The following is a 115,343-nucleotide window of genomic DNA, read 5'->3' on the forward strand; positions in this document are numbered from 1 at the left end:
TCATAGATTCCCTGGTAATCTCCCTCTACCTTTCGCGTATGATCATTATCGACCATCAACTGCAGTATCTCATTACTCTCTACAAGACCACCAAGACCATCGATGCATTCGTTGATATTGTCTTTTATGTGATTGAAGTCTCCCAGGTATTCATCAGTAATCTTTTCAGGTATTTCTCCCTTTGATATCTGTTCAATATAATCTGCTGTCATGTTCAGCGGATCAATAACAGAATCAAATGCGTGGTTTACTGTGGTTATTGCTTCATTGAACAATCCCCTGAAATTATCCGCATTTGCTCTGTAGCGAAGGTTTCCATTTTCAGCAGCATGTCCAAGTTCAATGAACTCATCAGTCATTCCCTTCACATTCTCCATCATTGCAATGGTATAAGGAAGAAGTTTGTCATTTTCTGAGCGTTTTCCAACAGATTTGTATTTATCAAGATCGTTGAAATTTCCTGCAACCATATATTCAAAGGTGCGCTGGATGTTGAGAAGCCTGTTGCGCACTTCATTTACAGCATATATGTTATCCTTGAACACTCCGTTGTATTGTCCGGTAGCTTCAGTTTCAAAGTCATTAACTGCAAGTTTCAGAAGTACGTCTGTTCCTTCATTAAGTGGTTCTGCGATTGAATCCAGGAGAGTGTTCTGTGATTCTATAATTCTTTTGAAGTCTCCTTCGTGCCTGGATGAATCCGCACGCAGATCCATAACACCTTCAATACCTGCCTGGGCAAGTTTTTCAGAATCCTCAATAAGGGCATTAATAGCATCCACGCAGAGGTTGAGGTTATTCTTGAAATCATTGAAAGTGCCTTTGTATTCCCTCTCGATTCGAGGTGGAATGTCTCCCATTGATATCCTTTGTACGTATTTGGACGCTGCAAGAAGCGGTTCCACAACAGCATCCATCAGGCTGTTAAAACATCCTGTAATGTCCTGTGCATCAGTACAGGATTTTGCAGTTCCAATACGTGCATCAAGATGTCCTTCAAGCGCTTTAGCCAGAATCTCCTGCATTTCACTTCTAATCTGTTCCTGCTCCAATGCTGCAGTTTTCCATTGGATTGCTTCATCAATAAAAGCATTTAGTTCTTCAGCAGCGGCTTTATCTGTATCACTGCCTTGCAAAGGTATTCTGGCTTCAGTATTTCCATTTTTAATAGAAGCCAGCACATCAGGAATCTCTTTAATCACTTTATTTGTGCCAAACATGGTATAGTCACCTTGTTACCGGTAAATTCTGTAGAATTGCGGGAATCACTGTTTATACTGTATATTTTGAACAGATACTTTTTATAACAGTTATCAATTAATTTATGCCAAAGTGACTATATTAGTCTTATTATAAAAAGATTTCACGATAAAATAATACATTCAGTTATTTCAGGTTTAAGAAATGCAGTTGGTCAAAGTGATAAGAGTTGTTTCAATGAGGTAAATGTCCTCTTATAAGCAAAAAAAGTTTCATTTTGCAAAGATGTAATTCTGGAGCGATTCAACAGTTAAATCTAGAAAACCCATTTAAATTGCAACAAAAAAGAAAAATAACAGACTTATATAATTAGTCAGGCTGTTATGATTAAAAAATGACGATGGAACATTAAAAATGTTCCGGTTCATATTTCTTCAATAACAATATCTTCTTCAAGATCCATTTCATTGAGCATTGCTTCCAGTTCAGCAAGATCTGCTTCCAGATCCTGCATTTCAGTGTCAGTGATTCCTACCATTTCTTCACTGAGTAACTCATCGGCAACACTAATGTTTTGGGTATTGTCAGTTTGATCTGTGCTGTCACTTAAATCGCTTTGTTCCTCTGTAGTGCTCTCTTTATCAGCACAACCTGAAATAGCAAGACTGAAGAGCACCAAAGCAATGATAATTAATTTTCTGGTTTTAACCATTATACCACCTATTCTAACTCCGGTTAACTCAGCTCTCAGTCACGTTTGCATCGTCGTTTTCGTCCTCACTACTCTCATCTTCAGAATCTTCATCAGATTCTTCTTCCTCGTCAACTGAGTCATCATCGCCATCATCTTCCTGCTCATCCTCGGTTTCCGTTTCAAGTTCATCTTCTGAATCTTCATCGTCAGCATCATCGTCATCCACGGCTTTGTATGCCCATTCACCGTCAGTTCCTTCAGCTTCGTAAGTTCCCTGACCTGCAAGCACTACTGAACCTGTTCCTTCAGCAAAGAGGTCAATTCCACTTCCTTTTATCATGACTGTAAGGCGGCTTCCCTCAATGTGAATATCACCAGAAAGTCCGATGAATACAAATGCACGATTGTTGTCAGTGCTGTTTCCTGCATCTATATTTGATTCCTCATAATCTTCTTCATCAACATCAATCACAGCATCGTCTGCAAGGTCCTTGACAATAATGTTAACATCTTCTGCAGTGACATCAATTGTAACATTTCCTGAAATTACAACGGTTCCGTTTCCATTTGCTTCAAGTGTTCCTTCGCCGCTAAGTGTGATCAGTCCTTCCCTCTGCTGCTTTATTTCACCAAACATATTGCGCAGGAGTGCATTTGCTTCAGTTATGTCTTTACCTGCTTCTGTAAAGTACTGGTTTGCTTCCCTGATGTTCTCTGAATCAGTACCTTCACCGTGCATGTAAGCATTTCTTGCCTGTTCCTGCTTTTGTTCGGCTGAGACTATAAGTTCGTTATATTCGGCAAGCATCTCTTCAAGGTCTGTTACATCCTGGCCATTCTGTTTCATTCTGGCAATTTCATTTTCAAGACGATTTGCCATGTTCTTGGATGTCTGAATAACTGTTCCTACCTTGTTGTCAATAACTTTTCCTTTAGAGACTACGCGATCTTTACGTACATCATTCCAGATGCTTCTGATGTTCTTTGCAGCTTCAGCAAGTTCTTTCCTTGTGTCTGCATCCTCAACATTTTCTCTTTCCTCCTCAAGCAGATCTATGTAATCCGAATCTTCATCCTCATCAAGGAAAGTAAGTATATAATCTATAGAACTTATCAGGTATTCTTTTGTGGCGTTTATAGCTTCTTCAGTATTAAGGTTAGGATTCTGGGACTTGACGTTAGCAAAATTGCTCTTTGCCGCCTGATAGTTATCTGCAGCATTAGCAGCGTGAGTATTTGTTATTTCTGCTCTCTTAGTTGTTCCATTCTCTGTTGCATTAACCCTGTCCCTGTCTTTGACCTGTGATTTTCCATTGCTCTGGGAGTCATCACTGCTGTCATCGTCAGTGGTTTTAGCACTGGCACTATTCACTGAACCTTTTATACTTGCATGTTCATTTCCATTTTCTGATGCTGCCATTGCACCCATTGGAATAATGCTTATAAGCATCATTATTACTGCAAAAATCGTAATTATTCGCATTCCCTTTTTTGTTTTGCCCATCATAAGAGTACCCTCCAGTTCTCTTGTATTCAAATCAATATTTTATGATTTTTATGAATATGATTTTAGTTTTTTAATATATAAATATCTGTGAAACGTAAAGATGTGAAAATGGGATAAACCTGTGAAGGCTATCCCATTTATCTCTCCCTTTCTGCTTTCGTTTTACTTTCGTGTTTTAATCATGCAACTTATTCTTCACTGATGCATGATCCATCTCTGGCGTGGATCTGATCTCCAGCTCCGTTGCCAGCACCCTGTCCATTTCCTGCCCCACGAGGCCCTGTTCCGTCGCAAACACCATCGTTTGGACAGTTGTCACAAATTCCATCTCCGTCTTCATCTACAAAGTTGTCGCAGATTCCATCGTTAAGACAGTAGGCACCATCACAACTTCCATCTCTATCTTTATCCTGGTCTCCCATTCCTTTATAATCGCCATATGCTGCCATAGCAGATACTGCAAACAAGCTGAACAACATAAGTGCTGCAGCAATAAGTGAAAGTTTCTTTGTGTTCATATTTATTCTCCCTCTATATTGTTTCTAATTTGCTTTCTTTTATTTTGACCATTGCAAGCGCAGGCCTGACTTTGCCATGGTGGTATAATTTCGCGGTTGACATTGTCCTATCTTGGTAGTATAGTTGTTTTCAACCTGCACTTGCAAATCCAGCATTGGCAGAGGGGAATATAAGCATACTTTACTTCATGGAAACTTTATGGATACTTCAATACTGAATAAGGGCTTATAACAGTTTATTTTACTTGATAAAACTTTAGGATACTTCAGATTGGCATTAGAAGTAACTATTATATGGGTGTACTATGTAAATATACATCCTGTGTTGAACAAAAAAATAATCCTGCTTAGCTTGAGTGTTATTTTATTTGCAGCTCTTTGTCTTCCGGCATCAGCTCAGGAGGCAACAATACATGGTGCTGTATATGAGTGGGATTCATTTGATCCGCTTGAGCATGTCATTGTGGAAGTCAATTCAACACCTTCCCAGTCAATGCTTGCAAATTACGGCATTTATTCTTTCAGTCTGGATCCCGGAACCTACCTGATATCGGCAAGTTATTACAGTGGAAATGAACTGGCGGCATACACTGAAGAAGAAATAACCATTACAGATGATGGTGATTATGTACTGGATTTAATTCTGTTTCCGGTGTACTCTGATGATCCATTGCTTAATGAAAGCGATTTTACAGAACTTGACGATATAGCCAGTTTTTCAGAGTCCGAAGAGGAAATTTCATCATCCTCGTCAGTAAATTCAGCCTTGATTATTATTGTCCTTTTGATCTTAATTCTTGCCGGAGTCATTATATTTGTAAAACAGAAGAAAGGATCTTCAACGCCCCAAGACTCTTCATATGCTGAGTTTTCAGGTGAATTTGATTCTGATTATGTTGATGACTCAATAGGTGGTCTGGGTGGTTTGCCGGATGACCTGCGTGAAGTTATTTCCATCATTTCAAAGAATGGGGGCAGAATTACGCAAAAAGACCTTCGTACAAAAGTTAAGCATTCTGAAGCCAAAGTCAGTTTAATGGTCTCAGATCTTGAAAGCAGGGGAATTGTACGCAAATTCAAAAAAGGCCGGGGCAATATTATTATTCTTGAAGAGCCAGATTCAGCAGACAATAAGGATTTAAGTTCTGATCTAGCTGACTCATCAAATGAGAGTCCTGATGATGGGAAATGATGAAAAGGCAAACCAAAATATATAACTGCATTTAACGAGTATGGATGTTAGATTCAGAAATAGTTCTATTTATGTATTTATGATTTTATGAGGGTATACATGCGAGTTTCCATGGATATTGAGTTAAAAGATATTCCCGGGCAGTTGCTTCAGGCTTTAAGACCCGTTTCCGAGCTTAAAGGCAATCTGATTTCAGTGGTCCATCACCACGAAAAAAGGACTCCCCGCGGAACCATTCCGGTTCAGCTGGTTTTTGAGATAAAACCGGACAAGCTTGATGATATTGTTTCAAGTCTTGAAGAGAGTGGTATCGGTATCGTACGCATTGATGAGAAGAGATTTTTCGAGCATGGTGCAGTGCTGCTTATAGGACATATAGTCCACACAGACATACAGGATACCATAGACACCATTGACAAGACAGGTTATGCAGAAGTTGTTGATCTTAACCTTTCAATGCCAAAGATAAACATGGCATCTTCTGCTTCATTAAAAATAGATGCTGTAAGCAAGGAGCATATGGAATCAGCTATTGCTATTTTAAAGGAAATAGCAAAAAAGAAGGATCTGCTGGTAATTGAACCTATAAAAAGTCTGGGGGTAGCCTGATGAAAACTATTCGTGTATCAATTATTGGTTTTGGTGCCGTAGGTCAGGGTGTTGCCAGGGTACTGATTGATAAAAAAGAGTACCTTGAAAAAATGGGACTTGATTTTAAAGTGGTTGCTGTTGCAGATTCAAGATCCGCTGTCACTGATGATAATGGTGTTGACCTTAGTTCTGTGCTTTCCAGAAAACAAAATGAAGGTGTTGTAGGTTCTGAAAAGCTCAGTGGTCTTGAAATAATTGAAACAATGGACCACGATATTGTAGTTGAAACTACTCCTACTAATATTATAACAGGTGGCGTTGGTCTCCAGAATATGCTTTCAGCCTTTAAGCATGGAAGGGATCTTGTAACCTCAAACAAAGGTCCACTTGCAATGAAATATGGTGAACTTATTGACGCTGCAAAAGCAGGTGGTTCACATTTCAGATTTGAGGCAACAGTCGGCGGTGCAATGCCGGTTCTTAATCTTGCAAATGATGTGCTTGCAGGAAACACTATTACAAATGTTGAAGGTATTTTCAACGGAACCTGCAATTATATTCTTACTAGAATGATGGAAGAGCATGCTCCTTATGCACAGATGCTTGCAGAGGCTCAGGAGCTTGGCTATGCGGAAACCGATCCGACTTATGATGTGGAGGGAATTGACACCGCATTAAAACTTGTCATACTTGCAAACTGTGTATTCGGTATGAATGCAACACATGAGGATGTGACTATCACCGGAATTACAAAGATAACGCCTGAAGCACTTCTTCTGGCTCAGAATGAGGGCTATGTTATCAAACTTATTGGAGAGGTCAACGACAGCAGGATCAACGTTGCACCAAAACTAGTGCCAATAGATCATCCGCTTGCCGTTGGTGGTTCCCTTAACGTTGCTTCAGTTCAGACTGACCTTTCAGGTCCAATCACTGTAACAGGACGCGGTGCCGGTTCAATTGAAACCGCAAGCGCAATCCTCAGTGATATGATATCTATTTACAGGGACTAAAATCCGGCATCCATATTACAAGGGTGTATTAATGACAAGTTTCAAAGAATTTGCCAAGGCATGTAAGGTTATTGAAGGAACTCCGGGTTCCCTTGATATGACTGCTCTGGTTGCAGAGTTACTTGTAAAAGTAACTCCTGAAGAACTTCCTGTTGTCACTCATTTTGTAATGGGGGAAATCTTTCCTGCGTGGAGCAGTGAGGAAATAGGTGTTGGTGCAGGTATTCTTTACAGTGCTCTTGCAAAATCAGCAGGACTTTCAGTTGCTGATATCAAGGAGATTGTAAGGGAAACAGGTGACATCGGTGAAACAGCAGTCAAAGCACTGAAAAAAGTTTCAAGCGGCCAGGCTACCTTTTCTTCTTTTATGGAAGACAGTTCTGACCTGTCAATTCTTGAAGTCTATGAAAGGTTCCAGGCTATATCCAAAACATCCGGCAAAGGTTCCCAGACATCTAAGATGAAGAATCTACAGTATCTCTTCAATTCCGCATCATCTGAAGAAGTAGGCTACATAGCTCGTATTTCTGTGGAAGAGTTGAGAATTGGAGTAGGTGAAGGAATTGCACGTGACGCAATATCAAAGGCTTTTGATGTTCCGTCTGATGAGATTGAAAGGGCTTTCATGCTTACAAATGACCTCGGCCTTGTGGCTGTAACTGCAAGAGAAGGCGGCAGGGATGCTGTTCAGTCTCTTGGACTTGAACTTAACCGTCCAATCCGCATGATGCTGGCTCAGGTCACACCTGATTTTGACATAGCACTTTCTGATCTCGGAACCGCAGCAGTAGAATGGAAGTTTGATGGTGCCAGAGTGCAGATCCATAAAGAAGGCGACAGTATTACACTTTTCTCACGCAGGCTTGAAAACATCACAGACTCATTGCCTGATGTTGTGGAAGCTGTAAGGGAAAATATTGATGCGGAATCTGCCATACTTGACGGTGAGGCAGTTGCAATTGATGAGAACGGCAGGCCAAGGGCATTTCAGGATATACTGAAACGTTTCAGGAGAAAGTATGATGTACAGTCAACTGCACGTGAAATTCCTCTTATACTGAATCTTTTTGACATAATGTATCTGAACGGTGAGGAGTTGCTTGATCTCCCTCTTGTAGAGAGGAGAGCAAAACTTGAAGGCTGTGTTAGGTCTGGGGACAAAATAAGGGTTGATACCCAGTATATTACAGATGACCTTGACAAAATAATGGTAATCTACAACGAGGCTTTGAAAGCCGGTCATGAAGGTGTCATGATCAAGAACCCGCAGTCTCCTTATTCTCCTGGTAAACGGGGTAAGAACTGGCTCAAGAAAAAGCCGGTAATGGAGACACTGGACCTTGTGGTCATCGGTGCTGAATGGGGCTATGGAAGACGTACAAGTTTCCTTGGTTCCTATGCACTTGCATGCCATGATCCTGATACCGGTCGCTTCCTGCCTGTAGGGCGCGTAGCAACAGGTTTTTCCGATGAGCAGCTTGCAGAGCTTACTGATATGTTTTCTGATCTCATTGTTACAGAAGCTGGCACAGAGGTTGAAATAAAACCTGAAGTAATATTTGAGGTTGCCTTTGAGGAAATACAGAAGAGTGTCAATTATGACTCTGGTTATGCACTTCGTTTCCCAAGACTTGTCAATGTAAGGTCTGATAAATCCATTGAAGATGTGGAAACAATAGGTCGTCTCGAAGAAATGTATCTTGTACAGCGTGAAAGGAACTGAATGTTCATTTCACCATACGTCCTTTTTTATTTAATCAAAAGTGTTATTAGGCAATAGCAATTCTTCTCAAATATGAGAATCAGAAGTTTTGTTTTTCTTATTTTATTTGTATCCCTTATAAGTCTGATATTTTCAGGTTGTATTGATGAAAATGCAACGGATGATGTTTCAGCGGAAAATGTATCCGGGCAGGAAGCAGTAGATGCTGATACCATTGTTTATATTCAGGAATACGCTTTCCATCCGGATTATACAACCATCTCGCCAGGTGATACTGTCATGTGGGTAAATAATGACTCGGTGGCATTTATAATAAAAGGAACTCTGGTTGGTGGCGGCAGTTATCAATCTCCTACACTCAGGAAAGGTGATACATTCACGTACACCTTTGAAAACAAAGGTACATACAAGTACGAACTTGTAACCCATCCGTGGACAGATGGCGGTTTCATAGTTGTTGAATAATCTGAATAATTTTTACCATATTCCTTGTGGTCTTTAATTCCGATTATTACAGATTATAGCCACAAGATTTTATTTTATCCCGAAATATCATGCCTCATGATCTCATTTATCGAGGCATAAGATTTATTTATCATTGTAAAAATGTTTAATGCACGATCTATATACTCTATATAATTCTCTATATGGACTAAATTGAGCAATTTACAAACTAAAAAAGAGTAGTATGTTAAAATGACAGATATCCGCTTGATATTGATACTGTTTCCTGTTGTATTGATTATGAATATAGTAGCTTACTATATTTTTGTTCCTACTAAATACAGGAGAGGACAAAGATCATCTGCCGGAAAAAACACAGACAGCATTTCATTTGTCAGGGAAATATTACCGTACGTAGGTTTTGTTTCTGCTATTTACCTTTTAGTAAAATCACAGGGAATCATTGTCAACAAACTGGTACATTCATTTGGCTTTTCCCTTGATTATGATCTTGCAAAATACATCTTAATTCTTGAAGGCAGCAGAGTCAGTATTTTCCAGGCTTTTACAAGTCCCTTACTGACATATGCCAGTTCATTCATCTACATCTTTGGCTTTGCTTTCCTGCTGACTTTCACTTTCATATTCTTCCTGACAACTGATCAGTTAAGGGCGCTGAAAGAATACACCCTTGGAATATCTTTCATTTATATGGTGGCTTTCCCATTCTACATATTCACACCTGTGGAGGTTACAGGTTATACTCTTCCCGGTGTAAGCCCTTTGCTTTACAACCTCAGTCCGTTGATAGTTAATGGATTGAGAAGTGTGGATCCGTTATTTGATAATTGCTTCCCGAGTCTTCATGCAGCTCTTTCGATCCTTGCAATGCTATTCATAATTTTCAGGACAAATCTCAGGAGCCTGAAAGTACTTGTAGTTTTCATAACTCTTGCCATCCAGTTTACCATTTTCTATCTTGGTATTCACTGGATAACTGATTTTGTTGCAGGAACTATACTGGCTCTCTTGAGCTATTATCTCGCCACGAAGTACTATTCCCTGATAGTCTGTAAGTTCCGTAAAGTGTCAGGAGTTTCAGATGAATCCTGAGTGCTATTTCATTTATACTTTGATTACTAATCAGGTGTTACATGAAGGAATCCAAATCCTGCAAATACCCTGATACCCACGATAAGCTGGACCCTGCATTATATGTGCTTTCATTATCCAAATTATTCAAGGATCTGGGAACCGGGATGCTGGCTTTCCTGCTCCCGCTTTATATCGTTGGAATGGATAGTAACTTCTTTTCAGAAACCCCTATCGTTTTCAGGGCCGGACTCATAGCAACAGTTTTTGGTCTGTCAAATGCTCTGTCACAACCTTTCCTTGGCCGTTTGTCTGATAAACTGAACAGAAGAAAACCTTTTGTGATTATAGGGATGGCAGGCTTTACTCTGATATCGTTTATCTATGCAAATACCAGTAATTTTGATTACATGATATTGCTGAGAATTGTCCAGGGAATAACTGTCGGTGCAACTGTTCCTGCTATTGTTGCAATGGTTACTCATCTTTCATCGAAGAGCACAAGAGGAACCGCAATAGGCATCTATTCTACTGTCAGGGGTTTCGGATTTGGTACTGGATCTATTGCAGGTGGTGTAATTGCCAGCTATTTTGGTTATACAACTGCATTCTATGTGTGTGCACTGCTTGGACTTGCAAGTTTTATACTCATATCGTTTTTTGTATCCGAGACTCATAACGGGCAGTCTTCATCTGTATCCCCTAAAGAACCTGCAAAGGGTTTTCAGTTCACTATTCTTTCCATTGCAATGTTCATGATGATGGCAGGTATAATGATAATATTTGCATTCCTGCCGGAATATGAATCAAGATTCGGTACAGGTGAAATCTCCCTTAGCATAGCAGTATCTGCTTATGTAATTGTAAGGGTATTATTCCAGACTCCCATGGGAATGCTGTCTGACAAATTTGGGAGGAAAAAAATAATTGCAATGGGATTATTGCTGAACATTCCCATTGTAATTGGTCTTGGTCGTGTGGAAACCGTGAATCAGCTAATTATTCTGCGTGCAATACAGGGAATATCAATGGCTTCGGTGGAAACACCTGTAATGGCCCTGGCAGTGGATCTTGCAGGAATTTCTGTAAGCTCAAAGGTAAGTTCAATAACAGCATCACAGGCAGCAGGAATGGCACTTGGTCCTATTATGGGAGGTATCCTTGCCGGATACATTTCCTTTGAATTACCATTTTATATCTGTGCTGTAATGCTATTGTTCGCACTCCTGCTTGTCATTGTGGGAATAAAAGAACCGGCAGCAGACTCTAAGTTCAACACAGCAGGTTAAAATTAGGTTTAATTTTAAAAATGGTTAACTGTAGGATATATCATAACACCGGAAAGACTGCTCAATCTCTTTCCTCTCTGTAATATCATAAAAAATGATAACAGCACCAATAATCTCATTTTTCTTATTGGTAACCGGAGAACCTATTATATCTAGTGGTATGCGTGTTTTATCCTTTGAAATAAGGACAGTATCGTTCTCAAGTCCAAAAAAGGCACCTTCTCTGAAAACCTTTCTTGTGGGGTCTTCAACATCCTTATTTCCTTCACAGACAACCTTAAACACTTCATTGATTTTACTTCCGAGTGCTTCTTTTCTGGAATATCCGGTAAGGGCTTCTGCAAGCGGGTTTATATATTTGATGTTTCCGCTCATATCGGTGGATATAACTGCATCACCTATGTTGTCAAGAAGGGAATTGATGCAATTCTCATGGTTGAACTGTTTTTCTTTTTCCCTTTCACGTTTGTAGAGGGCTATCTCTATGTTAGTACGAAGTTCTCTCTCATCAAAGGGTTTGAGTATATGTCCGAAAGGCTCAGTAAGTTTAGCTCTCTGAAGCGTTTTCTCATCAGAATATGCTGTCAGGTAAATAATAGGTATCCCATAATTGTCGCGAATGGTTTTTGCAGCCTCAATACCATCAATTTTACCTTTGAGGACAATATCCATTAAAATAAGATCTGGTTGACACTGATCAATGAAGCTGATGGCATCTTCGCCGCTGTCTGCCATACAGGGCACAGAGTACCCGAAATGTTCCAGACTATCTTTAATATCCAGAGCTACTATTTTTTCATCTTCGACTATCATTATCTTTTCATTAGTCATTAGTAGTCCCTTCTTTTATAGGATATTTTTTTGAATTTGATTTTAAATTCCGTACCGTTTTCTCTTATGAGCTCTATGCTGCCTTCTATCTGTTCCACTAATGAAACAACAAGTTGCATTCCTAATGAGTCCGTGTTCATGAAATCCAGATCTTCCGGGAATCCGATTCCGTTATCCCTGATAGTTAACATGTATTGACCATCGATGTCCGGAATTATCTCGACAAATATTTCCCCCTTATGGTCTTTAAAGGCATGTTTCAGGGAATTTGAAACAATCTCATTAATGATAAGCCCCAGAGGTATGGCTGTATCAATATCCTGTGTTATGTTTTTAATCTTTATATCAATTTTGATATTTTCCGGGTCGCAGCCATATGTATTCAGAAGATATTTAGTCAGTGTCTCTATATATGACGAAAGTTCAATATTCTCAAGGTCACGGGACTGATATAGCTTTTCATGTGCAATAGCCATTGATTTTGCCCGGTTCTGGCTCTTTTTGAAAGCTTCAATAGTTTCCCTGTCGGTAAATTTCCGGGACTGAAGTCGCAGCATACTTGATATTATCTGTAGATTGTTCTTTACACGGTGATGCACTTCTTTTAGGAGAATATCCTTCCTTCGCATCTCCTCCGCCTGTTTTATTTCCGTAATGTCCTTGACCACCGCAAGAACCTCATCGTCACCAATGACAACGAACCTGACCTCAAAGTCTCTCATCTCTCTTTTTACAGGCATTGTGTAATGCATGGTATGTGTTTTATTTGTCCTGAGTGCCTCTTCAATAATATCCATTTCCATTTCTGCAATGTGTGCAGGAAGCACGTCTTCAAGTGTGATATTTAGGTCAGTCTCAGGTGATTCGTAAATGCAGCTGTCAGTTGAAAGTTTATAATTACATATGGTTCCGTCTTTTTTTACCTGGAACATCATGTCAGGCATGGCCTGCAAAATTGCATTGATGGTTGCATCCCTTTTGATAACAAGTCTCTGTGATTTTTCAAGTGATTCCAGCATCCTGTTAATTGAACTGCTGAGGCTTGCAACTTCATCGCTTCCACCATTTGAAACTCTTTTTCTGAAATCTCCGTTTTCACCAATATCTCTTACTTCATTCTGGAGTTTCTTAAGTCTGGAAATATGTGAACGTTCAAGCAGCAGGATAACAATTGCCCCAAAAACGATTCCTGTAAATACAAGAACTATCAGGAAATAGTTGATAGCATCGATTCCTTTCTGGTGTATATTTCGAAACATTCCAACTTCAATTGAAAACGCATTGTTTCCGTATACATCAGTAAAAATTGCATAGGAATATATCCGTGCATCATCAGTTACAGTAGTAATACTACTGTTTGAAGCATCATTATTTTTGAAGGATATATTTCCTGAAGTTTCCGTATTCTTTACGTCTTCTATGTTTAGGATGAGGTTTGTAGTTTCATGCAACCTTTCGATTTCTTCAGAATCGATAATCCTACCCATCAGCACAGTTCCTGCTATTTGTCCATGGCCACAATTTTTTACAACAGGCTGTGCGGTTATTATAAGGGGCTGTTCCTTAAATACAAGAAATCCGGTCTTTTTGCTACTGCAATTTTCGTGTTCCAGAAGGTATGGATTATTTTGCAGGTGTTCTTCCAGTTCATATGCAAAAGCAGAATCATTAACGATTACTTTTTCATAAGCTAATGTTTTATTTGCATTGTAAAAGAGCATGAAGTCAAGTCTTTGGTTGATAAAAGTTTCATCCATAAGGTATTTTTCAGTATAATCGCTGTTGTTGCCCTGAATAAAATTAAATGTTTCATCCCATACAGACCAGTCAGCAGTTTTACTTTCCAGATCCTGGCTGTCAAGTAATAGGATATTTTTTATGCAGACAGCATTCTCAATGGCATTCTCTTTCTCAAGTTTGTCATAACTGTCAATGACAATGGAATGTGAACTCAGGTATATGAATAATATAAGACCTATAAGAGTTGCACCGATAATGCCAAGTGTTTTTTTCTGCAGTGTTGCCATTTGCTTGCCCTTTATAATGAATACTTCTTAATCCGTTATTTTCTATGCTCTGGTTTGTTATATAAGAGCCTTATAATTTATATGGCTATATAATTGTTTCCTGCAATTGTGCATTATTCGGTGCATGTCTAAAACAACAGTGCCACAGCATACTTAAAATAATCGTTAATTGTCGTAAATATGCACATTTATGTAGTCATAATACAGAAAAAAAGAGAAAAAAACAAGCAGCTTGAGGAAATATTATAGTCCCGCAAGCATCTAATGTATGGGAAATACAACTCAATAAAAATTAACCAACGACGCTCATGTCAGAGACCCTGATGGATGGAGTAATGGTTCCACCAACTTTGCGAACATCAGTTCCTGCTCCGTTGATATTTTTCAGCATATCGAATATGTTGCCTGAAATCATAAGTGATTTTATTGGTTTGTCCAGTTTTCCATCTTTTATGGTGAACGCATTACGTGCTTCCACAGAAAAATCCCCTGAAATTGAATTTGCAGTGTGGGCACCAATGACTGTGTTTACATAAACACCACTGTCCGTGTCAGCTACTATGTCACAACTCGGGAAATCAATTATGAAATTCCTTGAACCAACAGAAGGTGTTGAAAGATATGAATTGCGTGAAGCATTACCTGTGCTCTCCACGCCATCTTTTCCTGCTGTGTAAGTGTCATACAGATATGACCTGAATGCTCCATTCTCAATGACAGTTGTCTTACGTGATGCAACTCCTTCATCATCGGCAATACCAGTGTCAATACCCCCTTCAAGAAGGCCATCATCGTATATGGAAAGTTTTTCGTCAGCTATAATTTCATCTTTCCTGCCAATGAGGTTAGAACGTCCTTTCTGCACGTTGTCGGCATCAATTGATGGTATGAATGTATTTTCAATGAGGTCTGAGAATGCAAAAGGATGAATGATGACTTCAGTTTTGTGTGGCTCAATGGAAATTGTGTTCTGTGATTTCTTTGCAAGTTCAGCGGCATTCTTTCCAATAGCTGCAAAATCAATGTCATTTTTACGTGATATTGCAAAGTCATATGCAGTAGAAGTTTCACCTTCATTTGTAATGACATCTACAAATCCTGATATGCCTGTACCCTCTTCTGAAACTTCAATTCCATTGCTGTTTAGTATGAGTCTTTCCCCATGGCTTCGGCTGAAACTACCGGATGTAACTATAATTCCGGGTGTAGCTCTTGCAGCATCTATCATTTCCATTGTGTGACCAATGCATTCGTCAAGTTCCATATTATGGATATCCCTGTCAAGAATACCTGATACAGTTGGATATTTCTGGTTGGATGGAAGTTTTTTCCAGTCAGGGTCAGCATCCTGTGTTTTTGCAGAGCTGACTGCATTCTTAGCAGCTTCATCAATGTAACTCATAATGTTAGTGCTGGAAAATCCCACCGCGCCGTCAACAATAGCACGAATACCAATTCCTGTTGTGATGTTTTCCTTGGCACCTTCTATCATATCTTTCTGGATATTGACAGATGTTTTCTGGCTTTTCACAATGTATACTTCAGCTTCCTTTGCACCATATTTAATGGCTGCTTGAAGTGCTTTTTCAGCAAGGTCGTACATTTCATGCCCCTCCTACCATTGCTTCGGATATCATAAGATGCGGGGAACCATCGGTGACAGGTACAAGCTGTCCGCCTTTACCACATCTTCCGGAGTTCATTTTAAGGTCGTTTCCTACCATTTTTACATTATTGAGAATCTCAAGGATTTTCCCGGAAAGTGAAACATCCCTGATGAGTGTTGTGAGCTGCCCATCCTCAATAAGGTATCCTTTTTCAGCATTGAACTGGAAAACACCTTCGCCGGTATTCACCTGTCCACCCCGGGAACCTATAAGATACATTCCATTCCCGATTTCTTCAAGCATTTCCTCAAATTTAGAATTGCCATTGTCAATGTATGTGTTGCTCATACGGACTATCGGTCTGGAATGTCCCTGGGCACGGCAATGTCCTGGTGTGCCTCCAAGTTTTGCTGCAGTTTCTCTTGAGTGAAGGTATGATTTAAGCACTCCATTTTCTATGAGTGTTGTTTTCTTGGTCTGCGAGCCTTCATCGTCAAAAGGGAAATAACCATATTCATGCATGGTTGGATCATCGATAATTGTTACAAGAGGAGATGCAATTGATTCTCCTATGCGGTTTTCAAGAACTGAGCTTCCTTCAAGTACAAGGTCTGCTTCTGATGCATGTCCGACTGCTTCATGAGCAAAAACACCTGCGAGCTCAGGGTCAAGTATCACCGGCATGTTTCCACCTTTTGCAGGTTTTGCATCAAGGAGTTGTAATGCACTGTTGGCAGCTTCTTCTGCAAGCTCAGATGCATTGTATTTGTCAAATATCTCATAGCCTGTAACTCCAAAGCGGCTTTCTCTTCCTGCCTGGTAGAGTCCTTCTCTGGAAGCCACAGCACTGATGGCAAACCCGGTGCGTACAACATCATATTCGCCCTCCACGCCTGTGGAATCAGTATACATTACCTTGTAAGATGATTCACTGTACACAGCACTGGTGCTGCTGATTCCTTCTTTTTTAGCATGTTTCCCGAATTCTTTCAGGTTGCTTACTTTTTCTTCAAGTGAAATATCCAGTGGATTTTTCTTAACTTTTGGAGCATTTGAGACAACAGGGCTGGCGATGTCCTGCATTTTTACTTTTTCCTTGGGAGATTTGTCATTCATGCTCACAGCAAGTTCAGAGGCTGCACGTATGGCTTTTTCAACATCAAAATCTCCGTCTGCGGAAGTGAATCCCCAGGAACCACCTTTAAGAGCCCTGACGGCTGCTCCTTTAGTAAAATTGACAGATATCTGCTCGATCTTGCCATTATCAAGGACAATGGACGTTGTAGTCCCTTCAATTATCCTCGTATCAAAAAAGTCTACACTATGCATTATTAACTCCTCACATTATGAATGAAACAAAAATTTAAATAAATGAGTAACAGCCCCTGCTCACACAGGGACTACTTCAGGCATTTCGGTACCTGTCTTGAGGCTGCTGATACTCTTAAGTTTCTCAAGGATTCTTTCCTTTTCAGGACCTACGAGACTGTGTTCTATAACCTCCACGATGTTGGTTACAGGAACTATCTCTATCTGATCCTTATATGCTTCTTCGATAAGCACGTCATCCTCGTTGGATTTTGGAATAATTACCTTCTTTATACCTGCTCTGGCTGCAGCTTCGATCTTGTAGGTTGCACCACCGATAGGAAGTACATCTCCTCTGACAGACAGCGAACCTGTCATAGCTACTGACTGATCGATCGGTATATTCTCAAGTGCTGAGATCACTGCGGTAGCAATGGATATGGACGCACTGTCTCCTTCCACACCTTCATAAGTTCCGATGAATTGGATGTGGATATCATGGTTGCTTATATCCTTGCCTGTTACGTTCTTGATAACAGCGGTAACGTTCTGCACAGCTTCCTTTGCAATATCCTTGAGCATTCCGGTTGCAATTACCTTACCTTCTGAGTTAGAGAGTGATGGAGCAACTCCTGCCATGATAGGCAACACAATTCCTGAATCTCCACCCATCACTGCCAGCCCGTTTACTCTTCCAACAGCGCTTCCCATCTTCTTGAAAAGCTGGTAATCGTTCTTGCGCTCAAGGTAATTATCAGCAAGCTGCTGTTCTATTGACCTTGCCATCTTCTTTGCAGCAAGGACGTGCTTCGCAGTAGCAACAGGGGCATCCTCTGAGTGGGCAATGTCACCTGCAACTCTCACAAGACCACCAAGGTCACGAAGTTTCAGTGTGAGATGTCCCTTTCTGCCAGCCCTTCTCTGTGCTTCGCGGATAACTTCATCCACAGCAGTCTGATCAAACGGCGGAATATGACCGTCTCTCATGACTTCCTGTGCCACGAATCTGACAAGGGTCTTGCGGTTATCAGGATTATCTTCCATGGATTCCCTCATAAACAGTTCGTATCCGTAACCCTTTATACGGGATCTGAGTGCAGGATGCATCTTTTCCATTGCGTCAAGGTTACCTGCTGCCACCATGATAAAGTCACATGGTACAGGTTCTGTCTTGACAAGAGCACCTGAACTTCTTTCGGACTGTCCGGTAATTGGATATTCCTTTTCCTGAAGTGCTGTAAGCAGGCTCTGCTGTGATTCAAGGCTGAGAGTGTTAATCTCATCAATGAACAGCACACCCTTGTGTGATTTATGAATGTCACCGCTCTCTACCCTGTCGTGAGCAGGTGTTTCAAGACCACCTGACTGGAATGGGTCATGTCTTACATCACCAAGAAGCGCACCTGCGTGTGTTCCTGTTGCATCAAGGAATGGTGCGTGCTCTTTCTGGTAGTTTGAAACAATGAGCTTTGGAATCATCATTTCTTCTTTTGGCATGAACTGGCGCGTAAGGAGCAATATCATTATTGCTGCAATAATACCCCACAGGAGCTGGCCAACGTAGAATGAATAGATAATGATACCGAATACCAGAATCATCATCAGCATATTACGTGACTGGGCCTTTTTCTGTGCTTCCAGTTTGTGTGCCATTACGATCTCCCTACCTTTTCCGGCAGGTACAGAACGTATTTTCGGATTATTGTTATCTTCAGGATTAGGGTATGCGAGTATATCCTGTAGTTCTTCCTTTGGAAGTAGTTCAGCCATCGCCTTTGAAAGCAGGGACTTGCCCGTTCCCGGACTTCCTATCATCATAACGTGCCTTCGCTGGCTTGCTGCTTTTTTTACCACCTCCACCGCATGTTCCTGACCGATTATCTGGTCTATTAAAAGTTCCGGAACATCTATGGAGTCTGTGGTTTCGAAATTGTCCTCGTACAGCTCAATCTCTTCACTAGAATCAGTAGTCTCTTTTTCCATAGTCTTCTCGCAAGTTTTGTGGTTTGTTCACAGTAGTACGTACAAAATATATACTTGACGGTTTTTATAATTATGCAAGTCAAAGTTATTATATTTAATTTGTGAGTAAAGTTAATATGATTATAGTGGCATCAGAATATAAGAAATTATGCCTTCCTTTGTTGCTCCGGACCTGATATTATGAAGCTCACAGCATTTCTGATAATAGTACTTATCATGTCCTTATTTTGGTTTTCGGCCAGTAATGACCTGATATCTAATGGAGAGGAATATCTCCATTTCAACCAGTTCTCAATGAGATTTCAGGGCACTGATGTGGTAATAACTGTTTCTTATGACATGGATATGTTCTCAAGTATATACATATCTCTTCTGGGCACACACAATCTGGAGCCGGCAATTGAGAATTTATTTTATGATTTTGAGAATTTTGAGGTGCTGGAGATTGGCCGAAACAATGCTGTAGTATTTGTAAAGGATGTTTCACGTAAGAATGACGAATATTATCTTTATGATGCACATGATCTGAATGGAACCGTAGATATGCTGACAATGGTTTTCCCAGATGGATCCTCGCAAAGTTTCATGGATGCCAGCTCCACAGAACCTACATTCTATTATGTTTGATGTGCGAAAAACCTTTACCCTCATGTTGCCATATAATATCGAAAGCAATATCTTTTTCATCCGTGTTGGATGCAGATTTGCTCCAAATCTCTCTTTTTTCATGAGATTGTCACAAGTGTTTTCAGTAATTTGAAGTGTTTCTGGTACGGGTTATGGAGACTGTTCTTTATATACAGGCTCATGAATTCTATCCGTTTACCCAAAAGGTTTATTATCTATTATGCATTATGAGGGGTGCTGATAAGCGCCAAGGCGTGCGATAATAGCACTAAAGTGCTAGAAAGCAGCAAGGTGTTTACAGATATTCGCAAACTGCATAATGGGCTCGTGGTCTAGCTGGTTATGACGTCGCCTTGACATGGCGGAGGTCCGGAGTTCGACTCTCCGCGGGCCCACCAAGACAGTTTTGCAACAGTTAAGTTTAAATGTAAAAGCAGCATTTAGGTGCTTCGGGTCATGATGCCCAGGTAGCTCAGTTGGGAGAGCGCTGCCCTGAAGAGGCAGTTGTCCCCGGTTCAAGTCCGGGTCTGGGCACCTAAGCAAAAGCACACCAGTAGTGTAGCGGTTATCACCGGGCGTTGCCAACGCTCGAACCCGGGTTCGAATCCCGGCTGGTGTACTGACTTTTTTCTTATTCACTCAGTATCCATTAAAGTATAGTATCGATAAGTTCTTTACTTTCACCTTGATAAAAAGCTGATCACCAGATAAGTCAATTTCTGAGGATGTGATATTCAATGTCAAAAGAAAAAACAGATGCAAAGTGCAATTCATGTTGCTGTGGTGGTTCATGTGGTTTTAGCATGTTCAAATTTTGGGTACTTATAGGAGTTTTACTTGGACTGATATGGTATTTTGTTCAATGACCATTATTGACAAATTTGACCGGTCTTTTCTGAATACTTTATGATCAGGGTGTCCTTTGTATGATAAACGAAAGGTCTGATATGCTTGCCAACGAGAATATAAAAAAGCTCATTTACAGAATGTCAACCCCTGCGATTGTGGGGTTGCTTGTGCAGGCATTTTACAATCTTGTGGACACAATTTTCGTTGGAAGAGGACTTGGAGCTGACAGTTCCCTTGGAATTGCAGGTATTTCTGTTGCATTCCCGGTACAGATGCTCATGATGGGTATTTCCATGGGATTAGGTATTGGAGGAGCCTCGATCATATCACGAGCTCTTGGTATGGGCGACCGTAAAAAAGCTGAGAAGGCTCTCGGGAATATGGTAATACTGGTAATAATTTCCAGTGTGATATTCACTATTTTAGGATTGGTATTCATTGATCCTGTACTGAAAGTATTCGGAGCATCGGAGAGCATACTTCCTTTTGCACGGGAGTACACGAAGTACATACTCATGGGGACAATATTCTTTGCATTCTCCGCAGCATTGAGCAATACCATAAGAGCCGAAGGACACGCAAAGTTTGCAATGTCAATCATGCTGATCTCCAGTATTGTGAATATTATACTTGATCCACTTTTTATCTTTGAGTTCAACATGGGAATAATGGGAGCTGCTGTGGCCACGGTAATATCACAGATAGTTGGCTGTGTATTGGTACTTCACTATTATACAAGCAACATCAGCCTGATTCCATTCAGGCTTGCAGATATGGTGCCTGACCTTGCTCTTTCCTGGGAGACCGTGAGCATAGGCATGTCAGAATTTATTTTCAACTCAGTTGAAAGTCTGGTTTTCATTCTCCTGAACCAGAGTCTCCTCGTATATGGAGGAGATATGGCCATTGCAGTATTCGGCATCATCATCAAGGTCTTTATGTTAACGCTGATGCCTATAATAGGAATAAAGCATGGCATCCAGCCTATTTTTGGTTTCAATTACGGTGCCGGTAATTTAGAGAGGGTACGGGAAACCGTTTCAATCTCTAACTATATTGTTTTTGGAATGTGTATACTGAGTGTCATTGTTGTATTCCTAATCCCTGAGCAGATTTTCCGCGTTTTCAGCACTGATGCCGGATTGATAGACGTAGGAGTGCCAGCAATAAAAATAAGTTTCCTCATGATGCCATTCATAGGTACTCAGGTTGTGGCAATGGCTCTGCTTCAGTCCCTTGGCAAGTCAAAAGGCTCACTGATGATCACTCTCTCAAGACAGATTTTCTTCCTGCCACCACTTGTATTCATCCTTCCATTGTACATGGGCCTGACAGGAATATGGGTATCATTTCCAATATCCGACTTTCTCGGATTCGTTGTAGCTGTTATTCTTATGAAAAAGGAAGTTAGTAAACTCGTGGTATCAGTACCACAAGGTGAAAGCTGAGAGTTTAACGAGTTGCTTTTTTTGAATATCTCAATAATTCAAAGACATACACTTAAATAATTTCTCTCCTGATCAATACAGGGAGTGAAAATATGGATGTGAATGAAATATTATTTCAGGACAATTTAGGTGACTTTTGTTAATGTCATCAGCTTCAATGGTTGGAATAAGCTTTCTTATACTGGGAGTTATACTTTTACTTGGAAAGTGGATAAGAGTCATTTCTCCTCCTCTCCAGAAACTTTTCATTCCCAGTTCCCTCATAGGAGGTTTTCTTGCACTATTTCTGGGTTCAGAAGTGCTTGGTAAAATAGCCACATTAACAGGTTATTACGGGACATTTCTTTCAGGTGGCTTATTTCCTCAGGAAATGATTGATATATGGTCCTCTTTACCAGGAATTTTTATCAATCTTATATTTGCAACACTTTTCCTTGGAAAGAAAATACCTTCTCTAAAGAACATATGGTTGCTTGCAGGACCACAGATTGCTCACGGACAGACCATTGCATGGGGTCAATATGTTTTCGGCATACTTGTAACGATTCTTATCCTGACTCCCTTCTTTGGAATAGACCCTACAGCAGGAGCTCTGATTGAGATATCATTTGAAGGTGGTCACGGTACTGCAGCAGGTATGGCCGCTACCTACGAAGAATTCGGATTCACGGATGCTTCGGATCTGGCACTTGGACTTGCAACAATTGGTATACTTTTTGGGGTTATACTTGGTATTCTCCTTCTGAACTATGGAATTCGGACAAATAAAACAGCGGTTCTGAATAAGTCTTCAGACATATTTCTTAATGAGAATTACCAGACAGGAATAATCGATTTTGACTCAAGGGAATCAGCCGGAAAAATAACAACAAGACCCGAATCCATAGAACCGCTGTCTCTTCACTTTGGATATGTAGGGATTGCTGTAGGAATTGGCTATATTATTCTGCATCTGTTGATAATTGCAGAAGATCTACTCTGGGGTCAGTCAACGGGCATTTACCTGTTTTCCCATATCCCGCTTTTTCCAATGGCTATGATCGGTGGCATTATTCTACAGTTCCTTCTTGAACGTTTTGATAGGTATCATACACTTGACAGGAATCTCATGATGCGAATACAGGGGCTGTCACTTGACATTCTGATTACCAGTGCAATAGCCACACTTTCCCTTGCAGTTATAGGAAGCAATCTGGTACCATTTCTTATCCTTGCTACCGTGGGAATTGTATGGAATCTGGTAGCTTTCCTGTTTCTCGGTCCTAAAATGATTCCTTCCTACTGGTTTGAAAGAGGTATTGGTAACTTCGGACAATCAATGGGAATGACTGCAAGTGGTCTTTTGCTCATGAGAATTGCAGATCCTGCAAACACATCTCCTGCAATGGAAGGTTTCGGATACAAACAACTTTTATTCGAGCCAATTGTAGGCGGCGGCATCTTCACTGCTGCTTCTGTTCCCCTAATATTCTACTTCGGTCCTCTTCCAATGCTTGCACTGGCGATTATTGTTATGATTTTCTGGAGTTCAATCGGGATTTTTTATTTTGGCAGAAAATGAAAATGTTCTCGCTATTTTCTTTTCGGGGTCAAAGTTTTATCTTATCTTTGACAAACTTAAGATAAACAGGACAGAACCAACGTTTCTTTTCTGTTTAAATGGGAGTGTAAATATGGATATGAATGAACTATTATTTCAGGAAAATGTAGGTGGCTTTGACCTCCTTATCAGGGCACTTTTTGGTACCATAGCAATAATAATCCTTGCAATGGACTTTGTCGAACCGGGTATTTTGCAATGGATATTAGCCATAGTTGCGCTGGTAGGTCTTTTTTCCTCAATAACCAGGCATTGTCTTCCTTATTCGTTGATAGGTTTCAGTACAGCACGAAAGTGATCTTCGTTATATTGTAGTTGGAATACAGATATGCAAGATAATATCGGTTACTGGCTTATAGTTGCATCCAGGGATCATGTATTTGCAGGAATTCAGGAAGGCTTCACTCAGGCTTCTCACGGCAGGAGAAACCCTCTGGAAAAGATGAATGTTGGTGACTGGATAGCATACTATTCTCCAAAAAGGATATATGGCGATACCAAACCATATCAGAAATTTGTGGCAATTGCAAAGGTTACCGGGGAGAAAGTATTTCAGGTGAAGCTTTCTGATACTTTTAAACCATACAGGCGTGAGGTTCAATACTTGCATGAAGTTCATGAAATCGACATCAAACCATTGTTACCTCAACTGGATTTTATCAAAAATAAATCCCGCTGGGGTCTTTTTCTCAGAAATGGTTTTCGCTCTGTTTCCAGAGATGACTTCTTGCTTATCTGTTCTGAAATGCGTGGCTGATTTTATCTTTTGTACAGGGTACAAATAATTATTATCTTTGTGTTACAATAATTAAAAGGGATTCATATGGGAGAAAATATCCAATCTGTTAAAGACATAAATTTTGATATCCAAAATGATGTTTTTCCTTCTCCTTCCGACTGGAGAGATGTGTTTATTTATTTTTTACTTGTGGACAGGTTTGACAATAATGAAGAGGCTATAGAGCTTTGCAACCACTTATCTGAGTCAGGAGAACCTGATATTTCAGAAGGTAAAAAGTTCCAGGGTGGTAACATTAAAGGTATAACCAGAAGACTTGATTATATCAGAGTTCTTGGTGCAAATGCAGTCTGGCTCAGTCCTGTATTCAGAAACCGCCAGGAAATGGATGAAAGCTACCATGGATATGGAATACAGGATTTCCTGAAAGTGGACGAAAGATTCGGAACTCTTGAAGACTTTCAGGAACTCGTAAAAGAAGCCCATAGTCGGGGCATGTATGTAATTCAGGACATTATAATCAATCATACGGGAGACAACTGGGAATATCCCGGAGATAATCCTTATTATTACTGGAAAGATGCCCCAGGTCCTTTTGATTTTGGAAAATGGCGTGCTTTTTCTAAAGAATCAGGTTCAAAAGATGGTATCGGTGAGAATGATGCTGTCTGGCCGCTGGAATTTCAGAATTCTGAATACTATAAGAGAAGAGGCCAGATTACTGACTGGAACGACAACGAACAGGCAGTTAATGGAGATTTCTTCACGTTGAAGGAACTGGATGTGCGCAGGTCGGATGTCCTTGATACTCTAATTAAGGTCTACAAGTACTGGATAAAAGAAACCGACATAGATGGTTTCAGAATGGATACGGTGAAACACTTGGAATCCAGTTCCACAGCCATCTTCTGTAATGCAATAAAGGAATATGCCAAGTCTATCGGCAAGCATAATTTCTTCATTTTCGGGGAAATAGTGGGCGATGACGCGACAATACAGAAATATATAGGCCGTAACAGTCGTATTCCGGGAACCAACGAGCGTTTCCCGTCTCTGGATGCAGCTCTTGACTTTCCCCTTTATTTTGTGCTTGAGGAAGTTATTAAGGGCTTCAGTAATCCTGAAGTGCTCAGGAGCAGGTATGAAGCTTTCAGGAACAATTATACAGACCACGGTGAAGCAGGTCGTTATTTTGTGACATTTGTTGATAATCATGATCAGATGATAAGACCATACAGGCGTTTCATGCATGGAAACAGCATTCATCAGCAAGTTGTTCTTGCAATATCTTACCTACTGACAAGTCAGGGCATTCCATGCATATATTATGGGACAGAACAGGGATTCAATGGTGGTGGGGATGATGATGCATATATCCGTGAGTGTATGTTCGGTGGTAGTTGGGGAGCATTTGGAACACAAGGATATCATTTCTTTAATCCTGAAAATCCGATCTATTGCGCGATATCAGAAGTTGCAGGGATAAGAATGTCAGAACCTGCACTCAGATATGGTAGGCAGTATTTCAGACCAGTTTCAGAAAATGGCACAGATTTTTATTATCCATCCTCAGGAAAAAGCATACTGGCTTATTCACGGATACTTGATACAATTGAGATTCTCACTGTCATGAACCTTGATTCAGAATCAGGGGAAAATTGCATAATCATAGATAGCAATCTTCACAGAAAAGGCCAGAAAATGACTAATTTGCTTTGTCCCGGACAGCAATTCATAATTGAACAGTCAGGTGAAACAATGTTTGTAAAAGTAGAGCTTGATGCTTATTCCATGCTTGTTCTAAAATAAGGCAGAAATCGTAGGACAAATACAGTTTAAATTATAAATCAGCAAGCTTTACCAGTTTTATTTATGAAAACATACAAGTAGTTTCAATCAGCTTTTAGTAAGCGGGGAATATATTGGGTCAATATAAATCTGGGAGTTTAACGCTGACAGGCGCAGTTTCACTTGGAACAGGCGTTATGATAGGCGCAGGTATATTTGCACTTCTGGGACAGGTTGCTGAACTTGCAGGGCAATGTTTTCCCGCAGCATTTGTAATTGGTGCGGTTGTTGCAGCATTTAGCTCGTATGCTTACATTAAAACATCAAATGCTTATCATTCCGCCGGAGGGATTGCAATGTATTTGAAAAAAGCCTATGGTAAAACCGTGATTACAGGCTTTAGTGCGCTACTCATGGCATTTTCCATGGTTATCAACGAAAGTCTTGTTGCACGTACTTTTGGTACATATACGTTACAGTTGTTTGATATTCAGCAAGGAAGTTTTTTAATTCCTGTTTTAGGTGTCATTCTATTGGTTTTTGCATTTATTGTTAACATTTCAGGCAATGATGTCATTGAAAAAATATCATTTAGCATGGCTTTAATCAAAATAGGGGGAATTGCTGTTTTTGGAATAGTCGGTCTGTGGATTGCAGATTTTTCCTTTTCACAAACGTCAGCAGATGTGTCGGCCTTTTCTCCAATGGGATTTCTGGCAGCAATTGCACTTTCCGTTCTTGCTTATAAAGGGTTTACGACCATTACCAACAGTGGTTCTGAAGTAGAGGAACCGCATAAAAATGTGGGAAGGGCAATAATTATATCTCTTTTAATATGCACAATACTTTATCTTTTAGTTTCACTTGCGGTTTCAGGAAGCCTTAGTATTGCTGAAATATCACAGGCAAGAGATTTTGCACTTGCAGAAGCAGCAAGACCTGTCTTTGGCAGCTTTGGCCTGTGGTTTACCGTGTTATTAGCCATAATTGCTACTGTTTCCGGTATTATTGCCAGTGTTTTTGCAGTCTCAAGGATGCTTGCAATGCTAACAGAAATGGAACTTGTTCCACACAGTCATTTTGGTATGCCGGGGACCGTCCAGCAACATACTCTGGTCTATACAATAGTGATTGCTATTATTCTGACAATATTCCTTGATCTTAGTCGTATAGCCTCTCTGGGAGCTATTTTCTATCTTGTAATGGACATAATTCTGCAATGGGGTATTTTGCGTAATTTGCGTAAGGATGTTAAAGCAAATTCCCTGATAATAAGTATAGCAATATTCCTTGATTCCATTGTACTATGTTCACTGGTTCTGTTCAAGGCATCATCTGATAGTATGCTAATTGCACTCGCATTCACAATAATGATTTTTCTGTATATAGCTGAAAAATGGTTCCTTAAGTCAAATGGTACATCTGAATCAAATTAGGACGAGTTTTGTGATAAAAAAGAAGTATAAGAACAAGCTGACTTTCAAAAAGTCACATTTACATTTTTCCCATCATCCACCTCTTAAGCGTGGGAATTAATCTCATATTCATTTCTTTTGCATCTTTTTCAGACATCTTTTCCATTTCAGTCATCATGTGTGTGCATTTGTTGATCATGTCATCCATGCACATATCAGGCTCAGTGAAATCTCCTTTCTGATAACAATGGGTACAATAGGTATTATTCATAGAACCATCTTCATTGGTTCCAAAGTCCATATGTTCTTTCATTGGCATTCCGCAGCTCTGGCACAAATTCATGTTTTCCATGTCCATCATATCCATATTTTCCATATCTTCCATGTCCATGGATTTCATATCCATTGAGTTCATTTTTGTTGAATTCATATCCACAATTACTCCTCACACTGGTTTATTTAACTCTTCTTTATTTGTATTTTTATCTGGTAAATATGTAATGGTGTTTATATGCAAATATGTAAATATTGCACAAAAAAGAAATAGTCTTGAAAAAATGATTGAAAAGTATCAGGAATAAAAAAAGATGATTGAATTTGTACTTTAATTTTTATACAATTTCATAAAGCTGCATTTTTGTGATTTTGTATCAAATATATTGATTTTAGTTTTCAAAATCATTCGGTAATTAAAGAAAGCAATGTTCCCTCATGTTTCAGACACCAGTTGAATTTCCATCATTTGGAACATATACAATGGTACCATCCGGCAACCTGTAAGCAGAACCAAGGTATTCTCCGGTTCCAGTTCCTTTGTTCTCGCTCATATCAAGCACCTGGACTGGTTCACCTGCTTCTTTAATTATCATTTCCATGTTCTTTTCCCCTGGATTTTTAACAATGGTTATGTTTTCTGTAGGACTCAAAAGTTCCGGAAGCTGATAGGACATCACAAGCGCCACCAGAAGTGCAACAGAAAATACCATTGCAATGTCAAAAAGATTTGCAACACCTGTGAGAGGATTTTGTTCCTCATCCTCATAGATCTGCTTTCTGCGATCATTTCTGCTGCGTCTCACTCTTTAGCCTCCAGGGTGTCAAGAATGTAATCAATATCTGCCATATCCTGCCAATACCATCTTTTCCTGATCTGTGTGAGCACATATCCGATACTGCCTGCAAAAAGTCCGATAACAGTTGTTGCGAATGCTATCATCAGGTTGTTGGCCAGTTCCTCGATGTTTCCCTGTGAAAGGCCTATAAGTGCCGGTCCAAGCGGAATCAGGGTTCCCATGAGTCCTACCATTGGTGATATCGTTGCAACAATTCTGGTCTGTTCCAGTCTTTTTGCCATCTTTATTTCGTATTCCTGGACTATCCACTCAAGTGACAGGAGATTTCCTTTTTCTATATGATAAGCAGCACTTAATGCAAAGCTTTTCACAAGGAAATTTTGTTTGATGAGTCTGAGAGAACTTGCAGCTTTTTCGTAATCTTTACTAAGCATATGTTTACGAGTACTGCTGCAGCAGAGTTCAAGTTTTTCTGTATCGCGTTTTCGTTTCAGCAATTCTGAAACAAACTCTCCAATGAGTATCAGTGAATAAACAGCAAGCAGTATCAGTGTTATTATCACCGGGTACAAAAGTGTTGAAGAGAATATGTAGAGTATATCGAAGATGTAGGAAGTGATGTCCATTTTGATGCCTTCTTTAAATCCTGTTTTAGAGCCTAGCGTTATCAGACTATATAAATACCCAATTACTTAAGTTTCTCTGTCTGTATAAAAAATGATTAATATTTACTAAAAAGGGTATGCAATTTGATTATACAGTTTTCGAATAACAGGATCCTTAAAAAATATGAAATCCAGTGAGTAAAAATTATATAAATATGAAAAAGGGAGTACCTGCAAAAAGCAGGTACAAATTTAACCTGACTTCAAGTTTAAGTTCTTTGCTTATTTGTTTTCTTTCCTGCGTATTAGCATTGCAACAGCAATGAATGCCATTACAGATACAAGAATTCCAGGTCCTGGAATGGAACTCTTTTCAACATCAAAACTTGCTGTAGAACTGCCAACCTGAACTTCATAGGTTCCAGCTTCCTCTTCAGAGACTATGAATGTCAAAGAAGTTGATTCTCCTGCATCAAGTGAGACACTCTGTGAATCTACAGTTGTTCCATTGATCATAAGCTCAACATTCTTGTCACCTGTTGCTGTTCCTGTGTTTGTTACATCCACAGTTACAGTGACATCTTCACCTGTCTTCACAAGTATCGGGCTTACCTGAAGATTTGAGTATGTGAACTTTGCTTCCAGGGCAAGAACCTCAAGATTCAGTTCTGCATCAAGATAACTGGAGGCTGAAGTTTCAAGTTTGTGCATTCCTGCTTCCTTCACTGTGTAGCTAAGAGTACCGTCTGCACCAGTGCTTCCAATGAGATTGTTATCATAGTAGAGCTGTACATCCTCAATGGCGTCACCGCCAATTGCAGTCATAACTGTTATTGTGATGCTGTCTTCTTCTACAACACTCTCAGGTGAAACTTCAATGATTAGCTTCCTTGTAGCGTCATCCGAAGAGATTACCTCAACTTTTTCACTGGCGGAAACATATCCGTCCTTTTCAGCAGTAACTGTAAAGGTACCTGCAGTTCCAGGAGTGTAAGAAATTGTTCCGTCAGTTCCTGTGGTTCCAGCTTCATCGTCACCAAACATTACGGTAGCACCACTTACTGCAGCACCTCTGGATGTAACTTCTATCTCTATTTCTTCATCTTCTTCTATCACAGATTCGATTTCAATGGAAAGAGATTCTGTTGGTTCAGTGGAAACTTCCACGAAAGGATAGTAGCGTACATCACCTGAATCTGCTACGTTGAATGCGATATCTCCCATGATATCGATGATGTTTCCTCTTGAGAGTGTAATCGAATCTTCGTTCTTCAGGACAATCTCATCTGATGAGAAACTTGTAACTTCCATCTCACCGAATTTCTCGTTATCTTCTACTTCTACAAGGTCTTCTGATATCTGGAAGATACCTTCAATAAATACCGCATTTGTTTCGGTACCCTGGAATATCTCATCAAAGTGAATAACAATGATTGGTACATCATCTACAGAACCAATGTCTTTCTCATAGACGTAATCATCATCAGAAGATACGATTCCGGTGTCAACTTCATCTCCGTCCTGCAGGAGATTTATCATTACACTATCACCATTGGTATCAACTTCCACAACAGCAAGCTCATATCCTTCTTCCAGTATCAATGAAGAACCGGAATAAAGTGAGGTCTGACTGTCATCGTCAATGAGTACTTTTGAGAGCTTACCATCGGAAAGCAGGCTTACATCATCGGTAAACTCATTGTCAGGATATCCGGCAAAATATTTCTCTGCCATGAAACCGACAACCTGGAAGTCTCCCCAGTCGTCATGCTCAAAACTTACGTCAAGTGGTACACTCCTGTAAACAAGGTCACCATCATCTATTGTCCTTCCACCAAGGTCTTTGATCTCAAGGGATTCGGTTCCAACGCCTTCATCAATGTTGTAGTAGAAACCTTCAAAGTTCAGTGGAGTCCAGGTAAGTTCTTCATCCTCTGCCACTGTACCCCTGAGTTCGTAGGTTCCCGGGTCGGACATATCAAGTACAGGTCCAAATCTCAGGGTATTGTCGTCTGCAACAATGAATTTCAGTTTACCCATTATGGTGACTGTGTCCCCTCTTCCTAGTGAAATACCATCAGAGTTCTCCATCGTTATCTCGTCAGAACTTAAGGTCTGGACTTCCATCTTTCCAAAAGAATCTCCTGATTCGATTTCCACATAGTCTTCAGATATCTGGAAAACTCCCTCAACAAACACTGCGTTTGTTTCGGTACCCTGGAAAATGTTGTTAAAGTGTACTGCAATTATTGGAACTTCATCATCAGTGCCAATTTCCTTCTCATATACATAATCGTCATCTGCAGATACAATACTTGTATCAATTTCGTCTCCGTCCTGTGAGAGTGTTACCATGACACTGTCACCATTAAGATCGACTTCAACAACTTCAAGCTCATATCCTTCTTCAAGTATGAGTGAGGATCCTGAATAAAGTGAAACTTCATCATCATCGTCAAGCAGTACCTTTGCCAGAATTCCGTCTGATATAAGGCTGACACTGTCATCTGCAAATTCAGTGTCATCGGTGTAGCCTGCAAAGTATCTCTCTGCCATAAATCCGATAACCTGGTATGAACCCCAGTCATCCTGTTCAAATTCAGTGTCAATAGGGGTTGTTGCATATTCAAGGTCACCATCTCCAATGCTTCTGTCACTATCGCTGTCAAGTGTGATGGTGAGTGTTTCTGACCCGACACCTGAGTCAAGGTCATAGTAGAATCCTGAATAAGTTAGTGCTGTCCATGTATATTCAAGGGAGAGATTTTCATCTGCATCCCATATTCTGTTTCCTGTGCTGTTATTTGCTGCCACTGCAGTGCTTGTTAATAAAACCACTGCAACCAGCAATAACATAGGCTTAAAAGCCAAGCTCTTTACTGATTTATTTTCCATTTTCATCATATAATTCCCCCTAATTCTGTTTTTTAATAAGGTATATAATTTATTGAGTTTTACCTATATCAAATTACTCCGTAACATTTATCAATTTATTACTGCGGCATTAAATACAAAACTATATATAAATATATAGGACTATGTAATATGTCTACGAAAAAAGATAGCCTGAGGATTCCTGTACCTCAGGTGATAAAAGAGTCTGTTTATTGAGACTATTTTAATTTTAAAGACCATGAATTTCCATTCTTGGCCATGCAAATCTTGTCTTCTCTTGAAAGCCAGCCAATAGCCATAAATGTCATTTGCTGGTCATATCCATTTTCCTTGAGGTGGCTTTTCAGGTTTGCCATATTGGATTCTCCGTTCTCCAGCAGCTTGTAAACACAACCTGCTGCCTCACCTATACTTAAACACATTTCGTCCATGATATCACTTCATTATATTTTGCTATAAACGTCAACCGTGTTTCTTGCAATAGTATCCCAGCTGAATTTAGTTTTCACAAGTTTCTTTCCGTTTGAACCCATGCTGGGTGTTCGTGAATCCAGGCCATCAAGGGCGTAATTAATTCCCCATGCAATTGAGTCGGGGTTCCTGTAACTCAGGACTCCATTCTGGAAATTATCAACTATTTTTACTGCATCGGTTGCAACAACTGCTTTTGTTGCATCCCAGGATTCAAGAACCACAATTCCGAAAGGTTCGTTTCTGCTTGGGACACATGTCATGTCACATGCATTAGTCCAGTCTTTGAGAACATCATCCGGTGAATAGCCCAGGAAATGGCATGAATTACCTATGTTCAGATCGTTTGCAAGATCCTGACAATATGGTCTCATTTCCCCTTCTCCAATGAATACGAAGTGAGCTCCCCAGTTGTTTCCGTCAAGCACTTTTGGAATGGCTCTGACCAGCATATCCGGTCCTTTCTGGTAGTGCATCCTGCCGGTGAAAAGTATCACAGGTGCGTAAGGATGTATGCCATAATCCTTTTTTACAGAGCCGGCATCAACCTCTTTTTCCATTTTCCCGGGGGAAATGCCATTTGGAATAATTGAAATCTTGTAGTCAGGTATGCTATAAAGATCCTGAACTTCCCTTTTGAAATTATCAGAAGTAATGATTACCTGTGAGCTATCAAACCCCCCCTGCCATTCCCTGTGGGAAACATCATTGGCTGTCTGAGAGTTTACATGGGAATTTCCATTTCTTCCCCATTCAGTGCTATGATATGTCATTACATACGGTTTTCCAAGCTCATACTTAATGCGGTTTAACACATTTACAGGATGCCAGTCATGGCCGTGGATTACATCAAAATCTCCGAACTCCTTTGAAACCCGGACAAAACGCTCAAACATGGCATCACACATATTGTTCATCTGAGTCAGTATATCTCCTGATTCGTCAAAACGGCATCTCTGGTAATGAACACCATTTATTTCATCGTAGTCCCGGTACCAGGCACTGCGTGTAAAGATGTGCACTTCATGTCCTAATTTAGCAAGCTGCTCTGATAACTCTGTCACATGGGGTGCCAGGCCTCCGACTTTTGCCGAATGGAGACTCTCCCATGAGAACATAGCAATTCTCATTGTTTCCATAATTCCCACACACTTTTTGTAATAAAACCCAAAATTACGTATTAAAATGAATTTAAACTCTCTTAAACATTGCGTATGGAAGTCAATACACAATATATTTAGTTCTATATAGACTCAACATAACAACGTATGATTTCAGCCACACTCCAGGCCTGTGAAACACATCCATTGGGTTTATGAGGCCAGTTACCATCAAACACCTCAGATATTCCACCAATACAGGCCTCATACTGGTGTTCCTCAATATCTCTGAGCAAATCCCGAAGTTTATCCTTAGTCTCAGTCCTGTCTTTGTAGACTCTTGCATATGCTGTAATATAAGGTCCAAGTAACCACGGCCAGACAGTTCCATTATGGTAAGCTGCATCCCTCTCTTCAGTAGTTCCCCGGTAAAAACCAGTATACCTGCTGTCAGCAGGTGACAGTGTCCTCAGTCCAAAAGGAGTAAGAAGTTCTTCAGTAACTATATCCATAATTCCCTTTTCAAGTTCATACGGGAGCATAGTATGTGTAAGGGAAACAGCAAAAACCTGATTTGGTCTTATGGAAGCATCTTTCCAGTTCTCACCATGACCTGAAATGCAGTCATAAAGACAGTTTTTTTCAATATTATGGAATTTCTCCCTGAAACTTTCAGCCGTGATTCCAGCAGTTGTTCTAAGACCTGATACATCCCTGCCAAGTTTCTCTCCCATTTCTGCAGCATAGACAAGTGCGTTATACCAGAGTGCATTAATCTCGCAGGCCTTCCCTTTTCTTGGAGTAACTTCCCAGTTGCCGATTTTTGCATCCATCCATGTGAGCTGGCCTGAATGTTCTATCAGTCCGTCATCATCCATCCTGATTTCATAGTCTGTACCCTTGCGGTAATTATCAATAATCTCCATTATAGTCGGCCAGATTTTCCCGATAAATTCAAGATCCCCGGTATAATCCAGATATTTTCCAGCAGCATGAACAAACCACAAAGAAGCATCTACGGTGTTGTAAACAGGTGAATCGGCAGGATTTTCAGGGAAAAGATTAGGTATAAGCCCGCGTCTGCAATTGGACGAAAAAGTGGAGAGTATAGACTTTGCATCATCAAAGCGTCCGGTTACAAGTGTCAGGCCGGGCAATGATATCATGGTATCTCTTCCCCAGTCGCCGAACCAGTGATAACCTGCAATAATGGATCTTGCACCTGTGCTTTTCCTGTTAACAATAAAAGAGTCGCCTGCAATCAGCAGTTTTTGCAAAAAGCTGTCGTTCTCACCTTTATTTGCAATGTCCCGAATCCTTTTTTCTTCCTTGCTTATCAATTCCTCAATTGTCTGCAGGTCTGTTTTTTTCAGGCTTTCTGCGGATTCTGTACTTGCAATCACAAAACATGAGCAATGTTTCTCATTAATTTCGAGTTCAAAATAACCGGGATTAAAATTATCTTCGTGGTAAGGATATCCCCTTGAAATCTCAACTCCATATTCAAAATCATAATACCAGTGTTCATCTGCCTGGTATCGCAAATCTGATACAAGGCCAAATTGCAGATTCGAAGCCTTAATTAATGTATTGTTTTTTTTAGATTCCTGAGTAAAGAAGATATCAGAAGCCCTGGTGAGATTATGTATTGACCTGCTGTTAACCAGGGGAAGTATTTTAAAAAAAGCCTGCTTTTTTTTAGGATTTTCAATATCATATTTCACAATTGTAGTATTCTCACCATTTAGCATCAGAATACGTTTTCTGATTGTCAGTCCGCCGGCATTGTAAAGAAAATCCGGCATAGTTTTCACACTAAAGCTTTTCAGGTACTCATTCCCATTCGGATAAATTGTGCCAGGATACCTGTGAACAGCTAGTTTGTGAACACCATCTTCAGTATATAATTCTTCATCAAGGGATGATAGCAGAACAACTCTCTCTACCGGTGGATTCATGGAAGCGACCAGTAGTCCGTGGTACTTTCGTGTATTTGTCCCTATCACAGTGGAAGAAGCATATCCACCAAGGCCGTTGGTAATTAGCCATTCCTTTGCTGTTCCCTCATGATAATCTGAAAACATCATGTGTAAGTCCGGTATTATCTATCTCTTTTGAGCTATTGAGTTTCTTTTCTATTTTATCAAGCAGGAGAATATTATCAAGCATAAGTGCGCAGCTCCAGCAAAGTGGGATTGCCCACGCCGGACGACCAGAGTACTTGTTGACCTGTTCCGGCAGCATTCCGGCACTTGTTGTTCCTTTAAGGGACCATTGGATATACTTGAGCGCACCATGAGTGTATTTCCGGTGTTCTTTGTTCTCGACTTCTCCTGAGTCGGGATCAATAATATATGCCATTTCAAGCATTGCTTTTGAAAGCCAGAGGGTTGTAACTATCCAGGGATTTCCTTCAATGTAATTGTCATTAACATATCTCTTGATGCCAAAATGATCGCTAACGGGAACTCGGAGGTACTTCTCTATGTTCTCCATGATGGATTCTATCATTTTCTTCTCCTGCGGAATTTCAGGTGAGAGCATTCCGAAAGGAACAAAAGTACCTATTATACTTGCATCGATTGCAGTATCAAGCTGTCCGTTGGTAATTCCTCTGGCAAAGTAACCTTCATCAAGCCAGAATCTTTCAATTGTAGTTTTCTTGATGAATTCAGCTCTTTCTGTCCACCTTTCCGCAAGACCGTTTTCATTATAATCCATTGCCATGTTGGCAGCGCTAAGAAGTCCTGCATAAATTGCAGCATTAGTATAGGTAAAAATACCTGAATGTGATTCCCAGAGGCAAATGCATGGGTCATGAACTCCGTCAGCAGTTCTTCTCATAAGGTATTCAGCAGCATTTAACACGGTAGCCCATACACTGTCCAGAAACTCTTCTTTTATGGGATGATGGAGTGTGCGGTAGTATCTGTCCATTGCAAATATGGTGCTGCCTGTCTCGTCTATTTGAGTTGAAAAACTGAAATTTCCCCATGAAGGTGCTTTATTTCCGTCCAGCCAGTAACGCTGGAACCATGAGCCATCATGCATCTGTGTTGCTTTACACCATTTGAAAAAGCGAGAGCAGTATTCAGGATACCCTGATTCCAGCAGGGAAGTGACAATTTCCGCACTGTCCCTGTTCCAGCAGTAACCATAACCTCCGCTCATTTCGAATTCATGATCGAATTCCGGGGACGCTACAAAAGATCCCCTGTCAGGGTCATTGAGAATGCTCAATGTAAGCAATGAACGGTTAAATGCCATTTGAAGGTCCTGCTTGAATTTATCAAAACCGAGATAATCTGGAAGTTCAAGAAATACTTTTTTTGAAACCCATTTGACCCATTGTTCCTGGGTTTCATTATAGATGTCTGCAAAATTCTCTTTTTGCACCTGTCTCATTTTTCTGTATAAAGTTGGTCTTCTTGATGCTCCACCAATGAAAACTGTAAACTCAGCAGTTTTTCCAGGTTCAATATTCAGATCCCAGCCGACAGCACAATTAAGGTTGCCTATGTCTTCGTTGTTCCTCTGGAGTTCTCCATCTTCCATGTCATACTTTGCATTTGTCCACCATATTGTGTCCATGGCTTTTCCAATCTGCCATTCCTTAAACAAAGGTTCTGAACTGATTCCTACATAATGACTTTTCCAGTATTGGGCCAGGATTCCGGAATCATAATCACAGAATGAAGAGTTCTTCTTTTTCATTTCCCCGACCTGGAGATTAGAGTAGTAGAAGAATTTGCCATGTAACCCTCTCTGGGAAGTGATTTTATATTTCCTGACAAGAACCGATAATCGGGGATGAACAAAATCAGTTATATCCATTTGCAGCCCGTTTGAATTTTTCATTTCAGTGGTCACAATATTGGTGTTCTCTATGTATTTCTGCTCGGAGGCCCATTCCCGGGAATTGGACCATAGTAATTGATTTCCGTCATGAATACACGCCTGTGACTCTTCCACATGTTGGGCAAAATCTTTTCCCGGATAATAAAAACCAAATATCTCTCCTTTTTTACCAATGGTGACCAGCAGTTTTTCATTCCCGAGGATTGCGTTAGGTTGTCGTATCAATGTGACTCTCCCCTAAGTACGTGCTCTATTTTAACACCCGCCGGAGCAGGAGATATTACATGCTCGCAGATTTCATCGCCCATGCTCTTGCATCTGGATTCCCTGACCTGTACTGTTTTTTTCAGGCATTCTGATATGTATCCCGCAAGGAATGAACTGATATATATGCATGAAGGGACATCACTGTCCCCGAATTCATCTGCAAGGAAAGAATCTGTCATCCTCACAGTTCCGGTAAGTTCGGAAATATTGATTTCATGGTCAATTTTTCCCCAGCCTGCAGCCATGAATAATTCTCCCAGAAGGTCAAGGAAGTTGTCATCATTCATCTCTGTCATCTCCTGCATGTATCTGGCAGCTCCGGAACCGTTTCGAATTCCTATCATGGTAAGCAGTCCCTCAGATTGGGGTACCTGTTCATTCATGATGTTGATAATGTCAACAAAAGTTTTTGCCCTGATAATGACTGCTCTTTTACTCAGCAACTGCAGGGGAAAATCCACTGACTGGATGGCTCTGTTCTTTGAATAGCCCCATTTGACCGAGAGCACTACATCCATATTTTCAAGTTCTTGTGCAATACTGTCTATATCTCTTCCTTTTTCAGCCTCAGTGAACATAACATACTTGCCCTTTGTTGGGTCTTCCGAACTATCAAGGTAGGCAAATCTAATATCAAGTTCTTTCTCAGCAAAAAAAGAAGTTATATCCGCTTCAGAATGCAATGTGTTCTCATAGGCAATTTTGAACCAGACTACGTCCGCTTTCTCATTCACTCTCGAGAACATGTAAAGATCTCTTACCATACATAAACTCCAGAGAATTATATGACATTACACAATATATTATTATGCTGGTGAGTTAAGGGTTTTGAATACCAGGGATTTGAAATCATTAAGTGCTGCCATAAAGTTCACCGCCGCATCGTATGGCGAGTTGTGAATACTGAAATATGAATGCACATCGCCGTCACCAAGCCATTTTGTACTCATGTAGTAATAATGGTCGGATGTAAGCATATGTTTCCATATCCTGAGCAGTTCCGGGTCATTTGTTTTCCTGACATAAGGTTCAAGTAATTTCATTTCCTCAAAACAGCGGCGTTGCATATCATTACCAAGCCAGGCACTGGTATCTCTTTCAATATCAGCCCATGATACCGTGGAAAAGTCTCCTACATCTATCTCTCCCACAGGTTTGTACGCGTCAATGGTTTCTGAAGGTGTGAGGAATCGCATGCCTCTGTCCCTGACTTCACCAGGAAGTGCCCTGAGGAATTCAAATATTCCGGTATCTTCCCACTGGTGTTCACCGAATGTTTCGTAATCCATGAAAATGTTGAGTGTTTCTCCATGGTTCCGGGAAGCCCAGTCTGCCCATTTACTTGCTGTTAAAGGATATTCTTCCCACCACTGTGATGAGAAACGATAACCAATATCGTCACTGAGTTTATAGTTACGCATGAGAATTGCAATATCTGAATGCTTTGCCCTGTAGACATGGTCAGGTGACCTTCCGTGGAGTATGGTTTCAATACCTTCTGTCAGAATGGCATCGTATCCGAGTTTTTCAGCAAAGTGTGCAACACTGTTGTTATAAAGCATCTCGGTATTCCTGAATACCCGTGGTGTCACTCCAAGAAGATCTGATATGAGGTCACGGTGCTCTTTAACCTCATCCATGAATTCATCCTTGGATTCAAAAAGTGATGCAAGGGAATGGTAACATGTCTCGTCAAGAAAATCAATGCAGCCTGTATCAGCAAGATCCCTGAATGTATCAAGTACGTCTTCTCCCCATTCCATGCATTGTTCCAGAAGGGTTCCGGTGACTGACATACTTGCCCTGAAATATCCGTCAGTGTTGTCAACAAGTTCCAGCAGTGTCCTGTTTGCAGGAATATAACATTTTCCTGCGACCTTGTGAAAAATTTCTTTGTTGACAGTCTCATCAAAATATCGCTCAAATCCCTGCTTGTGATCAGGCCAGAACCACCTCAGCCTGTATGGCTGGTGAACTTCAAAGAAAGGGCATATGGAGTTCATTTTGCAGCCTCCTTTTTCCCGGCTGATTCATTCTGTGCAGCTTCAGTTGCTTCTGTTATAATTATTGCCCGCTCGATATCGGAAAGTATGGACAGGTCATTCACTGCACGTTCATACCCAAGCCTTCTCTCCTCGGAATTCATTTCCAGGAATATCTCGCTTTGCTGCAGGTATCTGTAAATCTTTGTAAGCTTCTCTCGTTTGTAATCGTCATCCAGTTTTTCCAGCATCTCGCCTATATCTACCAGTTCATGCATGAAGAGATGCTGTGCATGATTTCCAAGCAGGTTATGCATTCCATAGCGTGCCGTCATTTTTGACTCAAGTGATGGAAGCTCCTGTTTTTTGAAAAGCTCCACAGCTTCCTCAGCCAATAACATTTTCACGCCATGTTTTTTCAGGCAAAGAGGCAGCTCATGCAGGAAATCGAGTATTCCTTCATTGTTCTGGAGATGAGTGTTGATTGCATCGTATTTAATGTAAAGAGTAATAACTTCGCCTTTCATACTTGCAATCCATGATGCAAATTTATCAGCTATCAACGGGTATCCCGGCCATGCCCTGTCTGAGAATTTGATTTCAAGATCCTCACTGAGGTTTATGTGTCTTAAAAGTGTAGGAACTTCATTATCGTAGACATGCATGGGGTCATATCCATTCATTATGTTGTGTGAACCTTCGGAAATAAAACACTTAAATCCCATTTCTTTAAGTGTTTTCATTATCTTTTTATCAAACAAAAGTTCGGTATTAACAAAGGTTTCAGGCTCGTTCCCAAAAACATCCCTGATAGTTTTCACATCCATTTCAACCTGCTTTTTGAATTCGTCAAGAGTTGGGAACAGGCATGATATGGAGTGATAATAAGGTGAAGCTGCAAATGAGACATTTTTGCTCCCAAGTTTTTTGAATCCATCTATTATCTCAGGCTTCAACTTGCATTGCTCAAGAAAAACACCAGAAACATCAAGGGTGTATTTGCCCCCGTTATCTATGGATTTGGACAGTGCTTCATTCAGTGTTTCAATATTTGAAGCAAATTTTGTGAAGTTATGAAACGCTTTTTCCATATCAAAGTATTTTTCGATATGTACATCTCCATAGCCTTCTTTTGGCCAGTACCAGCGAAGAGGTAATGGCAGATGTACCTCAAAACAAATACATACTGCTTTCATGCTTCATCAATCTCCATTCCTGAGTCATTATATGTGTTTTTTTGAACACAGCTGCTATTCATCTTTCTGGTCTCCAGTTCACTGGCAAACCATACAGTTCTCTGTGGGAATGCGATTTCTATGCCATTATCCTCAAGTGTCTTCTTGATAACCCAGAGAAGTTTCATTTTCATATCATACCAGTGAGTTGCAGGTGCCCATATCCTGACAATTATGTTGACTGCATTGTCTCCAAGTGTGTCAACAAAGACACTTGGCCCGGGATTTACCAATGCGAATGGTTCCATTTCAATAATATCCTTGATGATTTTTATGGCTTCATCGGCATCATCACTATACCTGATTCCAACTATGTATTCAAATCTCCTTGTAAGGTTTGCAACATAGTTTGTTATGCTGGTGGTGAAAACCGTTTCATTTGGAAGGCGAATATAAAGCCCGTCATAGGTACGTATTATAGTAGAGATTATTTTTATGTCTTCAACATAACCCAGCTTGTTGTCTATATTTACCTGGTCACCTATTTTGATAGGTCTTTCTATCATAAGGAAGACACCGGAAATAAAATTCCCAACGATACTCTGGCTGGCAAAACCAATAACGATACCAACTACTCCTCCTGCAACAAGAAGACCTGATGTATCAATATTCAGTAGTGGGAAAATTACCCCTACAATGGAAAGGACTATGGCTCCGTAATAGATGGATTTGATAAGAATATTAAGATGTTCCTTGTCCATCTTGTCTTTAAGTGACCTCTGCAGGTATATTGTTATACCCTTTGCTATGACTATGGTAAAGAATAGAATAACTATTACAGTTACTACCTGCAGCACTGGATCTGAAAGTACCGGCATATATGAAGATACAGTATCTACAGCGCTGCTATTATTCATTAATACCAAACTCCATAATTCCCTTTGTGCTTGTCATTGCAAGTTTGCGTGCAGTGTAAAGTTCCATGGAACGCTTGAATCTTGAAGTTGTAGGCTGTGTGCTGAAATCCGTTTCAGCAAGCAGTTTGTTTATTATTTTCATACTGGCTTTCATGCCAAGTCTTTTGTCTCCGTAATAGAGTTTCATACCATAGGCATTGAATACTGCTTTTGAAATTTCGATATGGTAACTTGAATCATTGAGCACATCAAGTTCAATAAATCCTTCATAGAGTATGTCAGTCTCAGGTTCCTCTGTAAAAACATCACTTTCCCAGTGCCTGCATATTATTCCGTTTGTGTGACTTCCGTAAAGTGTGTATTTTATTTTTGTGAATGTTAAGATATCAATGACTTCATAGTTCCCGGGCTTATCAGCTACAAAAACCCCGATTTCAACGGGAAATTTCAGATAGATCTTTTTTCTGTCACCCGCACGAATAATTGCCGGTTTTTTAAAATCAATAAGAAGAGATGATGTTATCTTTTCAGGAAGGTTTACTGGTTCAATAGGATTTATGAGGATATCTGTGTAATTATTGAGGAGGAGCAATTCCTTTTCAACATTTCCATCAAGGATATGTTTGTAGATAAGCTCATCTCCCTGCTTCTCAACTATTATCTCAGTACCTTCGACTTCTCTTGTGAATGGTGGGTGATATAACTCAAACATCTTGGATCTTTACTCGTTTTATTACTCTTTTAATCAAAGCCAGTTCTTCCTGCGGAAATATGCATACATGGAAATGAATATTAATATATTGATAACCCACACAGCCGGATATCCCCATTTCCATCCCAGTTCAGGCATGTAGCTGAAATTCATTCCGTACATTCCGGCAAGGAATGTAAGAGGGATAAATATGGTTGCAATGATGGTGAGTGTTTTCATTACCTCGTTCATTTTGTTGCTGACGCTGGATAAATAAACATCCAGAATTCCTGAAAGTATGTCCCTGTATGTTTCAATGGCGTCTGCAACCTGTATTGTGTGGTCATAAACATCCTTGAGGAATACGAATGTCGAATCTTTTATGAGATCTGATTCTGATCGGTCCAGTCCGTTGATAACTTCCCTGAGGGGCCAGACTGATTTGCGCAGGTATATCATTTCCTTTTTCAGGTTGTGTATATTCTGAAGGGTTTCCGGTTCAGGATTATCAACCAGTTCTTCCTCCAGATCCTCAATAATCTCCCCGAATTTTTCAATGATAATAAAGTAATTGTCAACAATGGAGTCAAGCAGTGCATACGCAAGATAATCGGATCCCATCTGCCTTATTCTGCCTTTTGAATTTCGTATTCTCTCCCTGACAAAGTTAAAAGTATCTCCTTCAAGTTCCTGGAACGACAGGACGAAATTCTCTCCCAGAATTATACTTACCTGCTCTTCTTTAACATCAGTTTCTTCACCATCTCCAATCCAGAGCATTTTCAGGACAATATAAATGTAGGAATCGTAATCCTCCATTTTCGGACGCTGAGTTGTGTGTACAATATCTTCCATTACAAGAGGGTGGAGTCCGAAATGTTGTCCCAGTTTTTCAATTATGTCAACCTGATGGATTCCGTCTATATTTATCCACGTAACAGTAGGATGATCTTTAAATGGGAAACATTCTTCGACATTTCCAACTACACGCTCCTGGTAGTTCTCTTTATCATAGTCGATGATGCTTATTCTGGGCTTCTCGGTTCTTTCCTCTCCGATATGTATCAAAGAACCCGGTGCAAGTCCCGCCTTTTTTGAAGTCTTGTAAAACAATTTCTTCATGTTTCCACCCCACACAAATTCATTACCGTTTTACTTTATGTATGTGTTACAATTGTTCATTGTACACATCTACTGTAGATTCTGCTATGTTATCCCAGTTGTACCTTGTTCCGATGAGTTTCTGCCCTTCTTTTCCAAGTTCATCGTCTGCATAATTATTGAATACGTGATTTATTCCCCATGCAATTGATTCCGGATTCTGGTAAACTATAACTCCGTCCCTGAAATTATCAATAAGGGATATAGCATCAGTTGCAACTATATTTTTTCCCGCATCCCATGCCTCAAGAAGGATTATTCCAAAAGGCTCATTGCGGCTTGGTACGCATACCAGGTTACAGGCGTTCATCCACTTTTTCTTCACGGATTCATCAACATAACCAAGGAACCGGCAACTGTCCATAACGTTCAATTCATGCGCAAGTCTTTCGCATTCCGGTCGCATTTCACCTTCACCAATTATAACAAATTTCGCGTCCCATCTGTTTGCCAGCACCGCAGGGATAGTCTGAACGAAAAGATCCGGACCTTTCTGGCAATTCATCCTTCCAACAAAAAGGACAACAGGTGCGTACGGATGTATTCCATATTCTTCCTTTAGTTTTCCAGGGTCTACATCCATCTTTATTTTCTCACCCTGTATCCCATTGGGTATTATGGCAATTTTATAGTCCGGAATCTGGTAAAGGTACTGGATTTCTTCTTTTAGCTTTGTAGACGTAGCTATCACTTTTGCAGATTCATAGCCGCCTCTCCATTCCCGGTGGCTGATTTCCATGGCTTCCCACCAATTGCCATGTTTGTTACCGTTCCTGCCCCATTCGGTACTATGGTATGTCATAATAAACGGAATTCCTGATTCCTCTTTCAGTCTGCATACAAGGTTTACGGGATGCCAGTCATGTACATGTGTGAGATCAAATTTTCCAAATTTTCCGGTGGCTTCGGTAAAAGCACTGTACATTGAATCACACATACTGTCCATCTGCTGGACAATACCACCATCAAGGGCGTGGTACACCCTGTGGTAATGCACTCCCTTTATCACTTCGTAAGGCAGCATGTCCTTGTTGCGTGTAAAAATGTGAATGTCATGTCCTTGAAGTGCCAGGGCTTCTGAAAGCTCGGTAACATGGGGAGCCAGCCCTCCGACAGTTATGGAATTCAGGCTTTCCCATGAGAACATGGCTATTCTTAATTTATTTTCCATCAGATCCCTTCTTAATGCAGACTCCTTATTCCGGATTCAGCAAATGCTCTACAGCTATTTCCGGCGGGATAGTATTAATGTATATGTCCGTATTCTTTTCAAAACCCGCTGCAATTGAAGTGATTGGTGCTATCCTGACATTGAAATGATAGCTAAGATCATGCTCTATCTGGAAGAACATGTAATTGTATGCCAGCTCCGGTATTGTCCTGTCAAGCAATTTGACAGCAGTCCGTATGCAGTCTCCCAGGGACATGAGCATCTCATCAGTGAAAGCAGAGATATGATTCACATGCTTCTTTGGAAGCATCCACATTTCATACTGGTTTTTGGAACAATATGGGGCAATTAGAATAAAATCATCATTCTCATAAACCTGTCTTTCTTTTCCCTGCTCTTTCTCAATAATACGGCAATAAGGGCAACTATTCATCTCAGAAATTGCCTTTTTCTCTTTAACAAGGGATGGCGGCATAAGAGGAACTGCAATTAGCTGTGAATGAGTGTGTTCCAGGGAAGCACCTGCTTTTTTACCCCAGTTCTTAAAGAGTGATACATATTCAACACCTTCCTGTGACTGATAATGAACAACCCTGTCCCTGTATGCTTTCATAAGAAGCAGTATTTCTTCGTCAGAAAAAAGGTCTATTTTATTTTCATGGGATGGACTTTCTATTATTACTTCGTGATATCCATATCCTTTTTTAACTTCAAATCCTGAGGATTCAACTTCCGGGGCATCAGGAGATAATGCCGGATAGAGGTTTGGTATACACCTGACCTGCCAGTTTGTAACCAGTTCTTCATCGGTGTCCTTCAGTATTTCTCCGTCTTTGTAAGCAGCCTGTGCAGGAGGTGTCTTATCTTCATGGCCGCCGCAAAATACACAACTGCCTGCTTTCATATCCTCGCCACAGGCTTTCGGTGCGGATGGCCTTTTGGCTCTTCCGGTTGCTATTATGCAGTACTCATCAAGGAAATAGTGTTTACGTATTTCGGACATGTCTCACTCCATTCTTGTTCCGGTTAAAAGCTCATAATACGTCTTTATTGGTTCTTCCCAGTTCATGTCCTTTGCAAGGAGATTTGCTTCCTGGCAAAGAAGGTTGTACTTTACTTTATCATCTGTAAATGTGTCAATGAAATAATCCATTGCAAGAGCGTAATCTGCAATTGATTCCAGGTACGGGATATTGATGTTGTCAACAACGATGACTCCTCCCATTCCCATGACAAGTCTTTTTAAGGTCTTGAGAGCATCACTGAATCCGCATATCTTACTTACGATACTAGGGGTTGCTTCTTTTCCTGCTTCAAGTCCTGTAAGAAGGAAAGGTTCGTATTTTGACGGGAAAACACCGGCAATACATCCTGCCATGAGTTCATCAGATCTCATGTTAAGTCCGCCGTCATGATCAGATATCCACTGCGGATACAGGACAGCTGAGACGTGCCTGCTGCCATCTGTCAGTCTTGAACATTCCAGACCCCTGGCTTTGATCATCTGCTGGAGGCGTATTTCTTCACCCACAAGCGCTTCTTCAGGAAGGTTAATAGGGAAATTCTCCGGTGGATTTGTTTTCGGACCGTGTGCTGCTATTATGAAGCATACCACACGGTATTTATCATCTAAATGTCCTGCATCAATCTCAACCTTGACCATCCTGTCAAGCAGGACAAGTGAATCCAGCAGGTCAGGATAACCTTTGTTCTCGATCTCAATACGCGATATTGAAAAAATAGGTATTATCTTTTCAGGTGGTATTACCTTACCATTGTATACAGCGTACAACTTATCAGAAAGGAAGTTTTGGATTCTGTCCCGGCAATCTGTTTTTTTCCCCCATTCAATATCTTCTTCCTCATCATTATCAATTCCATTGCGGACAACGATAGAATCAATTCCATAGAAGAGTTTTATTTCCTTGCGTGTTGAATCCCCAACAGCAGTGACAACATCAGCAAATCCTGATAATGATTCCAGTTTGGCAAAGTTTACCGGCACGCCACTGTCCCAGGAGCTGTCATTTTCCCTGATCTTCTGTATGGATTTGTGTCCTGAAGATCTTCCCGGAAGTGTTGCATGGTATGTTGCAACGCTTTTGACACTGATTCCAAGTTTTTTAAGCCTTGCAAGTGCATAGAATACACCAAACTCATGACAATGAAGTGAAACGTGTACTTCCGGCATAAGAGATGCAGCAAATTCGGAAATTGCCTTGTCTCCATATTCTTCGGAACTGGAGTCCTTTGATGTTACAAGTTCTTTTACAAATTCAGAGATGGCATAGGATAAATTAACATAATGACTGTATTCCATGCCGTTGCCCATATTCTCATAAGCCATAGAATCCAGGCCAATCAGATCAAATGCTTCTCCTTTGATGGCATTTGCAAGGCATGTTTCTTCTCCTTTGTATTCCACACTGAAACGGCAAAAATCATTTGTCTTGAACATCAGGTGAATTATTCTCACATCATGGACAACTTCAACACCCGGAAATACTTCAATACCTTTTGTTTTCAGGTTTTCGATAGCTTCAAAGATAGGACCTTCAGGTTCCAGTTCTTCCATATAACTCATATCTGTGATACGGTTAAGCCCTTTGTTCCAGTCCGAGCCACTATGACCATAGTAAGGTCCGGCAACAATTATTGTAGGAGCCGGTTTTTCTTCAATGACTCCTTTTGATATCAGACTTGCAAGACTCTTTGCTTCGGCATCAATAACATTCCAGATGCCGCCCATCTTATTGGACTTTGGACCTGCTTCTTCTCCTGCGATAATTATACATTTGCTTTCCAGCATCATTCCCGTCTCCCTTAATTATCTTATGTTCTAAATAGAGTTTCGATTATATATGAAAATAACTGAAAATCTATGATTGTTAACTGTTCTTTTATTTTTAGAAGTTAACAATTATATATTATTATTCATACTATTATATTTATAGTATATACTGAAGCAATTCCTTGGATACTTAAATTATCTCCATAATCATCACAGTTATTCAATATCAAATTCAGATAGAATTAGATATTCTGGCAGGAAAAATGGTCATACGGAATAACAATAATACTCTCCCTGATACGCATCAGAAAAATGATGAAGGTTACAGGTCATTATTTGACAATAACCATGCAGTAATGGTGCTGTTTGATCCCGAAACTGCAAACATAGTTGACGCAAACAATGCAGCTTGCAGTTTTTACGGATGGAAGCATGATGAACTGGTTACGAAAAAAATATTCGATATAGCCATGCTACCCGAGCAGGAAATTATTTCTTCAATTGAAATGGCCGTAAACGAGGAACAAAACAGATTTGTTTCTAAAGATAAACTTGCAAATGGTGATGTTCGGGATGTAGAAATCTATGCAATACCAGTTAATATCGGAGGAAAAAACCTTTTATGTGCAATCGTCAATGATGTAACTGAGGATATTAAAGTACACGAAGAGCTGACAAGAAGCCAGATTAAATATCGTTTGCTTGCAGACACAACTTTTGAAGGCATAGTAATTCATGATAATGGAATTACACTGGATGCCAATAGTGCAGTTTCACGTGTAACAGGATATGGATTAGATGAAGTTATTGGTAAGAATATCCTGAAACTTCTGATTCATCCTGATGACCTGAATATAGTTTTTGTGAACATAGCTAATGATAATACTAAGCCTTATGAAGTCCGTTCCATAAAAAAAGACGGAACTGTTTTTCCAATTGAAATCGAAGCACACAGTATGATGCATAATGGCAAGCAGATTCGTGTGGCTGCAGTTCGTGATATTACCGAACGTAAACTCACTGAAGCAAAACTGGAAAATGAACGTATTCTGCTTAAAGGTCTTCTGGATTCCATTCCTGATATGATCTTCTTTAAAAACACCGAAGGAGAATATCTGGGATGCAATCCTGAATTTTCGAAGTTTACAGGCAAAGACAGGGAAGAAATTATCGGGCTAACTTCGTATGACATATTCAGCAAGGAAAAAGCTGATATTTTCACTAAAAATGATGAATTGGCTATCAGGGAAGGAAAAGTAAGATCCGATAAGCTGTGGGAAAAATATCCTGATGGTACAGATATTCTGCTTGATCTGATTAAAGCTCCTCTTATTGATCATTCAGGAAAGATAATCGGTATTGTTGGTGTTGGACATGACATTACTGATAACTGGAAGGCTGAGCAAACCATCAAAGAGATAAATTATCTGAATCAGTCGACCCTTGATTCACTTGATGCAAATGTCTGTGTCCTTGATGAAAAAGGTATCATTATTAAAACAAATTCATCCTGGAAGAAATTTGCCGGCATCAATGAAGAGCTGAGTAATAAATTCAGCGAAGGAAAAAATATTCTTCATTCACTCAGGGAATCCAATGAAGTGTTTTATGGTGGTACCCTGGATTTTGCCAATGGTATTGAAAGTGTGATGCAGGGATATGAGGATTATTTTGAAGTCGAGTTCCTCTGTCCTTTTGTAGATTATGAACAGTGGTTTGTAACAAAAGTCCGTCCATTTGCCAGCATAGAAGTTTTTCCACGCAAAGTTGTAATTTCCCGCCTGGATATAACGGATATCAAAATTGCAGAGAAGAAATTAAAGGAATACAACGAAAAGCTGAAACTTAAGAACAAGGAACTTGATGAGGCTTTAATGATTGCGGAAGAAGCCACAAGGGCAAAAAGTGAGTTCCTGGCCAATATGTCTCATGAGATCCGCACACCAATGAATGGTGTAATCGGAATGACGACACTCCTCCTCAGTACTGATCTGGATGAAGAGCAGAAACATTATGTTGATACTGTTCAGAAAAGCGGTGATGCCCTGCTTGAGCTTATCAACGATATTCTTGATATTTCAAAGATAGAAGCAAGAAAATTTGAAATTGAGGAGCTGCCGATTGAGCTGAATGATGTTCTTGAGGAAGTTGCTTCACTTTTAGCTGTTAAAGCTCATGACAAAAACCTTGAATTCATATGTGCAGCTGATCCGGATGTTCCTGGCAATATAATTGCAGATCCGGTCAGATTAAAGCAAATTCTTATAAATCTTGGTGGAAATGCCATTAAGTTTACGCATGAGGGGGAAGTTGTAATCAATGTTTCTCTTGTATCAGAGAATGATTCGCAAACAACATTACTTTTCTCTGTAAAAGATACAGGAATTGGTATTCCTGAAGATAAAACAGGTGTCCTTTTTACAAAATTCAGTCAGGTAGATGCTTCCACTACCAGAAATTACGGTGGCACAGGTCTTGGACTTGCCATTTCAAAAGAGCTTGTTGAAATGATGAACGGGACAATCGGAGTGAACAGTGAACCGGAGAAAGGTTCGCAATTCTGGTTTAAAATCTCATTCACCAAACATTCAAAAGTAAAGACCAGGCCAAAGAACTGCAACAGCATGAAAAACAGCCGTGTTCTTGTTGTTGATGATAATGCTACAAATCGTGAGTATCTTGTAAAATTACTGGGATCATGGGGAATGATTGCAGAGGAAGCAGCAGATGGGCCGGAAGCACTTCTTGCACTATTAAAATCCAGTCAGAAAGATATGTCTTTCCGGCTAATACTGCTGGATATGAATATGCCTGAAATGGATGGTCTGTCTCTTGGGAAAATAATCAAGTCTGAAGAGAAACTTCGTGACATTTCGCTGGTAATACTTAGTTCCCTGGGAAAACCTGAAGAATCATGGGCGGAACTTAAAGAGACTTTTGATGCATATATTACAAAACCTGTGAAGGCTTCTGAACTTTATAATAAATTGTGTGCAATCTATGGTGATGGTTATGAGTTGCAGGAGTCAATCTCATCTAATATGGATTCTTCATCTTCATCCGGAAAATTGCCTGACATTAACGCCAGCATACTTCTTGTAGAGGACAATGTGGTAAACCAGCATGTTGCGCAAAGTATGTTACAAAAACTCGGACTGGATGTGGAAATTGCAGATAATGGTATGGAAGCCATTGAAGCTCTCAAAAAGAAAAAATATGATCTTATATTCATGGATGTCCAGATGCCTGTAATGGACGGCCCGGAAGCAACAAGAAACATAAGAAAGATGCAGGGAGCCAGTGGAAAACATACCACTATTATTGCCATGACTGCTCATGCAATGAAGGATGACCGTCAGCGTTGTCTGAAAGCAGGTATGGATGACTATATATCAAAACCAATAAAGATCCAGTCACTTATTGATACTCTTGATTACTGGCTCATAAAAAAACATCCGGAATTACAACAGGATGGTTCTTTATCTGTAAAGCCGGAAAATTCAGAACTTATTTTTGATGATAAATTACTTCTGGAAAACACAATGGACGATATTCAACTAGCAAGAAAAGTAATCTCTATTTTTATGAATAATGCAAACCGGCAATTAGAATCTCTGAAAACTGCCATTCTTACCGGGAATGATGACATTGAAAATCTTGCTCACACATTTAAAGGCGCCAGTGCAAGTGTAGGCGGGATGTCGCTCAGCAATTTTGTTGCAGATATAGAAGCTGAAGCCAAATCCGGTAATGGTTCAGGCATGCAGGATATGATTCCTGAACTTGACCGAAGATATGAGGAATTGCTGGATAAGCTGAAACAACTTTAATAGATGTGGCTCAGCATACATTTTCATTGATAATTATATTTAATTAGATACTTTTATTTACTATTTTATTAATATATTATATGCTTGAATATAATCAGATTTCTATGTGAAATTATACCTGTACTTTTGTATTTATAGTAACTTCATGGTTTCTGATTAGTTTTACAGGTACGATGTATAGTAGGTATTGGTATGCACACTGAAGATGGGCAAAAAGAGTCCAAAACAGATTACAGGTCATTGTTTGAAAACGACTATATTATCATGTTTTTACTTGACCCGGAAACAGCAGATATTGTTGATGCTAATAGTGCTGCATGCAACTTTTACGGATACTCTCGTGACGAGTTTCTCAGTAAAAAGATACTTGATATCAGTGCATCGTCCCCTGAAGAATTGATTGATGACTTGAATAAAGCAAAACATGAAACTAAAAATCATTTTTTTTATGAACATAAACTTGCCAATGGTAATTTACATCATGTTGAAGTTCACTTATTCCCTGTTTTAGTAGATTCCAAATATTTGCTTTATTCTGTAGTCCGCAGTATAGTTGAGCGTAATAGAAACTGTAGCAACCTACTTCAAAGCCAGATGAAGTATCGCATGCTTGCAGATGCAACTTTTGAGGCTATACTTATTCATGATAACGGTGTCATACTGGAGTCTAATAAAGCAATAAAAAAGATTCTAGGTTATGATTCCAGAACTATTATTGGAAAAAACCTCTTAAAAATGGTAATTCACCCGGATTGTGTTGAAAAGGTGATGAGTAACATTTCATCCGGCTATTCAAAACCTTATGAAGTTTATTGCATTAAAAAGGATGAAACCATAGTTCCTGTAGAAATTCTGGCTCACAATATTGCATATAATGGTAAAAATGTTCGGGTAGCTGCCATTCGGGATATCAGTGACCGCAAGCTTGCAGAAAAAAAGATAAAAGAATATTATGAAAAACTGGAACTAAAAAATCAGGAACTAGATGAAGCTCTAATCAAGGCTGAAGTGGCAACCAGGACAAAAAGTGAGTTTCTGGCAAATATGTCACATGAGATACGCACACCGATGAATGGTGTAATCGGAATGACAACCCTGCTTATTGAAACGGAGCTCAGTGAAGAACAGCAGCAATATGTAAATACCATTCAAACAAGCGGTGAAGCCCTGCTTGAACTTATAAACGATATACTTGACATTTCAAAGATAGAAGCTGGAAAACTGGAGTTTGAGCATCTGGCTATAAATCTGAATGACATCTTTGAGGAACTCGGTTTGCTTCTGGGTGTGAAAGCTAATGATAACGGTATTGAACTGATATGTTCACCTGAACCCGATGTGCCAACTAATATAGTTGCAGATCCTTCCCGGTTAAAACAGATACTGATAAATCTTGCAGGGAATGCTATTAAGTTCACCCACAATGGCGAAGTTGTGGTAACCGCTTCCATAATTTCAGAATCTGATTCAGATGTAACTCTGCGTTTTTCGGTAAAAGATACTGGCATTGGTATCCCAGAAGATAAACTCAATCTTCTCTTCGATAAGTTCAGTCAGGTGGACACTTCCACCACACGTAACTATGGAGGTACAGGCCTTGGACTTGCAATATCCAGGGAACTTGTTGAGCAAATGGATGGTACAATTGGTGTTAACAGTGAAGCAGGAAAAGGTTCTGAATTCTGGTTCCAGATTCGGTTTGATAAACATTCCGAAATTAAGAGTGTGAGGAAACACTGTTCAAGGATCGAAGATGTTCGTGTGCTTATAGTTGATGACAATAAATCAAGTCGCAGCTTACTTACAAAAACACTTAGTTCGTGGGGCCTGGATGTGGAAGAGGCTGAAGACGGACCTGCAGCAGTTATTGCTCTTTCTGAGGCGCACGAATCACAGAAACCTTTTACAGTCGCTTTAATTGATATGGATATGCCAAAAATGGATGGTGAATATCTTGCACGCATTATCAAATCAGATTCAAGAAACAGTGAAATATCCCTTGTAGTCTTAAGCTCTGCAATTCCACATTCTGATTCATGGTCTGTACTCAATTCTTATTTTGAAACATATATTACAAAGCCGGTAAGAACTTCCGATCTTTGCTCCAAACTGTATTCAGTAGTTCATGAAGGTGCTCAGCTACCTGAACAACAGTCACAGGATGATGATTCTGATATTAATAAATTCAAAAATACCGGTGCAAAGATCCTGCTTGTAGAGGACAATGTGGTAAATCAGCAGGTAGCACTTGGAATGATTAAAAAACTGGGTTTAAATGCTGACATTGTTAATAATGGCCTGGAAGCAATAGAGGCTTTCAAATCACCAGAATATGATCTTGTGTTTATGGATGTTCAAATGCCGAAAATGAACGGTATGGAAGCAACTAAGAAGATTCGAATAATAGAAGCTTCCACTTCTAGTCATATCCCGATAATAGCCATGACTGCCCATGCAATGAAAGATGACCGGAAGCACTGCCTAGAAGCAGGTATGGATGATTATATATCTAAACCGATAAAGATCCAGTCACTTATTCATACACTTGATTACTGGCTGATAAAAAAGCAGGATATGGCCGAAAAAGATACTTCATCATCTGTTAAAGAAAAAGAAACAGATCTTATTTTCGATAGCAAACTGCTTATGGATAACACAATGAATGACCTGGAACTTTCCAGGCGTGTGATTTCTATTTTCTTAAATAATGCCCCGCGCCAGCTGGAAAATCTTAAAAATTCAATTCAGAACCAATCAGAGGATATCGTTGAAAAGGCTCACACTTTCAAGGGAGCTACTGCAAGTGTCGGGGGTATGTCACTGAGTAAATATGTTGCAGAAATAGAAGCTGAAGCCAGATCAGGTAATTCTGTAAATATTGGATCTCTGAGAAAAAAAGTTCCTGAACTTGAAAGGCGATACGAAACTCTGGTGGAAGAATTGAAAAAACTGTGAGTTAAATCAGTTAACTGAAACTTCCTTTTAATTAAAATTATCAGAAAAGCTTTTTATTAACCTTGAAACCATTATTTAACAATACTTTTGAAACTGCATTAGCGGAATAAAACATGAATGAACTAATTGTATGGTTTTTGATATTTTTATGTCTGATTCAGTCCGGTGTTTTTTCCGGTCTGACCATTGGAATGTTTGGGCTCAGTCGTCTTCGTCTTGAAATAGAAGCAGAGGCTAAAAATGAGAACGCCAGAAAAGTCCTTGCCCTGAGGCACAATTCCCACCTGTTACTTTCAACGCTTTTGTGGGGTAACGTGGGAATAAACGTACTCCTGGCACTGCTCACAAATTCAGTACTAACAGGAGCTTCAGCTTTTGCTTTCTCTACTGTCTTTATTACACTGTTTGGTGAAATAGCTCCGCAAGCATATTTTACAAGAAACTCTCTGCGTCTGGGTGCTAAACTTTCACCCCTTGTGAAATTTTATACACTATTATTGTATCCAGTTGCAAAACCATCTGCAATGCTACTTGATATGTGGCTTGGAAAAGAGAAACTGGAATACTTCAAGGAACGCTCCCTTGGAATAATGCTTAAAAAACACATCGTCTCTGAAAGCAGTGATATCGATCACCTTGAAGGTCTTGGAGCTCTGAATTTCCTGTCAATTGATGACCTTTACATAAAACAGGAAGGTTCTGTTGTAGATCCTTTGAGTATCATATCCATGCCTACTTTTAACGGCCTTGTGGTTTTTCCTGCAAGGGAAAGCCAGGAATTTGAGACTCTTCTTGGACAGATGGCTTCCAGTTCTAAAAAGTGGACTATAATTCTGGATGAGACAGGTGAACCTGTAATGGCAGTGGATTCGGGATCATTTCTCAGGGATGCTATTTACAAAAAGGATAATTTCAATCCCTACAAATACTGTCATCATCCAATAGTTGTCCGCAACCCGGAAGAAAAACTGGGAAGCGTGCTCCATCGACTTACAGTTTATCCTGTAAATGCAGAGGATGACGTTATTGATGACGATCTTATACTTTACTGGAACAGGGATGACCCTGAAAAGATGATAATAACCGGTTCTGATATACTGGGAAGACTTCTCAGGGGTATTGTGGTAAGGGTCGAGTGAACTGCTGTAATGTAAGAATGTATATAGGCAGAAGATATAATATTATTTCAGGAAGGATAGTATCAAATACATGAATAACTGACATTCATATGGATTTGTTTTGCAAAAGGGTGGTTAAGTGGCAGTGATACAGGATATTTTAGATAATGTTGGTCTCTGGGTAGATGCCGGAATAAATGTCCTGATAGTGCTCTTCATCCTTTTGCTTATCAATGTATTTTTCACAATTCTCAGAACCAATCTGATGAAAAAAGCAAAGACCAAAAAACAACGTTCCAATATCAGGATATTTGGTCAGCTTTCAAGATATACCCTGTCACTTCTTGTTATCATATTGGCCATTCTTTCATCTTCAGGTGCCTGGTCCAGTTTTGGTGTGTTCCTTGGGTTGCTTTCAGCAGCCATCGGTTTTGCACTCCAGCAGCCGATTACAGGTATTGCTGCCTGGATAATGGTGGTTACAAAAAGACCTTTTGATATTGGTGACAGGATTATTATAGGCGACGTAAAAGGAGATGTCGTTGACTTCAACCTGACACATGTGCATGTAATGGAGATCGGGGGTCTGATAACCGATGAAGAAAATTCCGGCAGGACTATTATGGTTCCTAACTGGATGTTATTTGAGAAAAACATCATCAACTATACTTCAAATAACGATTTTGTGTTGCACAGTGTTATCGTGAATGTTACCTATGAAAGCAACCTTGACCGTGCAATAGAGATAGCAGATCTTTCTGCAAGAAAATTCCTTGCAGGAACTATCAGTACCAGTCCGGGAGCCCCGAAAGTCAGGGTTGATTTCCAGGCAAGTGGTATTGATGTCCAGGTAAAGTATTTTTCACCTGCAAGGCAATTGCACGAATATTCCTCAAAGATTACAAAAGAGATCTTTGACAGGATAAATGACGCTGAAGATGTTGAAATAGCCTATCCTCATACAGAGGTTGTCTTCAGGAAAAAGGCAATGTAGGTATAACCATAAGTTTGCCCATTATTTTACTTTAAGTTCAAACTGCAAATTTGGATTTACATACAATTATCCTGCAAATTACCATCTGAAGAACCGGTTCACAAATGCCGAATCTTTTCTGATGCCATATTTCCTTAGCTCATCCACTGTAAGCAAGAGTATTGCAAATGGCACTGCAATAAGCACATATTTCATTGAGATTGCAGCGGTGTTGAATACCAGGTTTACAAGTGGGTTGAATATGATGAATGCTAGTATGGCAAGTTCACTTGCAATTCCCACAAGCACCATTTTGTTGCTGAAGAATCCTTTTGTTAGTACGGACTGTCTTCTTGTCCGTGATGTGAACACGTTTGCTATCTGGCAGATGATAACTGCTGCAAAGAAAGCAGTGATTGCCTGCATGTAAAGAGTGTCTGTAAACGGCAGGCTTTGTCCCCATGTCCATCCACCGTCAAAGAGTACGGCAAAGTAACATGCAAATCCTGCTGCGGCTTCTATGGGACCCTTGATGCCGTAGGAAGTTAGCAATACCTGTGGCGTCAAGAGCTTTTCATCACTTGAACGTGGCGGACGTTTCATTATGTCTCCTTCTCCCTTCTCAACGGCAAGCGACAGGGCAGGAAGAATATCCGTACCCAGGTCTATGGCAAGAATCAGCTGTACATTCATTGGCAGCGGGAGTGCCAGCAAAACAAATGCGATAAACGGTAAAATTTCAGGAACATTACTTGTAAGGATGTAAGCAATGAACTTCTTGATGTTATCAAAGACAGTCCTGCCTTCTTCAATTGCATTGACTATGGTTGCAAAGTTGTCATCCAGCAAAACCATGTCTGCTGCTTCTCTTGCAACATCAGTTCCGCTTCCCATGGCAACTCCCATATCAGCATTTTTCATGGCAGGTGCATCATTTACACCGTCTCCGGTCATTGTGACTATCTCTCCGGCTTCCTGGAAAGCCTGCACTATTTTGAGTTTCTGCACAGGGGAAGTTCGGGCAAATACAATGCTTGGTGCTTTTAATCTATGTGATAGTTCATCTGTTGAAAGCTCTTCCAGTTCCGCACCTGTTATAAGAACGGGATCTTCATGGTCACTGGTAAGTCCAACAGTTGCAGCAATGGAGCGGGCAGTTACAGGATGGTCTCCTGTTATCATAACTACTTTGATGCCTGCAAGATGACATTTCTTTATAGCTTCCGTGGCTTCAGGTCTTGGAGGATCAACAGCACCTGCAAATCCGAGGAAGACAAATCCGTCTTCGTATTCTTTAACACTGTCAGCTTTCCTGTATGCAAATGAAAGAACTCTTTCTCCCCTCTTTGCCATCTCAAGATGTTCAGCCGCAAGTTCCTTTTTCTCATTCTCGTCAAATGTTTCTTCTTTTCCATTAACAAGAACATGACTGCACATATCGAGAATTACTTCGGGAGCACCTTTCATGTAGGCTTCCATAGTTCCTTCAGGTGTCTTGCAGACAACCTGCATCCTCTGCTTTTTGGAATCGAATGGATATTCAGCTGCTCTTGGGTAATCATCTTTTAATTTATCAATATTAGTGAATTCACTTGAATAGACCAGCAGTGAACCTTCGGTAGGGTCTCCTTTGTATCCCGGTTTTTCATCAGTAAGTCTTGAATTATTACATATGGTAGCAACCCTTAGAAGCATTTCAGGCGGCTTCTCTTTGTTCTGCACATCAAGCATTCCTGAGCCTGTGTAAACAGAATGGATTGCCATTTTGTTCTGGGTAAGCGTACCTGTCTTATCAGTACATATTACCGTAGTGGAGCCCAGAGTTTCAACGGATTCAAGTTGTTTGATAAGGGCATTTCTCTTTGCCATTCTTTTTGAAGCAAGACTCAGCGCTAATGTGACCGTTGGAAGCAGTCCTTCAGGTACGTTTGCAACAATGATGCCTATGGCAAAGATGAGGTTTGCAAGGAAAGTATCCTGTATCAGGAATCCAACAATAAAGAAGGATATTCCAAGGAAAATAGCAATTGCTGAAATAATCTTGATAAAATCATTAAGCTCTTTGCGTATGGGTGTGTCAACGGAAGCAGTTTGTTCGGTCAAAGCTGCAAGTTTACCTATCTGGGTATCAGAGCCTGTACCGAATATGATAGCTTTTCCATTTCCTGTCTGAACAAGGGTTCCTGAGAAAACCATGTTTCTGCATTCAAGTATATTCGGATGGGTGCAGTCCAGTGATCGGAGTTGTGGTTCAGCTTCTCCTGTTATTGGTGAGTTGTCAACTTTCAGGGAATTCTCTTCTATAAGCCTTCCGTCAGCCGGTACTTTATCTCCTTCTTCAAGGAATATTATGTCACCAACAACAAGGTCTGTGGCAACTATTTCAGTAATTTCTCCATCCCTTAACACCTTTGTTTTCGGAGGTATCAGGTTCTTGAAGCTAGCCATTATCCTTTCGGCCTGATATTCCTGGACAAATGTGAAGGTACCGTTCAGGATTACTACTCCAAGCAGTGCTATGGCAATGAAAATATTGCCCTGTCCCGGGTCAAGCCATTCGGCTATGAATGATAAAATTGAACCAAATAATAGTAGAAGTGAAAAGAAATTCTTGTATTGTTTGAAGTACCTGACTAAGATACTTTGTTTTCCCGTTTCTTCAAAAACGTTCTTTCCGCAAAGCTCGATTCTGTGGTTTGCTTCTTCTGTAGACAAACCTCCAGTTGTCGTATTAAGTCTCTTCAGAATTTCTTCTAAGGACACTCTGTGCTCATCGCCACTGGATTTACACTGGATTTTATTATCGCTAGTCAATCCTATCCCACACTCTTTTATTATTATGGGATTATGCAATAAAATGATTGTGATTGTTAATCTGGTATTGCAGATGGATTACTGGAATGACATGTAAATATTCCAGATGCCTATAGCTACAAAATTCACAGCCATAGCTGCCAGCAAAAGTCCCATCAGCCTTGTAAAAACAAGCATTCCGGTATAACCAAGGAGTTTGTATATTCTTCTTGAGAAATGGAAGAATATCCATGTGATTGCAAAAGTAAGTATGATAGAGATCATAACGATTGCATTCTGGAATATTGAAAGTGCACTTCCCATGAGGACGATTATTGTCGTTATTGTTCCCGGCCCGGTTAAAAGCGGAAGTGCTATAGGGAATATCCAGACATCACTGCGGTCCATTGATTTGTCTATTTCTTTTTCCGTAATACTTTCACGGGAAACTTTTGCCAGTATCATATCAAATGCTACGACAAAAAGGAGTATTCCACCGGCAACTCTAAGTGAGTCAATGCTGACTCCAAAGAAGTTGAGTATCATTTTTCCTGTTACTGCAAAAAACAGAGCAATTGTACAGGCAAGGATAACTGATTTTGTGGCAAGTATGTTTTTTTCTTCCAGTGTTATATCACTGGTCAATGAAACAAATGTGATGACACCGCCTACAGGACTGACTATTGCAAATAAAGTACTGAATGAATAAATGAGGAATGCAATGTTGTCCATTTCTGTTAGTTCTCCTGTACGTCTAAACTCCTTTTCCCAGATTTATAAGATTTATGGTGTCATAGATTACATAGTTTATATTTTCATAAAGTGCGTAACTCTATTGTTAACCTACAATTTTCTCTGTTTTTTGGATAAACGAAGTTTCATTTATATGCTGGTTTACAATATATGTATCTATTTTGTTACACAATTGTAAAATATGCATGGGGTATTTATATTTTCTCGATACATATATATACTAGTTTCCAGAAAAATATAATTTGTCAGAGAATACCTACTCTGGCGTATTTACGGATGTGGGTCATTTGAAATCCATCTAACTACCTCCTTCAAACTTACCACATCCACTTCCATAGTTGCCCTGGCTTGCCAGGGTCACTTCCTTTTATGGCTCCTATCTTAGTGAATATATTTTTAGTGAATATGGACGTTTACAATAAGTGGTTTACATTTGTGGTTTGCAGTTTGTAAAATGGGACATAAATATGGAAAAAAGTCCATTATGAACTGAAAAAAGAGTATACAAAAAAATCATCCATATTTTTGAGTAATGATTTATTCATCAGTTTTGATTGGGAGCCTAAATGAGAATGTACTACCTTTTCCTGCTTCACTCTCAACCCAGATCCTTCCACCATGCAGTTCAATGAGTTCTTTTACAAGTGCAAGTCCAAGGCCTGTGCCTTCAAACCTTCTGGAAATAGAAGTATCAATCTGGCTAAACGGCTTGAAAAGTTTGTTCTGATCTTCCGGTGAAATACCTATGCCTGTATCAGTAATGGACATAATAACATTTTCATCATCGTTACTGAGATTTATATATACATTTCCACCATTATCTGTGAACTTGATAGCGTTTCCAAGGATATTATACATTATCTGTTTTATTTTGGATTTATCAGCAGAAATGAGCGGCATATCGTCCGGCATATCAATATCAACAGCTATGTTCTTGCGGGATGCAAGGCTTTCAGTCATCGTTACAATTTCACTGACAGACTTTCTGATGTCTACTATTTCCGGGTATAGTTCCATTTTTCCTGCTTCTATCTTGGATATGTCAAGAATATCATTTATCAGGTTAAGCAGATGCCGTCCACTCTGGGAAATATGCTGTAAATAATGTTCCTGTTTATCTTCAAGGTTTCCTGCCAGTCCATCCAGAATAATGTCTGAAAATCCAATTATGGAATTGAGAGGTGTACGAAGTTCATGACTCATAGTGGCCAGGAAGTCACTCTTTGAACGACTTGCAGTTTCAGCCTCTATTTTTGCCTGCATCATCTCTTCTTCCGCTTTAATCCTTTCTGTGATATCCCTGCCAACCGCTTGAATGATCTTTCCTTGCGCTTCTATCAGTGAACCATTGACATCAAGGTGGATTATACTTCCATCTGATCTAAACATTCGTGTTTCATTACGCCAGCTTTTATTTTCTTTTATTTTTCCTATTGCTAAGGTAGTTTTTTCGATATCTTCCGGAAAAATAAGGTCTATAATATTGATTTTTATCAATTCTTCTTTTGAGTATCCAAACATTTCACAGGTTTTATCATTTACATCAATAACTTTTCCACTCATATCATGAATAAGAACTGCATCATTAGATTTTTCAAAAAGCGCCCTGTATTTCATCTCGCTTCGAATAATTTCTTCTTCTGCCTTTTTACGTTCACTAATATCTCTGATGATACCCTGTGCAAGATCTCCTTCACCTTCTATTATCTTTGCATTGACTTCTGCATCAAATATTTCTCCATTAGCTTTTTGATATTGGGTATATATGGAGACAACTCCGTTTTTTCTGAATTTATCCATGCCTGCCGACCCAAATTTTCTGTGAACAGGTGCCAAAAGTTCAACTACATTTTTAGTTTTAAATTGATCTCTGGTATAGCCGAATATCTCACAGGCCTTCTCGTTAACATCAACTATTGTACCATCAACACGGTTAAGGAAAATTGCATCATTAGACTGCTCAAAAAGTGCCCTGTATTTTTCCTCATTGCGTTTTAATTTTTCAACTGCTTTTTTCCGTGTTGTGATATCCCTGATAACTAACTGTGATACGTCTTCCTGTCCCTCCAGTACTTTAGCACTGACCTCCACGTCCAGCACATTTTTTTTGAAGGTAACTGCTTTAAAGGTAAATTTGTTAAGTTCACCCTTGCGGAACAATTTGAGATATTCAAGGGCTTTATCTTTCATTTCAGGCGGAACCAGATCAATAACGTTTATACCATAAAGATCTTCTTCAGTACACTCAAAAACCTCAAGAGCTTTACTATTAAGTTCCTGAATAATACCGCCATATCTCAATAGTAATATTGCATCATTTGATTGCTCGAAAAGTGCCCTGTATTTTTCTTCATTTCGTTTTATTTCCTCTTTACTTTTCTTGCGTTCTGTGATGTTCTCTGCAAAGAGTACTATACCACCAATTTGTCCCTCTGCAGTTTTCCAGGGTCTTGCTTCCCAGTGTATCCAGTGTCCGCCACTGTTTGGTGGTTTAAAAAAGTCTTCCTCACGGACAATGATTTCTCCTTGTAGGGCACGTTGGTGTAATTCTTTGATTTCATCCTCCATTTCAGGAATCACATCATAATGACACTTGCCAATTATGTCTTTTTCAAGCCCCAGGTCACTAAGCCAGCGATTGCTTACAGAAATATATCTCATATTTTTGTCAAACATTGCCAGTGAAGCGGGCGCATGTTCAATGAAAAGTCTCATAAGTTCTTCATTTTCAATCAGTTTGTTTTCAGCTTCTTTAAGCTCGGTAATGTCCTGGAGTGTACCATATAATTTAACAACTTTATTTTCCTCAATTACAGGTTTTCCGATGCTCCTGATCCACTTTTGTTTCCCACTTTCAGAGATAAATTCAAGTTCGATGTCATATGGCTCATATTTATTAATTGCATCTTCCATGGCGCTTTTGAGTTTTTCCCTGTATTTGGGAGGATAACGATTCATAGCTTTTTCCAGGGAATCCACCTGATCAGTTTCATGTATTGTAAATAGTTCACTTGTCCACGTGGCTTTATTGGATCTCAGATCTAATTCCCATCCTCCAATTTTCCCCATTCTACTGACTTCACTCAGAAGATTACTACTTGCTATCAATTTGTTTTCAGTATTCTTACGAACGGTTATGTCCTGGTATGATCCGGTTATCTTTACAACTTTTCCGTCTCTTAATGTTGGTACACAGCTTGTCCTGACCCACTTATGGGTTCCATTTGGGGTAATTAATTCCAGTTCCAGATCGTATGGTTTAGCTTCATTTATGGCATCATTAAACGCCTTTTCAATTACTTTTCTTGAATCAGGAGTGTAATATCTAAGTGATTCTTGAACACTGACATGCGATCTGGGTTCAATTTCATGGATTTTGTATATTTCAGATGTCCAGTTACCAATATTTGTTTTAACATCATATTCCCATCCACCGATTTTTCCGATTCTGCTAACTTCACTTAAAAGTGCTTCACTTTCTTTGAGTTTAAGTTCAGCTTCTTTTCTATCAGTAATATCCTGAAGAGTACCCTGTAGCTTCACAGTTCTGCCATCTTCTATCACAGGGTATCCAATTGTCCTGACCCACTTGCGGGTTCCATTTGGAGTAAATAATTCAACTTCATGATCATAAGATTCATGTTTTTCAATAGCTTCATTGATTGCCTTTTTCAATATTTTTCTGGATTCCGGTGCAAATCTTTTCAATCCATTTTCAATGCCACCAACATTATCATCTTCATATATTTCCAAAATCTCATCAGTTAAGGTAGCTTTTCCTGATTTGATGTCAATTATCCACCCACCAATTTTTCCAAGACGGCTTACTTCACTTAAAAGTTCTTGATTTTTACGTAATTTCTCTTCTGCTAGTTTACGCTCTGAAATATTAGAAGTAGTTCCTGAAAGCAGATAATTTCCATTTTCAAGGGGTTGTGCAGATCCAAGCGAATTCATCCATATGATGCTTCCATCATTGGACACCATTCTGTAATCTATAGAAATCGGGATATCTGGATTCATGAAGGCTTTTTTTATACCTTCCTGTACTCTGGGTAAATCATCTTTGTGAATATGTTCAAAATAACTATTCCAATCATTTCCAATGCTTCCGCTTTCAAATCCGGCCAGAGTTGCAAGAGATTGGGATATATATGAATTGATTGAATTTCCTTCTGAATCAAACGTGGCTTTCCATATGACTGTATCCAGGGAATAGATTATATCCTCGTAGTCTTTTTCTTTTTCATGCAGAAGTTCTTCAGTTTTCTTCCTTTCCAGGATGTTAATTAACATATCCCCTGCAATTTTGAGAAGATAAAGTTCCTTTTCTTTCCAGACATGTGCTTTACTTTTCGAATCCATTCCCAAAAAACCTTTAAAAATGCCATATCGGGAAAGGGGGATCAATGCAAGAGCCTTTATTCCAAGACCCCGGAATGTATGTTGTAAAAGGTCCTGTTCTTTTGGAATATCATCAATATCTGAGACACTAATTATCTCTAAGTTGCGCAGTTTATCGGGTACTAACTTTTTCGCATCTATTTTATCATGGAGTGGTATTTTAGATATTATTCCGTCAATATACCATTCGTGTGTTTTTACAATCTGGTCTGCCTCATCAAGAGCGATGAACAAAACAACACGTTCCGCACCTATGAATATTCCAATGTCTTTAAGCGTCCTGTTGATATTTTTGTCAATATCCTCAAAATTGCTGGTTACCAACCGATTCGATATCTTTGAGATAAGTTCATCCTTACGTCTGTCATACTCTATCTCGGATGACGTATCTTTTTCAGTTGTAAGGTCTTCAATTATTGCATGGCATCCATTAACATTTCCATTAGCATCTTTTCGTGGAAATGCCCTGAAACTTAAGAACAGTTCTTTATTCCACTTTGACCTGTAAGTTGTCTCTATAAAAGTGTTCCTGCCTGTTCTGATTGCTTCTTCTACAATTGCAGATATTCCTGATTCCGCAAGAGGCGGGAAGTTTAGAATATTAATTTTCATTGTAGCTTTAGCTGAAGGCGATCCAAGTATTTCTAAAAGAAAATCATTTACAGAAGTAATATTACCTTTCGTATCACACGAAAGTATTCCAAGGGGCAATTCATCAACAAGGTTCTTGAAGTCTTCATTACTACAATTGGGGATTGAGGAATTATTAGTGCCCTTATCATTGCTGTCTGTCATTTTTCATAAAACGGTGTCTTTAAGTCAGTCTTTTTTGAGAGCTTTCACTTTCTATTTGTATAAGTCAGTATTTATATTTTGTTGAACAATATTCGATTTTGCACAGGACTGTCTTAATATTAATCGTGTGACAATCAAGTTCTTATGCATGGAATCCATAATAAATAATAGAGTGCGGGCAGATTTGTTCTTTTTGATTCTGTCCTTTAGTTCATACTCTCAGAGAATGCACTTCTTAAAGGTGAAGTATATGGATGAGAAAAAAGACATGAAAAAGCATCTTGAAGATCAGTTCAAGGATATGAAAGACTATATTTCCAGAAACATTAAGGATCTGGAACTGGAAAAGGAATTTGATAAACAGGCAAAAGAGATTAATGAATATCTTGACAGCAGCATGAAGAAATTAAAAGCAAGTGTGGGGGAGAAGCACATGTCAGATGGAGAAACTATCAATATGCCTCTTATAGGCGACAGCGCACCGTCATTTACAGCTGTGACAACAGCAGGTGAAATACATTTCCCGAAAGACTACAAGGGTAAGTGGGTTATACTTTTCAGTCACCCTGCTGACTTTACTCCTGTCTGCACTACAGAATTCATGACATTTTCCAGCATGCAGGGTGAATTCAGTGAACTGAACGCTGAACTTCTGGGTCTTTCAATTGACAGTATCTATGCGCATATTGCATGGCTGCGTACCATCAAGGAAAAAATCGAATACAAGGGTATGAAAGATATGGAAATCAATTTCCCTGTAATTGCCGACCTTAAGATGGAAGTAGCAAAGAAATTCGGCATGGTACAGCCAAATGCATCTGATACCCAGGCTGTCAGGGCTGTATTTATGATTGATCCGAAAGCAAAGATCAGAGCAATTGTTTACTATCCATTATCCAACGGAAGAAACATGGATGAGATCAAAAGGCTGTTGCTTGCAATGCAGAAATCTGATGCAGAGGGAGTTGCTACACCTGCCAACTGGCAGCCAGGAGACGATGTGATAATACCACCACCGGGATCCTGTGGAACTGCAAAGGAAAGAGTTGAATCAAAAGAAGAAGGCAAGTATTGTCTTGACTGGTTCATGTGCTTTAAGAAACAATCCTGATATAAATGTAGAGGACTCAATGAGTCCTTTTTTATTATTTATATTCAAGCTGAAGGCCGCAACCAACTTCTTTCAGGTTACAAACTCCGGCTAGTGCTATTTTTGAGTTCAGGTCTGTACAGTGGCATGCATGGACTTCCTTTGCGTTAAGATTGCGGAAATAGTCAACGGTTCCTTTCATCTTTTTTTCAGGTGGAGTCTGCAAATGGAAACCTCCGATGACATCAATTACTCTGTTGTCACTGCAGACTTTTTTTGCATATTCTATCATGTTGCAGATTCCTGAATGAGAACACCCTGTTACAATAACAAGACCTTGTTGCGTTTTTATTGCAAGTGCCGTGTCGTCAAGAAGTTCATCATCACTTTCTTTTCCATCGATTATTATCTTGCTTTCAGGCGAGTCATTCTCAAAGTCAAATTTCCGTGGAATCTGTCCAAGGAAAACAACATTCTCAGTAATCCATAGTGGCTCGCTGCTTACTCTTAATTTAAATATTCTTGCAATCTTTTCCTCAGAAACAAGTGTCCCGATTTCCTGAACTCCAGAATATGTTCTGCTATTGAATACTAAAGGATGTGCAATCAGGTCCGGCTCCAGATGTTCCAGGCCTTCTATCTGCGCTTCGGTGTAAAGTTTGATAAGAGGATCAAGTCCCCATGTGTGATCCAGATGTGCATGTGACAGTACAATATGGTCAATATCCAGAAGATCGATATTCATTTTTCGTGCATTTAGGATAAATGCATCTGAATAGCCTGTGTCAAAGAGAATCTTTTTCCTGTCAGCTTCAATTAAATAGGAAACTCCCGGTTCGCCCAGTAAGTAACGGTCAATCAGGGTGTTGTTATCTATGAGTACGGTTAGTTTCATAGACTAAAATAAGATTGAAAGGTTAAAAAAGTTATATTTTAAGAGGAAGTGACAAAATGTCACTTTTTCTTCTCTTCTTCAAGCGCCTTACTGACAATTTTCATAGCACAGAGATCACCGCACATGGAACAGGCTTCACTGCCCGTATTCCTGCTGTCTCTGATCTTCTTTGCCTTCTCACCATCAATTGCAAGTTTAAACTGAGCATCCCAATCGAGATTTTTGCGTGCATGTGCCATTTTGTTATCAATTGCTCTTGCACGTTCTTTCTGTCCTTCTTTTGTAAGGTCGGCAGCATGGGCTGCAATTTTTGTAACGATGGTTCCTTCACGGATATCGTCGTTTGTTGGCAATGCAAGATGTTCTGCCGGTGTTGTCATACACAGGAAATCTGTACCACACATGCCAGCAAGTGTACCACCGATTGCTCCGGTTATGTGGTCATATCCCGGTGCAATGTCTGTGACAAGCGGGCCAAGAAGGTAAAGTGGTGCATTGTGACATAGATTCTTCATTCCTTTGACACTTAATTCCACTTCATCTAACGGAACATGTCCGGGACCTTCAACAAAGCACTGGATATTCTCTTCCCTTGTTCTCTTGACAAGCTCACCAAGAGTTATGAATTCCATAAATGAAGGTCCGTCAGATGCATCATGGATACATCCCGGTCTCATGCCATCGCCAAGGCTGATAGCCATATCGTATTCATAGGCAATTTCCATGAGATAATCGTATTCTGCATAGAATGGATTATCTTCTCCGTTATGCAACATCCATGCAAGTGTGAATGATCCTCCACGGCTGACGATATCAGTTATACGGTCTGCGTTTTTTATTCTCTTCAGGGCATCCTGATTAACAGCAGCATGAATTGTGACAAAATCAATTCCATCCTTTGCATGTTTGCGTACTGCATTGAACATATCATCGGATGTCATGTCAACAACAGCTTTCTGTGAAGATGCTGCCTGGTAAATCGGAACCGAACCAATTGGGATGTTCACTGCATCCATTATCTTTTTCCTGATAAGGTCAAGATCTCCTCCGGTTGAGAGATCCATGAGTGCATCGGCACCAAAGGTTTCTGCGGTCTTTGCCTTCTCAACTTCCTCTTCGATATTGATGTAATCCCTTGAAGTTCCAATATTGGCATTTACTTTAGTACTGAGGTATTTTCCTATACCTACGACCCTGCAGTCCCTTACAGGGTTGTTCGGGATACTTATGGTCCCGTTGGCAACACATGAACAGATGGTCTTAGCATCAATGCCCTCGTCTCTGGCAACGGCTTCCATCTGTGGTGTTATTTTGCCCTTTTTAGCATCTTCCATTTGTGTCATAGTATCTCCTGCATGCAGTGTCTTTTAGGTGCAGATACATTGTAGGGACATATATATGTTTCACAGGACTTATGTAATATTTGAACTTGTTCAGATATTATGTTATGCTTTCTTGAGGGAAAAAGAATGAAACAGCATCCAATAGAATTACTTATCAACAAAGCTGATACTGCTATTAACCAGGAAGATTTCAATACTTTAACAGATATATATGCAGATGATGCTGTTTTAGTTATTCAACCAGGGATGAATGCAGTCGGAAAAGAGCAAATAAGAAAGGCGTTTGAGGGTATTGCCTCTCACTTCGAACATACTCTGGATGTCAGGCAGACAGGAATGAAAATTCTGGAGACGGGGGATACTGCATTGGTTTTGGCAAAAACTCTCGTTTCAGCTAAAGGGCACCCTCTTCAGGAGCGTAAGGCTACATATGTTTTCAGAAAGGATGCAAACGGTGTCTGGTTTTGTGTAATTGATAATTCATATGGGCATGATCTTCTTGATGCCTGAACACAACAAATCATCAGTATATGCTGTTGATTTGTGTTTTTCATTTATGAATCTGATTGAGATTATCCTATACTGCTTCCTATTATTCATCGTAAAATCTTACGCCATGAGATATTGTCGTAGTATAAAATCCTTTTTTTGTATCCTCTTCTTTTGTACTTTCTTGTATGTGCATTGAGTAGAGTTCACCTTTGTAGAATGCTGTTTCTATCGTCAAATGACCATTTTCATCATTCATGTTTATATCCATAATGATGTAAGGTTTCTCTTTGTCGACAGGAAGAGGTTGCTGCACAGAGGCATATTTGGAGTTAATTTCATCCGCAATTGTGTCTGCTTTATTAGCATCCTGATTGACTGTATAGTTCGATAGAATAAACATGACTTTGTTTGTTTCAGGATCTGCCAGTTCTATGGAGTTGTTCTGTATATTATAGCTACAATCTTTTCCCTGTCCATATATCCCAGACATTGTTACTCCATCTTTATTGTATATTCTTCCATTCTCCGGTTGTGTAGAATACGTATGGATATCATATCTGTCAAGATCTGCTGCAAAAAACGTAATTTTTTCATCTTCACCAAAGTCTGCATTGGAATAGACCTCAGCACCGGAATAACTTCTGGAACCACTAAATGTTAATGTTATGGTGCCCGATGATTTCTGAACAAGATTTCCGGAGTGCAGGTATCTTGTATCAATACCTTCCTCCTCAATGGCTTTTTCTGCAATTGCAGTCAATTCTTTTCCATATTCTGATTGAGGGTCTATAATGACATTTTTGCGGGCTTCTGCCATCTCATAATGCACCGCAGCAAAGGAAATTAAAATTATTACAATGCTGATTAATATTATTTTGTAATTTTCTTTAAAGTTCATATTTAGCCCTCAGCATGGTCATTATAGTTTGAAGCATAAGTCAATTGAAATTAGTCCTGCGCTGTTTCTTCCTCATTGTAATACTTTACAGTATGCGAGATCACTACATTGTAAATATCCTGTGTTATTTCTTCTGTATGCAATAAGTATAGTTCCTCTTTATCAAAAAAGACATCAAGGACTATCCAGCTTTCTTTTGTTTCCTGCGTTAAATCTATTACTGCATAAGGCTTCTCTTCACTAACAGAAAGTAGTTGCCTGGCAAAAGGATATTCAGAATTAATCTTTTCTGTTATTGTATCATTCCTGTCTTCATACAGGTTTACTTTGTAATCTGGCAATATGAACACGATATTATCTGTTGCCGGGTCGATAAGTTCTATGGAATCGCCATTTATCCTGTAGTTGTAATCTTTTCCCCATCCTGATTTTTGAATTGTGCCTGAAAAGCTCTTGCTATACTTTCTCCTGTTTTCCGGCAAATGATTTCCGTAGATTCCCATATGATAATTGTAAACGTCATATACGTCAAGATCAGGTTCGAAAAACGTAATGGTTCCCGTATCGGCAAATTCTCCGCATGCGTAGACCTGAGAACTGGAAAAACTCTTTGAACTCTGGAATTTCAGCCTGACAGCATTTGGAGCATACTGAACAATATTTTGAATTGAAGTGTAGTTATTGTCAAAATCTTCGTCCTCGATTGCTTTTTCTGCTATGGATGTCAGTTCCATACCATATTCTGACTGGGGATCTATTATCTGCCATGGTCTGATTGGAGGCTCAATATTATAGCCAGGAGTTCTGTGATAGTCAGAGATGGCACAAAACATTGCTACAAGCAAAATAGAAAATATCACGAGAATTATCAATATATGCTTGTAGTTCTTTTTTAAGTTCATGCACTGACCACTAATTTATTTTATTTTTTATTTTATTATATTTTGATATATAATTAATTCGGTAGAAATTATGTGGTCACATCATGTAACTATAACTTCAATTATCACTTTCACCCTGCAAGCTCAATTTTTATCTACAATCAGGACATAGGGTTGCAGCATGTCTATAGTCGTATTCACGGAAAAGAACAAAGCAGCTTCCCAGATAGCAAGTATTCTCAGCGGAGGGCACTTTAACCGGGCTTCGGTGGAAAGTATTCCTGTATATGACTTCAAGATGAACGGCAAAGAATGGAGGATAATGGGACTTGCCGGTCACATCATGGGTTATGATTTTCCTGAGCAGTTTAACAACTGGCGTGAATGCGATCCGGCTGTTCTTCTGGACACTCCTCCTGTAAAAAACGTAACTAAAAAACCATATGCTGCTGCAATATCACTTCTTGCAAGCGGGGCTGAAGAAGTTGTCCTTGCATGCGACTTTGACAGGGAAGGGGAGAATATTGGTTTTGAAGCAAAAGAGATTGCTGAAAGAGTGGCTTCCCTGCCGGTTAAAAGAGCACGCTTTTCATCACTTTCTTCCAGTGAAATCAAAAAAGCATTTTCAAATCTTGTTGAGCCGGATTACAATATGGCAATGTCCGCAGAAGCCCGTCAGATTCTAGATCTTAAAATGGGTGCGGCTTTTACCCGCTTTATGACATTGTCCGTAAGGGAGAAAGCCCGGACAAAAGGTGTTATTTCCATTGGCCCGTGCCAGACACCTACCTGTGGATTTGTCTATGAAAGGGAGAAGCTCATAAAGAACTTTAAACCAAAAGACTTCTGGAAAATAGAGGCAATTTTCAATTCTAACGGTTCAGATTTTACCGGTGTTCACAGGGCCGGAAACATTCATGAAAAAGAAAAAGCAGATGAGATTTTCGCTCGCATAAAAGATTGCAAGACTGGTCTTGTTGACAAGAAAAGTGTAAAGGAAGCTCGCACCAATCCTCCTTATCCGTTGAATACAACTGAGTTCCTGAAACGCTCTTCTAAATTCCTGGGTGTGAGTCCGGAGGAGGCACTTGAAACCGCAGAACAGCTTTATCTTTCCGGTTTTACCAGTTATCCCAGGACTGAGACCAATAAGTATGCAGATGATTTTGATTTCAAATCAAAACTGGTGGCTTTTTCATCAGGAATTTATCAGAAATATGCCCTGGAAGTAATCTCTGCAGGAGAGATTAGCTGCAGGAATGGCACAAAGGACGGACACGACCACCCTCCTATCCATCCTATCAAGGCCGCTTCAAAAGATGATGTCGAAAGAAGTGTCAGAATGCCCAATGCATGGAAGGTTTATGACCTGATAGTGAGGCATTTTCTTGCAAACCTGATGCAGCCTGCCATTTTTGAGAAAACAAGAATGGAAATACTTGTTGGCGGGGAAATTTTTGATGTAAAAGGTTCAATTCTTAAAAGTGCAGGTTGGCTTGCTGTTTATCCATTTGAAACTAAAAATGACAAACTTCTTCCATTCATCGAGGAAAAAGATGAGGTTGACGTAAAGAAGCTAAAAAATACAAAATCCGAGACAACTCCTCCAAAACGCCTGACTGAGGCTGAACTTCTGACTCTGATGGACAAGCATGGTATCGGTACCAAGGCCACAGCTCCAAGTCATATTGAAACCAATAAGAAAAGAGGATATTTTGAAACAAAAGGTAAAACAATAGCCATTCTGGATACTGGCTTTACCCTGATGGATACTCTGGATGCTACGGTTCCTATTCTGGTACAGCCTGAGATTCGGGCACGTATTGAATCTCTTATCCAGGATGTTGAAGATGGCAAAAAATCTCTTGAAAGTGCCCTTGAAGAAGGGACTCTGCTGATCAAAAAAATGTATTCCCAGCTAACATCGAGCAAGGAAGCCATTGCTGCCAGAATGGCAGGTACCATTGTTGATGAACAGGTTGCAACCGATAAGAAAAACTTTGTTGGAACCTGTCCTGAATGTGGAAGGATGCTGCACATGATCAAGACTGACAAGGGACGCTTTGTAGGTTGTACTGGATATCCTGAATGCAAGAATACTTATCCTCTGCCAAAGGCAGGTGCACTTACTGTTCTGCGCTCACAGCAATGTGAAAAAGGTGGTGTTGCGGTAATGAAAGTGGGTAACAAGTATAACTGGGCAGTGGGGATTGGTCCATGTTTTACCTGCGATCTGGAAAAGAAATGTTTCCCTCCTGAAATTGTAGGTCCGTGTCCGGCATGCGATGGTTCGATGTTCCTGATAACCACAAAAGATTCCCGATTCCTTGCTTGTACCAACAGATGCGGGCACACGCAATCTGTGCCTAAATCAGGTAGACTTACTATTCTTGACAGGCTATGTGAGCATTGTGGATGGCATATACTCCGTGTAAAAGAGCAAAAACAGGATGCTAAGGAGTTTTGTGGTAACAGGAAATGTCCAGGTAAAAGGTAGTCTTTAATGATTAATCAATCAAATTTGAGTTCTTGTTAAATCAGTTTTTCTTGATTTAATGCCAAATTTGAAAAAGCCTTATATATGATAAAATCCCTTTTAAGGACTAGAGACGAATTGTAGACCTATTTCCTGATCATGTCTACTAAAAAATGGGTCAAGCCGATCTACTACCTCCAATATACCTCCAATTTATCACAATTCGTCTCTGCCTCCAACATTTTTTCTTATTTTCTGATGGGTAGAATATCCAGTTAAATTTTGTTTCCGTATTTTTCACTGAAAACTATGTCTTCAAGTTCTTTTCGTGATGGGCTTTTGCCATTATCTGCGGGTTTGCCTATTGCAAGTACTGCCATAAGCTCCAGAGAAGCAGGACAGTTGAGAATCAAGTTAACTTTATCTGACTGGTTTAGTATCTCACCCAGCCATACTGCACCCAGTCCAAGGTCACAGCAGGCAAGCAGCATGTTCTGAATGGCTGCACCGATGGCCTGTATGTCTTTTGTTTTGTTGTACATTGTTTCGGTGTCAAGGTATACTGCTATTAACAAGGGTGCATCCTGAACTATTTGAGAATAATGCGTGCAGCCTGCGATTTCTTCCATGGTTTCTTTATCTTTAATAACTATGAATTTCCATGGCTGGTTGTTAAGGCCGGATGGTGCCCATCTTGCTGTCTCCAGTATTATCATGATTTTTTCATCGCTTATTGATTCGTCTGTGTATTTTCTGATACTTCTTCTTGAAAGGATTGTGTCAATTACTTCTGGCACATCTATACCTCCGGTTAAAGGGAAATTATTGTAAGATTATTTGTAGTAAAGAATAAAAAAAGGTTGTGTAGACCAATTGGTCTACTTTTCGTTAAGCTCACTGTTAAGCCATGGCATCTTAGCTCTTATTTCTTTACCAATGACTTCCAGTGGGTGTTCTCTGTCCTGTCTCTCCATTGCGGTGAGTACCGGTCTGTTTGCCTTGCCTTCAAGTACGAACTCACGGGCAAATTCTCCGTTCTGGATCCTGTCAAGAGCTTCATACATAGCTTCTCTTGAGAGCTCGTTGATGACCTTTGGACCTACTGTCATTCCACCGTATTCTGCGGTGTTAGATACAGAGTACCACATCTTGTCAAGACCACCCTCGTGGATAAGGTCGACAATGAGCTTAAGCTCGTGGCATGTCTCGAAGTATGCCATCTCTGGCTGGTAACCTGCTTCAACAAGTACTTCGAAGGAAGTCTTGATGAGTGATGCAACACCACCACAAAGGTCTACCTGCTCACCAAAGAGGTCAGTCTCGGTTTCCTCGCGGAAGGATGTCTTGTAGACTCCTGCACGGGTACATCCGACACCTTTTGCGTGTGCAAGTGCCATTTCCATTGCCTTACCGGTTGCGTCCTGATAGACTGCTACAAGACCTGGAACACCAGCTCCATCTACGTAGGTTCTTCTTACAAGGTGTCCCGGGCTCTTTGGAGCTACCATATAGACATCGATGTCTTTCTGTGGAATTATCTGGTTGTAGTGGATGTTGAATCCGTGTGAGAATACTATTGCGTTACCTGCTTCAAGTCCTGGCTCGATCTCGTTGTAGTATACCTGTGACTGTACTTCATCAGGGAGGAGAATCTGGATGACATCTGCCATCTTTGCTGCATCTGCAACTGTCATGACCTTAAGGCCATCTTCTTCTGCCTGCTTCCAGCGTCTGCTTCCTTCTCTGAGGCCTACTGTTACGTCAAGTCCTGAGTCATGAAGGTTCTGTGCCTGTGCATGTCCCTGGCTTCCGTAACCCATTACTGCGATCTTTTTACCTTTAAGCAAGTTAAGGTCTGCATCGTTATCATAATACATTTGTGCCATTGTATGTTCCTCTAATCAAAATATATCATTTATAATTAAAACACCTATAAGTGCCTGAATAATTAAGAACTCTTCTGTCCTCTCTTGAGGGCTACTTTTCCGGTTCTTACCATTTCCTTTATTCCAAAGGGTCTGAGTAACTGTTCGATTGCAGTGATCTTGCCGTCATCACCTGTCACTTCAATAATCATTGATTTTGAAGCAACGTCGATGATGCGGGCTCGGAATATGTCTGCTATCTGCATTATTTCGGAACGGTTAGTCACATCTGAATTGACTTTTATTAAAGCCAGTTCTCTATCAACCGATTCTTCAGATTTGAGATCTGTAACTCTGATGACATCGATAAGCTTGTTAAGCTGCTTTGTGACCTGTTCCAGTACTTCATCATCTCCCATGACAACAATGGTCATACGGGAAATTGTAGGGTCATCGGTGACTCCCACCGTAAGGCTGTCAATGTTATAACCTCTTCTGGAGAACATGCCTGCGACTCTTGAGAGTACTCCGTATTTGTTCTCGACCAGAACTGCAAGTGTATGTCTCATTCTTTCCTCTCCAGATCAAGTATTTCGTTGATCGCAGCACCTGCCGGTACCATTGGTGATACGTTTTCTTCCTCTTCAACTATAAAGTCAATGACTGTCGGTCTGCCAGATGCAATAGCTTCTTCGATTACAGGGCGTACTTCGTCACGCTTGGTGGCTCTAAGTCCCAGTGCACCGTATGCTTCTGCAAGTTTAACAAAATCGACACTGTTCTGGATGCATGTTGCAGAATATCTCCTGTTGTGGAAAAGCTCCTGCCATTGTCTTACCATTCCAAGGTATCCATTGTTGAAAACAGCAACAATAACCGGTACGTTTTCCTGAACTGCTGTTGCAAGTTCCTGTGAGTTCATCTGAAATGACCCGTCACCTGCGATATCAAAAACAACTTTATCAGGTTTTGCAATCTTTGCTCCAATGGATGCAGGGAATCCATAACCCATTGTTCCAAGTCCACCTGATGTGATAAATGTTCTTGGTTCACTGAATCTGAAGTACTGTGCAGCCCACATCTGGTGCTGTCCTACTTCAGTAACTATTATTGCGTCTTTGCATGCTTCGGTTATCTGCTCGATAATGTACTGTGGTTTGATTCCGTCACCTGTTGCCGGTTCAACATAATGAAGTGGATGCACTTTCTTCCAGTGTGTTATCCTGTCAAGCCATTTCTCAGATTGTGCGGGTTCGGCATATTTCAGCAATTTCTGAAGTATCCATTTTGCGTCTCCTACTATTGGAACATCAACCTTTACATTCTTTGAAATCTCTGCAGGGTCAATGTCGATGTGGATGATCTTTGCGTTTGAAGCAAAAGCCTTGAGTTTACCGGTTACCCTGTCATCAAACCTTGCACCTACTGCAATAAGAAGGTCAGATTCCTGTATGGCATAGTTTGCATACTTTGCACCGTGCATACCTGGCATTCCAAGGAACAACTCATGTTCTACAGGGAATCCACCCATGCCGGTAAGGGTTGTTGTCACAGGTGCTTTTATTTTCTCTGCAAGCTCAAGAAGTTCTTTGCTGGCATTGGAACTTATGACACCGCCACCTGCATAGATCACAGGGTTCTTTGATTCTTTAATTGCAGAAGCTGCTCTTTTTACCTGCTGCAGATTTCCTTGGTATGTTGGTTTGTAACCTTTAAGGTCAACTTTTTCAGGGTAATAGAAGTCGATCTCCTGTACTGTGACATCCTTTGGGAGATCTACCAGTACAGGTCCGGGTCTGCCTGTGGATGCAATATGGAATGCTTCCTTGATTACTTGTGGAAGCTCATTTGCATCCTGCACAAGGTAGTTGTGCTTTGTAATTGGCATTGTTATGCCGGTGATATTTGCTTCCTGGAATGCATCATTGCCCAAAAGACTGCTTGGTACCTGTCCGGTGAAAACCACCATTGGTATAGAGTCCATGTATGCGTTTGCAATTCCTGTCACAAGATTTGTCGCACCAGGTCCTGAAGTTGCAATACATACTCCGGTCTTTCCTGTTGCTCTTGCATATCCTTCTGCTGCGTGGGCAGCAGCCTGTTCGTGGCGGACAAGTATGTGACGGATGTCCGCATCATAAAGTTCGTCGTATATGGGGAGCAGTACGCCACCGGGATATCCGAAGATGGTGTCTACACCTTCCCTATACAGGCACTCGATGAGGGCTCGGGCACCTGTCATTTTCTCCGTCGATTCAGTCATATGAAACCTCTGAAATGTAAATTCTCTGCGTAAATTGATAGTATCTGCCTTATATGTTTCTAAAATTTAGATAAGACGGTTAATTCCGTTAAGAACGGCCTCCACGGACGCCATAACAATATCTGTCCTTGAACCTCTGGCTGTAACCATTTTTCCATCCTTTGAAAGCTTTACAAGAACTTCTACAAGAGCATCAGTTCCGCCACTTATAGCATCGACATGATATTCTTCAAGCTGGACATCAGCAATTCCTGATACTCCTTTTTTGATGCTTGCAAAGGCTGCATCAACAGGCCCGTCTCCTATACCTGCCTCTACAACATCCTGGCCTTCAACTTTAAGCTTGACTGATGCTGTTGGAGTAACTTTGTTACCTGATACAACAGTGTATTCTTCAAGAATAACTTTTGCTTCTCTTTCGATGCTGAGGACTGTTTCAGCTATTGTCTGCAGGTCTGCGTCGGTTACTTTTTTGCCATGATCTCCAAGCTCCTTGACACGGTTAAGTATCTCATGCAGCTGAGAATCATCAACATCAAATCCCATTTCTTTAACGGCAAGGGTTACAGAACTCTTACCTGCATGTTTTCCAAGAACGATCTTCCTTTCCCTTCCGAGTATTTCCGGCTTTATCGGTTCATATGTTTCCGTGTCAGCCAGTAAACCGTGTACGTGGATACCTGCCTCATGGGTAAATGCATTACCACCGGTGAGTGATTTGTTAGGTGCCACAGGTATGCCTGTGAGCCTGCTTACAAGTCTTGAGGTCTTGAAGATCTCTTTTGTATTAATTCCGGTCTTGTGTTTGTATAACCATTCAATGGTCATCACAACTTCTTCCAGTGCAGTATTTCCAGCTCTTTCACCTATTCCATTAATGGTTACATGGGCCTGCTGCGCTCCTCCTCTCAAGGCTGCTATTGTGTTAGCGGTTCCCATGCCAAAGTCATTGTGGCAATGGATACTCACGGGCGCTTTTACTGCTGAGCAGATATCACTGAAAACAAGTTCTGCCTTCTCAGGTACAAGTAAACCTACAGTATCACAATAACATAATCTATCTGCGCCTGCGTCGACTCCGTCATTATATAATGACTTAAGGAAATCAACGTCTGCCCTGGAGGCATCTTCACCGCTGAGTTCTACAATAAGGCCATGTTCTTTTGCATATTCTGTGGTCTCAATGGCCATTTTCCTGACGGCTTCCCTGTCTTTTTTCAGCTTCACGTTGATATGCAAGTCTGATACAGGTGCCACCAGGTGAATTGAATCGACATCACATGCCAGTGCATAATCCACATCTGGTTTCATGATTCTACAGTAGCTGCAGATCTCTGCATTTAGCCCTTCAGCAACTACGGCCCTTATGGATTCGCGTTCACCTTCTGAGGTGATTGCTGAGCCTGCCTCGATGACATCAACGCCAAGCTCATCAAGCTTAGTGGCAATGTCTACCTTGTCCTTGCTGGTAAGCGCTACGCCTGGTGTCTGTTCGCCGTCTCTAAGAGTTGTGTCTAAAAACCGGACATTTTCGAATAATATAATCCCTCACGATATTTGTCTGTCACTGAGTAGCAACAGCTTAGAGGGATACACTGAAGTGCTATATATGTATAACGATTAATTTATCATGATTCATCACGAAAAAGAGCGGGGGATAGATATCCCCGCAAAAAAGTTGTACTAATTAATTCTAAAAATAGTCATTCACACTAAGAACTGCTTTTGCTATAAGATCTGAGCAGCTCTGCAGGTCTGCAAGGTCAAGGACTTCCACAGGGGAGTGGATATATCTTGTTGCAACACTGATTACAGTAGATGGAATTCCATCTCTAGTAAGATGGATTGCTGTTGCATCAGTAGTACCGCCATCACCAACATCCGTCTGATAATCTATTTCATTCTTTTCTGCGGTTTCAACAAGCCATTTGATGACCTGTGGTGCTGCAATTATGCCTCTTCCTGCTGCATCAGCAATTGTAATAACTCCTCCTTTTCCTGTGTCAAGTGAGGATTCATTCTTGCTCATGCCTGGGTGGTCTCCTGGGATTGTAGTGTCAATTGCTATTGCTATATCAGGATCAAGTCCGAACGCAGAGGTACGTGCTCCTTTAAGTCCGACCTCTTCCTGAACGGTTCCTACAGCATAAATGGTTGCTTTTATGTCAAGTTCAGCAATCTGTCTCATGGCATCGATCATTATTGCACAGCCTGCCCTGTTGTCGAATGCTTTGCCTGTTATTTTTCCGTTTGCAAGTTTTCTCACTTCACGGTCCATGGATACCGGTGTTCCGACTATTATGCCCATGTTCGCAGCATCTTCTTTGTCCTTTGCACCGATGTCGATGAACATATCTTTTGCTTCAGGAGGTTTTTTCCTGTCTTCTGGCTTCATAACGTGTGGTGGTTTTGATCCAATTACGCCTGGTATTGGTCCTTTTGTAGTATGGACAATGACTCTCTGGCTATGGAGGGTTGGGTCATACCACCCTCCTATTTTTACAAACTTGAGGAAACCATTGTCATCTATGTATTTGACCATCAGGCCAATTTCATCCATGTGTGCAGCAAGCATTATTGAAGGCCCTTCACCTTTTCTGGTTGCGATGAGATTTCCCATTTTGTCGGTTCTCATTTCATCAACATAAGGTTTGAGCTCTTCTTCAAGAATGGTTTTTATGTTTCCTTCACTACCGGATATCCCATGAGCATTAGATAATTTTGTGATTAATTCTTCCATGATTATCATCTTCTGATGTTATTCAGGGAAGTATGGGTTTAAAAGAATATAAGTTTTAGAGTAGATGAATTAAAACTAGAATAAAAAAGAGAAAAAAGGAGTAAGTTAATTTACTTACTCTTCCTTGCGGCGCTGCATGAAGAATGCGAGACCGATGATTGCAGCTACTGGGAGTGCAATTGTTGGGAATTCCGGAATAGTTTCAATAGTTCTTGAAGCTGTCTGGAATTCTACGGTTTCTCCACCTGCACCTACTTCTATGTAGTAACGTGCTCCTTCTGGTGCATCTTCATCAAGTGAGACTGTTATTACACCTTCATCCATGTAACTGGCTCCACCTGGAATAAATCCATCTGGATTGTATGCAGTATTGAACTCAATAGTCACGTCACTTGCATCTGCTGTTGCTGGTGATCCTGCTCTTACACTTACTTCTTCAATTGTATACTCGAAAAATTGATTGTATTCAGCTGGAATTATTGATGAAGCGTAATAACTGAGTACTATTGATTCTCCTGGCTTCAGAAGTACTGGGTTTGCTGCAACGTTGTTTCCTGCTGCATCATACAAAACTGCCTGGTAGGCAGATGCAGTTCCTGCCATAGCTATTATAGCTATAAAAAGCATTACTAATATTTTCTTCATTTTCGTACCACCTCTTATATTTCAAAGATTTTTACTGTTATGCTTCCTTTGTATTTTTTCTATATATATGTTTGCAATCCCTATCTGATGTCATACTCATCATTATGATGATATTGCTTTTTTATTATGATACATAAAATGTCCACTCTTCTTTTATTGAATTACCTGCCTGATCAACCACAGTTAATTCTACAGTATTTTCACCATCCAACAAGTCATTGGCCAGATAGAACAGTGAACTATATCCAATTTCGGTATCAGATGTTACATCTACACCATTCACCTTCAAGACTAATAGTGTCTTGTCAATGCCTGTTCTATCGTCAGTGTATGATGCGGTTATTGTGTAGGTACCTGTTGAAATTGTTTCTCCGTCTTCAGGTGAATAACTTTCGATTTCAGGTTCCTCTCTGTCAATTACAAAAGTATCTTCTTCGTAAAGCTGCTCATCATTAACAGTCTTTGCTTTTGCAATAATCCTCGCAACACCATCATGAGTATCATCGTCAATTTCTATACTATATATATATTCATCATCGTCTTTGCTTTCATAGGTTGTCTCTATTACATACCCATATCTATCAATTATAGTTACTGTTGGTTCTTTTTCTAAAGCTGTAGATGCTGATATACGCAGTTCTGCATCCTCTGAAGTCTTTTCAGGGATTACAGTAATTGTCAGTTCTTCTAATGATTCATCAGTATATAATGTGCCAAATGTATATGCTGTATTGTTGGAGTAGTCTGTTGCTATTACTTCAATATCGAATGTATCCTGAACATCTATTGTGTATTTACTGCTCCATGTTATGTAATCCTCTGTATCAAGAATTATTGTTTCTGCGGAACCGAAGTTTTGTGGGGTTACTATGCATGTTACCTCAGATAACTCCTTATTAGACTCTACTGTCAGGTATGTTGTCTCTGTTGCAGGATTTGGTGTTATGTCCAGTTCAATTTCCGGTGCAGAACTATCAATAGTTGTGCTTGAATCCGGATTAGAGTCTGCTATTTCTTTATTCAATGCATTATCAACAGCTATAGATCTGAAATAGTACGTTGTTCCTTGTTCTCCTTCAAACTCTGCTGAAGTCATTGTTGTTTTTGTAATCCAGTTCTTCCAGGTAGTACCATCAGTGGAGTACTGTATGTCATAGTAGTAAATTCCGGATCCCGAATCAGTTCCATTCCACTCTACAACGAACTTTGAATTACTAGTTTTTGGAAGTGCCAGTATTTTTGAATCGGGAAGTTCAAATTCTACTGTGTTATCTTCCTTTATGTATGGTGATAATGCTGATTCAGGTATGAACGTAACTTCATCTATTATCATTTCAACAGGATAAAGTTGCTGTAATCTTCCTTGCAGAAGTATAAAGGAAAGTGTATTGTTTCCTTCCTGTAATTGAACAGGAACCTCAATATGCTGCCATCCTTCATCACCGTTAACACCGTCAATCCAGACAAGTTCCCTGTTAAACACAATTCTCTTTGACTGTGTTTCATCTTTGTCTTCAGTGCCTTTGGTGTATGTGTCCTTCAGATAACAGGAAAGGATTACATCGGCAGATTCCTCGCTGTATATTATTTGTTCCAGTGTGTGTGTAGCATACTGATCAATTATTCCCTCATAACTTGCATTAATGACATAGGCCTGTGATGCATATATTCCAGATTCATTCAAGTAGTAACCTGTGCCTATTGTGTCATTTGTGGTAGTAAATTCCCATCCGTCTTCAGATTCCATAGATGGGTTTATTATTTCTACGAAATCTATTACTTCATGTTCTTTTGTTGTGACAGGCTCAGTGCTTAATACCTGATTTACCCAGAGATGCACTGTTCTATATGCACGACCTTCTGAATCTTCTTTATATAGTGCAAGTTCCAGTTTCTGCTTTCCCTGCTTTGATTTTGCAGGGGTTATTGTAAGTTCTTCTTCCCACTTTTCCTCGTGGTCCAAGGTTATTTCAATAGTATTGACTGTAGTATCGTCCAGAGTTATTTCAAGCGTGTAATTTTCTTTCGCATATTCAAAATTCTCGATACCTGCAATAATTTGTATAGGATCACTGGTTGAGAAATTCTCCGGGTAGTTTTCAGCCTTGCCATCCGGACCCAATATGTATAATGTTGTGAACGTTTCTTTTTCCCTGGTGGCTTTTGCGTAGGCAAACATTGAACCGGCAACGATAATTGAAAGCACCATTGCTATTATAAGTGTTTTTGTTATCTCGGGGGATAACTTTTCACTGGTTTGTAATGCAGGTTTGCTTTTATCTCTGGATGGCTTGCGCATAGATGATATCTTTTTCCTATTCCTGGCAGCAAAACGCTTGTCTTCGACAGTTTCATCGTAACAAATTTCTCCTTCTTTCATATCATCATTGCATGTTTCAGGTTCTGTAAGAGAGCGGATAAAATCTTTATAAGAAAAGCTAAACTGCTCCTCCACAGGAAGACGTTTCCTTGCCAGATAAGCTATAATTCCAAATATGAAAGTAAGTAATACAAGTGAAAAGGTAATTGAGTTTGGCCTGAATTTCCATACAGTAAGGCTGATAAGGAATCCATCAAAAACCATGATGACAATACTAAAACCAACACTTAATGTGAATCTTTCAATTCCAGAGATTTCCCGGTTTCCGGGGAACATGGCGGAAATAAAAGCATACCCTGGTACAAAAAATATCAATATCAATGCAAAAGGTATCCTTAATGGGGTTTCACTGAAAGGCGGAACCAGGATAAACACGATTGATAGTAATGATATCAGATATATGATTTTCAGATCCTGGGTGTATCTGCATTTATTTTTGCCAAACATTTATTCACTTGTTCCTGTAAGTTATTCTGGTTATGAAATATGAATGAAATATTTATGGGTTGAATGTAATTATTTGCTAAAATATATAAGTATAGGGTGCCATTGTATATCAACTTTGGAATAAAACAGCTTTAATATAAAAATGAGGGATCACCATTAGGAATAATGTATGGATATATCTTCTGCTTATTATAATTACCCTTCCTGTAGTATCAATTTCATTCTACTTAGGAGGCCTGGTGCCGGGAATTTTGAGTTTTTTTATCGTCCTCATATTGTGCAGAGTTATCTATCTCTTTTCATCACGTTTTATTTTGAAGTGGTATGGATGTCATGATTTTCCATCCGGAGAATTTGGGAATATCTCTGAAATGTTAGATGCTCTTTGTAGTATATTCTCTGTAAAAAAGCCAAAAATTCATTTATTTGAATCATCCGTTCCTGTAATTTTCACAGTTGGTTCAAAGAGAAAATCTCATATTATTGTTTCCCGTAAGTTGCTGGTTCTTCTGGAAACGGATGAATTGGAAATGGTCTTTGCAAGGGAACTATCCCGCATAAAAGAAGGAAAGGTGGATCAAAACACTTTTGTAGCACTTGTAGCAGGTATCATTGCTTCATTTTCAACCACTGCCTTATGGATGGCTATGCTGGCTGGCTTTGGCCAGGAGAACGATCCAGCTCCGAAATTCATACGATTTGTCGTTATGGGGGTCATTATGCTGCCATGTTCATTGATTGTTTACGCTGGAGCTTCTGATTCCACTTCAAAAGCTGATACTGATGCAGTTAGAATGATGGGTAAAAAAGTCGAATTATCATCTGCATTAAAAAGACTATATAATGACATACTGCTTAATTCCATGGAGTATTTTAACCCCGGGCATGTACATCTGTATGCTATGAACCCTGTCAAGGTCAATTCATTTTTTGATATTCATCTCTCTCTCTTTGATATGAAGCCTGATCTTTCTTCACGTTTGAAAGCCATTGATGCCATAGGGACTGGTGTAAGTCAGGAAAAGATTATTAGAAAAAGAACGGATGGAGTTGAGGTTTGAACATGTTTACAGAGATCAATTATTTTTATACAAGCCTTAAAGACTGGCAAAAAGCAATGATGTTCAGTTTTATTTCTTATTCAATCATTCTTTTTGGTCTTATTGTGGCTATTACTTTTATATTAAAAGATTTTAAGTTCCTGCTTGTATTGGGACTTAGTTTTGTTTATATGGGCACTGTTATAGTTATGATGTTCATCTTAATCAGGATATTCAAAAAGAGATTAATAGAACGCTGAATGCATTCTATTTTTTATTTTCTGTTTATAATGTACATGATACCACCTGCAGTGACTGCAAATATCATCCAGCCTATATGTGTGTGGACTACCATCATAACGTCCATTCCATAGAGGTATGCAGTGATATACAAAATAAGTACTCTGATAAGATTTGCAATATATGCGATAAGAACTGCAAAACCCAATAAGCCAAATGTCTTTTTCATGTCCATTTTTTCTATTCTTGAATAACCGGCAACAATGCCTATCAACAGGAACATTGAATAAAGTCCGGAACAAGGGCCACCTATCACTATAGTCATGGGTTCAGCACCATACAGGATGACAGTTTCTGTGGCTATTATTTCTATGGGGATTCCAAACATTTTTATGAATGCCACAGTTGGCATAAGGACAAAATAATGGTCAAACAGGTGCAGGAAATCAATGTTGAAATGTCCGAAGAATGAATAGAATATTAAGTATAATCCGGTAAACACAGAGGATATATAAAATCCAAATTCTCCAAGTTGCTTAAGGTCCTTTTTCCCTGTACCCATTGCTATCAATGAAATTCCAAGGAAAAAAACCATTGAATCAAGTGTTCCCAGTTCGCTGCTGTTTACATAGTTAAATATAAGGTCTGCAGCTACAATGAACCCACCTATGAGCATGAAGTTCCTTGAACTCTGTAATCCTTCTGTTCCTTTTAATTTCATTCTGGAAATCAGGATTGCAGCTATAATAAAAAGTATTACACCCATTATGGTAGAACCTTCACTGAGTTCTATTGTTGCCCCCGTGAAAAGTGCAAGTACTAATAGGATAATTACTAAGTTTTTGTTTTCATCTTGCATTTTTTGTACCCATTTACAGAATCATTAAAATGATATATATATTTGACTGAAGTCCTCATCATCATCATTTTTTGAGCAGGTGCTAACTTTATATAGTTTATAATTTATATTTTGTCTCTGTTTAGTAATCCGTCTAAATAACAGGGTGATATTGTAATATACTATGGGAGTTCCTGTTTCAATAATACTTAATGCACATCAGTTGAATTTGATTACTTAAACACTAAAATGTACATATTGATTATCATCTAACACTGAGGTTCTGTCTTGAGAGATTTCACATTATCCAAATATGAAGAACTTATTAAAGCAATAGGGTCTACGGAATATAAACCTCTGCCAGTCCTTGATTATCTGTCATCACCAGAAGGAAAGTGCATCATACTACGTCATGATGTGGACCGTGCAGTTGACAGGAATCTTGATATGGCAAGGCTGGAAGCAGAATATGGTGTCAGATCAACTTATTATTTCAGACATGTGAAAGATGTTTTTATCCCTTCAGCTATTGAAGAAGTAGCCGACCTTGGACATGAAGTTGGTTTCCATTATGAGGTAATGGACAAAGCACAGGGTGATAAGGAAAAGGCTCTGGAAATATTCAAAGCAGAACTGGAAGATCTCCGTAAATATGCAGAGGTTACAACTGCATGCATGCATGGAAATCCTTTTGCTTCGTGGTCCAACAGGGATCTCTGGAAGGATCATAATCATACAGATTTTGGTATTGTAGGTGAACCTTATTTTTCTATTGATTACAGCAAGGTGCTTTATCTCACAGATACCGGAAGAACCTGGGCGGATCGCAATATACGTGTAAAGGATGTTCTTGAAAGTCCTGATAATGAACTGAGTGTCAGGTATGGGAAAACCATAAAATCTACAGATGATGTTATTAATCTTGTGAAGCGTGAAGAGGTTGAGCAGATGTGTATCCTTGCACATCCTAACAGGTGGTGTGATGGAATGCTGGGTTGGACCAAAGAGCTTGTCTTCCAGAATCTCAAGAATGTTGGCAAGGCCGGGATTATTCAATACAGGAAAATAACTCAGTAGTTCAGGAGAAGTTCATGGCATTGATTACTGATATTTTTGATGACACAGAGTGGGATAAGTTTGTTCTTGAGAATCCTCATGGGAATATTTTTCAAACTTCTTATATGTCAAAGATTTATGAGAAGGCCAACAAGTATGAACCTGTACGCCTTGTAGCAAGAGATGAAGATTCTGGGAATATCCTCGCTTTAATTCAAGGTTCGGTTATTTGTGAGATGAAAGGGTTGCTTTCGTCTTTTTCATCACGTTCTGTAATACATGGTGCTCCTTTATTTGTTGACTCTGTTCTTGGCAGGAAAGCGGTTCAAGAGCTTATTGTTCATTATAATGGTTTAATTAAAAATAAGATTGTTTATACCCAGATTCGAAATATGTGGGATACAAGTGATTACCACGATATATTGTCCGGCTTAGGTTATGAATATGAGGAACATCTGGATTTTCTTATTGATCTTGACCGAAATGAAGAGGAAATATGGTCAGATATTCAAAAATCACGCAGAAAAGGTATCAATAGAGCTGAAAGGGATGGAATCACAGTTAAAAATGTAGAATCGATGGAAGAATTGGGGCTGTGTTATGATTTAGTTCTTGAAACATATAAACGATTTAAAATTCCCATAGCAGATTTTTCCCTATTTGAAGCGGTATTCAATGATCTTTCAGGTACTACATATGCAGATTTCTTTATTGCTTACAAAGATGATGAGGCTGTAGGTACAAGAATTACTCTTAATTATAAAGAAATGGTATATGATTGGTATGCTGGTTCACGTATGGGTGTGGATTATGTTGATGAGGCTCTTGTGTGGCATATTCTCAAAACAAATGCTGGCAAATATAAAGTATTTGATTTTGGTGGTGCTGGTCATCCTGATAAACCGTATGGTGTCAGGGAGTTTAAGAGAAGGTTTGGTGGGGAAATGGTGAATTATGGTAGGTATGAGAAGGTACATTCTACTTTAAGGAAGAAGATTGCATTTATTGGTCTTTCATTTTACAACAAAATAAAGGTGTGAGTTCCTATGCTATGGCGTTTAAGAAAAAAGATATTTAAATTCATAGCAAAAAATATGCCTTTTTATCCTCTCAGACTTTTTTTGTACTCAAAATGTGGATATGTTATAGGAAAAGATTCTTACATTGCAGAAGGTCTTGTCATAGCTGAGAAACTGGAAGATAAAGGCAATGTTATTATTGGTGATAGGGTTGCTATTGGTCCAAATGTTATTTTGTTGTCATCATCTGATCCTAATAATTCAAAAATAAATCCCTATGTAAAGATCCAGCGTGGAAAAGTTACTATAAAGGATGATGCGTGGATAGGAGCTGGGTCAATTATTATGCCGGATATTATAGTAGGTGAAGGTTCGGTTGTCGGTGCTGGAGCTGTTGTTACTAAAAATGTAGCTGATTATTCTATTGTTGCAGGTGTTCCTGCAAAAAAAATAGGGGTTGTAGAAAAATGAAAGTGCTTTTTGATGTAGGACATCCTAAAGATATAAATGTTTTTAAAGATGTAATTTATGGTCTGCAGTCAAAGGGACATGAAATACAGATCTTTGCACGGGCTAAAGAAAATACAAGAAAAATGCTTGATGATCTAAAAATGGATTATCATCTTTGCCCTTACTATTCTAATATTGGTGGGAAAGCTTTAGGTATACTTGTAAATGATTTTCGCTTATATAAATTTGCAAAAAAAGTTAAGCCGGATATATTTGTAAGTCCGGGTTCTCCTTATTCAGCGCATGTAAGCAGATTACTAGGAAAATCTCACATTGCGTTTCCGGATACTGAAATAGCCGGAATAGTAATGAAGTTGACATTTCCTTTTACTGATAAAATCTATACTTCTACAAGTTTTTATTTAGATTTAGGTCCAAAGCAAGAGAGGTTTGAAGGCTACTATGAACTGGCTTATCTTCATCCTGATTACTTTAAGCCGGATGTAAGTGTTCTTGAAAAATATGGACTTGAAGAATGTAATTATATTGTAGTAAGATTGTCTGCTCTGTCGTCTCATCATGATATTGGTGCTCATGGATTCAGCTTTGAATCAGAAAGTGAATTAGGTGCGTTCATTGCAAAGTTTGAGAAATATGCAAGGATTGTGATATTTTCTGAAACTGATCAATGGTCACTGATTGAAAAATATAGTTTGGATATGGATCCTGCGGATTTGCATCATATTTTGTACTTTGCTAAAATGTATATCGGTGAGGGAGCAACAATGGCTTCAGAATCAGCCGTTTTGGGTGTACCTTCGATATATGTTTCTAATACCAGACGTGGGTATTTAAATGAACTTGAAAGTAAGTACGATCTAGTTTATACTATTGAACACAAAGAAAAAGCGCTAATAAAAGCTGAGCTTCTTTTAGAAGACTCTGGTTTAAATAGAAAATGGAGAGAAAAGAGTTATTATTTATATAATAATTCTATAGATGTAGTTGCATTCATAATGGATGCAATTGAAAAAAAGTAATAAGTTTATTAATGATATATTATCCCGAGTTGACATTTTATGGATGATTACAATTATATCATTGTTACACCTTGCAAAAATGAAGAAGTTTCTTTACCAGGTCTTATTGATTCTATAATAAGTAATACAATAAAACCTAAACTATGGGTTATTGTGGATGATGGAAGCACAGATTCAACACCACTTATTTTAAACCAGCTAAAAGAGGAAAATGATTTTGTTCAGATTATAAAGAATCAACACTCTAAAAGAGATTTAAGTTTTCATTATGCAGAAATAGTTAATGATGCAATTAATTATTCCATAAAATATTGTGATGACAGCAGTATTCCATGCGACTTTATCGCATTAATTGATGCTGATATGGTGTTACATTCAGACTTCTTTGAGACTATCATTGGACGTTTACATTCTGATCCTGATTTAGGTGTATGTAGTGGATCAGCAGCATATTACGTAGGAGATAAACTGGTAAATGAAAGTGGGCGTTCTCAAAATCCCATTGGGGGCTTGCGTGTCTGGAGAAAAAAATGCTTTATCGAATCAGGTGGTTTCCCCCGTAGTTATTCTGCAGATTCAGTTTCAAACGTATTAGCTATTCTTGCTGGGTGGAAAATCAAAAAATATGATGACATTATTGGAATAACCGTGCGTCCTACTACAAGCACAGAAGGATTTTGGAAAGGCTATAAAATGAGAGGAGTCTCTGACTATTACAGAGACTATCATCCCATTTATGTGGTAATGAAGGCATTTAAATATTTCACTAAATCTCCCTTTTATATTGGGGTCGCTTATTTATACGGTTATGTATATGGAATTATAAAAGTAAAAGAAAAAATAGAAATTCCAGAAGTTCGTCATTATTACAGGCACAAATACAAGGAATTTTTCGATTAATATGAAGCAGAAAACAATATCTCAATTGCAAACATTCTTGTACGAAGGTCAAAGTTCGAAGTTAATTTTATTTTTACTTTTAATTCTTACTAATTTTATTGTTCGCATACCAAGTATTCCGCACGAAAAAGGATATGACTCCTTTTTTATTCATTCTGTTGCAAATTCAGTTACAAATTTTGGTATTGCTAAATGGTGGATCAATTGGATGTCCGTATTTGGATTATATCCGTATTCTTACGCAAGCGCTGTTCCATTTTCACTTTCTGGTTTATCTCAATTGACAGGAATTAGTATGGAATATACAATTTTAATCTTTTGTATCATGCTCGGTTTTTTTAGTATATTTTCAGCTTATATGTTGGCAACTATATTTTTTGATAAATTTATATATCGGTTTATATTTTCCGTTGTTTTCTCTTTATCTGCAAGTACAGTTGAACTAACAACATGGAACATCACCACAAGAGCACAATTTCTTGTATTTTTACCTTTATTTTTATATATGCTTTTTAAAGCCATCTATGGTTCAAAAAAGCATCTATTTTCTTATTTAGTAGTTGCATTATTTTTGCTGGCAACTCATCACTATGTATATCTTGCTTTATTTTATTCAGCAATTGTTATTTTTACATATGCTATTTTTTGGTTAATTAGTTTAAAGCCCATATTTACTGAAAAAGCAAGAAATATAAATTTCTATTATTTTATGGTATTTGTTAGTTGCATTATCATTATGTTTTTGTTTGGTAGTAAAATTGGTTTTATAACAGCAGGTTCTAGATATCAATGGATCATTGACATTGTTCTTATTAGTATTAGAAACGCGGGATTTATTTTCCCTATATTTATTGGGGCTTTTATATATTTAATTTTTAAGAAAAACAAAGATATTAATGAATGGTTCTTATTGATATCTTTCATTCCTACTTTTTTCTTATCTTTCAATCAAACATATGGGTACATAGTAACATATTTATTTATTACTATAATAGGAACATTTGGTTTCTCTAATATCATTAAAATATATCCTACGAATAAAAAGTATATTCGTCAATTCCTGATCTTAGTTTTGATTCTCAATGTTGCATTTTCATCCTTTTTTACCCATTACAAAACAGGAATCGTAGGGGGATATTATGATTGGTATATGGGAGAGGAAACGTATGTTACTGGTAATTGGATACAAGAATATATTAGTCCAGATGAGTATGCAATAGGAAATGGATTTGAAACAACTCGTTTATTTGCTTCTTATGGTGGTTTGCCTGCTATGTACTCAGATGATGTAAATAATTACATAAATGGATTTCTAGTTCCAAACGAAAGCAATTACCGAAAAAATTCAGTAACAAGCACCGATTTTTATTTTGACAATCCATATGTACTGAAGAGTGGAACGACTTCTTCCGGTCTTTTAAATTGGATGCTTCAATTTCCAATAACAAACAAAAACGCTATTACCTTTGTTGAAGGTCTAAACGTATCCTATTTTTTTGATGATAACTATAGATCTGAACCGTTGTTCCAGTCACTTCCAGCAAATAAACCATTGATATATGACAGTGGAAGGCTAAGCATCTTTGTTTATTAAGGTAGTTAAAATGAACTTATTATTTTATTATCCAATAGGTGGTGGTGCTCCATCAAAAGTATCAAGAGATATATTTAAGAAGCTGTTCATCAATCAAAAACAGGTAAACATAGATGAAATTAGTATATTCTCTAAAAGAAAATATGTAAGTTCTCTAAAAGAAGAATTTCCTGATATTAATATATTATGCTGGAGCAATTTAATATCTCTCTCTTCTAACTATATAGTGCACATACCAGTTTTACCGACAATTTTGCCTAACAGCAAATTCTTGCTCTATCTTTTTTGCAAAATTAGAGGTTCTAAATTAATATTGCAATATCATGGTGATGTAAGAAGTGAATTAAAAAGTAGTTATAAAGATATTGTTTCTCTGTTGCATATTCTTACTTATATTTTTCTTCCCTTTTTACTTAAAAGTGCTGATACTATCATTACTCATTCCTATTTCATGAATAACAAACTTATAAAATATGGTGTATCCAAAAGCATAGTTATACCAAATGCTATTGGTAATGAGTGGTTTCGGGATGCTAATTATTGTGAACCATCATATTCTATAATGGATAAAAGTATGACTAGTATATTCTATCATGGTAGATTATCATGGGAAAAAGGAATTGATTTGTTAATTGAAGCAATAGCATCTGAAAAATTAAATAGAAAATATACTTTATACATTGCTGGAGAAGGACCTCAAAAAAAAGAACTTGAAAAGATATGTATTGAAAAAAATATTAAGCAGTATGTGTTTTTTTTGGGTTCACTTAATGTTATGGAAATTAAGTCATACCTTAAGAGTGCAGACATTGCTATTTACCCATCTAGATTTGACAATTTTCCACTAGCTGTCCTAGAAGCTTTGTCCGTAGCTGATTGTCCTGTTCATTTCTCTAGAAACATAGGTATTTGTGATTTTATTCAGAAAGAATCTAATTCATTGAATACTTTTGATTTATCGATAGAATCTATTGTGGAATTATTAAACAATTTTAATTTGCTCAATGAGTATGATAAAAAAGAAATGATTGATAATCAAAAAGAATTTGCAAAACAATATACTTGGGATGAAGTCATCTTAAAATATATCCATGTATATAATATGTTGGTGCATGATACGACTGTTGAGTAACTATTTATATTCATGTAACTATGCTGTGATTGATATGAAGTTAACTCTGATACATCCTGCTCATATGGATTATAGGAAAGATTTGTTTGAAAAATTAAATCAAGAGTATGATGTAACTTTTGTTTTCACCAAACAAGGTAGAGGGCAAAAGAATGTGTTTGAAGAACAAGAAAGAATACCAGAGAATTGGAACTACAGTGTTATAAAAACAAATACAATCTTTTTAGGCAAAGATGTTGGAATGTATATTCAGCTAATTCAGGAATTATTTAATGATAAAAGTGATATTATCATCACTTCCACAAGTTGGCATTTGTGTTGGTTAATTAGTAAAATTAAAAATAAAAAATTTATATTGATGACTGAATTTTGGCACTGGAATAATTCATCATTTTACAGAAAAATTATAAATTTATCAATACGAATGATTGCAAAAAGATCCGATGCTATTTTTGCAATGGGGACTAAAAGCTACAGTGCCTATTCTTCAATGGATGTTTCTTCTGACAAATTATTTGTTCATCCTCAATGCGCAGTTGACTATAGTAATAATCCAGTAAAAAATCTAAAATTTGATATTGAATTAGATAATAAAATTATTTTTTTATTTATAGGACGCCTAGTGGAATCAAAAGGTGTAGATGTATTATTACGAGCATTTAGTAAATTGGAGCAGGAAGATTCTGATGTAGTTCTAATAGTTGGTGGTGATGGTCATAGTAAGACAAAGCTTGAAGTATTATCTAGGCAATTAGGAATAAAAAATATACAGTTCACAGGAAGGATTGAAAAAAAAGATATTTCTTCTTATTATTCAATGTGTGATGTTTTTGTTCTTCCTTCTATATTCATAAATGAATCTTATGAGCCTTGGGGCTTAGTTGTAAATGAAGCTATGGCTTTTGGCAAAGCTATAATTGCTAGTTCTGCAGTAGGTTCAGCATATGATCTAATATCACCAAATCAAAATGGGTATATTGTTAGAGAAAATTCGTCAAATGATCTCTACTCTGCAATGAAACAAATTTCTCATGATAAACAAAGGTTGCTTGAAATGGGAAATAAATCTCGTATAATTTTTGATAACAAAAATAATTTTGAATCATTTTTCTTAAAGTTAAATGAATGTATTGAGTTTGTAGCAAATTCGAGTGCTAAAAAAAGGAGTAATTAGTATGGAAGGCGAATACTCAACTAAAAAAAAATTAATTTCTATATGTGATATACATTCAAATAAAGAGGGTTCATTTGAAGAGTTTTTGATTGCTATCACAAAAAAGTTAACTGCAAATGGCTATGAACATTTAATAGTATTCCGTGACTATCCTATTAGGTCAGTAGAAGAGCCTTTAATTGAAGCAGGTGCAAAAATTGAAGTAATCAAACTTACTAGGTTTGGTTTCTACAATTTCTTATTGCTTTTTACAAATATTAGAAAGCATAAGCCATTTTTAATTCATCTTCATTTCTTTCCCACATACTCAGCAATTAATTTACTTAAGTATGTGTTGAATACAAAAGTTGTTTGTACTGATCACATGGGTGGACGAAAGCCTCATAGTAACATAAAGAAATTATTCAGGAAATATTATTATTATTTTTCTTTCATTCTATTTGGTAGTGGAATTTCTAAAATCATCTGTGTTTCCAATTTTGTAAAACAAAAATATTCAAAAGATTATGGAATTCAGTCTGATAAATTACAGGTCATATACAATGGTATCAATATGGCTAAATTCCAAAGAAAAGAAAATATTATAGAGCTAAAAGAAAAGTTCGGTCTTGGCGATGAGTATATTGTTAGCTGCATAGGATTGCGTAAAGACAAGGGTCCTCATTGTCTACTGAAGGCAGCACCGCTAATAGTTGATAATATAGAAAATGTTAAGTTTCTTTTTGTGGGTAGTGGTGACTGCAAAGATTATCTCTATAGTGAAGCGAAAAAAAATAATTTGTTAAATCATTGTGATTTTACAGGAAAGGTATCGGATCTTTCTGATATATATAGCATTTCGGATTGCGTGGTTATTCCTTCTTTATTTGAGGAAGCATTTTGTTTTGTGGCTGCAGAGGCAATAGCATGTGGGAGTGAAGTAATTGCATTTGATTCTGGTGCTATCAAGGAAGTTTTGAATAACTCTCAGCGTGTGATTTCGCGCGATTATAATGAATTATACAAGAATATAATAAGTTTATACCACTCTGAATCCTCGCCCTATGAGTTAAGAGAATATATCATGAAAAATTTCTCATTAGAGACAAATGTTGATACGCATTTGAACTTATATAATTCCTTATAACTTATTTCTTGAAAATCCTATAATATACTTCTGTGATAAAATGAGTCTTGCCAAAAAGATTGCGTATAATTCTGGCTTTTTATTAGTTGGTCGAGTAGTAACCAAAGTAATAAGCCTTTTAATTGTTGTATACATGGCACGTTATTTAGGCAGTGAGGACTTTGGAACATATAATTTTGCACTTTCATTTGTGTCTTTGTTTACAATAATATCTGAATTGGGTCTACACGGCATAGTGATTAGAGAATCATCAAGGAATGAGGATAAATCAGGAAGCATATTAGGTAATTCATTCATATTGTCATCATTTTTATCAATAATTGCTTTTTTTTGTTCTGTTTTAGCTATTGGATTATTGGATTATTCATACGATACTCAGATTATTGTTATTGTTATATCCTTTGGTTTGTTGCTTGGTGCATCCTTACCATATGGAATAATTTATGAAATTAGTTTTAAGATGAAATATTCTGTCTTTTTTAGTATTGCTAGTAGAGTGGTTTTTTTGCTAGCTATCTTTTTCGTAATGTTTAAAGATTATGGGTTAATGGGGGTTGCTATTGCCTCTGTTCTTGCTGACACTGTCCATAAGTTATTGATGTATTTATTTTCTTTTAGGATACTACGGTTGAATATAAAATTTGATTATGATATTTGTAAGAGGTTGCTTCGAGAGTCATTACCATTGGCATTTGCATCGCTATTTGGTGCTATTTATTTTAGAATTGATATAGTAATGTTATCTCTTATTTCAGGAAATAGTGATGTGGGTATTTATAGTGGTGCATACAGACTTACAGAAGCTTTTCTATTTATTCCTAGTTCTTTGATGGTTTCTTTATTCCCTTTAATGTCTAAATACTACAAAGTATCAAGTGAATCTCTGATATTCACTTATCTACGATCAACAAAGTATATTCTAATAATTGCACTTTTAATAGCTATTTTATCATCATTTTATGCAGATTTTGTTATATTGACTATTTATGGGGTTCAATATTTAGAATCAATCCGAGTTTTGCAGATATTAATATTTGCAAGTCTCATAATTGCACTAAATTTTCCTTCAAGAGAATTGCTTGTTTCTATAGACAAGCAGAAATATGTAACTTTAATTACTATTATATGTGCAATTATAAATATTTGCTTAAACTACATGTGGATTATAAAATACAGCTATATAGGGGCTGCTGTTGCTACACTGGTTACTGAAATAGTATATTGGGTTTTTGCATTTTACTATATAGATTTTGTCCCCTTGAAATCAATCTTCAAGATATTCTATGGTACTGTTATTCCTGGGGTAATAGTATCTGCATTTTTATATGTATTACTTCAAATCTTTAATTCTATATTGTGGGTTCCTATTGTTTTAATTTGTTATTTACTATTGATTTATTTATTTGGTGGAATTGATAATGACGATGTTAATATTTTCAAAAAAGTATTAGGTCGGTAGTTTCTATTTAGTAAACTAGTTAAAACATTATTTTTTTTTATTAAGAAAAGAAAATGATTGGCGTTATTAATGCTATTAGCTTATTACTAAGGCTATCGTCATTCTTGTACATATTAAATATAAGAGAATATTTATTAAGTCACAATTGATTAGTTGACAAGGGTAATTATAGTATATCATTCAATATTTGATGTAATTTGTATGAATTAAATATGTATGTTATTGTTGAAATCGCGTTCTTATAATAGGATATGTAGAAATATTTTAAACACACAGACGGGTTTTAGAGCATATCTTTTTGGATCTCCTCAATATTGAGTGGGTAATTTAATATTCTGTTCAATGCAATCCATATTTGATGGATGATAAACTCTTGATTCAAATGGCTCTGGGAATAAACCCTCCTTGGTATGTTAAAGACATTAATCTTGATATTTCTAAGAAGAGAATGGATATCTATCTTGATTTTACAAGGGGAACGAAGTTCCCTTGTCCTGTTTGCAGCAAACTGTGTGATCTCCATGATACTAAAGAAAAAGTATGGAGACACCTTGATTTCTTCCATCATGAAACATACATTCATGCACGAGTTCCCCGAACAAAGTGTGATGGAGATGATGTAAAACTTGTTGAAGTTCCATGGACAAGGCAAAACACTGGATTCACATTATTTTTTGAAGCATTGATCGTTGCTATGTCTAAAGAAATGAGTGTTTCTTCAATTGCTGAATTTGTCAATATTCATGAAAATTCAGTCTGGATTATTCTAGCTCATTATGTTGAAGAAGCAAGAGCAAAGATGGATCTCTCTGAACTAGATACTATCGGGGTAGATGAAATCTCTATCAAAAAAGGTCACAGCTATGTGACCTTGTTCTATGACCTGAAAGGATCAAGAGTAATTCATATTGAAAATGGGAAGAAAAAAAGTGTTTTCAAGAACTTCAGGGAAATTCTTTCCAGGAAGATAGATCATGATAATATCAAGTATATTTCAATGGATATGTATCCTGCTTTTAAAGGTGGAGCAAGAGACTATTTCCCGAATGCTAAGATTGTTTACGATAAGTTCCATATTGTCAAAATGATGAACGATGCAATCGATAAGGTTCGAAGAAAGGAGTATCAAACAAATAAGGAACTGGGTAAAACCAGATTCATGTGGTTGAAAAATCCTGAAAATCTATCAGATAGGGAAATAGCTAAGATTCGATCAATCAAAGACCTGGATACTGAAACGGCGAAAGCTTACAGATTTAAGCTTGGACTTCAACGTTTGTGGGATATAAAAAATGTAGAAGTAGCAAGAGAATATCTCGACAAATGGCATTATTGGGGAACACATAGCAATATCAAGGAAATTATCACATTGGCTAAGATGATTAAAAGAAATTCTCATGGGATATTGGAATCAATTAAACAAGGTATCAGTAATGGTGTTGTTGAAGGATTGAATAATAAGATAAAGACTGCTTTTAAGAGATCATATGGATTAAAGACGGAGAAGTGTAGGAATACTATGATATTCTTGATGGCGGGTAAACTCCGTTTACCCACACGATGTTAAAGAGATCCATCTTTTTTAAATACGATTAATCGGCAAGATATATTTTACATATTTTAAAAACGTATATTCTCTTGTTAAAAAGAAGAATCAAAGCAGTTTGCAATATTTCTCTGTTGATTGATCAGTTTATGTACATATTTTAATAAAATAGAAACACATTATGAAAATGATGTACATTAATATTTTGATTTGAATGTTTTCTCTATTTTTACTTTAAGATGAACTGTATTCCTCAATCTGATTATGAAATTAGTAATGATTTTTTTATTAGGTTTAACATTAGAAGATTACTTTTATTCATTTCCTTTTATGTACATATATTGTATAATTTATGTTCGTAATAATGTATTATTTCTCATTTTGTGAACATGGTCTTTATATATATCAATGAATAATTTGACACATATGGCATCCAAAACTACCATAATAAAAAACTTGTTTATAATTTTTTTAACTTTATCAGTTTTAACTGAAGTAACAGCAGCAGCAACTATAGGTGGATATTATTATCCAGATGCATATTCAGGTTCAGGTCAATTAAGAATTCTTTACGGGCCTATTACTCCATCTCAATTACATGATAGTATTTTTGTAGATGGAATAATGGATACAGATCAAACATTAATTACCAAAAATTCAAATAATAATTTTACTGTCCACGATGTAGGATATATTTCTACAGGTAGCAGTGGAAAAATCTTATTTGAGAATAACACAGTTATTTTTGATAGAATTGGGGACACTCGTTTCTACGGTGGTACTTGGGATTTGTCCAATTCAGTCATCGTTGGAACAAATGGAGACATAATATGTCAGATAGATGAGGTCACAGAAGATCTTTCTAATTTAACATTTTATAATTTGGGTAGATATCAATTGCAAAGATATCCTAGTATGGGATCATTCAATATATCTGACGTTTCTGTGTACAATGGAGATATTGGTATCAAAATAGATGCTGGAATTACCGACAGTACTATTGAAAATATCTATATGGAAAACATGACTGATGCCCATTTCTCTATGCTCAATGGAACTAATGTGACGGTAAGAAATTTCACTGTAAAGAATGGTGGAATGAGATGGGGAACAGGTGTAAGTTTCCTTTTTGGTGGTGTAAATGAACCTTATTGGGATTCATGGGACGGAGGTCATGATAACCATGCTGAAAATATTTATATAGAAGGTTCTGGATGGTCTGGATTAGATATGACTATGTACGAACATGACAGTTCATTTACCAACGTTACTGTTCTTAATGCAGGGCATAATGGAATTGATTTGCATGGTCAATGGAATGTAACTGTAAAAGATGCAAAAGTGTATAATTCACATGATGAAAACTTTTTGATAACCTCACCATTTGCAACATCAGGTGATTCGCATATTCATGATGAATCAGGTGCTGTTCCAGTAAGGGCAAAAACCACAGTATCTCATAATATTAATGTAATCAACTATGAATCATTCAACGCATCTGGAGCAGGAATGTCTCCTAATCGTGTTGTAAATTTGTTCGTAGCAAATATGACATCTTATAATGACTCCATGGCTATTAATGCAAATTATGCTAAGAACGTGACTTTCTTAAATGTTACAGCATCTAATGTGAGAAGCAATTCTGCAGCTAACTTTGGAACGGGATTGGAATATGGTTATGTAGAGGATTTATATGTAATTGATTCCAAATTTTTAACTGTAGGTTCTCCTGTTTATTTCTATGATACGGAAAATGCACGCCTTTTAAATGTCAAATCAGTTTCAGGCTATGCATTCGCTGGAGGGCATAATGCAGAATATATGGATTGTAATTATATTGATATTAATGTAATTACAGATTCTGGAGAGCCAGTATCAAATGCAAAGGTACAATTTGCATCAAAGGATGCTTCCATCTCAAGTGTAAACTCATGGGCCAAGGATCAGAGTGAATTTATAACCGGTTACAATGGCCATACCGCACTTCCAAGTGAAAGTAGAGAGAATTCTCCTGCATTGGCCAGCTATTATAAAAATTATCCTGAACGTAATGATTTAGAATTTACTTATGTATCATCAATCACATCCCCATCAGGTGACGTAGTAACTCTCACAGACATCACACCAGACTCAACCTGGTATCGTGAGAATCCAAACATTCCAACATATACAATCACTGCAATCATCCCTGATGAGAGTAGCACAGAACCACAGATTACTGGATTTGCACCAAGCTCTGACAATCCATTTACAGCAGGTGAATCCAAGAAGTTCCAGGTATGGGCTGATGAGGAATTGACAACCATGAAATGGTATGTAAACGGAAACCTCGTTTCATCAGGTTCAATGGACTATACATGGAAAGTAGAATCTGGTTCAACTACAATTATGTTCTCCGGATTTAATTCAAACGGAGCTGTAGTGCAGACATGGGAAATAACTGAAGGCGAGATTGTTGAAGAAGCACCAGTTTCCTCTGGAACAGGTCTTTCATTCACACCATCAGCAAGCTCACTGACAGCAACAACAGGTGAATCCACAACATTCTCTGTAGAAACAACTCAGGAATTCACAAGTGCAGTCTGGTCTGTTGACGGTACAGAGGTCGAGACCGGTACAACAGGACATGTAGAAGCATGGACAACAGCAGGCACACATACAGTAACCTTTGACGGAACTGCAGCAGCAGGAACTATCTCAAGGTCATGGACAGTAGTCGTGTCTGCAGCAGCAGAATCTGAATACTCATCCATCTCAATATCCCCATCAACTACAACAGTAGCTCCGGGAGAATCATTCAGTCTGGATGTGTATATTGATCCAACCCAGGCTCTCACAGGCTCACAATTTGACCTGCAGTACAGCCAGCTTGCAAGTATCTCTACAGTAGATGAAGGTGACCTGTTCACAACAGGTGATCTTGCAACAACGTTCCAGTATGACAGTATTGACAATGCAGCAGGACTTCTGGACAATGTCTATACAGCCATAGTTGGCAGCGGAACTATTAGTTCCCCTGGTGTTATGGCTACAATTGAGATGGTAGCAGGCAGCAGCTCCGGTATACTTGACCTTGGACTTTCCGATGTGATACTTAGTGATGCAAACTCCAATCCTGCAGGATACACAGTATCTAATGCAACAGTTCTGATTGACACAGCTCCACAGTTCACATCTGTCTCTGCACAGACAGTAGAAGAAAAGCAGAGCCTGAGTTTCACAGTAACTGCAAACGATGCAGATGGTGATGACCTTAGCTACTCGTCCACATCACTCCCATCCGGTGCAACATTCAACGACGGAAGTTTCAGCTGGACACCATCACAGGGAGATGCAGGTTCATATGTAGCAACATTTGAGGTTACAGACGGATATCTTACAGATACAGTAAGCGTGAGCATAACTGTGACACCACTGAACAACTTACCTGAGATAACTCTCTTTGAACCAGCAGATGGTTCTACATTTGAAGAAGGTTCAATCATTGGTGTGAATGTAGCTGCAACCGATGCAGATGGAGATTCATTGAGTTACATCATTGAAATAGACAGTGTGAAGGTCAGTACAGCTACCAGTTACACATGGACAACAGACTACGAATCCGCAGGAACACATACCATTAAGGTAACAGTAAGCGACGGTACTGATGAAGTCAGTTCATCAGGTACAATAACCATAACAGACGTTCAGCCAAGATGGGATGTAAATGAGGATGGAACTGTCAATGTACTTGACATTACTCTTGTTGGTCAGAACTACGGTCAGACCTACACAGAAAACCTGCCTCGCTGGGATGTAAACCAGGATGGTACTGTAAACATTCAGGACCTTTCAATAGTCTCCGGTCACTTCGGTGAAACAATTTAAGCAAAATTAATTAACTGCCCCTTTCGGGGCACACTTCTTTTTTATTAGTCTTATTCTCTTTTCAGATTACTGCTTGCCAATTTTCTTTTGTTCAATTGCTGTTGTGCAGAATACAAAAATTTGCTCTGTAAAATTCCTATTGATATAAGTAACATAACTTTGCTGTTTTCTATTTTCACAAAAACAATCTCAAATATAATAACAAAGTAGCCATCCGCCGAAGGCGGCACATTGCGATGTCTATGCACAGAAGATTGTCCTAAAAATTATGCCGTTTATGCTGATAATTCCATAGAGGTCTTGCGAAGAAAACATTCTGTGATATTCTGCAGGATATTTGTTTTGCTGGATCTCCTCAAGATTGAGTGGGTAATTTAATATTCTGTTCATCCAATCCATATTGGATGGACGATAAACTCTTGATTCAAATGGCTCTGGGAATAACCCCTCCATGGTATGTGAAAGACATTGATCTTAATGTTTCTAAGAAAAGAATGGATATTTATCTAGATTTTACCAAGGGAACGAAGTTCCCTTGCCCAGTTTGCAACAAACTGTGTGATCTCCATGATACCAAAGAAAAAGTATGGAGACACCTTGATTTCTTCCATCATGAAACATACATTCATGCACGAGTTCCCCGAACAAAGTGTGATGGAGATGATGTAAAACTTGTTGAAGTTCCATGGACAAGACAAAATACTGGATTTACATTATTTTTCGAAGCACTAATCGTTGCAATGTCCAAAGAAATGAGTGTTTCTTCAATTGCTGAATTGATCAATATTCATGAAAATTCTGTATGGATAATTCTAGCTCATTATGTTGAAGAAGCCAGAGCAAAGATGGATCTCTCTGAGTTAGATACTATTGGAGTAGATGAAATATCTGTCAAAAAAGGTCACAGCTATGTGACCTTGTTCTATGATCTACATCAATCAAGAGTAATTCATATTGAAAATGGAAAGAAAAGAAGTGTTTTCAAGAACTTCAGGGAAGTTCTTTCCAGAAAAATAGACCCTGATAATATCAAGTATATTTCAATGGACATGTATCCTGCTTTTAGGGGTGGAGCAAGGGAATATTTCCCAAATGCTAAGATCGTTTACGATAAGTTCCATATTGTCAAAATGATGAATGATGCAATTGATAAGGTTCGAAGAAAGGAGTATCAAACAAATAAAGATCTGGGTAAAACGAGATTCATGTGGTTGAAAAATCCTGAAAATCTATCGGATAGGGAAATAGCTAAGATTCGATCAATCAAAGATTTGGATACTAAAACAGCAAAAGCTTACAGATTTAAGCTTGGACTTCAACGTCTGTGGGATATAAAAAATATAGAGGTAGCGAGGGAATATCTTGACAAATGGCATTATTGGGGAACACATAGCAACATCAAGGAAATTATCACATTGGCCAAGATGATTAAAAGAAATTCTCATGGGATATTGGAATCAATCAAACAAGGTATCAGCAACGGTGTTGTTGAAGGATTGAACAACAAAATTAAAACTGCTTTTAAGAGATCATATGGATTGAAGACTGAGAAGTGTAGGAATACAATGATATTCTTGATGGCGGGTAAACTTCGTTTACCCACACGATGTTAAAGAGAACCAAAAAGAGATAATTTTGAAATATTTAGGATTTATTTTTTTAGAGTTTTCATTTGAGAAAATCAAAACTGCTACAAATATTGCATAGATTGCACCAATTGATTGTATAATTGATGAAGGAAAAACACTTGGATCGGTCATATTCACTTTTAAAAAAAGATATATATCTATATATACTTAATGAAACTCTACGCTTTAAATCGGGAAATAGATTCCCTCTAATGCACCCATTTGCCCACCTACCTTCCTCATCTTAGAGAACAAAATATTCTCCCTCATATATCAATATCCGGCAACGACTTTTAATCCTACCCCGGAAGTCACCCCGGAAGTTATTCTGGTTAATACTATTGTTGGTGAAATGACTAGAAAAGAACTTCAGGATGCTCTGAGCTTAAAAGACGACGAACACTTTAGAAAGCACTACCTTTTACCTTCACTGGAAACTAAAATTATTGAAATGACGATTCCGGATAAGCCAAGAAGTAGCAAGCAAAAATACAGACTCACCAAAAAAGGTCAGCTATTAAAAACAAAAAGCAAAAAACAATAGAGGAGAATCTTCCCCTCTATCCCTAAAAAACTTACTCGAAAGCAACGCCATCTACATACAGTGTGTAACCGTTCAGATCTATGTTATCTGTGGTTCCACTGAGTTCTGTAACGTAGCTGTCACCGGTAAGTGTCCATGTGCTTGTATCATCGAGTGTAACTGAAAGCACTGAAGCTGTTGTTCCATCTGAGTTTATTGCACCGGTATATGTTGAACCGTCTGATATTGACAGGGTCATTTCAGATATTGAATCAACCATTATGTCACCTGTTGCAGTTTGCTCATTGAAGTTGACTTCGCATATACCGCCATTGGAACCTTCAGATCCCCAGCCATTTGAACCATCGTTACCGGCTATGACCATAAGGTAGGTGTCATCAGCAAGTGTCAGGTCAACATTTGTCAGAGTGATGACACTTTCAGTATTGGTGACGTAGAACATATCTCCATTGTTGGAAACAAGGGATCCATCGGTCATTGTGAATGAGCTGGTTCCGACTTCTGCATCACCGGACATACTCTGGTATAGCATCACATTGTGGATGTTCTCTGAACTGTCAGCGCCATATACACCTTCCATGCTTCCTGTTACATCACAATTGTTGATTACAACGGAATTCAATCCTTCAACAACAACTGCTTCAGAAGTTTCTGCTATAAGTGTTGCATTGCTTACTGTAACATCTGCTGTGCTGTAAACTGCAGGTGCACCTGAGCTTCCGCTGGTTGTGTATGTTCCGCCATCAACAACCATTGTTCCGCCGCCACGGTCACTGCGTATTGCAGCTTTTACTGTTGAAAAGACATTGAGGTTAGTTGCGTACATTGTTCCGCCACCGGCAACTTCTATACCACCGGCATTTCCTCCGGAAACATCGATCTCAGTATCTTCTATGTATATTGTTGCACCATCATATGCGAAAACACCATTCGAACCTTCAGTTGTAGCTGTAACTGAACCGCCATTGATGTAAAGGACCGCATTATCCAGTGCAAGGATTGCAGAATTCAGACCATAGAAACTTGAAGCATCACTACTTGATGCAGAACCATCTGTCTTCTCTACGGTAACATCGGTAAGTGTTGCAGTGGTTTCATCTTCAGCCCTGATTGCATTTTCATCGTCATTTATAGATGTATATGTCCCTCCATCCAGCTCTTCACCGTCAGTTAAAACATATGCTCCAGTTCCGGTATCTACACTGGTAGAACCTCCACTGCCTCCGGGGGGTGTACCCATTTCACCTTCTGGCATTCCATCTGGCGGTGTCATATTCCCGTCCATTCCTGCTGGTGCTTCCCCCATTTCCTCCATTTGAACATCAGATGAATTTGAATCACTTGATGTTTGTTCTTCCTGTGTAGTGGTACAACCTGAGGTCAGAACCACTAATACAAGAAAAACCATTAGTGTATAAAGTTTAAAATTTTTCATAAAAGTACCTTCCTATTCTTTTATCCTATTTTCTTATTTTTTATCCATAATTCCATAATTATATTAAATTAATTTGTGTACATCTTTTAAACTGAAATAATTAGAATCATTTCTTAAAATTAATGAAAAGGTGGTTGAGATAGGATTTAAACCCTATCTCAAATTGGTGGTATTGTGGATAGTTTACAACAATCGTTTTTTTATCTTACAATTATTCTTCGTCTTTAACGTGCTTTTTAGGTAACACAGCCTTGAGCACAACGGCTGTTGCAGCCACACAGGCCATACCTTTCAGGATCTTGTGTTTCATTCATATCCTCCTTTCAGTGATTTTTTCCTATTGTTGATTGGTAACTCAGGCAACAACACCTGCAGCAAAGCCCTGAACATTGCAAACAATAGCAATATCGGACCCACAAATGTCATCCATGTATCTCTCATTACATTTCCTCCATCGCCGTTTTGTAACTTTAGTGCTTTTTTGTCAGATTTCTTCAGGACTCTAGAATCTTAGTCCGAGTCACTGTTCTGCCGACAAATCCCTGATTAGCTGGCTTTAATATAAGCATACTTTACAGGAAAAAGATAAATTATAGTGTTAAAATGGAAAATAAAGCTTTATAAAAGCTTCATTTCCGGAGATATTCTTTTTAAAGTATGAAAAAGATAAAAAGAATTTACAGGTTCTTTATCACCTTTCAGCCTAACATTTCTATATACATAAGAATAAAAGATATAAAGTAAAAACGTGTAATACTTCTCCGTTTGTTTGGTACAATTAAAATGGCTAAAATAGTATATTCATGCAATTGGGGTTTGCATGAATTGAATAGTCTGAAATTTAAAGATCACATGCATAAAAGCAGGTGAACAAATGGACGAGAATATTCAAAAACTGAACGAAAAGGCAATCCATTATTCGGAACAGATTGAGAAACTAAGAACAGAGATTAAAAATACAATAATCGGACAGGATGAAATTATTGACAGCCTTCTGATAGCACTCATGTCACAGGGACATGTGCTTCTTGAAGGAGTACCTGGTCTTGCAAAGACCCTTATGGTCAGGACAATCTCAGAATGTCTCGAATGTGATTTTGTGCGACTGCAATTCACACCGGACCTTTTGCCTGCAGATATCACAGGTACCAAGATATACAACCACAATGAAAGCTCATTTTCAACACTTAAAGGTCCTATATTTTCTAACTTCATTCTTGCTGATGAAATAAACCGTGCCCCTCCTAAAGTACAGTCTGCACTTCTGGAAGCAATGCAGGAAAGACAGGTCAGCATCCAGGGAGACACGTTCCATCTTCAGCGGCCTTTTCTTGTAATGGCAACACAGAACCCTATAGAATCCGAAGGAACCTACAAACTTCCTGAAGCCCAGGTTGACAGGTTCATGTCAAAACTTCTCATCGATTATCCAACAAAGGATGAAGAGATTGAGATTATCGAAAGGTTCACCCAGGGAGTCAAAACCAGCGTTTCAAAGATGCTCACATCAACCGAAATAATTGAGATACAGGATTTCATCCCACAGGTATACGCCGACAGGAAGATTATGGACTATGTAGCCCGGATAGTTGATGCAACACGTCATCCGCAGAATTATTCCGTTGATACGGAGGGGCATATAGAATACGGAGCCTCTCCCCGTGCATCCCTCTGGCTCATACTTGCTGCCAAATCACATGCAGTCCTCAGCGGCAGGGGATATGTGATACCTGAGGACGTAAAAGCAGTGGCATATCACGTGCTTCGCCACCGCGTGCTTCTCAACTATGAAGCAGAGGTTGAGGAGATTAGCAGCGACCACGTGATAACTGAGATACTCGAAAAAGTAAAAGTCCCTTAAGCCTCCGGTTTAATCCGAAGACGATAATAACCTGAGGTATGTGCCATGCAACATGCAAAAGAGATTATCAGACAGGTAAGAAAAATAGAGATCAGTACAAAACAACAGGTTGACGGACTGATAGCCGGAAACTACCACTCAGTATTCAAAGGTCAGGGTATCGATTTTTCAGAGATACGTGAATACCGGGCCGGAGATGATGTCCGTGCCATCGACTGGAAAGTAACTGCAAGGTTTAACCATCCTTTCATAAAAGAGTTTGTTGAGGAAAGAGACCTGCGTGTCTATTTTGCTATAGACGTATCAGCCTCAGGAAGCTTTGGGAGCAATATCAGCAAAATGCAAAAAGCGACTGAAATTGCTGCAAGCCTGATGTTTTCGGCCATGAAGAACAATGATAACGTTGGTCTGTTCCTTTTTACAAACGATGTCGAGAAACACATCCCTGCAAGAAAAGGCAGGAAACATGTCCTGAAATTGCTTGGAAACATGGTTTCTTACGAGCCACTTGAAAAAAGAACTGACATCATGAAGAGCATGGAATCCATATCTAAAATGCTCAAAAGAAGAAGCATTGTTTTTGTTATTTCAGATTTCATCTCCGAGGATTTCTCCAGACCCCTGAACATCATGAAAAGCAGACATGATATCGTGGCTTTAAGGGTCATGGATGCACGTGAACAGGAACTTCCTGATGTTGGTCTCATAGAACTTGAGGACGAAGAAACCGGTGAGCAACTACTTGTAGACACTTCTGATGAGGAAATAAGAATGCGCTACGCAGAACTTGTCAAAGAGCATAATGAAAGTTTGCAGAAGCTTTTCAGGAAACTGAAAATTGATATGGTAGATCTGGTAACAGATGAACCTTATGAAGCTGCACTAAATAAGTTCTTTAAAACCAGAAAAATAAAGGAGATACGATAATGGCAGGTTTTGATTCTCCTTACATTCTGCTATTCCTGCTTTTAATTCCTCTGATCTATTATCTTCAGAAAAAAGCAAGAACACAGAAAAAGAATGAAGCTATAAAGTTCAGTAACCTTGCGTTCCTTAAATCCGCAATCGGAGATAGCAGGAAATCAAAAAGGGATATGCACCTCTTTTACCTCTCACTGCTTACCATCGGACTTATGGTAATCGGTTTTGCAAATCCCCACATTCCTCTGGAACAAACCAAGGAAGGAGTTAACGTTGTGCTTGTAATGGATAATTCCGGAAGTATGCAGGCACAGGATTACCAGCCGACAAGACTTGAAGCGGCAAAATCATCTGCAGAGATTCTGATTAAATCTCTCAAAGATAAAGACTATGCAGGAGTGGTGGTCTTTGAATCCGGAGCAACCACCGCTGCTTATCTTAGTCCTGATAAGGACAAAGTGATAGATAAACTGCAGGACATTACAGCAAAAGAGGGAGCTACTGCCATAGGAGACGGACTGAGTCTTGGAATTGACATGGCATCATCCATACCTAACAAGAAAAAAGTTGTGATTTTACTTAGTGACGGAGTTAACAATGCAGGATATATCAGCCCGGATGAGGCCATACAGTTTGCAAAAGCCAATGACATTCAGGTATACACAATAGGAATGGGATCCACAGGCCAGGTTTTGCTAGGATATGACTGGTTTGGAAACCCGCAGTATGCGGAACTCGATGAGGCCACGCTTCAAAGTATCGCAGAAGAGACGGGTGGTAAATATTTCAAATCCGTTGATGACGACACACTGGATGAAATCTACAAGAACATCGGAGAGAACATAAGCAGGGAAACTGAAGAAACAAACATCAAGGACTGGTTCTTTTTTGCAGCATTTGTGACCTCACTTGTCCAGCTCTATTACAGGTACGGAAAAGGGAGGATATTACAATGAGCAGGAAAAACATTGCATTAGATCTTTTTGTTTTTGTATCCCTGTTGATGATAATGCCTGTGGTATCCGCACAGGATATCACTTTCACATTACCACAGGATGAATACTATTTCCTGACAGGCGAACAGGCCTCTGTTCCTCTCTATATGAACAACTCTTATGGAACTGATATTAACGGAATGCTGCAGGCTACTTTTACCCAGGAGATGAATACAGGTTCTGTACACTTTTCCAGTTCCAATTCAAAATCAACAAATTTTCAGGTTCCTGCAGGAGATTCCGGGACGAACCTTGGTTTTGGGACAAGCAACGACCCTGAAACTCTGAAAGTGTCGCTTACTTTCAGTTATGATGAAGATGGAGCTAAGACTGTAACTCTTGAAGATATACTGGTACATTTTGTTGATGATGAATCAGAGATCCAGAGCAATTCAAATGCTGTGCAGAGTTCATCACAGGATGCCTCATCCACCCAGCAGTCAACTGACCCGTTTGCTCAGCAGGAACAGCAAATGCAACAGGCGATGCAGCAATTTATGAACCAGCATTCCTCCACGCAGTCCTCTTCACAATCCTCCCAGCAGGCTGCACAGAACAACCAGCTGGATCAGGACACCTCTGCCCTCAAAGCACAGATGGAAGAGCAGATTCAGGAACAAGAGAAAATAAAGCAGGAATTCCAGGAAAATCTTGCATCAAATATGGATTTCCAGGAAGCTAATCAGGAACTGGAGGATATGGGTTATAACCTGACAGATGTCAGTGTAAATCCATCTTCAAACAATACCGGAAGCTTTACGGCAAATTATGAAAAGCCAGATGGAGAGACTGCAACTATTCAGGGAGAAATGGAAGATGGAGAAATCAAGGAGATTCAGGAAGATATTGCTGAAGACAGGCAAAATCTAAGAGATATACTTGCCCGAAATGAAGAATACCAGAAGTATCTGAAGGAACTGGAAAGCGATGGGTTCATAGAAACAGATGCTACTTTCTCACTAAATGGTAATGAAACCGATCTCCAGATACAATATGCAAATCCAGCGAACGAAACTGCCCTGATAAATGCTATATTCACAGATGAAACTGTGGATAGCGTGGAACTTGTCAGGGACAGGGAAAACAACAATTATTCGCTTTATGTGATTATTGCTTTACTAATCCTTGCTCTCGCTTATCTGGCATATAACAAATACAAACCTGAGAAAGCAGAGGAAATGCCAATTGCCGTTAATACTGAAGCGAAAAAGGAGAAAATTGACTTCAGGAAAGAAGCAAAGGAACTTGTGGATAAATCAGTTCATCTCTATGAAGATGGACAGATAGAAGATGCATATGGAACTGCTGCCCAGGCTTTGAGACTATATCTAAGTCATTTCTACGGACTCAGGAAAGAAGTGACAAATGCAGAATTGATCCGACACCTGAAGGTGAAGGGAAAGGAATGGAAGGAAATCGAAGATTGTCTGGAACTCTGTACTCTGGTGGAATTTGCAAAACATTTGCCGGAAGAGGATGAGTTTGAGAAGCTGATAAGAACAGTTAAAAAGGCTGTGAATTACTGAATATTTAACCTTAAATAAAAAAGAATAGATGCTTATTAGCATCTATTTTTCATCTTTTTTGTACTTTACAAAACATAACATTATCACCGTTCCACATATCAATATCCGGCAATACATCATCAAAAAACCCGATATCCTCAAAATCTTCCGGCCTCAACATCTGTTTCAGATCATCAGAAGCAAAGAAGTGGGTCCAGAAGCGATAGACATCGATATTTTCAGATTCATCAGCAATCACAATATGCTGGTAAAGTATAACCTTCTCATCCGGGTAGAGGAAAGAATCTGAAAGTATAAGGTATGGCCTGTCCTTCCAGAATCCACTCATTTCCACCTCCCATGATCTTTCTGAGACTTTTGTCTCAAGATTTTTGTCACTCAGAACATCAAATACAAAGATTCCACCTGGCTTTAAGGCCCTGTGGACGTTCCTGATAAGTTTTTCTCTTTCATGTGGTTTTAGTACGCCGAAGTCTGTGAAGACCATCATCATAAGATCGTACTTGTTATCCGCATTCAGTTCGAGATAATTCAGGTTCACATACTCGATATCCAGACCTTTGTTTGCGGCCTGCTTTCTGGCATACTCAATGGAATTCTTCGAAAAATCGACTCCTGTAACATTGTGTCCTCTCTTTGCAATGAGTTCGCAATACAGACCGGGGCCGCATCCCAGGTCGAGTATGGTCATGTTTTCCTTATTCTGCAGATTGAGAATCCAGTCAACTGTACTCTCAATGGATGAACTCCGCCTGCTTGCCAGATCGACATCCGGATTGAGATGAATGTTCAACAACTGTTCTGAAATGTGGGCATCCGTCCACATAACTGCATTTCCTTCAGCGTATAGCTGTGGTTTCTGTGTAAATTCAATAATATCTTTAAAATCCATAATGAGCCCTCCTTAATGGCAAAAACCCGGGACTCGAAATCTTCGATTAATAGCTAACAACTTTCAATAGAACAGGATGCTTAGTTGTTGTTCATCAGGATAAATGGACATCACATCTTATTAAAATATTATGCCTGAGTTATAATTGATATTCATAATATCAGAAAAATGAGATGAAATTAAATTTGGATTTCATATTCAATCGTGTAAATTAAATATATATAGAATAAAAACACCTGAGAGTTGTTTGTTCGGTACTTCATCGGGTGGTTAAAGGCGACCTGTTGCAAATGTGATTGGGGTCACACGCATCAAAAGCCTTACAATAGGTGAATGAATGAACAAAGATATTCCAAAGCTTAGTGAAAAAGCTACATTTTTTGATTTGGAATTTAGATCTCAGAACAATCTTTCTTTTTTCATATCATCTAAATTATTTATACTATACAATCAAAATCTACTAAGAATTATTTAGGAAAACTATGAGGAAGTGTGACATGAAATTACTTAAAAGAATTTTAGTTCTAATGCTGCTTATGGCAGTGATATTGCCAGTTTGTTCTGGCAGCACCGCTGAAGAACAGGCAGAACTGATCAGTAATTATGATCAGGACAATGAAGCACTGACATTTGATAACAGTGCATGGAACTACGATGAAGACAACGATGTATACTGGCAGATCAACGTCGTTTATTGTTCATCTCCTGAAACAACCGATTATGAAAGTATGGGAATCTACGTTCCTGGAGCCTATATGGATGCAACTGAAAATGATGACGGAACTTACACCTGTACCGTCAACACGGATAACGAAATAAACGGTTACACTGCAGAAACCGCACCTATCGTATTCCCGGTAAATACTGCAGGTTACTCCGCACAGGCGGCTCCAACATCTTACAGCTATAGCAGCATCTCAAGCTACCTCGAAGAAGGGTTTGTCTATGTTTATGCAGGAATGCGCGGCAGGGACAACGGTTATGACGAAAACGACGATCTGATCTACAGCGGCGGTGCACCCTGGGGTGTAACAGACCTGAAGGCTGCCATCCGTTACTACAGGTTCAACCAGGAACTTCTTCCTGGCAGTACTGACCTGATGTTCACATTCGGACACAGTGGTGGCGGTGCACAGAGTTGCCTTACAGGTGCAACCGGTGACAGTGTACTTTATTATGATTATCTGGAATCAATCGGTGCAGCCATCTATGATGAAGATGGAAACTATATCAGTGATGTAATCTGTGGCGCAATGTGCTGGTGCCCAATCACAAGCCTGGATTATGCCAATGAAGCCTATGAATGGAACATGGGACAATATTCCTCATCCGGAACCCGTGCAGATGATACCTGGACATCCGCCATGTCTGATGAACTGGCAGAAGCATATGCATCTTATATCAATGGACTTGGACTTATGGATGAGAACGGAGAAGTCCTGACTCTTGAAGAGTCAGAAGATGGTGTCTATACATCCGGAACCTATTACGACTATCAGCTATCAGTCATTGAGGGTTCCCTGAATAACTTCCTGAGTGATACTACATTCCCATATACTGAGTCAGCCGGAACGACCATGGCAGACGGAGGATTTGGAGGAAGCGGTGCCCCTAGTGGAGAAATGCCTGATGGTGAAATGCCAAGTGGTGATTTCCCTGGTGAAACAACATCTGATAGCAGTATCCAATCTACTGATGATACTTCAGATGTGGTATCTGCATCATTCTTTGACAGTATAATCAATTTCCTGAACAGCCTTTTTGGAAATGATGACAATGCAGGCACTGGTGAAGACAGTACCACTGACGATTCGACAAGTGAAGATTCCGATGATTCAACTGATTCATCTTCCACAACATATGAAACAGCCCAGGATTATATCGATTCACTGAATTCCGATGAAACATGGATCGAATATGATGAAGAAACAAATACTGTAAGCGTTGTCAGTATAGAGGCATTTGCAAACCATATCAAAAGTCCTTCCAAAGATGTAGGTGCTTTCGATGACCTGGAACGTGCACAGGCAGAGAACAAGCTTTTTGGAAATGACGAAAGCAATGCCCTGCATTTCGACACTGTTATGGCAGCTCTTCTGGAAGAAAACGAAGACACATACGCCGAATATGATGACTGGGATTCTTCCTACATCGAAGAATATCAGACAGATATACAATCCGTTGATAAGCTGGGATACAGTTCTGAATACCGCCAGAATGCTTACAATCCAATGTACTATATCTGTGATTACTATGATGGATATGGCAGTTCAACCGTAGCCACTTACTGGAGAATACGCACAGGTATCGAACAGGGAGATACTGCTTCTACAGTGGAAACAAACCTTGCTCTTGCACTGGAACAATACGATGCAGTAGAAGGTGTTGATTTTGAAACCGTCTGGGGACAGGGGCACACCACAGCAGAACGTACCGGTGACAGCACCGAGAACTTCATTGAATGGGTAAACGAGTGCTCTGAGCAATGAGCGACAAACAATACTGGCAGATGTTATCAAAATCATCTGCAGGTTGATGGTGTTAGTTCAACTCCATCAACTCTTCTTTTTTAGAATATAACGTATCTGCAATCAAAATTCTATTTTTACAGACTAATGTTTCCGGCCCAAAGCCGAAAACATATGGAAATAGTCTAATTTTATTAAGCACATACTTTAAACAGATGAATAATGTCAGAACAGAGTAAAGCCTGCAACATAACTCCTATTCCCATGGGAAAATCCAATGCTTACCTTGTTTCCGCTCCAGACTTAGTTATTCTCATCGATACTGGCTGTTCCAAAAACCTGAAACCATTGAAACAAGTCCTGAGACAAAAAGAACTTCAAATCACTGATATTGATTACATTGTCGTGACTCATGCCCATTATGACCATGTAGGCCACCTTGCTGAAATCAAGGAAAAAAGCGGTGCTAAGGTTTTAGCTCATAGAGATGCAGTTGATTATCTCAAAAATGGGCATACACCTTTTCCAAAAGGGACAATGCTTCTCTTTAAAATCATCAGTAATGCTGGAAATCGTTTCTTCTCTGTTGGTGGTAAATTCACTCCAGTTGAACCGGATATTTTAATTGAAGGTGATTATGACCTTTTGAAATCTGAACCAACAATCCGGATAATTCACACACCGGGTCATACTTCCGGTTCAGTCTGTTTGATAATCAATGACGAGTCTGCAATTGTTGGTGATACTCTTTTTAATGTGCTTCCAGAAACAGTTTATCCACCTTTTGCCAATGATGAAAATGAACTTATCAAAAGCTGGGAAAAGTTACTGGCTACCGGATGCAGTGTTTTTTATCCGGGACATGGAAAGCCGTTTTCACGGGATAAGTTCAGGAAATGTTTTGAGAAGAAGAA

At 39.0% G+C, this 115,343-nt stretch carries 88 protein-coding genes and 3 tRNA genes (2 of these 91 only partly in view); 46 read left to right on the forward strand and 45 right to left on the reverse strand.

Going from position 1 to position 115,343, the window contains the following annotated elements:
- The 4 genes from METTI_RS15320 to METTI_RS12370 all read right to left on the reverse strand — a co-directional run.
- Positions 1–1,220, reverse strand: the start of a protein-coding gene (locus METTI_RS15320; RefSeq protein WP_023846160.1) for a methyl-accepting chemotaxis protein. 1,618 nt of this gene lie to the left of the window's left edge; 1,220 of the gene's 2,838 nt are visible here — the first part of the coding sequence; it begins with the start codon at positions 1,218–1,220; the stop codon falls past the left edge of the window.
- Positions 1,221–1,624: 404 nt separating this feature from the next.
- Positions 1,625–1,912, reverse strand: a complete 288-nt coding sequence (locus METTI_RS12360; RefSeq protein ID WP_023846161.1) for a hypothetical protein — start codon at positions 1,910–1,912, stop codon at positions 1,625–1,627.
- A gap of 28 nt (positions 1,913–1,940) precedes the next feature.
- On the reverse strand, positions 1,941–3,401 hold the full coding sequence (locus tag METTI_RS12365) for a hypothetical protein (RefSeq protein WP_023846162.1): 1,461 nt from the start codon (positions 3,399–3,401) through the stop codon (positions 1,941–1,943).
- A 188-nt stretch (positions 3,402–3,589) separates the two neighbouring features.
- Positions 3,590–3,919 carry a hypothetical protein gene (locus tag METTI_RS12370; protein WP_023846163.1) on the reverse strand — a complete coding sequence of 110 codons (330 nt, stop codon included), beginning with the start codon at positions 3,917–3,919 and terminating at the stop codon, positions 3,590–3,592.
- A 271-nt stretch (positions 3,920–4,190) separates the two neighbouring features.
- Here METTI_RS12370 and METTI_RS12375 point away from each other — a divergent pair, with 271 nt between their 5' ends.
- The 7 genes from METTI_RS12375 to METTI_RS12405 all read left to right on the forward strand — a co-directional run bounded on the left by METTI_RS12375 (position 4,191) and on the right by METTI_RS12405 (position 11,263).
- Positions 4,191–5,111, forward strand: coding sequence for a helix-turn-helix transcriptional regulator (locus METTI_RS12375; RefSeq protein ID WP_023846164.1), 921 nt, complete (start codon positions 4,191–4,193; stop codon positions 5,109–5,111).
- A 99-nt stretch (positions 5,112–5,210) separates the two neighbouring features.
- A complete protein-coding gene (locus tag METTI_RS12380; protein WP_023846165.1) occupies positions 5,211–5,720 on the forward strand; it encodes an allosteric regulator of homoserine dehydrogenase in 510 nt (169 codons plus the stop codon).
- Positions 5,720–6,715 (forward strand): homoserine dehydrogenase, encoded by a 996-nt coding sequence (locus tag METTI_RS12385; RefSeq protein WP_023846166.1) that lies wholly within the window; start codon positions 5,720–5,722, stop codon positions 6,713–6,715. The genes METTI_RS12380 and METTI_RS12385 overlap by 1 nt, the downstream gene beginning before the upstream one ends.
- 31 nt (positions 6,716–6,746) lie before the next feature.
- The gene (locus METTI_RS12390) at positions 6,747–8,438 is read left to right on the forward strand and encodes an ATP-dependent DNA ligase (RefSeq protein ID WP_023846167.1); all 1,692 of its coding nucleotides are present in this window, start codon (positions 6,747–6,749) and stop codon (positions 8,436–8,438) included.
- A 72-nt stretch (positions 8,439–8,510) separates the two neighbouring features.
- Positions 8,511–8,903 carry a cupredoxin domain-containing protein gene (locus METTI_RS12395; RefSeq protein ID WP_023846168.1) on the forward strand — a complete coding sequence of 131 codons (393 nt, stop codon included), beginning with the start codon at positions 8,511–8,513 and terminating at the stop codon, positions 8,901–8,903.
- A gap of 231 nt (positions 8,904–9,134) precedes the next feature.
- The gene (locus tag METTI_RS12400) at positions 9,135–9,995 is read left to right on the forward strand and encodes a phosphatase PAP2 family protein (protein WP_023846169.1); all 861 of its coding nucleotides are present in this window, start codon (positions 9,135–9,137) and stop codon (positions 9,993–9,995) included.
- A 41-nt stretch (positions 9,996–10,036) separates the two neighbouring features.
- Positions 10,037–11,263, forward strand: coding sequence for an MFS transporter (locus tag METTI_RS12405; RefSeq protein WP_023846170.1), 1,227 nt, complete (start codon positions 10,037–10,039; stop codon positions 11,261–11,263).
- 24 nt (positions 11,264–11,287) lie between these two features.
- On the opposite strand, the gene METTI_RS12410 is transcribed toward METTI_RS12405, so the two are convergent.
- From METTI_RS12410 to lonB, 5 genes are all read right to left on the reverse strand, one after another.
- Positions 11,288–12,094 (reverse strand): ATP-binding response regulator, encoded by an 807-nt coding sequence (locus METTI_RS12410; RefSeq protein WP_023846171.1) that lies wholly within the window; start codon positions 12,092–12,094, stop codon positions 11,288–11,290.
- Positions 12,094–14,121, reverse strand: a complete 2,028-nt coding sequence (locus METTI_RS15325) for a CHASE4 domain-containing protein (protein WP_023846172.1) — start codon at positions 14,119–14,121, stop codon at positions 12,094–12,096. Before METTI_RS15325 ends, METTI_RS12410 begins: the two co-directional genes overlap by 1 nt.
- A gap of 292 nt (positions 14,122–14,413) precedes the next feature.
- Positions 14,414–15,724, reverse strand: a complete 1,311-nt coding sequence (locus METTI_RS12420) for a TldD/PmbA family protein (protein ID WP_023846173.1) — start codon at positions 15,722–15,724, stop codon at positions 14,414–14,416.
- A gap of 1 nt (position 15,725) precedes the next feature.
- On the reverse strand, positions 15,726–17,057 hold the full coding sequence (locus tag METTI_RS12425) for a TldD/PmbA family protein (protein WP_023846174.1): 1,332 nt from the start codon (positions 17,055–17,057) through the stop codon (positions 15,726–15,728).
- Between the two features lie 60 nt (positions 17,058–17,117).
- The gene (gene lonB / locus METTI_RS12430) at positions 17,118–19,019 is read right to left on the reverse strand and encodes an ATP-dependent protease LonB (protein ID WP_023846175.1); all 1,902 of its coding nucleotides are present in this window, start codon (positions 19,017–19,019) and stop codon (positions 17,118–17,120) included.
- A gap of 180 nt (positions 19,020–19,199) precedes the next feature.
- On the opposite strand from lonB, the gene METTI_RS12435 reads away from it, so the two are divergent.
- From METTI_RS12435 to METTI_RS12480, 10 genes are all read left to right on the forward strand, one after another.
- Entirely contained in the window at positions 19,200–19,646 is a 447-nt protein-coding gene (locus METTI_RS12435; protein WP_023846176.1) for a hypothetical protein, read from the forward strand.
- A 321-nt stretch (positions 19,647–19,967) separates the two neighbouring features.
- Positions 19,968–20,044, forward strand: a tRNA-Val gene (locus METTI_RS12440).
- Between the two features lie 63 nt (positions 20,045–20,107).
- A tRNA-Phe gene (locus METTI_RS12445) sits at positions 20,108–20,180 on the forward strand.
- A gap of 13 nt (positions 20,181–20,193) precedes the next feature.
- A tRNA-Gly gene (locus METTI_RS12450) sits at positions 20,194–20,265 on the forward strand.
- Positions 20,266–20,572: 307 nt separating this feature from the next.
- Positions 20,573–21,943, forward strand: coding sequence for an MATE family efflux transporter (locus METTI_RS12455; RefSeq protein ID WP_023846177.1), 1,371 nt, complete (start codon positions 20,573–20,575; stop codon positions 21,941–21,943).
- 142 nt (positions 21,944–22,085) lie between these two features.
- Positions 22,086–23,504: a sodium/glutamate symporter gene (locus METTI_RS12460; protein ID WP_023846178.1), complete on the forward strand. Its 1,419-nt coding sequence runs from the start codon at positions 22,086–22,088 to the stop codon at positions 23,502–23,504.
- A gap of 112 nt (positions 23,505–23,616) precedes the next feature.
- A complete protein-coding gene (locus METTI_RS12465; protein WP_023846179.1) occupies positions 23,617–23,841 on the forward strand; it encodes a YgaP family membrane protein in 225 nt (74 codons plus the stop codon).
- A gap of 30 nt (positions 23,842–23,871) precedes the next feature.
- On the forward strand, positions 23,872–24,300 hold the full coding sequence (locus METTI_RS12470; RefSeq protein WP_023846180.1) for an EVE domain-containing protein: 429 nt from the start codon (positions 23,872–23,874) through the stop codon (positions 24,298–24,300).
- Between the two features lie 66 nt (positions 24,301–24,366).
- Entirely contained in the window at positions 24,367–26,091 is a 1,725-nt protein-coding gene (locus METTI_RS12475; protein WP_023846181.1) for an alpha-amylase family glycosyl hydrolase, read from the forward strand.
- A gap of 113 nt (positions 26,092–26,204) precedes the next feature.
- Positions 26,205–27,506 (forward strand): APC family permease, encoded by a 1,302-nt coding sequence (locus METTI_RS12480; protein WP_023846182.1) that lies wholly within the window; start codon positions 26,205–26,207, stop codon positions 27,504–27,506.
- A 58-nt stretch (positions 27,507–27,564) separates the two neighbouring features.
- Here the strand turns inward: METTI_RS12480 and METTI_RS12485 are convergent, their stop codons facing one another.
- The 17 genes from METTI_RS12485 to METTI_RS12565 all read right to left on the reverse strand — a co-directional run bounded on the left by METTI_RS12485 (position 27,565) and on the right by METTI_RS12565 (position 47,660).
- Entirely contained in the window at positions 27,565–27,915 is a 351-nt protein-coding gene (locus METTI_RS12485) for a zinc ribbon domain-containing protein (protein WP_023846183.1), read from the reverse strand.
- A 286-nt stretch (positions 27,916–28,201) separates the two neighbouring features.
- On the reverse strand, positions 28,202–28,564 hold the full coding sequence (locus tag METTI_RS12490; protein WP_023846184.1) for a DUF2149 domain-containing protein: 363 nt from the start codon (positions 28,562–28,564) through the stop codon (positions 28,202–28,204).
- Complete coding sequence (locus METTI_RS12495) at positions 28,561–29,184, reverse strand: MotA/TolQ/ExbB proton channel family protein (protein ID WP_023846185.1); 624 nt, start codon at positions 29,182–29,184, stop codon at positions 28,561–28,563. Before METTI_RS12495 ends, METTI_RS12490 begins: the two co-directional genes overlap by 4 nt.
- 261 nt (positions 29,185–29,445) lie before the next feature.
- Entirely contained in the window at positions 29,446–32,067 is a 2,622-nt protein-coding gene (locus tag METTI_RS12500; RefSeq protein ID WP_023846186.1) for an S-layer protein domain-containing protein, read from the reverse strand.
- Between the two features lie 209 nt (positions 32,068–32,276).
- Positions 32,277–32,489, reverse strand: a complete 213-nt coding sequence (locus tag METTI_RS12505) for a winged helix-turn-helix domain-containing protein (RefSeq protein WP_023846187.1) — start codon at positions 32,487–32,489, stop codon at positions 32,277–32,279.
- Between the two features lie 12 nt (positions 32,490–32,501).
- On the reverse strand, positions 32,502–33,668 hold the full coding sequence (locus tag METTI_RS12510; protein WP_048135455.1) for a glycosyltransferase family 4 protein: 1,167 nt from the start codon (positions 33,666–33,668) through the stop codon (positions 32,502–32,504).
- A 104-nt stretch (positions 33,669–33,772) separates the two neighbouring features.
- Positions 33,773–35,716 carry an amylo-alpha-1,6-glucosidase gene (locus METTI_RS12515; RefSeq protein ID WP_023846189.1) on the reverse strand — a complete coding sequence of 648 codons (1,944 nt, stop codon included), beginning with the start codon at positions 35,714–35,716 and terminating at the stop codon, positions 33,773–33,775.
- Complete coding sequence (locus METTI_RS12520; protein WP_023846190.1) at positions 35,694–37,712, reverse strand: glycoside hydrolase family 15 protein; 2,019 nt, start codon at positions 37,710–37,712, stop codon at positions 35,694–35,696. The genes METTI_RS12515 and METTI_RS12520 overlap by 23 nt, the downstream gene beginning before the upstream one ends.
- Entirely contained in the window at positions 37,709–38,518 is an 810-nt protein-coding gene (locus METTI_RS12525) for a V4R domain-containing protein (protein ID WP_023846191.1), read from the reverse strand. The genes METTI_RS12520 and METTI_RS12525 overlap by 4 nt, the downstream gene beginning before the upstream one ends.
- 42 nt (positions 38,519–38,560) lie before the next feature.
- Positions 38,561–39,757: a glycoside hydrolase family 57 protein gene (locus METTI_RS12530; protein ID WP_023846192.1), complete on the reverse strand. Its 1,197-nt coding sequence runs from the start codon at positions 39,755–39,757 to the stop codon at positions 38,561–38,563.
- A complete protein-coding gene (locus METTI_RS12535; RefSeq protein WP_023846193.1) occupies positions 39,754–40,932 on the reverse strand; it encodes a polysaccharide deacetylase family protein in 1,179 nt (392 codons plus the stop codon). Before METTI_RS12535 ends, METTI_RS12530 begins: the two co-directional genes overlap by 4 nt.
- Positions 40,929–41,828 (reverse strand): mechanosensitive ion channel family protein, encoded by a 900-nt coding sequence (locus METTI_RS12540; RefSeq protein WP_023846194.1) that lies wholly within the window; start codon positions 41,826–41,828, stop codon positions 40,929–40,931. The genes METTI_RS12535 and METTI_RS12540 overlap by 4 nt, the downstream gene beginning before the upstream one ends.
- Positions 41,821–42,540: a DUF432 domain-containing protein gene (locus METTI_RS12545; protein ID WP_023846195.1), complete on the reverse strand. Its 720-nt coding sequence runs from the start codon at positions 42,538–42,540 to the stop codon at positions 41,821–41,823. The genes METTI_RS12540 and METTI_RS12545 overlap by 8 nt, the downstream gene beginning before the upstream one ends.
- A gap of 33 nt (positions 42,541–42,573) precedes the next feature.
- Positions 42,574–43,641, reverse strand: coding sequence for a magnesium/cobalt transporter CorA (gene corA, locus METTI_RS12550; RefSeq protein WP_023846196.1), 1,068 nt, complete (start codon positions 43,639–43,641; stop codon positions 42,574–42,576).
- A gap of 46 nt (positions 43,642–43,687) precedes the next feature.
- Positions 43,688–44,851 (reverse strand): glycosyltransferase family 4 protein, encoded by a 1,164-nt coding sequence (locus METTI_RS12555; protein WP_023846197.1) that lies wholly within the window; start codon positions 44,849–44,851, stop codon positions 43,688–43,690.
- A 25-nt stretch (positions 44,852–44,876) separates the two neighbouring features.
- On the reverse strand, positions 44,877–45,854 hold the full coding sequence (locus METTI_RS12560) for a galactose-1-phosphate uridylyltransferase (RefSeq protein WP_023846198.1): 978 nt from the start codon (positions 45,852–45,854) through the stop codon (positions 44,877–44,879).
- Between the two features lie 3 nt (positions 45,855–45,857).
- A complete protein-coding gene (locus METTI_RS12565) occupies positions 45,858–47,660 on the reverse strand; it encodes a glycosyltransferase (protein WP_048136248.1) in 1,803 nt (600 codons plus the stop codon).
- Between the two features lie 245 nt (positions 47,661–47,905).
- Between METTI_RS12565 and METTI_RS15330 the strand changes: the two genes are divergently transcribed.
- The 4 genes from METTI_RS15330 (at position 47,906) to METTI_RS12585 (ending at position 56,539) form a co-directional block, all read left to right on the forward strand.
- The gene (locus tag METTI_RS15330; protein ID WP_023846200.1) at positions 47,906–51,472 is read left to right on the forward strand and encodes a PAS domain-containing hybrid sensor histidine kinase/response regulator; all 3,567 of its coding nucleotides are present in this window, start codon (positions 47,906–47,908) and stop codon (positions 51,470–51,472) included.
- A gap of 192 nt (positions 51,473–51,664) precedes the next feature.
- Positions 51,665–54,427, forward strand: coding sequence for a PAS domain-containing hybrid sensor histidine kinase/response regulator (locus METTI_RS12575; protein ID WP_023846201.1), 2,763 nt, complete (start codon positions 51,665–51,667; stop codon positions 54,425–54,427).
- A gap of 113 nt (positions 54,428–54,540) precedes the next feature.
- Positions 54,541–55,566 (forward strand): DUF21 domain-containing protein, encoded by a 1,026-nt coding sequence (locus METTI_RS12580; RefSeq protein ID WP_023846202.1) that lies wholly within the window; start codon positions 54,541–54,543, stop codon positions 55,564–55,566.
- A gap of 118 nt (positions 55,567–55,684) precedes the next feature.
- Positions 55,685–56,539, forward strand: a complete 855-nt coding sequence (locus METTI_RS12585) for a mechanosensitive ion channel family protein (protein WP_023846203.1) — start codon at positions 55,685–55,687, stop codon at positions 56,537–56,539.
- A gap of 78 nt (positions 56,540–56,617) precedes the next feature.
- Here the strand turns inward: METTI_RS12585 and METTI_RS12590 are convergent, their stop codons facing one another.
- The 3 genes from METTI_RS12590 to METTI_RS12600 all read right to left on the reverse strand — a co-directional run bounded on the left by METTI_RS12590 (position 56,618) and on the right by METTI_RS12600 (position 65,263).
- Positions 56,618–59,332 carry a cation-translocating P-type ATPase gene (locus METTI_RS12590; RefSeq protein WP_023846204.1) on the reverse strand — a complete coding sequence of 905 codons (2,715 nt, stop codon included), beginning with the start codon at positions 59,330–59,332 and terminating at the stop codon, positions 56,618–56,620.
- A 78-nt stretch (positions 59,333–59,410) separates the two neighbouring features.
- Positions 59,411–60,043 carry a MarC family protein gene (locus METTI_RS12595; RefSeq protein ID WP_023846205.1) on the reverse strand — a complete coding sequence of 211 codons (633 nt, stop codon included), beginning with the start codon at positions 60,041–60,043 and terminating at the stop codon, positions 59,411–59,413.
- A 558-nt stretch (positions 60,044–60,601) separates the two neighbouring features.
- Positions 60,602–65,263 carry a PAS domain S-box protein gene (locus METTI_RS12600; RefSeq protein ID WP_023846206.1) on the reverse strand — a complete coding sequence of 1,554 codons (4,662 nt, stop codon included), beginning with the start codon at positions 65,261–65,263 and terminating at the stop codon, positions 60,602–60,604.
- A 457-nt stretch (positions 65,264–65,720) separates the two neighbouring features.
- Here METTI_RS12600 and METTI_RS12605 point away from each other — a divergent pair, with 457 nt between their 5' ends.
- Entirely contained in the window at positions 65,721–66,374 is a 654-nt protein-coding gene (locus tag METTI_RS12605; RefSeq protein ID WP_211232215.1) for a peroxiredoxin, read from the forward strand.
- Positions 66,375–66,408: 34 nt separating this feature from the next.
- On the opposite strand, the gene METTI_RS12610 is transcribed toward METTI_RS12605, so the two are convergent.
- Both METTI_RS12610 and thiC read right to left on the reverse strand, forming a co-directional pair.
- Positions 66,409–67,248: an MBL fold metallo-hydrolase gene (locus METTI_RS12610; protein ID WP_023846208.1), complete on the reverse strand. Its 840-nt coding sequence runs from the start codon at positions 67,246–67,248 to the stop codon at positions 66,409–66,411.
- A gap of 59 nt (positions 67,249–67,307) precedes the next feature.
- Positions 67,308–68,591 (reverse strand): phosphomethylpyrimidine synthase ThiC, encoded by a 1,284-nt coding sequence (gene thiC, locus METTI_RS12615; protein WP_023846209.1) that lies wholly within the window; start codon positions 68,589–68,591, stop codon positions 67,308–67,310.
- A gap of 126 nt (positions 68,592–68,717) precedes the next feature.
- Between thiC and METTI_RS12620 the strand changes: the two genes are divergently transcribed.
- Positions 68,718–69,101 carry a YybH family protein gene (locus METTI_RS12620; protein WP_023846210.1) on the forward strand — a complete coding sequence of 128 codons (384 nt, stop codon included), beginning with the start codon at positions 68,718–68,720 and terminating at the stop codon, positions 69,099–69,101.
- A gap of 82 nt (positions 69,102–69,183) precedes the next feature.
- Here METTI_RS12620 and METTI_RS12625 read toward each other — a convergent pair whose 3' ends face one another.
- Together METTI_RS12625 and METTI_RS12630 are read right to left on the reverse strand one after the other, a co-directional pair.
- Entirely contained in the window at positions 69,184–69,981 is a 798-nt protein-coding gene (locus METTI_RS12625; RefSeq protein ID WP_023846211.1) for a hypothetical protein, read from the reverse strand.
- Positions 69,982–70,031: 50 nt separating this feature from the next.
- Complete coding sequence (locus tag METTI_RS12630) at positions 70,032–70,883, reverse strand: hypothetical protein (protein WP_023846212.1); 852 nt, start codon at positions 70,881–70,883, stop codon at positions 70,032–70,034.
- A 160-nt stretch (positions 70,884–71,043) separates the two neighbouring features.
- On the opposite strand from METTI_RS12630, the gene METTI_RS12635 reads away from it, so the two are divergent.
- Positions 71,044–73,359 (forward strand): DNA topoisomerase I, encoded by a 2,316-nt coding sequence (locus METTI_RS12635; protein WP_023846213.1) that lies wholly within the window; start codon positions 71,044–71,046, stop codon positions 73,357–73,359.
- 254 nt (positions 73,360–73,613) lie between these two features.
- On the opposite strand, the gene METTI_RS12640 is transcribed toward METTI_RS12635, so the two are convergent.
- The 8 genes from METTI_RS12640 to METTI_RS12675 all read right to left on the reverse strand — a co-directional run bounded on the left by METTI_RS12640 (position 73,614) and on the right by METTI_RS12675 (position 83,678).
- Positions 73,614–74,135, reverse strand: a complete 522-nt coding sequence (locus METTI_RS12640; protein ID WP_023846214.1) for a nitroreductase family protein — start codon at positions 74,133–74,135, stop codon at positions 73,614–73,616.
- Positions 74,136–74,216: 81 nt separating this feature from the next.
- Positions 74,217–75,224, reverse strand: a complete 1,008-nt coding sequence (gene ilvC / locus METTI_RS12645; RefSeq protein ID WP_023846215.1) for a ketol-acid reductoisomerase — start codon at positions 75,222–75,224, stop codon at positions 74,217–74,219.
- 62 nt (positions 75,225–75,286) lie between these two features.
- Entirely contained in the window at positions 75,287–75,772 is a 486-nt protein-coding gene (gene ilvN / locus METTI_RS12650; protein WP_023846216.1) for an acetolactate synthase small subunit, read from the reverse strand.
- Positions 75,769–77,466 carry an acetolactate synthase large subunit gene (locus tag METTI_RS12655; protein ID WP_023846217.1) on the reverse strand — a complete coding sequence of 566 codons (1,698 nt, stop codon included), beginning with the start codon at positions 77,464–77,466 and terminating at the stop codon, positions 75,769–75,771. The genes ilvN and METTI_RS12655 overlap by 4 nt, the downstream gene beginning before the upstream one ends.
- A gap of 66 nt (positions 77,467–77,532) precedes the next feature.
- On the reverse strand, positions 77,533–79,011 hold the full coding sequence (locus METTI_RS12660) for a (R)-citramalate synthase (RefSeq protein ID WP_084324017.1): 1,479 nt from the start codon (positions 79,009–79,011) through the stop codon (positions 77,533–77,535).
- A gap of 148 nt (positions 79,012–79,159) precedes the next feature.
- Positions 79,160–80,206, reverse strand: a complete 1,047-nt coding sequence (locus METTI_RS12665) for a M42 family metallopeptidase (protein WP_023846219.1) — start codon at positions 80,204–80,206, stop codon at positions 79,160–79,162.
- Between the two features lie 114 nt (positions 80,207–80,320).
- Positions 80,321–80,851 carry a PEF-CTERM sorting domain-containing protein gene (locus METTI_RS12670; protein WP_023846220.1) on the reverse strand — a complete coding sequence of 177 codons (531 nt, stop codon included), beginning with the start codon at positions 80,849–80,851 and terminating at the stop codon, positions 80,321–80,323.
- A 124-nt stretch (positions 80,852–80,975) separates the two neighbouring features.
- A complete protein-coding gene (locus METTI_RS12675) occupies positions 80,976–83,678 on the reverse strand; it encodes a DUF1616 domain-containing protein (RefSeq protein WP_023846221.1) in 2,703 nt (900 codons plus the stop codon).
- A 239-nt stretch (positions 83,679–83,917) separates the two neighbouring features.
- On the opposite strand from METTI_RS12675, the gene METTI_RS12680 reads away from it, so the two are divergent.
- Together METTI_RS12680 and METTI_RS12685 are read left to right on the forward strand one after the other, a co-directional pair.
- Positions 83,918–84,739 carry a M48 family metallopeptidase gene (locus tag METTI_RS12680; RefSeq protein ID WP_023846222.1) on the forward strand — a complete coding sequence of 274 codons (822 nt, stop codon included), beginning with the start codon at positions 83,918–83,920 and terminating at the stop codon, positions 84,737–84,739.
- Positions 84,740–84,741: 2 nt separating this feature from the next.
- Positions 84,742–84,978, forward strand: a complete 237-nt coding sequence (locus METTI_RS12685) for a hypothetical protein (RefSeq protein WP_023846223.1) — start codon at positions 84,742–84,744, stop codon at positions 84,976–84,978.
- Between the two features lie 14 nt (positions 84,979–84,992).
- Here METTI_RS12685 and artC read toward each other — a convergent pair whose 3' ends face one another.
- Entirely contained in the window at positions 84,993–85,817 is an 825-nt protein-coding gene (gene artC, locus METTI_RS12690; RefSeq protein ID WP_023846224.1) for an archaeosortase C, read from the reverse strand.
- A gap of 267 nt (positions 85,818–86,084) precedes the next feature.
- On the opposite strand from artC, the gene METTI_RS12695 reads away from it, so the two are divergent.
- The 14 genes from METTI_RS12695 to METTI_RS12760 all read left to right on the forward strand — a co-directional run bounded on the left by METTI_RS12695 (position 86,085) and on the right by METTI_RS12760 (position 104,331).
- Positions 86,085–86,873: a polysaccharide deacetylase family protein gene (locus METTI_RS12695; RefSeq protein WP_023846225.1), complete on the forward strand. Its 789-nt coding sequence runs from the start codon at positions 86,085–86,087 to the stop codon at positions 86,871–86,873.
- A 14-nt stretch (positions 86,874–86,887) separates the two neighbouring features.
- Positions 86,888–87,892 carry a lipid II:glycine glycyltransferase FemX gene (locus METTI_RS12700; RefSeq protein WP_023846226.1) on the forward strand — a complete coding sequence of 335 codons (1,005 nt, stop codon included), beginning with the start codon at positions 86,888–86,890 and terminating at the stop codon, positions 87,890–87,892.
- Between the two features lie 81 nt (positions 87,893–87,973).
- Positions 87,974–88,342, forward strand: coding sequence for an acyltransferase (locus METTI_RS12705; protein ID WP_245596130.1), 369 nt, complete (start codon positions 87,974–87,976; stop codon positions 88,340–88,342).
- Positions 88,339–89,361: a DUF354 domain-containing protein gene (locus tag METTI_RS12710; protein ID WP_023846228.1), complete on the forward strand. Its 1,023-nt coding sequence runs from the start codon at positions 88,339–88,341 to the stop codon at positions 89,359–89,361. The genes METTI_RS12705 and METTI_RS12710 overlap by 4 nt, the downstream gene beginning before the upstream one ends.
- Before the next feature lie 39 nt (positions 89,362–89,400).
- Positions 89,401–90,261, forward strand: coding sequence for a glycosyltransferase (locus METTI_RS12715; protein WP_023846229.1), 861 nt, complete (start codon positions 89,401–89,403; stop codon positions 90,259–90,261).
- A gap of 1 nt (position 90,262) precedes the next feature.
- Positions 90,263–91,855, forward strand: coding sequence for a hypothetical protein (locus METTI_RS12720; protein WP_048135466.1), 1,593 nt, complete (start codon positions 90,263–90,265; stop codon positions 91,853–91,855).
- A gap of 10 nt (positions 91,856–91,865) precedes the next feature.
- On the forward strand, positions 91,866–92,987 hold the full coding sequence (locus METTI_RS12725; protein ID WP_023846231.1) for a glycosyltransferase family 4 protein: 1,122 nt from the start codon (positions 91,866–91,868) through the stop codon (positions 92,985–92,987).
- 34 nt (positions 92,988–93,021) lie between these two features.
- Positions 93,022–94,161 carry a glycosyltransferase family 4 protein gene (locus METTI_RS12730; RefSeq protein WP_048135470.1) on the forward strand — a complete coding sequence of 380 codons (1,140 nt, stop codon included), beginning with the start codon at positions 93,022–93,024 and terminating at the stop codon, positions 94,159–94,161.
- A gap of 1 nt (position 94,162) precedes the next feature.
- Positions 94,163–95,287: a glycosyltransferase family 4 protein gene (locus tag METTI_RS12735; protein WP_023846233.1), complete on the forward strand. Its 1,125-nt coding sequence runs from the start codon at positions 94,163–94,165 to the stop codon at positions 95,285–95,287.
- A 40-nt stretch (positions 95,288–95,327) separates the two neighbouring features.
- Positions 95,328–96,746 carry a flippase gene (locus METTI_RS12740; RefSeq protein ID WP_023846234.1) on the forward strand — a complete coding sequence of 473 codons (1,419 nt, stop codon included), beginning with the start codon at positions 95,328–95,330 and terminating at the stop codon, positions 96,744–96,746.
- Positions 96,747–97,104: 358 nt separating this feature from the next.
- Complete coding sequence (locus METTI_RS12745) at positions 97,105–98,313, forward strand: ISL3 family transposase (protein WP_023846235.1); 1,209 nt, start codon at positions 97,105–97,107, stop codon at positions 98,311–98,313.
- Between the two features lie 603 nt (positions 98,314–98,916).
- A complete protein-coding gene (locus METTI_RS15340) occupies positions 98,917–102,159 on the forward strand; it encodes an Ig-like domain-containing protein (RefSeq protein ID WP_156916288.1) in 3,243 nt (1,080 codons plus the stop codon).
- A 404-nt stretch (positions 102,160–102,563) separates the two neighbouring features.
- Positions 102,564–103,772, forward strand: a complete 1,209-nt coding sequence (locus METTI_RS12755) for an ISL3 family transposase (RefSeq protein ID WP_023844015.1) — start codon at positions 102,564–102,566, stop codon at positions 103,770–103,772.
- A gap of 355 nt (positions 103,773–104,127) precedes the next feature.
- Positions 104,128–104,331 (forward strand): Fic family protein, encoded by a 204-nt coding sequence (locus tag METTI_RS12760; RefSeq protein ID WP_342665140.1) that lies wholly within the window; start codon positions 104,128–104,130, stop codon positions 104,329–104,331.
- A gap of 31 nt (positions 104,332–104,362) precedes the next feature.
- On the opposite strand, the gene METTI_RS12765 is transcribed toward METTI_RS12760, so the two are convergent.
- Together METTI_RS12765 and METTI_RS16225 are read right to left on the reverse strand one after the other, a co-directional pair.
- On the reverse strand, positions 104,363–105,739 hold the full coding sequence (locus tag METTI_RS12765; protein ID WP_211232195.1) for an autotransporter outer membrane beta-barrel domain-containing protein: 1,377 nt from the start codon (positions 105,737–105,739) through the stop codon (positions 104,363–104,365).
- 333 nt (positions 105,740–106,072) lie between these two features.
- Entirely contained in the window at positions 106,073–106,207 is a 135-nt protein-coding gene (locus METTI_RS16225; RefSeq protein WP_023846239.1) for a hypothetical protein, read from the reverse strand.
- Between the two features lie 433 nt (positions 106,208–106,640).
- Here METTI_RS16225 and METTI_RS12770 point away from each other — a divergent pair, with 433 nt between their 5' ends.
- From METTI_RS12770 to METTI_RS12785, 4 genes are read left to right on the forward strand one after another with little or no spacing between them, the layout of a single operon-like run.
- Positions 106,641–107,627, forward strand: coding sequence for an AAA family ATPase (locus METTI_RS12770; RefSeq protein WP_023846240.1), 987 nt, complete (start codon positions 106,641–106,643; stop codon positions 107,625–107,627).
- A gap of 45 nt (positions 107,628–107,672) precedes the next feature.
- Entirely contained in the window at positions 107,673–108,554 is an 882-nt protein-coding gene (locus METTI_RS12775) for a DUF58 domain-containing protein (protein ID WP_023846241.1), read from the forward strand.
- Positions 108,554–109,504, forward strand: a complete 951-nt coding sequence (locus METTI_RS12780; RefSeq protein ID WP_023846242.1) for a vWA domain-containing protein — start codon at positions 108,554–108,556, stop codon at positions 109,502–109,504. Before METTI_RS12775 ends, METTI_RS12780 begins: the two co-directional genes overlap by 1 nt.
- Positions 109,501–111,069 (forward strand): hypothetical protein, encoded by a 1,569-nt coding sequence (locus tag METTI_RS12785; protein WP_023846243.1) that lies wholly within the window; start codon positions 109,501–109,503, stop codon positions 111,067–111,069. Before METTI_RS12780 ends, METTI_RS12785 begins: the two co-directional genes overlap by 4 nt.
- A 49-nt stretch (positions 111,070–111,118) precedes the next feature.
- On the opposite strand, the gene METTI_RS12790 is transcribed toward METTI_RS12785, so the two are convergent.
- Positions 111,119–111,961: a class I SAM-dependent methyltransferase gene (locus METTI_RS12790; protein ID WP_023846244.1), complete on the reverse strand. Its 843-nt coding sequence runs from the start codon at positions 111,959–111,961 to the stop codon at positions 111,119–111,121.
- Between the two features lie 527 nt (positions 111,962–112,488).
- Between METTI_RS12790 and METTI_RS12795 the strand changes: the two genes are divergently transcribed.
- Together METTI_RS12795 and METTI_RS12800 are read left to right on the forward strand one after the other, a co-directional pair.
- Positions 112,489–114,450, forward strand: coding sequence for a subtype A tannase (locus METTI_RS12795; RefSeq protein WP_281170063.1), 1,962 nt, complete (start codon positions 112,489–112,491; stop codon positions 114,448–114,450).
- Positions 114,451–114,651: 201 nt separating this feature from the next.
- On the forward strand, positions 114,652–115,343 hold the 5' portion of the coding sequence (locus METTI_RS12800) for an MBL fold metallo-hydrolase (protein WP_023846246.1). Its footprint extends 7 nt past the window's final position; only the first 692 of its 699 coding nucleotides appear in the window; the start codon lies at positions 114,652–114,654; its stop codon lies beyond the right edge, outside the window.

The organism is Methanolobus tindarius DSM 2278 (assembly GCF_000504205.1).
Taxonomy (GTDB): domain Archaea; phylum Halobacteriota; class Methanosarcinia; order Methanosarcinales; family Methanosarcinaceae; genus Methanolobus; species Methanolobus tindarius.

What these genes read in the sequence shown, in the direction of transcription:
- ilvN (WP_023846216.1), bottom strand. Translation starts at nt 75,772, where the DNA reads ATGAGACATACACTTGCAGTTCTGGTCGAGAACAAATACGGAGTACTC.
- METTI_RS12395 (WP_023846168.1), top strand. Translation starts at nt 8,511, where the DNA reads ATGAGAATCAGAAGTTTTGTTTTTCTTATTTTATTTGTATCCCTTATA.
- METTI_RS12555 (WP_023846197.1), bottom strand. Translation starts at nt 44,851, where the DNA reads ATGGAAAATAAATTAAGAATAGCCATGTTCTCATGGGAAAGCCTGAAT.
- METTI_RS12735 (WP_023846233.1), top strand. Translation starts at nt 94,163, where the DNA reads ATGGAAGGCGAATACTCAACTAAAAAAAAATTAATTTCTATATGTGAT.
- METTI_RS12775 (WP_023846241.1), top strand. Translation starts at nt 107,673, where the DNA reads ATGCAACATGCAAAAGAGATTATCAGACAGGTAAGAAAAATAGAGATC.
- METTI_RS12470 (WP_023846180.1), top strand. Translation starts at nt 23,872, where the DNA reads ATGCAAGATAATATCGGTTACTGGCTTATAGTTGCATCCAGGGATCAT.
- METTI_RS12610 (WP_023846208.1), bottom strand. Translation starts at nt 67,248, where the DNA reads ATGAAACTAACCGTACTCATAGATAACAACACCCTGATTGACCGTTAC.
- METTI_RS12580 (WP_023846202.1), top strand. Translation starts at nt 54,541, where the DNA reads ATGAATGAACTAATTGTATGGTTTTTGATATTTTTATGTCTGATTCAG.
- METTI_RS12500 (WP_023846186.1), bottom strand. Translation starts at nt 32,067, where the DNA reads ATGATGAAAATGGAAAATAAATCAGTAAAGAGCTTGGCTTTTAAGCCT.
- METTI_RS12425 (WP_023846174.1), bottom strand. Translation starts at nt 17,057, where the DNA reads ATGCATAGTGTAGACTTTTTTGATACGAGGATAATTGAAGGGACTACA.
- METTI_RS12710 (WP_023846228.1), top strand. Translation starts at nt 88,339, where the DNA reads ATGAAAGTGCTTTTTGATGTAGGACATCCTAAAGATATAAATGTTTTT.
- METTI_RS12720 (WP_048135466.1), top strand. Translation starts at nt 90,263, where the DNA reads ATGAAGCAGAAAACAATATCTCAATTGCAAACATTCTTGTACGAAGGT.
- METTI_RS12515 (WP_023846189.1), bottom strand. Translation starts at nt 35,716, where the DNA reads ATGATGTTTTCAGATTATCATGAGGGAACAGCAAAGGAATGGCTAATT.
- METTI_RS12785 (WP_023846243.1), top strand. Translation starts at nt 109,501, where the DNA reads ATGAGCAGGAAAAACATTGCATTAGATCTTTTTGTTTTTGTATCCCTG.
- METTI_RS12465 (WP_023846179.1), top strand. Translation starts at nt 23,617, where the DNA reads ATGGATATGAATGAACTATTATTTCAGGAAAATGTAGGTGGCTTTGAC.
- METTI_RS12670 (WP_023846220.1), bottom strand. Translation starts at nt 80,851, where the DNA reads ATGAAGAAAATATTAGTAATGCTTTTTATAGCTATAATAGCTATGGCA.
- METTI_RS12540 (WP_023846194.1), bottom strand. Translation starts at nt 41,828, where the DNA reads ATGAATAATAGCAGCGCTGTAGATACTGTATCTTCATATATGCCGGTA.
- METTI_RS12435 (WP_023846176.1), top strand. Translation starts at nt 19,200, where the DNA reads ATGAAGCTCACAGCATTTCTGATAATAGTACTTATCATGTCCTTATTT.
- METTI_RS12780 (WP_023846242.1), top strand. Translation starts at nt 108,554, where the DNA reads ATGGCAGGTTTTGATTCTCCTTACATTCTGCTATTCCTGCTTTTAATT.
- METTI_RS12420 (WP_023846173.1), bottom strand. Translation starts at nt 15,724, where the DNA reads ATGTACGACCTTGCTGAAAAAGCACTTCAAGCAGCCATTAAATATGGT.
- METTI_RS12485 (WP_023846183.1), bottom strand. Translation starts at nt 27,915, where the DNA reads ATGAATTCAACAAAAATGAACTCAATGGATATGAAATCCATGGACATG.
- METTI_RS12405 (WP_023846170.1), top strand. Translation starts at nt 10,037, where the DNA reads ATGAAGGAATCCAAATCCTGCAAATACCCTGATACCCACGATAAGCTG.
- METTI_RS12600 (WP_023846206.1), bottom strand. Translation starts at nt 65,263, where the DNA reads ATGACAGACAGCAATGATAAGGGCACTAATAATTCCTCAATCCCCAAT.
- METTI_RS12665 (WP_023846219.1), bottom strand. Translation starts at nt 80,206, where the DNA reads ATGGAAGAATTAATCACAAAATTATCTAATGCTCATGGGATATCCGGT.
- METTI_RS12455 (WP_023846177.1), top strand. Translation starts at nt 20,573, where the DNA reads ATGATAAACGAAAGGTCTGATATGCTTGCCAACGAGAATATAAAAAAG.
- METTI_RS12685 (WP_023846223.1), top strand. Translation starts at nt 84,742, where the DNA reads ATGTTTACAGAGATCAATTATTTTTATACAAGCCTTAAAGACTGGCAA.
- METTI_RS15325 (WP_023846172.1), bottom strand. Translation starts at nt 14,121, where the DNA reads ATGGCAACACTGCAGAAAAAAACACTTGGCATTATCGGTGCAACTCTT.
- METTI_RS12740 (WP_023846234.1), top strand. Translation starts at nt 95,328, where the DNA reads ATGAGTCTTGCCAAAAAGATTGCGTATAATTCTGGCTTTTTATTAGTT.
- METTI_RS12630 (WP_023846212.1), bottom strand. Translation starts at nt 70,883, where the DNA reads ATGAACTTAAAAAAGAACTACAAGCATATATTGATAATTCTCGTGATA.
- METTI_RS12715 (WP_023846229.1), top strand. Translation starts at nt 89,401, where the DNA reads ATGGATGATTACAATTATATCATTGTTACACCTTGCAAAAATGAAGAA.
- METTI_RS12725 (WP_023846231.1), top strand. Translation starts at nt 91,866, where the DNA reads ATGAACTTATTATTTTATTATCCAATAGGTGGTGGTGCTCCATCAAAA.
- METTI_RS12410 (WP_023846171.1), bottom strand. Translation starts at nt 12,094, where the DNA reads ATGACTAATGAAAAGATAATGATAGTCGAAGATGAAAAAATAGTAGCT.
- METTI_RS12545 (WP_023846195.1), bottom strand. Translation starts at nt 42,540, where the DNA reads ATGTTTGAGTTATATCACCCACCATTCACAAGAGAAGTCGAAGGTACT.
- METTI_RS12625 (WP_023846211.1), bottom strand. Translation starts at nt 69,981, where the DNA reads ATGAACTTTAAAGAAAATTACAAAATAATATTAATCAGCATTGTAATA.
- METTI_RS12560 (WP_023846198.1), bottom strand. Translation starts at nt 45,854, where the DNA reads ATGTCCGAAATACGTAAACACTATTTCCTTGATGAGTACTGCATAATA.
- METTI_RS12635 (WP_023846213.1), top strand. Translation starts at nt 71,044, where the DNA reads ATGTCTATAGTCGTATTCACGGAAAAGAACAAAGCAGCTTCCCAGATA.
- METTI_RS12755 (WP_023844015.1), top strand. Translation starts at nt 102,564, where the DNA reads ATGGACGATAAACTCTTGATTCAAATGGCTCTGGGAATAACCCCTCCA.
- METTI_RS12535 (WP_023846193.1), bottom strand. Translation starts at nt 40,932, where the DNA reads ATGAAAGCAGTATGTATTTGTTTTGAGGTACATCTGCCATTACCTCTT.
- lonB (WP_023846175.1), bottom strand. Translation starts at nt 19,019, where the DNA reads ATGGAAAAAGAGACTACTGATTCTAGTGAAGAGATTGAGCTGTACGAG.
- METTI_RS12745 (WP_023846235.1), top strand. Translation starts at nt 97,105, where the DNA reads ATGGATGATAAACTCTTGATTCAAATGGCTCTGGGAATAAACCCTCCT.
- METTI_RS12530 (WP_023846192.1), bottom strand. Translation starts at nt 39,757, where the DNA reads ATGAACTCCATATGCCCTTTCTTTGAAGTTCACCAGCCATACAGGCTG.
- METTI_RS12360 (WP_023846161.1), bottom strand. Translation starts at nt 1,912, where the DNA reads ATGGTTAAAACCAGAAAATTAATTATCATTGCTTTGGTGCTCTTCAGT.
- METTI_RS12765 (WP_211232195.1), bottom strand. Translation starts at nt 105,739, where the DNA reads ATGGTTTTTCTTGTATTAGTGGTTCTGACCTCAGGTTGTACCACTACA.
- METTI_RS12495 (WP_023846185.1), bottom strand. Translation starts at nt 29,184, where the DNA reads ATGGACATCACTTCCTACATCTTCGATATACTCTACATATTCTCTTCA.
- METTI_RS12525 (WP_023846191.1), bottom strand. Translation starts at nt 38,518, where the DNA reads ATGGTAAGAGATCTTTACATGTTCTCGAGAGTGAATGAGAAAGCGGAC.
- METTI_RS12575 (WP_023846201.1), top strand. Translation starts at nt 51,665, where the DNA reads ATGCACACTGAAGATGGGCAAAAAGAGTCCAAAACAGATTACAGGTCA.
- METTI_RS12380 (WP_023846165.1), top strand. Translation starts at nt 5,211, where the DNA reads ATGCGAGTTTCCATGGATATTGAGTTAAAAGATATTCCCGGGCAGTTG.
- METTI_RS12700 (WP_023846226.1), top strand. Translation starts at nt 86,888, where the DNA reads ATGGCATTGATTACTGATATTTTTGATGACACAGAGTGGGATAAGTTT.
- thiC (WP_023846209.1), bottom strand. Translation starts at nt 68,591, where the DNA reads ATGACACAAATGGAAGATGCTAAAAAGGGCAAAATAACACCACAGATG.
- artC (WP_023846224.1), bottom strand. Translation starts at nt 85,817, where the DNA reads ATGCAAGATGAAAACAAAAACTTAGTAATTATCCTATTAGTACTTGCA.
- METTI_RS12655 (WP_023846217.1), bottom strand. Translation starts at nt 77,466, where the DNA reads ATGACTGAATCGACGGAGAAAATGACAGGTGCCCGAGCCCTCATCGAG.
- METTI_RS12730 (WP_048135470.1), top strand. Translation starts at nt 93,022, where the DNA reads ATGAAGTTAACTCTGATACATCCTGCTCATATGGATTATAGGAAAGAT.
- METTI_RS12505 (WP_023846187.1), bottom strand. Translation starts at nt 32,489, where the DNA reads ATGGACGAAATGTGTTTAAGTATAGGTGAGGCAGCAGGTTGTGTTTAC.
- METTI_RS12510 (WP_048135455.1), bottom strand. Translation starts at nt 33,668, where the DNA reads ATGGAAACAATGAGAATTGCTATGTTCTCATGGGAGAGTCTCCATTCG.
- corA (WP_023846196.1), bottom strand. Translation starts at nt 43,641, where the DNA reads ATGAAGAAATTGTTTTACAAGACTTCAAAAAAGGCGGGACTTGCACCG.
- METTI_RS12620 (WP_023846210.1), top strand. Translation starts at nt 68,718, where the DNA reads ATGAAACAGCATCCAATAGAATTACTTATCAACAAAGCTGATACTGCT.
- METTI_RS15340 (WP_156916288.1), top strand. Translation starts at nt 98,917, where the DNA reads ATGGATACAGATCAAACATTAATTACCAAAAATTCAAATAATAATTTT.
- METTI_RS12460 (WP_023846178.1), top strand. Translation starts at nt 22,086, where the DNA reads ATGTCATCAGCTTCAATGGTTGGAATAAGCTTTCTTATACTGGGAGTT.
- METTI_RS12365 (WP_023846162.1), bottom strand. Translation starts at nt 3,401, where the DNA reads ATGATGGGCAAAACAAAAAAGGGAATGCGAATAATTACGATTTTTGCA.
- METTI_RS12400 (WP_023846169.1), top strand. Translation starts at nt 9,135, where the DNA reads ATGACAGATATCCGCTTGATATTGATACTGTTTCCTGTTGTATTGATT.
- ilvC (WP_023846215.1), bottom strand. Translation starts at nt 75,224, where the DNA reads ATGGCACAAATGTATTATGATAACGATGCAGACCTTAACTTGCTTAAA.
- METTI_RS12605 (WP_211232215.1), top strand. Translation starts at nt 65,721, where the DNA reads ATGCCTCTTATAGGCGACAGCGCACCGTCATTTACAGCTGTGACAACA.
- METTI_RS15330 (WP_023846200.1), top strand. Translation starts at nt 47,906, where the DNA reads ATGGTCATACGGAATAACAATAATACTCTCCCTGATACGCATCAGAAA.
- METTI_RS12795 (WP_281170063.1), top strand. Translation starts at nt 112,489, where the DNA reads ATGCTGCTTATGGCAGTGATATTGCCAGTTTGTTCTGGCAGCACCGCT.
- METTI_RS12675 (WP_023846221.1), bottom strand. Translation starts at nt 83,678, where the DNA reads ATGTTTGGCAAAAATAAATGCAGATACACCCAGGATCTGAAAATCATA.
- METTI_RS12385 (WP_023846166.1), top strand. Translation starts at nt 5,720, where the DNA reads ATGAAAACTATTCGTGTATCAATTATTGGTTTTGGTGCCGTAGGTCAG.
- METTI_RS12370 (WP_023846163.1), bottom strand. Translation starts at nt 3,919, where the DNA reads ATGAACACAAAGAAACTTTCACTTATTGCTGCAGCACTTATGTTGTTC.
- METTI_RS12390 (WP_023846167.1), top strand. Translation starts at nt 6,747, where the DNA reads ATGACAAGTTTCAAAGAATTTGCCAAGGCATGTAAGGTTATTGAAGGA.
- METTI_RS12565 (WP_048136248.1), bottom strand. Translation starts at nt 47,660, where the DNA reads ATGCTGGAAAGCAAATGTATAATTATCGCAGGAGAAGAAGCAGGTCCA.
- METTI_RS12770 (WP_023846240.1), top strand. Translation starts at nt 106,641, where the DNA reads ATGGACGAGAATATTCAAAAACTGAACGAAAAGGCAATCCATTATTCG.
- METTI_RS12475 (WP_023846181.1), top strand. Translation starts at nt 24,367, where the DNA reads ATGGGAGAAAATATCCAATCTGTTAAAGACATAAATTTTGATATCCAA.
- METTI_RS16225 (WP_023846239.1), bottom strand. Translation starts at nt 106,207, where the DNA reads ATGAGAGATACATGGATGACATTTGTGGGTCCGATATTGCTATTGTTT.
- METTI_RS12595 (WP_023846205.1), bottom strand. Translation starts at nt 60,043, where the DNA reads ATGGACAACATTGCATTCCTCATTTATTCATTCAGTACTTTATTTGCA.
- METTI_RS12790 (WP_023846244.1), bottom strand. Translation starts at nt 111,961, where the DNA reads ATGGATTTTAAAGATATTATTGAATTTACACAGAAACCACAGCTATAC.